This is a genomic window from Hyphomicrobium sp. 2TAF46 (assembly GCF_052114865.1).
Classification (GTDB): Bacteria; Pseudomonadota; Alphaproteobacteria; order Rhizobiales; family Hyphomicrobiaceae; genus Hyphomicrobium_B.
Genome location: NZ_JBFRFO010000009.1, coordinates 56,707 through 171,579 on the forward strand (window position 1 = coordinate 56,707; position 114,873 = coordinate 171,579).

The window sequence follows — 114,873 nt, forward strand, 5'->3', positions numbered from 1 at the left end:
TCTTGCCATTGTGCTGACAATAGAAAGACAGCCTGATCTCAAGGTGGGGCTTTGAGGGAGAATTACGTTATGCGCTTCTCGGTCAACTTCGGTACCGCATTCGCATTGGCCGCGCTCTTCGCCGTTGCAACAACCGTTTCGGCAAGTGCGGAGTGCAAGCGCTACGGATTCACGGTCAACGACTACGGCAAGGACGGCCCGACCAAGGACGCGAAGGATCTTCTCGACAAGCTCATTCAGTCGAAGATGACGGAGCGCGGTGTAAGTGACTATCGCACCGGCAAAAAGAGCGTTTCGTGCGAGCTGTTCCTGAACTTCATCGTTTTCGATGAGCACACCTGCACCGCAGAAGCGACCGTGTGCTGGGGCGGTTCGGCGCTTCCGAGTTCCGAGCAGTCGGCGGCGGATGATGCTGAGCCTGCGAAAAAGACCGCGGCCAGCACAGCGCCAGCGGAAGAAAAGCCGGCGAAGAAAAGCGTAACGAAGGAAGCAGCGACCCACACGGACGCTGCTGCAACGCCCGTGGCGCACAAGACGGCCAGCCAGCCGGTTCCGGATCCGAAGTCGCTTCTCGCTCACAAGGCGAAGAAGACGGAAGAAAAGAAGCAGGTTGCGACGGCGCCGGACGTCACCGGAGACGCAACGGCGTCTGACGCGGTCGTCAAGCCCATCGGTGCTGCGAGCAAGGTTGAGACGGGTTCGTTAGCTGATGTTCCGGCAAAGCCCGCGAAGCACAAGAAGGCCGCTGCTGATGCAGCCGCCGCCAAGCCGGACACGGACGCTGGCGGTTATCCAACGCCGCTGCCTCCGCAGGACGGCGCGGGCGCTGCCCAGTAAAGAAAGCGCTGACTGAGCGTGAGGCGAATTCTACGAACCGCCGTTCGATCAAGCGGCGGCGGTTCGAATCTCGAGCAGCTTCATTTCGACGATCTGCCGGTTGAACGGCTTCAAAAGGAAATTGTCGGCACCGTGTGAAAGCGCCCGCTGAATCTCGAGAGGGTCGTTTTCGGTGACCATGTAAATGATGTAAGGCCGCACGCCGAGCGGCAGCGCCCGTATCTTCCCAAGAAGCTCGATGCTGTTCGAGCCCGGCATGCGCCAATCGAGCAGGATATAATCCGGCGCTTCGGTCCTTAGCCGCTCCATTGCCGCGATGGGGCTGTCGGCTTCGCTCACGCGAAAACCTAAGTTCTCGAAGATGAGCCGGGTATATTTTCTGACGATCTCTGAATCATCAATGACAAAGCAGTGAAGCATATTTAGGGCGTCTCGCAAGCAGAGTGCTGCACCAACCGACAGCAAGGCGACCAGAACATCGGACGATGTTCTGAAAAGTGCCGCTAAAATATTAAGGTGCGATTAAGACGTATGGCGGAATGCGGTCCGCGATCCGGGAGATCGCGGAGTGTCGGCCTGACGTCAGCCTCAGCCTGCCGGTTTCGCGACGAGAAGAATATCCGCGCCGTCCTTCAGGATCTCGAGCCTCATCCCGGCCGAAGGCGCGATCCGCCAAGTGTAATACGCCTGGATCGTAATTGCATCGAGCGCCAGCGGCTTGCCGGCGACGAAATCGGTCAGGTACTGCGGCGGCCGCGCAGCCGTGCCTTTGCAGCGGATGAGGAAAACCGGCTGCTCGAATGAGCCGCCGATCGAAACGTCGATTTCGCCTCCGCGCGGCAATGCCGTCACGGCAGAGGCAATGAGATTGAGAAGAAGCTTCACCTTGTCTTTGGCGACGAGGCCCGGGGCGCCGCGCCAGGTCAGCTTGTGCTTGCCCTGCGTGATGCTGACGAAGCCGCGCGAAATCTTTTCCGCGGTGGCAAGGTCGATCATGCTGCCGGCAGATCCGGCGGCGCCGAAAGCGAAACGCGCAAATTCCAACCGCGCCGACGCTTGCTCCGTTACGTTGCGAATGACGTTCAGAGCGTAGCTCTTCGCCTGTTCGTCGTCCTCCTCGTCAAGGATTTCGAGTCCGTTGAAGATCGCGCCAACCGGATTGATGATGTCGTGACAGATCTTGCTCGAGATCATTGCCGCGAGTTCGAGATCTGTCGGCGGAACGCGCTGGTTCATTAGTAGCCCTTTTCTGAGATGCTCTCGGTGGAGAGCGTGCGGCAGCTCAAGCGCGACAGCGCGACGCGAACCGACGGGGGCCGCTTGCGATAATGCCCTGTGCTCTGATACATGCGCCGAATGACGGTTGCCAAGTCTCGCGGCCAATGGGCTCTCGAGGCCCGGATTTTCATGGAAGACATGGGTCTTACGCGCCACGGTAAGAACTGCGGTGCGGAAAACGTATTCGTAACGCGGGCACGCTCCGTGCAAACTGATTCGAACTGGGGTTAGCTTCACGATGTCGCCAATCGACGTCAACGATCATGATGCTCTGATCGCTGCCTTGCTTCCCGCTGTCCGGGAGGCAGGCCGCATCGAGATGGCGCATTTCACCAACGGCGTAAAATTTGAGCAGAAAGCCGATCGTTCGCCGGTGACTGTCGCAGATCAGGAGGCCGAGGGCATTCTGCTGACGGCCCTTGCCCAAATCGCGCCTGACGTTCCTGTCGTTGCCGAGGAGCAGATTGCGGCGGGCGGCGCTTGCGCCTACGCCAAGCGTTTCTTCCTCGTCGATGCGCTTGACGGAACGCGGCTTTTCATTCGCGGCAAGCCCGAGTTCTCGATCAACATTGGTCTCGTCGAAGACGCCAAGACGCGCTTTGGCTTGATCTACCTGCCCCCGTCCGAGCGGCTGTTCGTGACGAGGTCGGATGGCGCGTCCTACGAAGTGCGACTGTCCCAGAAGGATGAAGCGCCATTCGAGGCGTTGCCGTTCAAGCGTCTGACGACGCGCAACCCTGATCCAGCGGCGCTCGTGGCATTCAACAGCCGGGGCAACGGGAACGCCAGCACAAGTCTTTTGGCGACACTCAAAGTCCAGGACGCAAGACCGCTCGGGTCGTCGATGAAATTCTGCCTGATCGCGGCAGGCGAGGGCGATCTTTATGCTCGATTTGGCGAAACTTACGAATGGGATACGGCCGCCGGCCAAGCCATCCTGGAGGCCGCGGGTGGCACGGTCGCGAAAATCGACGGATCGCAGTTGACATACGGGCATTTCGAACGGGGCTATCGCAATCCCCATTTCGTTGCCTGGGGACGGCAGCCGCTCTGGCGCGGCGGTGAGGCCGGAATGCCTGCTCCAAGCGCATAGGCAACGCGAATTGGCCATACTTTAGCAACACATGGCGGCGAATCTGTAAAATAGAAGGCGAACACTCGCTCGGTCACGAGGTGGGCTGCACGCATCGCGTGCGATGCCGGGCGAGGGTCTTGTCGAAAAGGAACATGAGGGGTCACGCCGATGCGGCGCCGCGGCTTCGACAGAACAACGCGAATAAGAGGTGCGGCCTGCGCATCGGTCTTGAGCCTGGTGGTGTGCCTGATTGTCGGCGGCTCGAGCGCCGACGCTCAGGACGACTCCTATAGGCCGCCGGCAGACACCTACACGGGCCAAAGCGGCGTGGATTCCTACCGCTCGGCTCCGCCGCCTCCGGACAATCGATACGACGCCCCTCCACCCGCTCCGGACAATAGATACGCCCCTCCACCGCAAAACTCCGCAGGCGGAGATCCCTATGGCCCCTACAACGGCCCCCGCGATCAGGGTGGCGATCCGGGCGGCTATGGCGCGCCGTATGCGCCGCCTCCGCAAAGCGCGAGCCGGGGCGATGACCGCTACGACGGCGGCCCGCCCCCACCGCGGGATTCGTACACGGAAGATGAAATCATCCGTGCCGGAAACCACTTCTTCGGCTCGGTCAGCGGCGGCTTGGCGTCGGCCGTCGAATGGGCCTTCCAGAAGGCGGGCCGGCCGAACGGCTACATCCTGGGGCAGGACGCGGCCGGTGCGTTCGTGGCCGGTCTGGCCTATGGCGAGGGCACCCTTTATACCAAGGACGCCGGTTCATTCCGGGTCTACTGGCAGGGTCCGTCCGTCGGCTATGATTTTGGCGCGGACGGCTCTAAAGTCATGACTCTCGTTTACAACCTCCGCGATCCGAACGACATTTTTGATCGTTTCGGCGGCGTCGAGGGGAGTGCCTACCTCGTCGGCGGCGTCAGCGTCCAGTTTCAGAAGTCCGGCCACGTCTCATTGGCGCCAATTCGGGCCGGGGTAGGCCTTCGGCTGGGTGCCAACGTCGGCTATTTGAAGTATACAAGGAGCCCGACCTGGAACCCATTCTGATGCAGGCTTGCAGCTCAGTACGGGTTCGGCATTGCAGTGAGGCCCGAAATCGGGCTTCCCTGGCAGTGAGGGAACGTTGCCGTCGGCGGGGGCCGAGAAGCTTTACAATTCAGGGCGAGTTTTCTTGATAACCCTTTCCGCCGCGATGCTCGTAATGCTGGGCTTTCTGATCGCGGCCCTGATTGTGGTTGTGCTTTTGCCTGCCTATCGGCGGCGCGTCGAACGCTTTACGTCAGAGGCGTTGAAACGGACACTCCCGCTCACAGAAGACGAAATCCGTGCCGACAAGGACCGCCTGCGCGCCGATTTCGCGATGGAAGTGCACCGCCTCGAATCCAAGCTCGAGGATGCGAGCCTGACGGCCGCGCGCCAACGGGTCGAGGTCAACCGCCGCGACGCCAAGATCCAGGAACTGTCCGAGTCGATCGCCGACCAGAAGATGAGCGTCGAGGAGCACGAGAACGCACGCCGCGTCCTCGAGCAGGCGATCCTCGACAGGCTGCCGAAGGTCGAGCAGCGTCTCGTCGAAACGCGAAAGCTGCTCGCAACCCGCGACCGCGAAATCAAGACGTTGTCGGCAACGAGCACCAAACAAGCAGCCGCGCTCGAAGAGGCGACGCAACTCAACAAGCAACGCGAACGAGATCTCTCTCAGTTGCGCACGGCGCTGGAGACGCGCGCGGTTCGCAATCGCGCCGGTGCGGGAAGCGCAGTTGCCGACAGTGACGTCGCTCTGCGCACCGAGCTCGAGGCGATGCGCGAGAAAACGCGTGAGCAAGCCGCATTGATCGAGCGCCTGAAGGGCGCCGCCGCTGTCGCCCAGTCGGCACCCGATCGTGACGAGCAGAACGCCGAAATCAAGCGGTTGCTGCTGGCTCTCGCCAAGACCGAAGCCGAGCTGACTTCGCTCAAGTCTTCGCTCGGCGGCGAGGATGCGGAAAGAATGGCGCTCGAAGATCGCGTCGCCGATCTTCAGGCGGCCGTGGATGCGAAGTCCACCGAGATGGCGAAGCTGAAAGCGGCGCTCAAGGTCTACGAAGAGAAAGACGCGGAGCCCGCCGGCATGGCGGAAAAAGCGAACCTCGGCGCCCTGCAAGCCGAGCTCGAAAATCAGCGCCGCATCATCACTGAGCTGCGTGCGGAGATTGCCTCGGGCCAGGAACGCCTGTCGCGGCAGGCCCTTCGCTTCCACGACGAGTTGCGGCGGATTAACCCGGAGCCCGCCGTGGAAACTCCGGCCGAGAAGCCCGCTTCCCCGCGGCCATCGCTCGCCGAACGCATTTCATCTCCGCGCGGACCGCGCCCGGCGGCCTCGAACGACGACGGCTCCGAAACGCCCGATCAGCAGCGGCCGGGATCGTATCTCCGCGCGTTGAACAGCAATGGTGCGGGCGCTACGGCCGATTCTGGCGGGGACAAGCCGCCGCCATTGCCCGCTGAAGAAGCAACTCAGAGTGCGAGCGTCCCGGTCGCGCCGCCGCACCGTCCACGCCTTCTCGAGCGCATCAGCGGCATCGATAAGCGCTAGCTGATTGGATCGCAAACTGGGGCCCCGGCGTTTCTGAGCATTGCCTTGCCGGGCGCAACACCCATTTTACCGCAACGGCGCAGATAATACGTTGGACGTCTAAACCCTTGTGAGCGGATCATGACCGAAGTTCACGACCGGCACGACAAGCACGGTGCTGACCATGATCACGGGGGCGGGGCTCATGGCCATAGCCACATACCGAAGGATTTCGGGTTCGCATTCGCGCTGGGTACAACTCTCAACCTCGGCTTCGTTATCGTCGAGGTCATAGCCGGCTTTCTCGCCAACTCGATGGCCCTCGTCGCCGACGCAGGTCACAACTTCGGTGACGTTTTGGGTCTGCTGATGGCCTGGGGCGCCAGCGCGCTCGCGAAGCGCCGTCCGACGCCACGCTTCACCTACGGCTTCGGATCATCGACGATATTGGCCGCGCTCGCCAACGCGGTCCTGCTTCTCGTAGCCGTCGGCGCCATTGTCCTCGAAGCCATCCAGCGCCTGATCGAACCGGCGCCGGTGGCAGCTGGAATGATGATCGTTGTCGCTGCGGTCGGTATCGTCATCAACGGCTTCACTGCGTGGCTTTTCTTCTCGGGCAGCGAACGCGACGTCAATATCCGGGGCGCTTATCTGCACATGATGGCCGATGCGGGCGTCTCGCTAGGTGTCGTGATTGCGGGCGTCGCCGTCATGCTTACTGCGTGGAATTGGGTCGATCCCGTCGTCAGCCTCATCATCGCCGTTGTGATCGTCTGGAGCACGTGGGGTCTTCTGCAGGATTCCATACGCCTGGCGATGCAGGGTGTGCCGGTTGCCATCGACGTTGCGAGAGTTGAGACGCGGCTCTTGGAGCTGCCCGGCGTCGCCAGCATCCATGATCTCCACATCTGGCCGATGAGCACGACCGAAACCGCGCTCACCTGCCATCTCGTCATGCCCGAGGGCCATCCAGGCGATGCATTCATCGAAACGGCGACGAAAATGCTGCACGACGAGTTCGAGATCCGCCACGCGACCTTCCAATTCGAGGTTAGCGGCGATGCTCCGTGCGGGCTGGGGGCAGGCTGCACCCCCGCGGCCGGCCGGCACGTGCACGCCTGACGAGCGATCTCGCTCCTTTTCGCAACTCCCATGAACTCGGCCCATGTTTCAATCGATTAGTAGAATCGATTGAAACAAGTAGCGCTTTGCGTTAGAACGGAGGATGAGAGCACTCCATGCTAGCGAAAAGCATTGGAGGAGTAAATTATGCCGTCGTTCCTGGCAATTATCCGGTCCGAGAAGCCAGAGCAGCATTTTGGCCGCCCAGTCTCCACGCCCTCCCCGGGCCATACGCCCACGTCCTACGTGCGTGTCATCTCGCCGGGCCTTTTGCTGACGACAACGATCGCCGGTCTTGCGTTCGCTCTTCGCGAAATTCCGGGTGTTGCAACCTTCAGCCCGATGATCCTAGCGATCGTCATTGGCATGGCCTTTCACAATATCATCGGCACTCCCCTTCGAGCGAAGGCAGGCGTTACGTTCTCGCTTCGCCGCATCCTTCGCTTTGCGATTATTTTGCTCGGTCTGCAGTTGACTGCCCAACAGATCGCCGAGGTCGGCCCGCGCGGATTTGCAATTATCGTTGTGACCCTCTTCGCGACGTTCGCGTTTACGACTTGGCTTGGCCGCATGCTCGGCGTTGAACGCAAGCTGACTGAGCTTATCGCGGCTGGAACGTCGATTTGCGGTGCGTCTGCCGTTATCGCGACGAACACCGTCACCAGAGGGCACGACGAAGACGTCGCGTATGCCGTTGCTTGCGTAACGATCTTTGGCTCAGTCGCAATGTTTGCATATCCGGTCCTGCCCGGCTTGCTTCACCTCGATCCGCATGCCTTCGGTCTATGGACTGGCGCTTCAATTCACGAGATCGCCCAGGTCGTTGCGACGTCATTTCAAGACGGCCAGTCGTCCGGAGAGTATGGAACAATAGCCAAGCTCAGCCGCGTAATGCTGCTTGCGCCGACGGTGATTGCCCTCGGCGTTCTCGCGGCGCGGCGCAAGAGCTACCATGCAACGGCAAGCGCCACGGAAAAGGCACCGATGCCTTGGTTTCTCGTCGGTTTTATCGCGCTGGTGGCATTGAACAGCCTCATCGACATTCCGACCGAAGCCAAGAAGGTTCTCGTGACGTTGACGACGGTCTTGCTATCAATATCGCTCGCGGCAATGGGCCTCGAGACTGACATCTCGAAGCTGAAGGCGAGAGGCTTGAAACCGCTTATGCTTGGCGCCGCGTCGTCATTGTTTATTGCGAGCTTCAGCTTGACCCTGATCAAAGCCGTGGCTTGAACGTGAAGAGGACCATATGACCCTCGAGCAGTTGCGGATCTTCGTTGCCGTAGCGGAGCGCCAGCATGTGACGCAAGCTGCCCAGGAGATCAACATCACACAATCGGCGGCGAGTTCGGCGATCGCAGCACTCGAAGACCGCTACGCGGTGAAGCTGTTTGATCGAGTCGGACGGCGCATCGAGTTGACGGACGCCGGCCGTATATTTCTCACTGAAGCACGTGGCGTACTCGCACGTGCTGCAACGGCTGAAAAGGCCCTGCAGGACCTGTCTGGAATGAAGCGTGGCACCTTGTCGATCTTCGCCAGCCAGACCATCATCAACTATTGGCTTCCGCCCATTCTCGCGACGTTTCATCGGCTGTATCCCGACATCAAGCTGAAGCTCAGTGCGGGCAATACGCAACAAGTAGCCACCGCGACCCATGAAGGCGCTGCCCACATCGGACTCGTCGAAGGCGTAATCGACGATCCTCACCTCTCTGTCCGCAGCATCGAAGGCGACAGGTTGATCATTGTTGTTGGGCCGACGCACGCGCTGGCTTCGAAACCCGAGCTTGAGACCTCCGATTTGCTGTCGACCCGGTGGGTTTTGCGGGAGCAGGGTTCCGGGACACGGACCGAATTCGAAAAAGCTTTGAAGTCAATGTCAATGACATTGGCCGATCTCGATGTCGCGCTCGAACTACCATCGAACGAGGCCGTGTGCTCCGCCGTGGAAGTCGGGGTCGGAGTGACGGCCATTTCAAATCTGGTCGCAGAATCTGCGCTACTTTCGGGCAGGCTCGTTTCGCCGGAGTTTCCCCTGCCGCACCGCTCCTTCCATGTGCTGCATCACAAGGAGCGCTACGTCAGCCAGGCCGAATTGGCATTTCTAGAACTGGTTGGAGCAGGGCCCGCATCTGCGGTGCGCCGGCGGAAGAAAATGGCACCGGCGCCCCGGTAATCGTCACAAGGCACGCGCAAGCCAAACCTGAAACAGATCAGTCACTGTGCGATCTGTGGGAGGCGCGGTGAAAATTCTTCTTGTCGGCCACGGTTACGTGGGCAGCTACCTGTTGCCGGCTCTAGTACAGGCCGGACTTGACGTTTCGGTCTGCGACCAGAACGTCGATCGCCTCGCGGGCGTACCGAACGCCATGCGCTGCCGCTATCAGGAACTGACGATAGCGGATCTGGCCGATTTCAACGTCATTCTCTGGTTCGCCGGGCATTCGAGCGTTCCGATGTCGCTCAGTGACCCCGACGGCGCCCTCGCCAACAACTGCCTCGATCTTCTTCATTTCGCACGGCGCAAACCGCTCAATGCTCGGTTGATCTACGCCAGCACCGCGAGCGTCTACTCGGTGATGATGTCAGAGAACGGCATAGCACCGCCGTCCCTCGACGAATCCGAAACGCGGCTCGACCCGGTCAATCCGTACGATTGCTCGAAGGTTTCGATGGACGCGCTCGCGCGCTGCTTCGCGAACGCCATAACGGGAATTCGCCTCGGGACGGTCTGCGGCATGAGCCCTTTCCTCCGCCCGGAGCTGATCTTCAACGCGATGAATATCGCTGCGATGCGCGACGGCTGCGTCCAAGTCCGCAACAGACGCTCCTATCGCAACATCCTCTTCCTCGAGGATCTCGCTCACTACGTTCTGAAGCTCATCGAGTTTCGCGACGAACTTCCGCCGATTCTCAATACCGGCTCGCTCAACATCAGTATCGGCCAGCTCGCCGACAGCATCGCCGCCTTCCACGGTGTGCCGGTGATCGATCACGGCAGCTCGACAACGTACTCGTTCCAGATGAATTGCCAGAAAATCCAATCGCTCTGCGGCGCGGCGCGCGCCGTCAGCATGGCCGAACGCTGTGAGCGGTTTAGTGCCAGCTATCGCCCCGAACTAAAAGTTGCATCATGACGGCAGATTGCGAACCACAGCGTACCTGCATCGTTTGCAATGGGCTCGTGACGCCGTTGCTCGGTCTGGATGTTCAGCCACCGGCCAATCAGTTGCTCGCCGATGCCGATGAGCCGCATGAAGCCTTTCCGTTAGGCTTCGCGATCTGTCCACATTGCACGCACGGTCAGCTAACGCACTTCGTCGATCCGGCCAAGCTCTTCAAGCATTACCTCTACGCGAGCGGCACCAGCGGAACGCTCAAGGCCTATTTCGAATGGTTCGCCGATACGTTGCTGCGCGCGAGCAAGCCCGGCGCCCGCGCTCTGGAAATCGCTTCGAACGACGGCAGCCTCTTGGGATGCCTGGAAGCGCGAGGCTTCGACGCCGTGGGTGTCGATCCCGCCGAAAACCTGAATAAGATCGCGAGCGCCGCCGGACGGAAAGTCGTCACCGGCTTCTTCCCGTACGCGCGGCCGGAAGGGCAGTTCGATATCATCATCGCGATGAACGTCGCGGCCCACACCCCGGACCCGGCGACGTTCATGCGCGGCGTGCGCGAATGCCTGGCACCGGGCGGTGTCGCGATCATCCAGACGAGCCAGGCGTTGATGATCGCCAACGGCGAGTTCGACACCGTCTATCACGAGCATTATTCGTTCTATACCGTCGCTTCGATGGCCCGCTTGGCAGAGACTTGCGGCTTGCGTGTCGAGGCGTCCCAGCTCACCTCCGTCCACGGCGTGAGCCTGCTTTCTTTCCTCAGAAGATCCGACGATGCGTCAGCGCCGTTCGCTTTCGATGGCGGCGAGCCTTTCACTGTCGCGTGGCCGTCGCCGACGCCGCCATCGCTGTCACGCGAACTCTCCGGCGCCGAAGTCTTGAGCGCCTACGCGACGTTTGCTGACGGCGCCAAGGGCGCAATGAGCGCCGCAGCTGAAGTCGTCAAGCAACATCGCGCAACGGGCCGAAAGATTGGTCTCGTCGGCGTCGCGGCAAAAGCGCTGACGTTCGTCCGCGCCGCCGGCATCGTGCCCGATGTCTATCTCGACGAAGCGGCACTGAAGGTTGGACTGACGATCCCAGGCACGCAACATGCGATCCAGCCCTTCAGCAAGGCGGCCGAAATCGCCGGCGACACGACGTTTCTGATCGGTGCCTGGAATTTTGCCGATGAGCTGATCCGAAAGATCCGCCAGCAGAGCGGCAACGCATCGCCGAAATTCATCGTCTATTTTCCGACGCTTCGTGAGATCGGGTGAAACGACAATGCCGAAGCGGGTCGTTATCTCGCACTTCTTCAACGAGGCCTATCTGCTTCCTTGGTGGCTCCGCCATCATCGCGAGATTTTCGATCACGGCGTCCTGATCGATTACCACTCGACAGATGCGTCCGTCGAAATCTGTCGCGAGCTTGTGCCCCATTGGGAAATCGTTCCATCTGAAAACGCCACGTTCGCGGCGCTTCTCTGCGATTTCGAAGTGATGAAGCATGAGCAACGTTTCCCGGACGCGTGGAAACTCGCACTCAACACCACTGAATTTTTCGTCGCTCCCGGATTGCAAAAGATGGAGCGGGTTATTGCTCAGCACGACTTGACGGGCGTCTGCCTGCCCGGCGCCGTGATGGTCGATACCGATCCGCAAAATCCTCCAGATCCGCTGCGGCCGTTGATCGAGCAGAAGGCCACGGGCATCTGGGAAGACGAGATCGATTTCGCGTCCCTGGCTATTCCGGGTCTGACATTTCCGACGCGCAGCCGGCTCTACCACCGCTACGCGATCGGAGCGTATACGCCCGGCAGGCACTCATCGCATTTGCCGCGCCAGTGCAACGGCAGCCGCGAGCTTGGATCGATCCGGTGGTACGGGTTCAGTCCGTGGTCGAATGCATTCAAGGCGCGCAAGCTGCAGATTTCGGAGAAACGCGATAGCTTCGACATCAAGAACGGTTTCGGCGCGCAGCATCAGGCGGACATTGCCGAGCTTGATGGCCGCTGGTCGAAGCTCGCGCCGTTGAGCAGCGTATTACGAAACGCTGCCTAAAACCTTCCGCGCCACCGGACTAGTGGGCATTCGGCAGGACCGTCGCCGCTATCGTCTCGCGCAAGATTTTCGCTTGATCCCGTTTCGCGAACACTTCGAATGCCCGCCGCTCGAGTGCCCGCCGGCGCGGCTCGTCGCGAACGAGCGATACACAGCTAGACACGAGATCGTCATACGGAACGGCCAGCATCGCGCTCTTGATGTCGTCGTCGATCTCCGTATGCGGCCCGCATTCGGATACGACAGCTTTGCGGTTCGCGAGGAGGTATGATGTCCGGACGATCTCGTGGATGCTGTCCTGGTAGAAGTGCATATTGAGAACGACTTTTGCGTCCGCAATCGCCCGGTCGCGCGCTTCTCCATAAACGTTGAAGAGATGCTTCACGTTGAGCCCGGCAGCGCCGAGCGCCACAAGGACAGCCTGACGGCGCGCATTCAAGCTGCCGTAAAAGAGAACGTCGACCGGCTGTTCGGACGGCGGAAGAGCGCGCGTCAGCTCTGGCGCATATCCGACGCTGACGTGGCGAACATAGGGGTTACCGGTGAGCCGGCGCAACGCATCGATGTTGCGGACGCTGTAATCCCAAACCGCGAGGCGGCTCAACAGGTTGAGGTAAATCGGTCGCGAGCGCACATCGAACCCGGCCACCTGTTCGAGATTGATGATCACGGTGTTCATCGGAACGCGGTCCGCGAGTTCCGGCGTGTCGATAAGATGAGCACCGAGCAGCAGATTGATGCCAGAAGTTTGCAGCGCGTTGGTTTTGCGCTCGACCTCAACGCCGAGCGACCTGAGACCGCTTTCAAATCCCAGTGCAAGATCGTCGAAGCCTGCCGTATGCGGATTGCCATCGGGCGTGATCGTGACGAGGCTGACTCTGCGCCAGGCAGGTGGGATGAGGTCCGTGCTGAGGAAATCCGCTTCGAAGAGGTCCGCGTCCGCGCGTACCGCGGTTTCAACTGCCGGCGAAGCCGCGACGGACGCGGCCACCCGCAGACCGCCCGCACGCCGTGCAACGGTGTTTTGCAGCTTGCTCTGCAACGATGGCGCGGAGGGATCGAGTTCTATCGCCGACGTAAAGGCTTCGACGGCGCCTTCGAATTGTCCGAGTTTGACGAAAATATCGCCGAGCATCTCCCACGACGAAGCGGAATTGTAACCGAGGCTGATAGCCTTGCCCTTGGCACGCGCTGCAAACTCGAGCTTGCCGAGCGGAAGGAGAACCGTTGCCAAGGCCTCGTAGGCATCGGCCGAATCCGGCTCCTTCACGATCGCCTTGGCGAAAAGCTCCGCGGCGACATCCAGCTCACCCAAGCGTGCGATCTGCAACCCATGAAGCAGCAAATCCGTAGCCGAAGCCGTGGCGGGATCGAACGGAACGACGGTGCTCGGAAGGCCGTCCGCCTGCTCCTCATCGTCGATCAGATCGGACAGCGAAGGCCATTGGTTCATTGCCATCGAATTCTCCGGACAAGCGCAATCAAAACCCGCCCGAAAAGCGAAGCCGCCGAGCGCATCTTCCGATCTAGATGGATAACCCTGCGCGAGCCTGTCGCTTGCGGAATGGTGGCCTAGACTGATCCCCGGCCCGGGCGGCCCGCGGCGCTCGCTCGGTCCTTGGCGAGCGACGCCAGTGCCCGAATACGCAATTGTTCGATGGCGAACGCCTGCTCTGTGAGGAACAGGTACGCCGGCTGCGTCTCATCTAGCTCCGGCAGCAGCTTGATTCCTGCTTTGTGCCAAACGGCCCAAGCGACCTCCCCGGCTAGCGATATGTCTGGCGTGAGGGAGATTTGAATGGGGTCTCCCGTCGCAAGCCCTCGAATGCCGTCGACACGAAGGCCTGAAGCGGAAAAATCAACGACGCGCACATTCTGGGTGATGCCTCGGCATTCCAGGATCGCTGTAATGCTGACCCGATGGCGGTCGTCTCGTCTGCGCAAAAAGTTTCGTGCCAATGCTCCAGGCCGCATATGCCTACCGTCCACGCTTTGAATAAAATTCAACATGATCCCAAGGTACTATTCAAGAATTATCGGATCGTTACCGAGCGCGCAAAAAGCGCGAGAAAGCGCCATCCACACGAATTGCATAATGTAGATCGAGAGCAATCGTTGCATTTTCTCCCGAAGTACTAGTTAATTAAGATTAATACTTTCGATTCGAGGAGAATTTTATGCGACCAGAGCTTGAAGCTGTACTTGAGGCCTACCGGCAGGATGCTGCCGTCGAGGAGCAATTGATTCAGGAAATTCTCACCGTGCTGGCCGTAACCGGCGCCGCACGCAAACGCACGATCCAGGAGCTGTCGCAAGTCGTCAGCCGCCACACCATCAAGGCTGCGGAAGAGCGCGAGTTCAGGCAGGGCACGGATGAGCTGGCCCGTTACGATTTTCACCAGCCGTTAAGGCAGATGTAACGCGCTGGTGCGGGGCATCGATTTGGAGGCGCAGCGGGCGGCGACAGTGCGAGCGACTTCATGATCGAGCGCGTTGACCATCATCTCGGCCAGCATCTCGAATGGAACGCAGGCGTGCTCCGGTGGAAATAAAACATGAAAAATTTTCTCTTCCCCGTCGCTCGCATGTGCGCAGGAATTATCGAGATGACAAGCAATGTGGCCCAGGAGGCCTGGCATAGCCGCAGTACGGATTCCGTCGGTCCGATCAAGAGAAATACTGCAGAAAGCCCGGAAAACGACATCATTCGCCGCCCTTCCATATTGGCGCAACGACTCCTATCCGGACCGCACGAAATATATTCTGAGAGTAAACCTGAAACGCGCGGCGCGCCCGCGTTCGATGTGACGAGCTTTTGCTCGGAACTCGAAGCATGGCGCGCTTCGCTCATGTCGCCGCCGGCGCGACCAATCGTGGACGAACATCAGTCCTTCCTCAGGCACGATGATCATCTCGTTGCTGCGAATTTTCGGGCGGACTTGGTGCCCTCGGGATTGAGCAGGGCATCAGCATCTATCGAGAATGACGTGACACACGCCGTTCGAAATATCGAGCGCGGTCCCATCTTCCGCCCTCTCGTACGGCCTCCGCGCAGCAGTTGAGCCTAGCCTTTGCGGACGCCAAGGCGACCTCGCTTTGATTCTGATGGCAGCCGAGCCGCCACGGCAGGATCGAAATTCTTCCGATTCCACTCTGCGCGTATGAGGTCCCGCTAAAACCGGGGCGATCGAGCCATTGTTTGCTGCGAAATTTTCGGCGTGCGCGGTCGATTCCTGTGAAAACCATCAGAAATAGAGCGAACGGATGCTTTTCTAGGTACTACTCATATAGTACCTAAGGATCACAACTCGCGATTCGCAGTGTTGCTCACTGTGCTGGCAATTCTCGACGGAAGGCACCGCTTTTCCGAACGCGAGGGCTTGTGTGCTGCGTTCCAAACATTTGGGGGACTTTCATGGATCGCAAGCGCGCATCTGTGCTCGATAAGCTTGGCCGAAACTGCGAGAACGGGAAATTCGGTTTCGGGCGATGGTTGACGGAGCGACATCGCTTTCACGGCATCACTCCGCCGTCCTGCTTCATCTCCGCCCTGGCGCTAACTTTGATCGTCGGCAGCGGAACGGCAGTTGCCGACCCTGGCGGCGTCTATATCCACGATAAAAATCACGCCAACGTCGATAATGACTACGATCATATCGTCAACACCCATGGCGCTGGTGTCCGGATCAAAAACATCAACGGCGATGTATCCATAAAGAACCGCTACGGCGGAGACTGGAACGATGCCCTAATCGAGGGCTCCGACGAGGGAATCAAGATCACCCGCGTCCGAGGTTATATCCGGATCGACAACCGCTTCGGAGGCAAAGTCATCGGTCACGGCGACGATGGCATCTATATTGACGACGCCAGGGGTGACGTTCGTATCGACAATCGCTTTGGCGGCAGAATCTACGGACACGACGACGGCATCGACATCAGGGATGTCGGTGATGACGTGCGAATCTCAAACAGCTTCGGAGGCCGTATCACAGGTCGTGACGACGGCATCAAGATCCGCGATGTTCGCGACGATGTCACGATCACAAACAGCCACGGCGGCACGATCACCGGCCGTCACGGCGACGGCATCGATATCAGCGACGTCCGCGACGACATCAGGATCGACAATCATGACGGCGGCAGGATATTCGGCCAAGACTCGGGCGTAGAAATCTCGAAGGTCCGTGGCGACGTCACGATTTTCAATGACGACGGAAAGATCGCCGGCCGCTACGACAGCGGCGTCGATATCTCAAATGTTCGTGGTGACGTCAAAATCGACAGCGATGGTGGCAGCATTACCGGCGGGGAGGATGGCGCCCGCGTAAGCGACGTCCGGGGGGGCGTCGCCATTCACAATCGGGACGGCAAGATCACCGGAGAGGACGACGGCATACACGTCCGTGACGTTCGCGACAACGTCATCGTCATCAACAGCTATGGCGGCACCATCGCGGGATGGCGCGACGATGGCATCGACATTAGGCATGTCGGCGACGGCGTCGGCATCGATAATCGCTTTCACGGCAAAATCACCGGACGCGATAACGGCATTCAGATCAACGATGTCGATGATGTCATGATCGCCAATAGCGCGGGCGGCAGCATTCGCGGGCGGAACGGCGACGGAATTCGCATCGAAGATGCGGATGGATGGGTCGGCATCGACAATACGCGCGGAGGACGGATCGTCGGGCACGACGACGGAATTCACATCCGGAATGTCGATGACGACGTTGCCATCGACAACAGTTATGGCGGCAGAATCGAGGGCGAGCGCGGCGATGGCATCGACATCCGCAACGTCGACGATGATGTTTGGATCAACAATCGATTTGGCGGCAAGATCACTGGCCACGATGATGGTGTGAGAATTCGCAATGTCGGCGACGATGTCATCATATCGAACAGCCGCGGCGGAAGAATAATCGGCGAGCGAGGCGATGGCGTGAACGTCAGTCGTGTCGATGGCGATGTCGGAATCGACAATCAAAGAGGCTCCATCCAGGGCCGCGACGACGGCATCAAGCTCAGCCGCATCGATGGTGACGTTTGGATCGGAAACGACGGCGGCATGATCCGAGGCCGTCGCGGCACCGGCGTCGACGTGAGAGCAGATGATTTCGTCACGATCGACAACGGCGACGGCACGATCAAAGGTCGGAAAAGTGCGATATCGATTCAGGCCGAGTCGGCAACGATCAATTCCTCCGGATTGATCGAGGGCGGTGGAAGGCATGGGGCAGCGATCGAGCTTTCGACCGAGGAAGGCGCGACAATCAATAACAATGCTGAAGGCCTCATTCGCAGCTCTCGTGGGTTGACGGACGACCTCATTGTTGAAGCACGCGGCGGCGCCGTCACGATCAACAACGACGGGACGATGATCGGCAGAATAGACCTGTCCGGCGCGGACTATACCGAAACGGCGAACGTCTTCAACAACACGAGCAACGACAGCTGGCACTTCACCGGAACGAGCGATCTCGGTGGCGGTCTCGCAGACGTCTTCAACAACACGGGAACGATCTACACGACAGACCCGAACAACCCTGCTTACAACGACATCACCATTCTGACGGGTGTTGAATATTTCAACAACGGCGGCAATGGCGACAAGGGCACGATCGATTTGCAGGACGGCCATGCGGGCGATGTCTTTATTCTGAGGCCGACCGATGGAGGCGAACTAACTTACTACGGCGCCGACGGTCAAAGCGCTCTGAAGGTTGATGCGTTCCTCGGAACTGCGTCGAACTCCATCTCGGATACGCTCGAGATCGAGGGCGATGTAACAGGAACGACCGCCGTCTATATCAACAACGTCAGCTCAGGTTTCGGCGCCTACAACCCATACGGAACCAAGATCGTGGGTGCTACGGGCTCGCTGCCAGCCGGTAGCTTCTTCCTGGCCAACGGCCCGATCGAAACCGGTATGTTTACGTACGATCTCTATCTCAACGGCTCAAACGAATGGGTACTCGCCAGCGCGCCCAATCAGACGTTCTTCGAGCTGCCGAGTTTGACGTCCGCGGCCCAATCGATCTGGCACAACGCAGCGGGCGCCTGGCTTGACCGGACGGCAGATTTGCGCACGGCGCTGAATGAGACGTGTGCGCCGGTCAGCCTCAAGGACACGAACGCGGGATGCGCAAAGCCGGCGTCCGGTGTTTGGGCAAAGGTGCTTGGATCGTCGGAATCGCGTTCGACGAGCCACGCGTTCACGTTGATGAATTCGACCGCGGCGTATTCCGTCAACGCGCAACTCGACGGCGGCGGCGTCATCGGAGGCTACGACGTTATCCGCAGCACCGCAGACGGAAACGGCATCTGGATGGTCGGCGTCATGGGCGGCTATCTGCGATCGGAATTGAATTTCGATCGCTCTGCCAACAGGGCCGATTTCCAGAGCGGCGCCATCGGTGCTTACGTCACCTATCTGCAAGGCGGCTGGTTCATCGACGGCCAATTCATGGCAAATCTCGGAAACGTCAAATACTCTGGCAGTCAGTCGGTGAAAGAGCATTCGAATCTGACGGCAATCGGCGGTGTCATCGATGTTGGGTATCGCGTAACGCGCGGCAATGCCTTCATCGAGCCGGGGGCGACGCTCTCCTATGTCAACGCGAACATCGACGCGATGGATCTGTACGATACATCGGTGAACTTTTCGAACGGTGATAGCTTGCGCGGCCGGCTTGGCGTGCGTCTCGGAACGACCATTGCGAAGGAGCGCGCAAAATATGAGCCGTTTATCGGCGTCAGCGCCCTCTACGAATTTCTCGGCAACAACACAGCGGACGTGACGAGCGGCGATTACCAACTCAAGGCGACAGACGATCGCAGTGGCGCGCTTGGCGAAGTCACGGGCGGTGTCAACGTCTTCAGCCTGACGAGTAACGGCATCAGCGCCTTCGCCAAAGGGAACGTCCAATTCGGAAAATATGATTTCGTCGGATATGGCGGAAGCCTCGGCGTCAGGGTTGATTGGTGATGTTGGGCCGGAGGACGATCCGCTCCCCATTCGTCCTCCGGCCGCGTCTCGAACCGCTAAATACGTATTTTGAATTGGAGATGATGAGATGAATAAATCCATTCTGCGCTTTATGGCCGGAATTGTGGTGGCTGCTCTCGCTGGCGCTGCACGTGCGGAGGCGCCGGCATCGGTAGAGGCCGCGAAAGCGCAGCCGGTGGTTCAAACGATCGGTGACTGGCTGGTGGCGTGCGAGGCTGAAACGAAGGGCCACAAATCCTGCGTTCTTTCGCAAACGCTCGTAAGCGAAAAGCTCAACAAAACGGTTGGCGTGCTGACGATTGACAAGGACGCGGCGGGCAAGCTCAAGGGGGCGCTCCGGTTGCCCGTCGGCGTATCGCTACCGGCAGGCGTGGTCGTAGACGTTGAGGGCAAGGCCGCACTCACTGTTCCCTATGCAGCCTGTCGCCGATCGGGATGTTTCGCGCAGTTCGATTTGACTGAGCCGCTGCTCAGCCAGATGCGCAAGGCATCGAAAATATCCGCCGTTGTCCAAGACACGTCCAACAAGTCGCTCAGCCTGACGTTCTCGACGCGCGGCTTCCCGGACGCCTACGCAGCCTATGTCAAAGAAAGCAAATAGTCCTTTGACGAATTATCCACCGAAGGGCGCATTCCGGGCGCTACCACTAGTTGCTATTCCGGTGTTATCCGGGCATAGCACTTTGTATGCAATCTAAGGTTGTTTAGGACTGTGAGAGCTATGGACCTTGAGAGCGACTGGCCGGCTCGGGCGCTGACGGGAAAAGTCGCGGCTATCCCGTTGGCCACTACGCCCTTTGGAGAGGCGATAACCGATTTGGTTCTCGCACACGGCGGCAGGCTGGCGCTCGGTGCATCGCCCGCACAATTCGAGGCGTTCGACGCAAAGATCGACGGTCGCGAAGGCACCCACTGCCAGCACGTGGATTTGGACCGCCCGCACTCGTTGAGTGAATTCTTCCAAATCGCCTTCGCACAGTTCGAACGTCTGGATGTCGTCGTGCTGGAGCTGGCATTTTCGAAGCGGCGGCGAATGACGACGGAAAAGGCGATCGAGGCGGGAACACGCCGGTTGCTCTACTGTCTCGACGCCGTGTTGCCCTATATCGGTAGGGATCTGCACTTTATATGCGTCGGGCCTGCGTCAGGCCCCGCCGTCATTCCGATTACGACGGCGTTCCTCGCCGCAAAGTTCGCGACGACACGAAAAACGCCGGCGCCGCGCATTCGCATGTCCATCGTGTCGCCGCCCGAAGAGTCCGCAGCCGGCGAGGTCGCGCTTGCGCGCGCCGTTGTGCACCTGATGAAAGAAGCGCGAAGCCCGGACATTCTGGAGACGGTGCTCTCGCCCCGGCCAAGACCGCGGCGCCAGCCGCGCCTGCCGCGTTTCGACGCTCGAAGCAAACTGTGTGTGCAGGCGTGAGAATGTCGGGCGCGCTAACCCTTCGCTCGCATATTGAGCTGATTTGCGATCATCGCAGCGCGCGTTCTGTTCGGCAATCTGAGCTTTTGCAAGACCGCTGTCACATGCCGCTTGACGGTATTCAGGGAACAGGAAAGTTCGTCGGCGATTTCGGCGTTGCTCTTGCCGGCGCCGAGCAACATCAGAACTTCCCGCTGCCTCGGACTAAGGGATTCGACGTCGGGAGGCAGGATCGGAGCAGCAGACGCCTCGCTAAAACCGGGCCCGAATTGTTGGAAAAGTGCTCGCGCGATGGTGTCCTGGATAAGACCGGGATTGAGTGTGACAGGCGCTTTCTGCGCCTTCGACGCAGTATCGGTTTCTTTGGTTTCGGGGACCCACGCCGCGATATCGACGTGCATGAGAACCGCGCCGCTCGCCGCGTCTGAACTCACAGGAACCCCGATGATGACAAACCACTGCTTCTGCTTCGGCCGCGACGGTACGACGAATGAAATGAGGCTGCGCTTGCGCTTCAGGAGCGATTGGATCTCGGTTCGATGATCATCATCGCAGTGATCAAAATAGGAGTCGCCAACAGGATATTGGCCGAGCGCAATTTTCTGATTGCCGTCGGCCGGCCCGGCTTTGGCGCTCACGTCCATGATGACGCCTCGGTTGTCGATGAGCACGACATAGACTGGCGGTTCGCGCGAGGTGGAGGATTTCATCGCAGTCCTGCAGAGTGACACGGCAAATGGCTGGGGCGCGTGACTAGCGAATAGGAATCATTCTGCTCCAGCCAACCGCAGTGATTAGCGAGCCTCAATCGCGAAGGCTAGCGGCGCTTTGCTACAGCTGCGCTTTGAACACCCGTTATTTGATCGCGAGCATTTCCACCTTAAATTGCAGTGCAACTTGTGGAGGTGCTAGTCCGTGCGGCATGCAACGGGGGTCATACCGCAGTTATCGAATTGTGGGTTTGCTTCGCAAAATAAGCGGAGATCTCTGCCGCGGATTTCGCGGCGCTGAAATAGTACCCTTGGACCTCGCCGCAGCCCTCGGCCTTCACGATTTCATACTGCTCTTGCGTTTCGACGCCTTCCGCCGTCGTGTGCATCCCGAGCATCGCTGCCAGCTTGATGACGGTTGAAAGAACCAGCCGGGCCTCAAGGCTCGTTGTCAGATCGTTGATAAACGAGCGGTCGATTTTCAAACGGTCGAATGGACAGCTGCGAAGGCAGCTCAAGGACGAATAGCCCGTTCCGAAATCATCCATCGCCGTCTCGACGCCGAGCTCGCGCAGTTCGGTGAGCAATGCGTTGGCTTTTGGAAAATCGGCCATGATCGTCGTCTCGGTGATCTCGAGCTGCAGCCGGTTGGGCGAAAGGCCGGTTTCGGATAGCACCGCCTTGAGACGATCACTGAGGTCGGGACATTCGAACTGCGCCCGCGAAAAATTCACCGATATTTTGACATGGGCGGGCCACTGGGCTGCGTCTTGGCACGCACGGCGGAGAACCCAGTCGCCGATGGGAGCGATGATGCCGATCTCCTCCGCGATGGGAACGAATTCGGAAGGCGACACCATTCCACGCTTGGGATGACGCCAGCGGATGAGTGCCTCGAGCCCGACCACTTCATTCGTAGCGAGCCGAACGATCGGCTGATAATGAACGTCGAAAGCACGCTCGGCGAGGGCGCGTCGAAGGTCCTGTTCGAGCTCCTGTCTCTGTTGGAGACGCTGGTCCATTTCCGCTTCGAAGAAGTTATAGGTCCCGCGAGCGGTTGATTTTGTTCTGTAAAGGGCCACATCCGCGCGCCTGAACAACTCATGGGCGGAGAGCATTTCGGTCTGCCAGCAGGCGACACCGATGCTTGCGCCGACGCGAATGTCCTGCCCGCCGGCCGTTATCGGCGCATTGAGAAAGTCCGAGATGCGCCGTGCAACGATTTCTGCTGCAGCCGGGTTGGCGCCTTTGCTCAGCAACACGGCGAACTCGTCGTCGCCGAGCCGGGCGACGACGTCGATTGCTTGCACGCTATGGCGCAATCGGCCCGCAACTGTCTTTAGCAGGCGATCGCCGATCTTATGGTCGAAGGTGTCGTTGACGGATTTGAAATTGTCGAGATCGATGAATAACAGAGCCACGTCCTCGCTGCGAGATATGGCGGTCTCGATGTGCTCGATGAGAAGCGTTCGGTTGACAAGACCCGTCAGACGGTCGCGCTCGCCAGAATATTTGGTCTTACATTCGCATTGCTGGTCTTTCGAGACATCCGAGCCGGCCTCGGCATTCGCCCGGCGACGACCGCCGGCTATAAGATACGACGCGATCAACAGCTCTCCCGTGTTCGCGAGGGCGAAGACTATGGCGGCGCCCGTGGATCCATTGAGGATGCCGGCTATCGACGCGGCGGAGACGGCGCCGAGCACGAGCGCCAGCAGACGCAGCTTGGGGCCGGAGAAGGCGATCAGCCCTGCCAGCAGAATGCCGTTCGCCGGAAGGATCGCGATCACGTTGGCGGCCGGCAGCTTGATGGCGAGGAGGACTGACAACCCCAACCCCCCGGCAAGTGCCGCGGCCCACAATGCCGTGCCTGCAGGATTGGGTTCATCCGGTAGGCGCGGCGCGTCCATAACTCCCCCCTTTTCCGGCTCGTGGAACCTGAAATAGTCCTAAAGAGTTATGTTTGAATTAATTCGTGTTAGTTGTCCCCTGCCTCGCCAGCCGTTTGCACCGGATTGTGCTCGTGATCGGCAGCGATGGTCGCTACCTCGTCGGGCGGTTCCGAAGGCAACGAAGGGTCCCGGCGCGCCGAAGAGGTTCGCTGCCAGGCTTCGGGCCAGTCGCCGTCGGGCATCCAAGGCTCGCGAGAGACCGGCGTCCGAGAGCGACGGCGTGCCAGAGAGTTTTCGCCATCCATCGGGCTGGCAGTGCATGTGGCGTGCCGCTTCTCATGAAATTGTGCGGGCCTGAAAAGGAATGCGAGCGCGACCGATGCAACTGTCATCACCGCGGTTGTGCGAAGTGGATATTCGACGAGAGAGTGGGCCAGCAGAAGCAGCACCATCACGGATGCTGCCCGCGCGAGTCCGGTATCGATGCAACGGAGTTCCTGCGGAGTCTCCTTCCACACCGACGCAGTGCGTCGAATGATCCAGACGCCGAATACACCCATCAGTGCGAGCCCGAATATTCCTGTCTCCAGCCAGACTTCGAGGAAGTCGTTGTGAGCGTGATTGGCATAGGTGCGGCCGAGATCCGGTGTCGTCTCGAACAGCTGATAGACCGGGACGAATGATCCGAGACCCGAACCGAAGGGCAGATATGCATAAGCGGCGGAAGCGGTTTTGCGCGCGAAGGTGATGCGGGCGTCGGCAAAGGGATCCGCTCCGAACCGGTCGAAGATGCGATAGATGGCGAGCGGCAGGAGCAGAAAAATCACCGCGGCGGATGATGCGACGACCCATCGGCCGAAGCCGCCGCTCGAAGCTTTGCTGCGCCGGTCGGTCATGCCGAGCGCGATGGCTGCGGCCAATGCGAGATCCGTCAGAACCAATCCGGCGCGAGACCGCGCCATCAATTGCGCGGCCGTCAGCAGGAGAAGCGCGGTTAGCCACGTCAGCAAAGGCAGGACAATGTCGGATGCGAGTCTGCGGCGGGGCGTCGTCTGACCTGCCACGCCGATCGCGTCGACAAGATGCGCGGCCGCGAAGAGCGTCGTTGCATAGAGGAGGGCCGCAAAATGATTTCTGTTTGCGAAGAAGCCGACGGCCTCGGTTCTATTGGTGATTTCATAGAATCTGAGCGAACTGTTCGGGCCTTCGGCGAGCTGCAGCAGGCCTAAAAAAACGCTCCCGATGCCCATGGCGATAATGACGTGGCTGATGTGGCGGCGTTGCTTGTGGCCAAGCGACAAAGTTCCGAGGAAGACTGCCACGGGCGGAAGCAGCGCCAATCCGCTCAGCCACGTCGCGGATGGTGACATCGTCAGCGGCAGCGGTGGAACAGGCCGATCTATGAGAGCGTATGTTTCCGCAATGAGCGCACGTCCAGGCAGGAGGCTCCACAGCTTGGGCGGAAGCGGAAGCAGCTGCAGGGCCGGAACAAGTACCAATGCACCGGCAAAGATCAGCGGCCATTTGAAGTGCCGAAGCGAGCCGGAAAAGATGAACTCACGTAGCGTTGCGGTGAGAAGGATGATGGAGAGGAATTGCAGGATCACATCTCCGGGAAATCCGCTTCTCGTCGCGCCTCCGAGAGCGATCGAAGCCGCTAGAACGAATCCGGTGAGGCACGCAATTCCATGCTCGGAAAAAAACGTCCGCCACCGCTGGCGCCGAAAGAAACGGTTTGGTGGCTGTGCGCTGTGCCGGGCCCGCAGGGAACGTATTGAAACGTTGTCCAATGTGGAGTCACGGACTTGTCGGACTTCCGCCGCCGCCCCCGTCGCTCAGTCCGACAGCTGCAGCAGAGATGCCGCCGATCGCCACCGCACCGAGAAGATAGGGAAGGAGACTCGGCTGCGCCGCGTTGAAGGCCGTCGTCTGCGTCGCTGCGGACCACTCTTGAACGAGTGTTGGGTCCGCTTCTTGTAGGATTCCGCCTTCGGCGACAGGACCGCCGCAAGGGGGATTTTGAGGTATGCTGAAGACCATGCCCGCCCCAAGAAAAACGGCGCAGCCATTGGCAAACGTTACCTTCACAGAGCTTTCGGACTTCGGAACGATCCTATCTCCGGCGCCCAGATTGGTGGATCCCTTGAGCGTCTCGTAGCCCTCGCCGCGGCTGACGAAAGCCTCTCCTTTGATCACAGTCACGTTCGCGGCTTCCGCCAGCGAAATGCCCGTTAGAAGCCAAACCATAGTCAGGATCATGCGCGATCGCATCGATGAACCTCTTTGCCAGATATGACACGATAGAACTATATTGCGCCGGCAAGTTTGGGAAGCGCCGATCGCGCGAAAGCACCTCCGCAGGCCCGATTGAGGTAGGTTTGACACAGGTTATGTGGGGGTCTGCCGAGTCAGCTTGACTCTCGATTGAAAAATGCAGATAGCTTAATAACTACTACATAGGGACCATATCGGCAATCGGGGATTGGGGGCGCCTTTGATCGATGTCCACTGCCACATTCTTCCGGGCATCGATGATGGTGCGCCTACCATCGAGACGTCGCTGGAAATGGCGGCCGCGCTGATCGCTGACGGAGTAGAGGCGATCGTTTGCACGCCGCATATTCTTCCTGGCCTCTATCACAATACCGGACCGCAGATTCGGGCGGCGACAGAGAGATTGCAATCGGCGCTCGTGCGATCCGGATTGAACTTGCGGCTGTTCGGTGGGTCTGACGCTCATATCTCGCCGGACTTCGTCGGGAAGCTGAGGACCGGCGAAATTCTGACACTCGCCGATAGCCGTTACGTATTGGTCGAGCTGCCGATGCACGTGCGCCCGGAGCCTCTCAAGAAATTTTTCTTCGAGCTGATCGTCGCCGGCTACGTTCCGATCCTCTCGCATCCGGAGCGTCTTGCCTGGATCGAACCGCATTTCGTATTGATCCAGCGCCTCGCTCTCACTGGCGTTTGGCTCCAGATCACGTCCGGTTCGTTGCTGGGCAGGTTCGGCCGGTCCGCAAAATATTGGGCTGAGCGTCTGCTCGACGAAGGTCTCGTTCACCTCATCGCGACCGATGCGCACGACACGGTGCGCCGGGTGCCTGACTTGCAGAATGGGCGGTACGCCGCGGCATTGCGGGTCGGAGAACTTGAAGCGAATAACCTCGTACTCGCGCGACCGCGCGGCATTCTCACAAACGCCTCACCCTTAAACCTCCCGTTGTCGTTGGCACAAAAATCAAATGCTGTACCCAAAAGCGCCTGATCGTGTCGCCGCCGTGCAGGAGTGGAAGGGGGCGGTTCCCCGAGCAGCGGTTCCCTGCCTTTTGCTCGCCCTGTTCGTCGGCGGATGTGGAGCTTCGCTCAGCGAAGGCTCGCATCTCACCGGCCCGTCTTCATCGATCGATAAGCCGGGCGCGCCAACGGCGCCGCCTGCGCACGGAATTACGCTTGGCGAAACGGAGGCCCGCGAAGCTGCAGCGCTGATATCCACGACGAACCCAGCCAACGCCGGGTATAAAATCGGGCCCATGGACGTCGTCGAAGTTTCCGTCTTTCAAGTTCCCGAGCTTTCCAAGACCGTTCAGGTCGCCGCGAACGGCACCATCAATCTGCCGCTCGCAGGCGAAGTTCAAGCCATGGGCAAGACACCGCGAGACGTCGAGCGCGATCTCACGGCGCGACTCGGCCGCGACTACCTCCAATCACCTCAGGTGAATGTCTACATCAAGGAATACAACAGCCAGCGCGTAACCGTTGACGGCTCGGTGAAAAAGCCGGGTGTATATCCGCTGCGCGGACCGGCGACGTTGCTGCAAATCATCGCGACCGCCGATGGCTTCACCGACACCGCAGACTCCTCCGTCGCCATATTCCGCAACGTGAACGGCGAGAGATCCGCTGCGAAATTCGATGTTGGAGATATTCGATCGGGAAAAGCCAAAGACCCGCCGATCGTCGAAGGGGATGTGGTCGTGGTCAGCAACTCCGCGATGAAGGAATCCTTCCAGGCGGTGCTGAAGGTGCTTCCGGTCACGAACTTCTTTGTTCCGTTCTTGTAGACGGCGCCTTCGCAGCTTTCTTCAATTTCCCCAGATGACGGCTTCATGACTTCTTCCATGGACGCGAACAGAACGCCACTAACCTATGCGGACATCCGGGCGCTCGAACCGAATGATCCTTATGAGGCGTACGGAGGCCGCGGGCTCGACCAGGCGCTGCCGAAAGGCGCCGGCTTTGCCGCCAAGGTGCGGGCCGCGCTGCGGCTCTTGAAGAAGCGCAAAGGCTTGATCTTCGCTGTTACCGTCGCCGTATTTTCCTTGGGCACGGTGCGAACACTGATGATGACGCCGCTCTACACCTCGAAGATTCGGCTTCAAATTGATCGCAACGTCGCAAAGATCGTTGAAGGCGGCAACGTCACGCCTGTCGAGGGAGCGGATGCCGAATTCTTACGAACTCAATACGAGCTCCTGCTCAGCCGAAGTCTCGCCGAACGGGTAACCCAGTTGGCGCGGCTAACGGAGGATCAAGAATTTTTCCGTCCAAGTTCCTTCTCGCTTCTGGCGACGATCAAGGGCTTGCTGCGGCCGGCCAAATCCGCAACGCCACCAAACGAGAAAGACCGCGTCTCGGGTGCGGCCTCCATCGTGCAGCAGAACATTTCGGTGCGCCCGATACCGGGGTCACGTCTGGTCGACATCTATTATTCCGACCCAAACCCGGCGCGCAGTCAGAAAATTGCGGCCGCATACGCGAACGCTTTTATCGCCTCCAATCTCGATAAGCGTTTCGAGGCGAACGCCTACGCAAAGGCTTTTCTCGAAGATCAGATCAAGCAGCTGAAATTGCGCCTTGAGCAATCCGAGAAGACGATGCTCGCCTTTGCCGAGAAGGAACAGATCGTCTCTGTTGGCGAAAAATCGTCGATCATCGAAACGGATCTTGCGAACTCCAATGCAGCGCTCGGCAATATTGCACGCGAGCGGATAAAGAACGAGCAGCTTTGGCGGCAGGTTGAGAAATCCGACGCGCTAAACTTTCCGCAATTTCTTACAAGCAACGCGATCGACGGCCTAAGGGCCAAACGCAACGAACTCGTGACCGAGTATCAGGAGAAGCTGCAGACATTCAAGCCGAGCTATCCGGCCATGGTTCAAATCAAGAACAAGATAGCGGAAGTGGACCGGCAACTCGCGGCAGAGGTCAGAACGATCCGCACCTCGCTGAAAAATGCTTACGAGTCGTCGCTCAGCCAGGAAAACGAGATCTCGGCGCGGGTCGCGATGCTGCGCACTGGCGTTCTCGATTTTCAGAAGCGATCGATCCAGTACAACATCCTGAAGCGGGAGGTTGATACCAATAGGGAACTCTACAACGGTCTTCTGCAGAGATATAAGGAAGTCGATGTCGCCGCCGGTGTTGGCAGCAACAACGTGTTCGTCGTTGACGCCGCAAGCCTGCCGGGTTCGCCGTCGTCTCCACTGCTTTTGAAATCCATGATGCTCGCTCTGTTTTTGGGCTTCGGCGCGAGCATCGTGGCCGCCTACGTCATCGAGAATTTCGACGATGTCATCGATTCCGTCGAGGAGGCCGAGCGTGTCGCCGGGCTCGCGACGCTCGGGGTCATTCCTCTCGTGGATTCTTCCGCTGGCGTGACGGATGCGCTTCTCGATGTCAGGTCTCCACTCGCAGAGGCCTATCGGTCTCTTTGCACGTCGCTCCAATTCTCTACGGCGCGCGGCATGCCGAAAACGCTGTTCGTGACGAGCGCCGGGGCGCAAGAAGGGAAATCGATCAGCTCGATCGCGATTACCCAGCACTTCGCGCGGCTAGGCCTGAAGGTCCTTCTCGTCGACGCCGATATGCGGAACCCATCGCTGCATAAATATCTGGAAGCGGATAATTCGGTCGGCTTGAGTTCGTGTCTCGCCGGCGCAGCAACGCCGGCAGATGCAATCCAGAAGACCGCGAACCCCAACTTGGCCTTCCTCTCGTCCGGCCCTCTGCCACCGAACGCGGCTGATCTTCTCGGCAGCCCGCATCTCATGTCCCTACTCTCGGGAAGCCTCGAAATATTTGATCTCGTCATCATCGACGGCCCGCCCGTGCTCGGCTTGGCGGATGCGCTGCTGCTGTCGAATGCCGCGGAGGCGACGATTTTCGTGATGGGTAGCGGACTGGCGAGAGGAGGTGCAGTTCGCAGCGCCCTGAGGCGCCTCGAAATATCGAAAGGTCCGCTGATCGGCGGCGTGATTACCAAGTTGGACGCGAAAGCCGCGGGTTACGGTTATGGGTATGGCTACGGTTATGGTGCCGACGCTTTTTCTTACGGCCAATCGGTGACGAGCGGCCGCAGAATGCCGCGGACAATCCTCGGTCCGTCATGACCAGAAATCAGAACCACGCATTGAAGGCTGCGCTCGATCTTCTCCGTATACCCTCGCAAGTTCGCCTGATGAGATTGGCGCCATTACCGCCCGGCGTGCTCTTGCTCCTTCGCCTCGCGGCGGCGGAATCGGACGCCGAATGCGAAGCCGAGAAACTGAACCTGCGCGGCCCATCCGCTCACCGTGACGCTGCCATCTTCTTCATCGAGCAGGTTCTGCTTTCGTCGAATTCGGACGCCTACCGCGTGCTTGGTCTCGACGCGACGGCGACCGTCTCTGAACTCCGGCGGCACATGGCATATCTGCTCAAATGGCTTCATCCCGATTTGAGCAGGGATCCACACAAGGAGCGTTTGGCGCAACGCGTTCTCGTCGCATGGAATGAAGTGAAGGCGGCGAAGCGCCTGGATGGCGTACCGCAAAACGGCGCGCACGAGTCACTGCGTAAACCCGCGAACGGCGGCTATCGCGCGCCAGCGATCGCGAGGAGGCGATCGGCGGCCGATCGTCAAGGTGAGGCGCGCGCACTTCGCAGCCGTCTCGCGCGCCGGCTTCGAAGGCGGGTCAGGCCACTGTGAGCCCGGGCGCTGAGAACGCGAGAAAATCTGAAGCGGCGCATTCAAATCTGGCGCGGCACTCCCTTACAGCTCTGCTGACCGCGTTGGCCCTCGTCCTCAGCGCGCTCGTATTTTCTCGCACGTTCGTCGCTTGTCTCGAGCGCACCGATCCAGAATTGGCACTCTCGATCCGTGCAACTGACGCAGGCGCAGAACTCGAACGTGCGAGCAATTGGCTTGCAAGCATTGCCAACGCCGAGGGCGGAAGTTTCAATCCAGACCTGCGAGCGAGCGAGGAGGTCAGACAGCGCATTTTTCGTGCGCTATACGTCGAGCCGCTCAATGCTCAGGCGTTTGAGCTTCTTGGCATGCTCTCGGCAGCCGGGGGTGACACGAATTCGGCAAACAAATACATGCGGGCCGCAGCCGCAAGATCACTGCGAAGGCCGGCGGCACTCTATTGGCTGTTACGATACAGTCTCTCTGCGAACGATATTGAAGGCGCGGTCGATCGTGCAAATGCGTTGCTTCGCATTCGGCCGGATCTGATTTCCGGAGTGACGCCCGCACTCGCGCAAATCGCCGCGACGCCAGCCGGAGCGGAGCGCTTGCTCGTCACGCTCTCGAAGGGCCCGCCATGGCGGGTGAAATTTTTTCGCGAGCTCAACGGCAAGACGAATAGCGCTGATGCGCCGTTAAAATTGCTCCTGGGATTGGTACACTCAGACCATCCGCCAGCACCCAATGAAATCGGCACGTATCTCAGATATCTGATCAACACAAAGAATTACGAGCGGGCGTACTTTTCTTGGCTTGAACTTCTCCCGCCGGAGCAACTCGACGACGCGGGGCTTCTCTTCAACGGCGGGTTTCGGATTCGGTCTTCGGGATTTCCATTCGACTGGACGATCGAGAGAAGTCATGGCGCGCTGATCGAAATCATCGCTGCGCAGGAAGATATGAACGCGCTGTCGATTGAATTCGCAGGCGGACGCGTCGACTTCCGCCCGGTTTCGCAAGTCCTGGTGCTGGCGCCGGGACGATATCGGCTTGATGGAATTTCGAAGGGAAGCCTGAAGGGGCTGCGCGGAGTCAAATGGCAGATCGCCTGTTTGCAACAGCCGTCCCGAGCGCTCGGCGAGAGCAAGGTCTTCCTCGAAGGATCTTCCGATTGGACTGACTTCTCGCTGAGCTTTGAAATTCCCGCGAGCTGCAGAGCAGAGATCATCCGGCTCATTCTCGATGCCCTGTCGGCGTCCGAAACTTTGGTCACCGGCTCCATTGCGTTCGCGCGTCTCCGGATCCTGAGAGACGACAAGTAAAATACCGTAGACGTCGCGTTCTCCATAAAAAGCGCAGCTGTTGCTTCAGAGTCATTGCGATCCTCAGCCTGGAATGATAGTCCGAAAGCATCACTGGAAGTCAACATATCGAACCCGCTGGGCGCCACCCGGCGTGCGGTAGCAATGCCGCCGGGAGTGACGACCGCAGGAAGATGCGCGAGAGCCGATGCGTGCTCATCGTGGTGTCGTCTCTCGCGGCGGAGGGAACGCCGCGAATGGCGCTCGTCTTATGCCGGCATTGGCTGGCGTTGGGAATACGGCCGGTCCTTGTGATCCTTCATGCGACGCCGACTGACCTGGCCCCCGATTTTGATGCACTCGCCGTCGACCGCCTGACGCTCGACATCCCCAAAAAAGGCTTGGCGCGATATTTCGTTCTCACCGCGCGCGTCTTTGCGGCGGCCCGCAAGTATCGCGCGACCGGACTGCTATCGATGCCCTTCGGTTGGCATGCATTCATCGCGCTCGGTGCCCGATTGGGCGGTGTCCGCCATGTCGTCGCGCACGTCGGCAACTATCCGGATGCCAGCCGCGGATCTGCGTTCGCAAAGTTCCGGCTATTGGTTCAACTCGGCCGTCCGTTCACGGATCGCCTCGTCTGCTGCAGTCGTTACGTGCAAGAAGGGACTATGAAGCATTTCAGCATTTGCGAACGGGAAACGGCGGTCGTTTACAACGGCATACCCGCCGAAGATTTTGCAGTGCCCGCGAGGCAAAGCCCAGCAAGCCGCGACAAACCTTTCACGATAGGCATGGTCGCGCGGCTGGAGAAGCATAAGGATCAGGCGACATTGATCCGAGCAGCCAAAGTGCTGAAAGAAAGAGGCCGCAACATCCACGTCGAAATCGTTGGCGACGGCAGCCGACGCGGAATGCTCGAGCAAATGATCGTTGCCGAAGGCCTCTCCGGCACGGTGAGCCTGCTCGGTATGCGCCGCGACGTGCCGGTGATCATCGCCGGACTGGATCTATTCGCATTCTCGACGACGCCGGATGAAGGCTTCGGCCTCGCACTTGTGGAGGCGATGATCGCGCGTGTGCCGATCGTAGCGAGTGATGTCGGAGCGTGCCGGGAAGTCTTGAGCGGCGGCACGCTCGGAATGCTGGTGCCGCCCGCTGATCCGATTGCGCTCGCCGATGCAATCGATTTGGTACGCGCCGATCCGCAAGCGGCAAGCGTGCGGGCGAGCCGCGCACGAGCAAAAGCCCTGCGAGAATACTCCGGCGAAGCCATGGCCCGCGAGTACAGCAACCTTCTGGGGCTTTCATCCCTCGCTCAATTGGCGCATTCGGCCCGGCCCATAGCGTGACCTCTCGACCTCGTCTCACGCATATCGTCCACGGACTTGGGGCCGGTGGAACAGAGATGACGTGCTTGCGCTTGGCCGAGCATTGGCAATCGCGGTTTCATCAGCATATCGTCGCGATGAAACCCGATACGCGCATGTTGGAGCTGGAATTCAACGCGCTCGCAAATTGCGTGCTGACCATCGGCCCCAAAGAGCCTCAAGGCAATCTCGCTATGTGGCGATGGCTGCGACGTATCTTGAAGAAAAATGCGCCAGACGCGCTGATCATTCACATCTTCGGCATGCCCCATCTAATCGCGGCATCGGCCGCGAGAAGTGCCGGAATTAAAGCAATCGCAGTGAAGGCGGGAAATCCGCCACCGCTGGAAATGCCAGACCGGCGCCGATGGGCAGCCATCACATTGGGATCAAAACTGCTTCGCTGTCCAATAGCGTCCTGCTCAACGGCGGTGGACGGAGAGCTTCGGAAACTCGGTGTTGGCATGCCGAAGCATTCCAGAGCAATTCCGAACGGCATAGACATTGCTTCCCTCTCTGCCAGAGCGGCAAGGTCGCGAGAGACGAAAGCAAAGCGGCCGTCCGTGATCGGAATGGTCGCGCGTTTGGATGCGATCAAGGACCATGACACGCTTTTGCAAGCGTTGAGCCTGGTGCACCTGCAAGTCCCGAACTGCGAACTCTGGATCGTCGGCGAAGGCGTTCTACACGCCGCGCTCAAAAATCAGGCCTGGAGCTTGGGCATCGCGGAGCAGGTGAAGTTTCTCGGAAATCGCCGAGATGTCCCGGAATTGCTGGGCCAAATGGACGTCTACGCTTTTAGCACGACAAACGCTGAAGGCTTCGGCATCGCCCTCATCGAGGCAGTGGCCGCCGGCGTCGCCGTCGTGGCGTCGGACGTGCCTGCATGCCGCGAGGTGCTGGGAAATGGAGAGTCTGGAATCATCGTGCCTCCGGGCGACGCGACGAAACTCGCAGAAGCGCTCGTCGAGCTTCTGCAGAACCAAGAGCTGCGCGCAAATATATGCGCAGCGGCGGCCTGTCGCGTTCAACGTGAATACAGCATCGAAAAATGTGCCGCGCGATGGGAAGCGCTGCTCTTTCAGGATGCTGAGCCCTTCAGTTCGCCGGTTCATCAATGCGCATCCTGACCTGTCTCGGCGACGCGACGTCGATCGATACGTGGAGCAACACCCCATACTTTCTCTTGAAGGCAGGAAAGAGCGCCGGCTTCCTCGATGAGGGGTGGCGCCTCGATACAAAAGTCCTGCGCTATCATCGGCTGGCTTGGAATGCCGCCAGGACAATGAAGCGGCTGGAAATGGGCGGTTTTCAATATAGCCAACCATTTCTGCGCCGCCTGATGGCGCAGGTCGGGCCGATTGATGCAGAAACTGAGGTCCTCAGTCATTTTCCGCTTTTTCCCTCGCTAGGAAGCGGCTTCCGGCGAACGAGCTACTATATCGACGCGACGCTGGCGCAGAACTTCAGCGACTACGGCTTGGCGGGACGTGGCGGTGTCGGCAAGGCAATGGCCGCCGACGCTATCGCGAGAGAGCGCAATCAATACGAAGCGGCCGAGCGCATCGTGTGCATGAGCCGCTGGGCAGCGCGCTCCGTTGTCGAACGCTACGGAATATCGGGACGCAAGGTTCACATCGTGCCGCCAGGAGCAAACTTGCCTCCGGACCAAGGACCTGCATTCGGCGCAAAGCAAGGCGGACCGCTCGTCATGATGAGATTGGGATTCATAGGTAAGGACTTGCGAAGAAAAAATCTTCATTTCCTACTTCAAATCGCCGACGTGCTGCATGCGCGCCGCGTGCCGGTTGAAATCGCGGCCGCTGGGTTCGACCCCGCTGTGGGACCTCGTCACCATCTGATGAAAGCGGTGGGCTTCATCGACAAGCGCCATGACATGCCGAAGTTCTTGCGCTTCATCCGTTCGTGTCACTTCATGTGTCTGTTCTCAAATGCCGAAGCCTTTGGCCTCTCCAATAGAGAGAGCCTGCGGTTGGGCGTTCCAGTCCTCGCGCGAAACATCGGTGGCATTGCCGACACGATGCTGGAAGGATGCGGACATCTTTTCGAGCCTTCGGCACAGCCGGAAGATATCGCCAAAGCGATCGAATACTACGTTTTGAACCCCGATCGATACTGGGCGCTCCGCCAGTCCGTTGCGGCGAGAAGTACCGAGTTCTCGTGGGAAATCACCGTGAGAAAATTGCAGGCGATCTGGTCCGGCTCAGACCAGTACGCCTACGAGAGGATGAAATCCTATGCCTGATAGCGTGCCATTGCGCTTTGCGGTGCTGCAACCCGGTGCGCGGTTGCACTACGCGCTGCCAGCGGTCCTGCAGCGGGCGGGAATGCTCGAGCGCCTGTACACGGACTTCTGCGGCAACACGGGTTCATTGCGTCATCTCGAACATCTGTTGCCGCGCGCGCTTCAGCCGGCGCCGGTCCGTCGCATGCTTGGGAGAAAGCTTCCGGCGGAAATTCCTCGCGCAAAAGTGCGAGAGGTGCGTACCGCCGTCATGCGCGAGAAAGCTGCAAAGATCTTCAGAATGAAGGGAGCGGGAAGCGCGACGTCATTGCTCGCCGCAGCGCGCAGCGAGCATTTCGGCGGTGCCAACGCGATCTACACCGTACTGGTCAATGAAGACATTGAGACCTGCAGGGAGGCGAAAGCGCGCGGCTGCAAAATCGTGCACGAAGCGATGCTCTCGCCGGATATCGGCCTCTGGCTGGATGAGGAACATGAGAGATTCCCGGGGCACCGTCTCGGCGAACGTTCGATCGAACGCGTAAACGCGGGCCGGGAACGCGACCGCATGAAATACGAGATTGCGGACTTGATCATCGCTCCGTCTGAATTCGTGAAGAACGCCGTGATTGCCTTGGGTGCTGACGCTTCGCGCGTCAAAGTCGTTCCCTATGGCATCGATGGCTGTTGGCTCCAAAGCAGACCAGAGCCTGTGCAGGGCCGCGCACTGTTCGTCGGCAACGTCTCTCTGCTCAAAGGCAATCACTACCTCGCGGAGGCGTCCCGCCTTCTCGCCCAAAGAAGAATGGGCTGTAACGTGCGCGTTGTCGGACCGGTTCATCGCCACGTCCTGGACGATCCACTCTTCCATGGTCCGAGCTATATCGGGCAAGTGCCGAGATCCGAAATCCGCTCTGAATTTCTCGCGGCTGATGTATTTGTGCTGCCGACGTTGTGCGAAGGCTCTGCGCTGGTCCATCTCGAAGCGATGGCGAGTGGCGTTCCAGTAATTACCACGCCGAACTGCGGCTCCGTCGTCCGCGACGGCATCGACGGAATAATCGTGCCGATACGATCGGCGACTGCCGTAGCCGACGCCATCGAGCGCATCGTGACGGACAGAAACCTTCGCGAGACGATGTCGCGAAATGCCAGGGAAAGGGCAGCGTCTTTCACATTGGATCAGTATGGAGACAGACTCGTTAGTGCGCTCTCCAGAATTCAGGAAGGCAACTAACCTGCGCGTAATACCCCCAAACAACTCGCTCATGCGAGTTCTTAGCTAAGTCCGTGTATTACACGCTAATAGGTCTGCTGGCGGCGTTCGGCGCGTTCGCGATATTTCGCGACTGGACGCGATGGCACGATGTGTTTCATCCGACCATCTACTGCGTTCCTCAGCTGATGTTCCTCTACGTGGCATTTCCACTCTACGGCCTTGCGACCGACGAGTTTGAATTCGTGTCGCGTGCCGGCTACTGGGATCAGCTGGCTGGCTTTCAATTCATTGCCGGCGTCATGTGCATCGCGTTGATCTGCGGCATATGGTGGGGAACTCGCAAGGTCGCCAGTGCGCCGGGCACCATCATCGAGCATGATGCCAAAGCCATTTTCGCCGTCGCAGTTCTGTTCGGAATATTAGGATCGGTCTCTTGGATCGTTGGCATCGTGAATGTCGGCGGGTTCGATGCTGCCTATGGGCGCGCCTACGGCGGCGGATGGGACGACAGCGGCTACGTTCGCGAGGCAGCGCAGTTCGGGTTCGTCGCAGCGCCGCTCCTCATACTATCGCGCCGTAAGGGCGGAATGCACCTTCAACACTGGCTACTAGTCTTCATCTTTCTGGTTCCGCTGCTCGTGCAAGGCTTTCTGGGAGCGAGGCGAGGGCCGACTTTTCTTGCGATCACCGGATTGGCTGCGAGCTATATTCTCACCTTTCGCCCGCGCATACCTTTCTGGCTTGCGTCCGCCGCGGCTCTCCTGCTCGGAATGCTGCTGCTATGGCTCGTCGCCAATCGCGGCGCGATCTATTTGGGATCGGTGCAGGCGCTCGATAGTCCCGTATCTCGTATGCTCGAGAATTGGTCTGGCAATGAATATCTCCTCTCGTCTGCCATCGTCCGGTATGTGAATGAGGTAGGAGAGCCGTTCTACGGATTGCGGATCTTTGCCCACATGACGGCGCGTGTTGTCCCGTCGGCCATTTGGCCAACGAAATATGCCGATGTCCTCGCAATGCTCGGACTCGATATCGACCTGACCCAGGAGGCCGGCATTCCCGTCGATAGAATTGCGATCGTCACCGGCTGGAAAGTGGCCATCGGCGCTGCGCCAGGAATAGTCGGCGATTTCTGGATGGAATTCGGAATGTTCGCGCCTCTCGCAGCGTTCGCTTTGGGTATGCTCTACGGCAGGCTTTGGCGCCGGAGCCTCAGCGATCCACGCTTGCAGCCCGCCTACGCGATGTTTGCCGCACTCTCGATATACATCCTGACGCAAACGATCGAAGCGTGGATGTTCAGATCTCTCCTCTTCGGCATACCCGCGATTGTCGCCTTGCGGCTTCTGGCGCGTCGAAGAAACGACGTACACGTTCCGAACCAGACTTGGTACGCGCATTCGCTGATGCAACCCGGCCGAGCGCGGCATTGCGAATAGCGCTGCTGTTTCGGAGCTATGGCCCGTATCACCTCGCGCGTCTGAAGGCGCTGCGGAAAGACCATGCGGTCCTCGCCGTCGAATGGTCTCCTGTTGATGCCGATTATGGCTGGGAGGAAAGCGAGAAGAAGCGGGAAGCCGGCGTCATCGCGCTGTCTGCGAATGAGCTTGTCGCCAAGCTCGCCGGATTTTCACACGATGCGGTGGCAATTCCCGGATATTCGGAACCGTTCGCTTTGGCAGCATTGCGGAGCTGCAACAGACTGGGAATACCCCCCGTTCTGATGAGTGATACGCACGCTGGAAGCATCTGCGGGCATGCCGGCCGCGAGTCGTTGAAACGACAGCTCGTCGCGCTCTATCAGTCGGCGCTCGTCGCCGGCAAACCGCACGCGGAATATCTGACATCGCTGGGATTTCCCGCCGAGAGAATCGTGATGGGTTATGATGTCGTTGACAATCGGCATTTTTCAACGCACGCCGCGAGCTCCGCGCCAAATAATGATCTCCCTCCGCAACCCTACTTTTTCTGCTGCACACGATTTGTTGCCAAGAAGAATTTACAATTCCTCGTCGAAGCATTTGCGCAATATCGCCGCGAGCATACGCGTGACGCATGGGATCTCGTCATCGCGGGAGATGGCGCATTACGCGACGCCGTCGCTCGCCGCGCGTCGGAGTTTTCAGTCGCATCGAACGTCCATATCCCGGGTCATCGATCCTATGCGGATCTGCCCGAGCTATATGCCTCCGCTGGCGCTTTTATCCTGCCGAGCGTCGTTGATGAATGGGGGCTCGTCGTCAATGAGGCCATGGCCGCGGGCCTTCCGGTCCTGGTCTCGAAAGGCGCGGGCTGCCATCGCGATCTCGTGAAAACCGGTGTCAACGGCTTCGTCTTTGATCCGAAGAACGTCGACGAGCTTGCAGGGATGATGGGCGGTATCGCGACATCGACGCGGCGAAATGAAATGGGGGAAGCCAGCCGGCGCATCATCGCGCATTGGGATGTCGATCGCTTTGCGAAAGGACTGACCGCGGCCGTCGACATCGCGAAAAACTCACGATCCCGAAAGCGCTTCCACATAGGCGGTGCGGTCGCTGCCGTGCTGTCGCTGGGGAAATGAAGTCCGCACGCGAATGAAGGTCGTGCTCGTTACTGGCATTCTTTCGCGATCGGGTGGCGGCGTTGCAACCGCCGTACAATGCCTGTCGCGAAGCCTGTTGGCCGCCAAGGCAAAAGTAAATGTTCTAGGCCTGCGAGATGATAACTGGCATCACGATGCCGGACAATGGAATGGCATCGAAGCGACGCCCCTTCGCGTCGTCGGTCCTTCGGCGATCGGCTATGCCCCTAAGGCACACAAGTGTCTGCAGAGAGCGCGCGCGGACATCGCCCATACGCACGGCATCTGGAAGTATCCGTCCAGCGTGGTCGCGCACTGGGGTGCTTCCACGGGCCGCCCATATGTCGTCTCACCGCATGGCATGCTCGACGCCTGGGCGATGCAAAATTCCGCCTGGAAGAAGCGAATAGCCGCCAGGCTTTACGAGAACGCGCATCTCCGCGGCGCGTCGTGTTTTCATGCTCTCTGTGATGCTGAAGCCGAGGCAATTCGCGAACTCGGCTTTCACCATCCCATTTGCGTAATTCCGAACGGCATCGCTCAGCCGCCAATCGAGATTCCGAAGCCCGCGCCATGGGAGGCGGTCGTTCCGCGCGAACATCGCGTCATGCTCTATCTTGGCCGCCTGCATCCGAAGAAAAATCTGGCCGCACTCATCGATGCATGGCCGTCCGATGCAGCGAATGGGAATTGGCATCTTGTGGTCGCGGGATGGAGTGAGGGCGGACACGAGGATGCGCTTCGTAGACCCGTGAAGACACGCGCTCTGCAACGGCGCATTCACTTTATTGGACCGCTTTTCGGCCGCGAAAAAGACGCCGCATTCCGCGCTGCCGATGCATTCGTATTGCCCTCGCTAAGCGAGGGATTGCCGATCGCGGTTCTCGAAGCGTGGTCCTACGGACTTCCCGTGCTTCAGACGGATGCATGCAATATTGCTCGAGGCTTTAGCGAAAACGCGGCATTCCGCCTTTCCCTCGAGCCGGATCGTATGGCGGTCGAAATCGTCGCCTTCATGCAAATGGATCGGGAGGAACAGCGAGCGATGGGGCGCAACGGGCAACGCCTCACCGAGCGTGACTTCTGCTGGAGCAGCGCTGCCGGACAACTTCTCCAAGTGTACCGGTGGTTGCTGGACGGCGGATCGCCGCCGGCATGCGTCCGCTTCTGAAATTCGGAATGCGCGATGCGGCTTGACACCTATGACAACAGCCGCTTTTCGCGAGGCAAGCCGCATTGGATCGAATGCCTCTGGATATTCGTGCAATGGCTCGCGATCCGGTCGCCGGTTCCAGGATCGGCTCATCGCCGCTTCGTCCTGCGCATGTTCGGCGCGCGCGTCGGAAGCGGTGTAACGATCAAGCCGGGTCTTCGCGTGAAGTTCCCTTGGCGGCTGACGGTCGGAGATCATTCTTGGCTCGGCGAAGACGTATGGATCGATAATCTAGCCGAGGTCGCAATCGGCTCGCATTGCTGCATATCGCAGGGCGTATATCTCTGCACTGGCAATCACGATTGGACGACACCAGCGTTTGATCTTCGAGCCGAACCGATAACTGTTTGCGACAACGCCTGGATCGCAGCACGCGCAGTCGTGGCGCCGGGAGTGACCATCAGCGAAGGAAGCATCCTGGCTTTGGGCAGCATCGCAACGCGCACAACGTCGCCGTGGACCATCAATAGCGGCAACCCTGCGAAGCCGATGAAGGAGCGGCCCCAGCCGTCAAGTGTGAGCGCTTGAGCTATGCTGCTTCTCCACAGGCGTGACCGCTGACCCCGCCCATGCGCGTCATCTTCATAAATAGGTTCTTCTATCCCGATCATTCGGCGACGAGCCAGATGCTGTCCGATCTGGCGTTTGGTCTTGCCGAGAGGGACGTAGTGGTCTCGGTGATCACGAGCCGCCTGCACTATGACGACGCCCAAGCAAGCCTCCCCGTGCACGAAGCTATCAAGGGCGTACATGTGGAACGCATCTGGACATCGCAGTTCGGCCGTGCCGGGCTCCTCTCGCGCTCGATCGATTATTTGACATTCTATTTTTCCGCCGCATGGATGCTGGCGCGCGTTGCACGCCGCGGCGACATCGTTGTTGCAATGACGGATCCTCCGGCGTTTTCGATTCTGGCTTCCATCGTCGCCTGGGTGCGTGGCGCGAGCAACATCAATTGGCTGCAGGACGTTTTTCCGGAGGTTGCGGAAGCGCTTCAACTCGCAGGCCGGCGCTCTACACATTTGTTTCGGCCGCTCCGCATCCTGCGTGACATATCGCTTCGTCGCGCTTCGATGAACGTCGCGATTGGCTCACTAATGGTGGAGCGTCTTTTGCAATCCGGCGTGGAACCGAGACGCATTGCCATCATTCCGAATTGGGCGGACACCGCAGCCATCCGTCCCGTGCCGTCAACGGAAAATCGCCTGCGGTCCGATTGGAATCTTTCAGAGAAGTTCGTTGTTGCTTATTCCGGCAATCTTGGCCGCGCACACGGCATCGAGATGCTGGTCGAGGCCATTGCCAACTCTGCGCAAACGGCTGACGCCCCGAAAATCCAATGGCTGTTCATCGGCGGCGGCGTCGGCTTCATGAAATTGCAGCGCGCGACGGATGAGCTCGGCTTGACCAACATCACCTTCCGTCCATATCAGCCGCGCGAACAGCTCGCGGAAAGTTTGTCCGTTGCTGACGTTCACCTCGTCTTTCTGAGGCCTGAGCTCGAAGGACTTATCGTGCCGAGCAAATTCTACGGAATAGCGGCGGCAGGGCGCCCCCTCGTCTTTGTTGGCGCCGCCAACGGCGAGATCGCGCGTCTCATAAATCAATTTGGATGCGGCGTGGCGCTCGCATCCGGCAATGGCGCAGGTCTCGCCGAAACTCTTGCGACGCTGGCGAAAGACCCGCAGCGCTGTCGTCAACTCGGCGAGCGCGCCAGAGCCATGTGCGAGGCGAATTTCAGCAAGGAACTGGCTATCACCGCGTGGAGTGACCTTCTTGAAAGGTTCGCCGTTCGGAAGCCGCGATTTGCTCGGACGCATGCTGTGGCGAGCCAACACAACAAAGAGACGTGCTAGACGACCGACAGAAGATCACCGGAGATTTTGACTCGGACCGGCCTGTTGAGAAAGTCCATCAAGACAATAAGGCGATCATTTTCGGCCAGATCGATGATTTTGCCCGCGAGGCCGTCGAAGGCGCCGCGGCCCACGCGCACGGTCTCTCCGATCTGAAGTGCTGAGGCGGAGCGTGCGATCACGCCATCTCTCTCGCGCGCCCTAAGGTCATCGATAAATTGGGCGGGAAGCGTGCAAGGCGCATCGCGAGCGCAAACGACCGATCTGACCCCCACTGTCGACAGAATTGGCCGCCATCGGCTTTGCGCCTCAGTCAGGCGAACAAATAGATAGCCGGGAAACAGAGGCCGAAGCACGTCGGAGACCCGGCGCGCGTGCCGCGTCTGCTTCCGGATCACCGGCCCATAGACGACGTAACCCTGGTTCCGAAGATGTTGTTCTGCGGCGCGCTCTCGGTTCGGATGCGTATTCACGGCTATCCAGGTCGGTTGCAAAGCTGGTGCGGAAGCGATGCAGTTCATGCGAGTCCCTCTACAGAAATAACCCGAGAGAACTAACACTAATGGGACGGCGAGAACTACGCTGATGTCCGAATAATCCACAGCTGTCGGTGGGGTGCGAGTTGCAATAATGATCAAAAATAACTAGTCAACTGACGGCCTTCCCCTTTCGACAGCTATCGTCGCGGAGTTTCCCTTGATGCACCGTCTTGTCCTGCTGGCCGTCGATGTCGCGTTGATCGCTATATCGACGGTGCTGGCCATCCTTCTGTGCAGCCCGCTGTCGCCGCTCTCCGCGCTCGTGAACGCCAAGCTCCACCTTCTGGTCACGATAGGCATCGCGATCCCGGTCCTCTGGTTCTTCGGACTCAACCGCACCGTCTGGCGGTTCACGTCGCTGAACGATTGCTGGCTGATACTCGCTGCCGCGGCGTGGACCGTGGTCTTTGCGATCGCCGGAAATCTTGCCATCAGCGGCATTCAACGCATTCACGACATGCCGCAATCGCTGCCGGTGATGCAGGGACTTCTCATTCTGTGCATGCTGGCCGGCGTTCGCGCGGCGATGCGCCTTCGTCATACCTCGAGACGACGGGCCCGCATGGCGAAGGCACAGTTTCCCGATGAACGCGAGAACGTTCTGCTCGTCGGTCTTACTCCGATAGCGGATCTTTTTCTGCGCTGTGCCGCCGAAAATGCGCGTGAGCACATTCATATCGCCGGCATTCTTTCCAATGCCGAGCGTCACCGCGGACGATCGCTGCGCTCATGCAAGATTCTCGGCCCGCCCGAGGCGGCGGAGGACGTTCTCCATGATCTGTCGGTTCACGGCATCCGTATCGACCGCATCGTCCTCACAATGCCCTACACTCACTTGTCGAGACGGGCACAAGAGTTGCTGGCCGAAATTGAACGAACCCAGGCCATCCGCGTGGATCGCCTCTCGGCTCAGTATGGCCTGAGCGAATTGATCTCCCATAGCGACGGAGGCGCGAAGGAGGCCGGCTCGGATCTGACCGCAGTTGCTCCGGCTACCGCTCCGGCCCCGGCGTTCGGCGGCGGCGATATTCCGGCCAGTTCCTATCTTCGCTGGAAGCGCATGATCGACGCAACGGGGGCGACGTTGGGCATTGTTTGCCTGGCGCCGCTGATGGTGATCATCGGCATGATCGTCGCGCTGGACGTCGGGTATCCGCTTATATTCTGGCAACAGCGCCCGGGCGCATTCGGGCGGCCGATCCGGGTGCTGAAGTTTCGCACCATGAGGCGCCCGCGTGACCAGAACGGCCGTGCATTGGCCGACGCTGAACGGGTATCGAGAGCCGGACGTCTTCTACGCCGCCTTCGGCTCGACGAGCTCCCGCAAGTTTACAATGTTCTGCTCGGGCATATGTCGCTTGTCGGGCCGCGGCCACTGTTGCCGGTTGACCAGCCGTCATTCTCCGCTGCGCGTTTACGGCTTCGGCCCGGGTTGACAGGCTGGGCGCAAATCAAGGGAGGTCGTCATCTCTCAATTGAGGACAAAGCCGCCCTCGACCTTTGGTACATAAGGAATGCGTCGTTTACGCTTGATATGCTGATATTGCTGAATACCATCCGCACAGTGCTCTTCGGTGAGCGGATCGACCGCCGGGCCATAGATCAAGCATGGCGCGAACTAAGGCCATAGCCGCCAACGCCTTAGACATAGGTCGCCAATTTCGGAACCTGATCGCGGAGCATAAAGTTAAGCGGTAGACGAGCAGATTATTCTGCACCGGTTATGCACCGAGCATGGGAGGTATTCCAAAACAATTGGACATTATTCGAGAAATACGCCATTATATGCGGGCTTTTTTAATTCGCAGTTTTCACGACGGCAATTCTTCAGCCGCTAGTTCTATTCCTTCTACGAATGAATATTGATCTCGGGCCTCCGTATGGGTGGGCCGGTTGGTGTTTTTGTTGTGTGGAGTTCGAGCATGCTGCGACCAGGTTCAAGTGATACCGGTAGCACGACACTTGTGCGAAAAACGCCCGCTCGCGAAGTGGGCAAGGTCCGAAGCCTCACACGCGACGAGATTCTTTTCGAATCCGGCGATCTCAAGAGAAACATCTACCGTGTCGAAACTGGGGCGCTTTGCGTCTATCGCACCCGTCCTGACGGAACCACGGAGATTGTCGAATACGCGCTTGCGGGTGATCTGGTCGGCATGGGCTTTTTGGAGCGCCACGCCACCCATGCACGTGCTTCCGTAAATTCGAGCGTCCGCTGCTTCCCCCTCGATGCCGCGGATAAGCTCATCGCCGGCGATGCGCACAACAAGGCGAGATTTGATGAAGCGGTAGAACGCGAATTCATTTTTCGCCGCGAGAGCCTTGTCAGCGCGTCGAGCCAACATCCCGCGATTCGTCTCGCTGCATTCCTGACGGCCGTTTCGCAGCGAACCCGCGAGGAAGGCGGCGATCCGACGTTCATCGACGATAGCGTCAACTGCGGTGTCATCGCAGATTTTCTCGGCATTACGATCGAGGAGCTGGCGCTCGCGCTGACGCAGCTCGAGACGTGCGGACTGATCGAAACGGCTCCGCGCCACGGGCTAAGGCTCAAAGATCTCGCGTCGCTGAAGTCTGTTGCGGATGACGTTGGGCCAGCGCCGGCATGTCTCGCGCCCAAAGGCACGCTGCTGAAAGCCCTGCAGTAAGCCCGTAGTGATTTCCAATCTCCTCAGTTCAGCGCGCGCGTCCATGGCCGCGCGTTGAGCTACTCAAAAGCTATCGCATTGCATGTGCGTGGTTTTCCCGCCTTGACGCGCAGCGCTTATTGAAGCCTTTCGGTCTCTGTCTGAGATGGAGAACCCCGACATTATGAGCGTCCTCTCGTTTGCCGCGATCAACAAGCAGCTCTCGCTATCGCGCCGGTTGTTTCTTGGAAGCTCGCTCGCCGCGGCGGCCCTCCCTGCGGTGGCGCGTGCCGAGGAAATGGCGCCGGCCGGCACGCTTAAGGCGCGCCAGCTTCCCGCGCGCAGCCTGCCGGTGCCGGAAACGGTCAGCGAAGGCCTGCAGGCCGTCATCGCTGCTCCCTATCCGCCAGGGTGGAACGCGCTGCCTGAAGATGCCGCGACGTGGAAAGATCTTGCAACAAAGAGCGCGGCAGGCGCGGCACCGGCGATCGCTGCCATTCGCGAGCATTTCGGTCTGACTGTCGAACAGACCCACATGGCCGGAGTGCCGGTCTTTGTCATCACGCCCCATGAGATCGCGCCTGAAAATCGCGACCGGCTGCTCGTCCATATTCACGGCGGCGGTTACGTGCTCTTTCCGGGCGAGGCCGGGGCTGGCGAGGGCATGCTGATGGCCGGTTATAGCAGATGCAAAGTCGTCTCGATCGATTACCGGATGGCGCCGGATTATCCCTATCCCGCGGCGCTTGACGACGTGATGGCCGTGTGGGGCGTGCTGCTCGCTGCCTACGATCCGCGCAAGATGGCAATCTTCGGAACGTCCGCAGGTGGTGCGCTGACGTTGTGTGCCATCCATCGGGCGAAAGCCGAGGGCATACCGCTACCCGGCGCCATCGCTCCGGGTAGCCCGGTCGCCGATCTCACATGGGCGGGAGACACGATCATGGCGAACGCCTTCGTCGATAACGCCCTGGTCTCGCGCCGGAGTTGGGCGAACGCGGCCGGTGCGCTCTATGTCGGAAGCCACGATCCGCGCAATCCCATGCTCTCGCCGATCTTCGGCGACTTCTCGGGCTTTCCGCCTGCAATTCTGACGTCGGGAACGCGCGATCTGCTATTGAGCGACACGGTGCGGACACATCGCAAGCTTCGCAAAGCCGGAGTGACTGCCGCGCTTCAGGTTTTGGAAGGTCAGAGCCACGCGCAATACCTATCGCCGTTTCTGCCCGAGACCGAAGAAGCGTTTGGCGAAATAGCCAGGTTCTTTAATGATCATCTCACGTCCTAATATTTGGAGACCCACGCGCCGATTGTGACAGGCTGAAATAAAACCGTCGCAGTTCATAACCACAACTTACTGTCATCGAGCCCAAAAACGCGCGGATTTCCGCGCGTTTTTTTGTCGATCGAGATGCACGCAATTTTAAGCAAGATGGATTCAAATTCGATCCTGCGGCGCTGATCGCAAAACGTATCGCCAAGCGAGGATCAACTCCCATGTCATACATGCGCATTATGCTCGCAATGGTCCTGACAGGACTTGCACTCCCCGTAGAGGGGATTTCCGCTTTTGCTGAAGACGCCATGCCCTCGGCATCCGATGCAGCGTTTGCACGTGATCGCAACGCTGAGATCGACGCCTCGGTTGCTCGCGTCGAAGCTGAGCGGACCGCCGAATTCGAACGCGCCCGGAATGCCGAAATTGAAATGGCATTCGCGGCATACGAACAGGCAAAGTTCGAGCGCGAAAGAAACAATGAGATCAGCGCATCCTTGGCTGCGGTTGCAGGCGCGCGTGCCCGGGACGCGCAAAACGTTGCGGAAGCGGCATTCGAACGTGAACAAAACGCAGAGGCCGACGCATCGATGGCTCGAGTTGCGGCCGTTCAGGAAGCTGAGTTCGAACGAGACCGCAATCTTGAAATCGACGCCGCCATGGCCGCCTATCAGAACGTCAAGTTCGCGGAAGAACGCAATGCGGAGATAGCAATGTCATTGGCTGCAGTTGATGCGGCGCGCCGGGAAGCGGAATTCGTTGCCGCGCGAAATGCGGAAATCGAAATATCGCTGTCCGAGGTTAGATCTCGTCAGCATCCCATTGAGACCGGTAGCATAGCGCGGGAATAGCCGGCATCAGCCCGATATTCGAGATCAATGAGTATTCGAGACCATTGCGCCTTGGGCTTCACGCCCGGGGCGCTAATTTTTCGCAGAACTCGCAATGACGTTGCGCAATCCGAGGCATCCCGTCGCTCGCTTCGCGATGCAAGCAGGTAATGTCAGGCGTGATTGGCTGAGAACTCAGATCCCCATCATCGTCATGATACGGTCGACCGCCAGCGTCGGCAGCAGCGTGCCGTTGCGGACGGAGGCCTCGATGTTCGGAAGCTCGGCCGCCACGCGTGGATGCGCTCTGAGTGCGCCCATAAGGCGGTCTTCGAGCATGTCGCGCATCCAGGACACGGCCTGAGATTGCCGGCGCGCGGCGAACTCGCCGGTCGCCGTCATCTTCTCGCGATGCTCGAGAACCTTGGCCCAAAGCTCTTTCAGTCCGCGATTGTCGCGGCCTGAAGCGGTCAAGACCGGAGGAAACCACGTCGCGCCGTGCGGCGTGAAAATCTGCAGCGCGTTCTTGTATTCGGCCGCGGCGCTTTCCGCGCGCTTGATGTTGTCGCCGTCCGCCTTGTTGATGGCGATCATATCGGCAAGCTCGATGATGCCCTTCTTGATGCCCTGCAAATCGTCACCGCCGCCTGAGAGCAGAAGCACCAGGAAGAAATCGACCATGTCGGCCACGGCAACCTCGGACTGACCGACGCCCACCGTCTCGACGATAACAACATCGAAGCCTGCCGCTTCGACGAGCGCCATGGTTTCGCGCGTGCGTCGCGTTACGCCGCCGAGCGTTCCCGACGACGGCGAGGGCCTGATGAAGGCGTTCTTTTCCTGTGCGAGCGAGTTCATGCGCGTCTTGTCGCCGAGGATCGAACCGCCTGAGCGTTTGGACGTCGGGTCGATCGCGAGCACGGCCACCTGATGCCCTTCGGCGAGAAGGTTCATTCCGAGCTGATCGATCGTGGTCGACTTGCCGACGCCGGGAACGCCGGTGATGCCGAGCCGCACGGCTTTACCCGTCTTCGGCAATAGCTCCTGCAGCACGTGTTGTGCGAGGCGGCCATGATCGGGGTTCGAGCTTTCCACAAGCGTGATGGCGCGAGCGAGAAGGGCGCGGTCGCCATTGGCGATCCCGGCAACATAGTCGGCAACCGGAATTTTGTGGGCGGGGAGGGCTGTAACGGCCATGGGTGAGAAGCTGAATCCTGTTCGTTCATCTGCGGTTACGTAGGGCAGGAAAGAGATCATCCCGCAAGCCGGGAATTCGACGCTATCCGCCGTCACAATCTCCTGCCATAGAGCCGGTTGCTTGGGGCGCACAAGCTACCTAGCTTGTGCGCGGACCGCGTCCTAGGGGAGGGTAGCGTGATTTGGGGAACTGAAGGCTGGCGCAAGCCGGTACGCAGGACGGGATTTGGTCTGGCGATACTTGCGGCGTGCGGATTGCTCGCGGCGTGTAGCGAAGCTCCGAAAGTCGGCAAAGAGCGCGCCGAGCCTCCGCCGCAGGCCCAAGAAAGTGCGCAGCCTCCCCCACCGCCGGAAGCCAATGCGCCCGCAGCGCCGGAAGCGGCGCCGCCTCCTGAAACGAAGCAACGAAGCGACAATACGGGAGGCAAGGACTCCGAACCACAGACGGATGCCTACAAAAAGGACGAGGGGGCACCTCGCCCCGGCTCGACATTCGAGCGTGAGGAATCCGGAGGTTCCGGTGCGAATGTGCCATCCGATATCGGGCAAGGCAGCATCGGCGCTGGTGCTCCTCCTCCGGCGGAAGAGCCGAAAGCCGCGGGCGCTGCGCCTCCGCCATCTCCGGAGATCGAGCCCAAAGCAGTTGAAGCTGCTCCGCCTCCGCCGCCGGAGCCTTCCGAGCCGGCCGGGGGCGCCGCACCGCCTGAAGCAATGCCTGACGTCACCACCGCAGAGCCGCCGGGCGCCAGACCTCGTGAAGACGGCGCACCTGTGGCGCGATCAGCCGCGCCGCCCAGACCTTCCCTCGCAGCCCCGGCACCGGTTGCCGTTCCGCCGCCAGCAGCGCCGACAGCCGCAGCGCGCGCAGCGATCGACAGCGATCCTTCGAAGAAGTTCAAGGTCGTTCCGGTCTTCTATGGAACGGATCGCGCCATCGAGCCTGATCCGGTCCGCCTGCAATTCGGATCGGAGCGGGGTCACAAACTGCAGTTAGGGCGCGCGCTTATCTCCGTTCCTCTCAGCCATAAGGTGCCCCACATCGAGCGGCCGACGGTCTACGAGATCCCGTATTTTAAATACAAGATCTATGAAGAGAAAGAGGATCCGGACAAGCATTTCACGCTGCAGGAGATAAAGAGCCTCAGCGAAGATCAGATGCTGGCGCTCGTCAAAGAGCAGTTGGCGAAGTCCTCGACGTTCAAGGATCACGCCTTCGTCTTCGTGCACGGCTTCAACACGTCGTTCGATTGCGCGCTCTATCGGACCGCGCAAATCGCCTACGATCTTGGCTTCGACGGCGTGCCATTCGTCTACAGCTGGCCGTCCGGCGGAAAGGTCGCGAGCTACACTTACGATCGCGGCAGCGTCGAGCAGGCCGAGCCAAGCCTGGCTGAATTTCTCACTATGGTCATTCAGAAGAGCGGCGCGAAGTCCATCAGCCTTATCGCCCATTCGATGGGTAACGAGCTATTGCTCCGCGTGCTGGAAAGGCTGAGGCCGAAAATTCCGGAAGGCGTGGTGATCAGCCAGGTTATTCTCGCCGCGCCAGACGTCGACCGCGATAAGTTCAACATTATCGCGCGCGAGATCACGAACTTCGCGAAAGGCGTCACGCTTTATGCCGCGTCGAACGACCGTGCGCTCGGATATTCGGCGCGGTTCTGGGGCGGCGTGCCGCGTGCGGGAGACATACCCAAGGATGGGCCGTTGATCATTCCGGGCGTCGACACCATCGACGTCACCGCAGTCTCGACGGATGCGCTGGGGCTCAACCACTCGGGCTATGCGGAAAATCCGGCATTGCTCGACGACGTCAAAGCGCTCGTGAAGTTCGGCATTCGCCCGCCGGATAAACGCGTGAAAAGCATCCTGACGGTCGAGTCGGCTGCGGGAACGTTCTGGCGCTTCCAGGCAGCCAACTGAAACCGGCGAGCTTCGCTAGCCGGTCATTCCCGTCCGGCGTTTGAGTGAATCCAAAGCGCGGGTGGAGCTTGCCGCCTCCCGCTCTTTTTCGCGGCGAAGGCGCTCCTCCTCCGCATAGACGCGCTTGGTCGCCCGGTCGGCTGAGTTTTCCGTACGCTTCGAGTGCCTGCGTTCCGAAAGCGTCATGCCGTAAAACAGCAGCGCGCCGAGGATGATCGGTGCTCCTATGACCGACAGCACCAGAAGGAATTCGCTCAAATATTCTTGCACGGCAGAATCTCCGCGTTGTCCGAAAAAACGGACCAGAATTCCCAAAGTTCCCGGCCTCGGGAAAACGCGCCGCGGCATGAATTGCCGGTCCGTCAACCCAGCGTTACGGGGAACATTGGCCGCGCGGCGGAGGTTACGACCCACAAGTCGAATGACTTGAGGAGAGATCGCGATGAGAGCAATTTTAGCAATGATCGTGGCGGTGGCTGGATTTGCATTGCCGGCAGTGGCCGCGGACATTCCAAGCCAAACCAAGGACTTCGTAAATAACGCCTCCGTTGGCAATAAATTCGAAATCGATACGAGCGAGCTCGCGTTGAAATACGCCAAGTCGCCCGAAGTGAAAAACTTCGCGCAGCAGATGATCACGGATCACACGAAGGCAGGCGACGAGTTGAAGGCAGCTCTCATCGAGGCCAAGATCGAGCCGTCGTCGGACACTCTCGATGTGACGCACGCGGCCAAATATGCGAAGTTGCGTCTATTCACAACCGAGAACGGCTTCGACTCCGCCTACGCGGACGAGCAGCTGAAGGCCCATGAGGATGCCGTTGCAAAATTCCAGGACTTTGCGTCGACTGGACCGACGCCCGAAGTGAAGGCGTTCGCGGCGAAACTACTTCCCACGCTTCAGCACCATCTCGCGATGGCGAAAGATCTCGATGAGAAAGTGCACTCGAAAAGCTAGCGCGTGAGTATTTTTCGCGATCGCCTTTCGCCCGGCGCGGATTTCGTTCTGCTCAGTCGCTAGGCACGATGAGGCCCGAAAATTAAAATGGCCCCGAAGTGGGAAGCTTCGGGGCCGAGACAATATTATCAAATGAATGTACGGGAGCGTACAACGAGGAAACCCTAGTTGAAACGCGCCGATTCGGCAATTACCGGCGCCCCGCGCAGCGACGCTACCCACATTAAAAAATGCGATCCTAATTCTCTTGGCTGCATCTCGATGTTCAACACCGCGTGCCGCGAAGCAGATCTGCTCGCTGCGTAGGCAATGAGCGAAACTATCTCTCGCGTTCGACTTCGGAGCGGTGAGCCTGAAGCACTTTCGCCCGCTTGTGTGATTGCGCGAATGCCCGCTAGTAGGTGGGAATGATCGCAGTCACGAGAGTGTGCATGCCGTGAGTAAGCTTGACGACGTTGTCAAAGATATCGCCGACGAAATGCGCCACATGCCCGACCGGGGTGAGGTCGCATCCTACATTCCCGAATTGGCGCGCGTCGATCCGAAGTCTTTCGGCATTGCCGTTGTCGACGCCGAAGGCAACGTCGCCGTTGGAGGGGACGCCGATACGCCCTTTTCGATCCAAAGCATCTCGAAGGTCTTCACGCTGACCCTCGCTCTCGGCAAAGTCGGCGATAGACTGTGGGACCGCGTTGGTCGCGAGCCATCGGGCAGTCCGTTTAACTCGGTTGTCCAGCTGGAGTACGAAAAAGGAATTCCGCGTAATCCGTTTATCAATGCCGGCGCGATCGCGGTGACGGACGTGATCCTCGCCAATCATTTGCCCCGTGAGGCGCTGGGCGAAATCCTGAGGTTCATGCAGTTCCTGGCCGACGATTCGACGATCACGATCGACCAGCAGGTCGCCGCTTCCGAGCACAGGACCGGCTTCCGAAATGCCGCCCTTGCCAACTACATGAAGTCGTTCGGCATGCTCGATAACCCAGTCGACTTCACCCTCGGCGTTTACTTCCACCACTGCGCCATCGCAATGTCTTGCCGACAATTGGCCATGGCCGGGCGGTTTCTTGCACAATTTGGAAGCAATCCGTCCACTGGATATGCAGTTATCCAGCCTGAGAGGGCGCGTCGGATTAACGCTCTCATGCTAACCTGCGGCCATTACGATGGATCGGGCGAATTCGCCTACCGGGTCGGCCTGCCCGGAAAGAGCGGGGTTGGTGGCGGCATACTGGCGATAGCCCCTGGTAAGGCCTCGATCGTCGTCTGGTCGCCGGGTCTGGATAAGACGGGTAACTCGCGGCTGGGCCGAATCGCGCTCGAGCGTCTCACCAGCCGAATGGGCTGGTCGATCTTCGGAGCATGACGTTCTGAAGCTTTGCTGCGGGGCCGTTCGGGAGTCTTCAAGAGGTCCACGCGTTCACCTGCACCGGGTAGGGCGCAGTTTCGTCGACCGTGAGCGTTGCTGGACAACGGGAGGCCGAATAGGCCGAAATAGAGGGTGCTTTCAAATCCTTGGCGGCAACGCTTCTCTGCCCCGCGCGAAAAGGATCAAAGCCTTTCGCGCGCTCTCGATCAGTTCCTGCCATTGGCGGAAGTGACATTACTCATGACGCTACAACTCAGCGAGTCTCAGCTCCAGCGGACCAGCTCGGAGTCGTCAATGGCCGCCTGGTGATACCAGCAGCTGCCGTACTCGACTGGCCTCGCAAGCCGCGACTGCACGATCGCTGAAGCCTGTTTGACGAGGCGGTGTCCATGCAAGGAAGCACGTCCGCCTTTCGGGAATTGGTAGATCTTCGCAGAAGGTCGAATGAGCATCTCAGTCATCGTGATCTCTCCTTGAAGTCCCACCGCTGTTATGACGCAGCCGGTTCGTCTTCTATTTTCGCCCGATTATTCTGATGCCTCAATAAAAATCAGCAATTGCACAAACTATGGGCATGCTTGGTTTTGCATCTTTCGGTAGCATCCGTGCCGTGGTGAACGCTCGCAGCACGCGACCTGTTCCGCCACGTTGCCTTGGGCCTTTCGTGGGCCTGTGTCGTACGAGGGAGAATGGATGCTGACCGCCGTGTCTCAAGACAAGAGCGAGAGACTCTGCGCCGGGAATGCGTCCGCAAGCATATCTCAATTCGCTATGGCCGCCCGCTGGCGGCGCCCAGGCGGGCTCTCCGATGATGCAGGCTTTCATCGAGGCCTGAGCGCAATCGCGGCGCCATCCGCACTTTCAGACTTCAGCGCCGGGCCATGCCAACGCCGGCCGCGCACGCACTAGGAATTCCTCAGACACCTAACTCAGGGAGCAGCTCAGAATGACGAAGTATAAGCTTGAGTACATTTGGCTCGATGGTTACACGCCGGTCCCGAACCTGCGTGGCAAGACGCAGATCAAGGAATACAGCTCGTTCCCGGATCTCGCCGATCTGCCGCTCTGGGGATTCGATGGCAGCTCGACCCTACAGGCCGAGGGCCACAGCTCCGACTGCGTCCTGAAGCCTGTCGCGCACTATCCGGATCCGGCGCGCACGAACGGCGTGCTCGTCATGTGCGAAGTCATGATGCCGGACGGCAAGACACCGCACGCTTCGAACAAGCGCGCAACCATTCTCGATGATACCGGCGCTTGGTTCGGCTTCGAGCAGGAATACTTCTTCTACAAGAATGGCCGTCCGCTCGGCTTCCCTGAGTCCGGCTATCCGGCGCCGCAGGGCCCCTACTACACGGGCGTCGGCTACAAGAACGTCGGTGATGTCGCTCGTCAGATCGTCGAAGAGCATCTCGACCTCTGCCTCGCCGCCGGCATCAACCACGAAGGCATCAACGCCGAAGTCGCGAAGGGCCAGTGGGAATTCCAAATTTTCGGCAAGGGCTCCAAGAAGGCCGCCGACGAAATGTGGATCGCGCGTTATCTCTTGCTCCGCCTGACGGAGAAGTACGGCATCGACATCGAGTTCCACTGCAAGCCGCTCGGCGACACCGACTGGAACGGCTCGGGCATGCACGCCAACTTCTCGACCGAGTACATGCGTACGGTCGGCGGCAAGGAATACTTCGAGAGCCTGATGAAGGCCTTCGACAAGAACATCGAAGAACACATCGCGGTTTACGGTCCGGACAACCATATGCGCCTGACTGGCAAGCACGAGACGGCGCCGTGGAACAAGTTCAGCTACGGCGTTGCTGATCGTGGCGCTTCGATCCGCGTGCCGCACTCGTTCGTCAACAACGGCTACAAGGGTTACCTTGAGGATCGCCGTCCGAACTCGCAGGGCGACCCATACCAGATCGCTTCGCAGATCCTGAAGACGATCTCCGAAGTGCCGGCGGGCGCCGTCGCAAAGGCAGCCTAAGACTTTCAATCGCGGCGCCGGCTTTGCAGTCGGCGCCGCGAGTCTATCCGGAGTTGGCCCGCTGCGCCGGTTTTACAACGACCCGCTGTGACCAGACCACGGCGGCGACCGCTCTACTGAATTGCCGCTGACTTCCTGGCCAGGAGTGCCGCTCTTCTGGCACGCGATGACAACCGCTGATGCTTGCTCTTTCGCGAAGCGGATTTGACCGACGACTTCTGAGGCTCAGGCGGCGTAACATCGGCGACGAGCTCCAGCGCCGTTTTCGGCTTCAGAAGAACGACCTTGTAGCCACCCGCTTTGAGTTTCGCGAGGAGCCCAGGTACGGCGTCGGCGGTCCATTTGTGAATGTCGTGCATCAGGATGATGCCGCGCCCACGCGCCTTGAGACCAGCCATCACCCTCGCAATGACAGGCGCTGAACTGCGAACGCGCCAGTCGGAAGAATCGATATCGACCGCGATTTGCGCGATATTGCGGCTCTTGAAATAATCTTCGTCGAGCTTGCTGCTCGAAAGATAGGGATAGCGGAAGAACGGCGCGACCGGCTGCGGACTGTTCTTCTGCACAACGTCGAACGTCGCTTCGACCTCGTGAGTGACTTCAGGCAACGCAAGCCGCGCGAGGTTCGGATGCGACCACGTGTGCGTTCCGATGGTATGGCCCTGGTCCGCCACCTCTTTGACGATCTCGGGATGCACGACGACCATTTCGCCGACCATGAAGAAGACGGCTTTGGTGCACTCTTTCGCGAGCGCGGCCAGAATCTGGCGTGTGTTACTGGGCGATGGTCCATCGTCGAACGTGAGAACGACCTCGCCCGGCGCGAGGAAATTCGGATCGCCGTGCGGCGCACCTATCCACGGGCCGCCTGTCGTGTCGACCTCGATGGTGCGTGAAACGCCGAGCGTACCAGCTGGGCAAGTATCCTCCGCGCGCGCCGCGCTCAGTGTGCAAAGGCCGGCGGCGATAACGCTCGCAACAGCCAGACTGAGGTTCCATCTTGGTCGCATCTGAAATCCAGTTGAGGAAGACCGGATGCATTCCGGCGTCATTGACAGCAAAAAGGTCCTAAAACGGATCATGCCCGTGAGATCGCCGTGCATGCAACTCAGCCGATGGTGCACGTTCTCGTATCAACAGCAAAAGAATATATCAACTCGCGCTCGGAGCGAGCTAGTCCAGACCTTGAAACTGCGCTGAAAATCGCCGCACCACCGACCGATATGCAACATCCACGTCCGGATTTCTCCGAATCCACGGGGAGCGCGACGCGACGCTTGCACATTGAAGAAAAAAATCGGCGCCACGTTTGAGATCTCATACGAGCGATACGCCGAGAAGCGGTGTTCGGACGCAATCGCAAGACTATCGAATCAAAGCGGAAACGAATGCTCCGCTTCGGCAACAGAGATCCAAAGGAACAGTTCCGCATACGGATCTCAGATCGGAGCGGGTAGTTAAGATTCGATTTTTTGAAATGGATGTGCCGCTACTTGGTGAGCGGCTGCGCGCCGGACGGCGATCCCTGCGAAGCAGGCTCTTCCGCGGTGTTGGTCGGCACACCTTCCATTTTTGCAGGAGTGTTACGAATAAACGCGATGACGAAACCACCGAGAACCAGCACCGTGATCACCGTCGATATGATGAGTACGCGGAAGTTGGTCATTCGCGGACTGGCTTGTCGAACTTCAGTGGGTGTCTTTGCCACGCGCGGTTCCTTTCGCGCTCAAACGAAGAAGAAGGCGAGTGCGATCAAGATGACCGCGGCGGTGCCAACGAAAAACATTATGCCACGGATGAAATCGCGATAAGTTTGGACATGACTTTCGAAGTCCTGCGCATTGGGCGCGTAGGGCTGCTTCTCGATTGCAGCGCGCTCGATGCCCTCTTCTTCAAGGACGTCTAATGAGGTCGGATTGCTGGTGACAGCCATGGTCGCCTCCATAACCTCAAGGTTAAACCTTCGTCTGGAGAGGGCGTTCCCGAACAGAGCAGTCACTCGCCGCTGGCTTTGCCGGCGTCGCGCTGGGGATCGATCAAAGTGTTGCGCCCCGCTGCAATTCAGGCGGGGCACAACTTGCAATTAGGAGTACCGGCTAGTAGTACCGGCAAATCCGCCTGCGGCCATAGTAGCCGTAGTAGGGCCAGGCTGATCCCGCGGTCCAGCCGAACCCAGGCCACCACCAACCGGCGCCAAATCGGCGCCCGCGCCATCCCCACCCGCCCCATCCCCACCCGGGGCGACGCCATCCCCAACCTGCGCCCCGCCATCCCCAGCCTGGACGCCGCCAACCCCACCCGGCGCCACGCCATCCGCCCCCGCGCCAACCCCACCCGCCGGTACGGAACCCACCTCCGCGCCAACCCCAACCGCCGCCGCGCCATCCGCCACCGTGGAACATGGCCCCACCACGAAACCCGCCTCCACGGAATCCGCCACCACCAAATCCCCCATGGAAGCCGCCGCCACCAAATCGTGCATCGGCCGCAGTGGACATCGTGATGATGGCCAGCGACCCCACCGCCGCAATCAAAAATCGGTTGAACCTATTCATTGATGAGACCTCATTGCTCGTCAGCCAACGTATGGGCAGTACGCGGAGGAGGACGCGCTAATTGTTCCGTCGCGCGGGGCTGACGAAAAAGCCGGGCTTGGAACAGTCGGTTTTCGTTTGCTGCCCGCGCGCTCCTGGCAACGCCAAAACAGCTTGGCAGCTGAGCTAAGTGAGTTGCGCGTCATGCGTCGCGCAGTTTCATCATTCATCGGCAAGCAGATCGTCGATGAAGCGTCCGGAGCTTGGGCGCTGCGGGTTAACGCACGATGATAGCGGACTGTCGGACCCGATACCTATTCGTCCAAAATTTTACTTAAGCCTTCGATGCAAGCTTTTCGATTTCGAACGGCTTGTTGCACCTCGAAAGAGGCGCGAACGCGATCGTCATCCGTGACGACGAGAACGCCATCCTTTGTCGAACCTGATGCAGATTGGAAGCACCGTTTCTATCGCGCGACCTAGCTCGCGATACCCGGCGCGCTGAGCAAACGGGAATCTCCGCCGTCGAGGTTTTGTGTTGTTTTAGTGCGGTGAAGCGATCGGCAACGGCCGCCTGGAAGTCGTCAACCGTTCGCGAGCCGGCTGGCTATGAGACTGTTCACCACCATCGAGACGTCGTCGGGATTGTAAGGTTTTGCGAGGAATGGCGTGTTGGGATAAAGCGTCCCGAGGTCTTGCTCGCCTCCGCCGGTGCAAATCGCAAATGGAATGCCCTTATCGTCGAGAGCGCGAGCCAAGGGCGCCGCTTCGCCGTCCTCCAGCAGATAATCGACAACAGCGATATCGACGGCTTCAGTCGAGAGAAGTTCGAGCGCATCCCGCACGCTCAAGATCGGTCCGATAACGAGGCAGCCATACCCCTTGAGAATTTCTTCGAGGTCGAGACCAATCAGCGTGTTGTCCTCCGCCAGCAGAACGCGCGGCGGAGGGAACTGTCCGAGAATATCGGTCTTCACCATGCTTCTCGAGCCGCAAAAGTTCATACACCTTACTCCTAGGGCGTGAGCCTTGATCCTTTTGCGCGATGAATCAATCCGTTGATGGCGCAACTTGCTGTTCCCTCGCAAATTTGTGAGGGCGCTTAGGAAACCGTTTCTGCTTGCTCGTCGTTAAGCTGTGTCGCCGCTCAAATTGAGCAGCTTACTAATTTTCGGTCTTTTTGAATGCGCGAAGGAGATCGCGATGTGCGCCGCAATCAGAGACGAACGCCTGCAGATTATGCTCGAACCGGATGAGCTTCGAGCCGTCGATGACTTTCGTTATCGGTATCGCCTGCCGAGCCGAGCTGCGGCCGTGCGAGAATTGCTGAAGCGCGGACTATCGAGTACGCCGACGGGTCAAGCCGACGATCGTTCCCGGTCTCAGGATTTTGGCGTTCTCGGCATCGCCAACGGCAGCCGCTTCAAGGATGTCGATAAGGCCGAAGGCGAGGAGTAGCCGCGGCTTTTCGATGAGGCTCAGCGAGCCGGTCATATAGGCACGGTGGAGGGATTGTCCGGATACGTTTCGAGTGGTCGTGCGCCAAACCTCGGCGAAATCAAAGTATTGCGCTTCGCGCCGTTAGAGAGCGAGGAACCTCGCGGACCCAATTCACTGGTCTTCACCCGCGTTTTTTTTCAGTCTCTCGGAACCCACGACGGCATGTACCCGTTCCACACGAACAATCTCCCCAGGATTGTAGTCCCTGGCGTTATTCCCCCATAGCGCCGTCCCAAAAGACGCCGGCTTTTCCCCGAAGCCGGCGTCTTCATTTTTTGCGGGTTCGCAAGTGTGTACCGGTGCGATCGGATGAGGTGCGACGGCCGGTTGAATAAGCGCTGAAAGATCTCCAGTGTCAGCCGGTGTGCGCGCTCTCTTTTTCCGACTGCTGCAAACGCGTGAGCAGATCGGACAGAAAAGTCGGAGTTCTATCCAAGTCCCGTTCGAACATTTCTCGCAGACGCGGTGCTGCCCGCTCTTTGAACTCGATCAGCCAATTGTCCTCGTACATCTTCTTCTCCCGCGCCGGCGCGTTCCCGTACTCGAAATTTATGCGAGGAGAATCCACGAAGGTACTGCGCAGTTCCGATACCGCGCAGACATATGTTTTTGCGGCATTGAGCCGTTTCTTCACGTATTCGCAACGCGCATGTGCTTTTTCAGATTTTGCATTGCTCGAACTGGCAATCCGCAGCGGGCTGCACATTTAGAACATAAGCTCCTGGACCAGCATTGGAATTGAATTGGGTGGATGACAAATCATCCGCCGGGTTCACTTTCCTCAGCCTCTGTCTGTGCCAAGACAGCGCGCAACAAACGCATCTGTCGAAGGTTTTTCCCTCATCGGAGTCACTTAGCTCCAAGCGGATGAGGAACACTCAGATGGAAAGCATTCGAAGATTGGCAACAATCGCTGCGGCCGCGCTTGCGGTAACGGCGTTCTCCGTTTCCGCTGACGCCCACGGCGGCGGTGGGGGCGGCGGTGGGGGCGGTGGAGGACACGGAGGAGGCGGGGGAGGGGGCTTCTCGATGGGCGGCGGAGGCGGCGGCTTCGGTGGCATGGGCCATGGCGGCGGGGGATGGGGTGGCGGGATGGGCCACGGCGGCGGATGGGGTGGGATGGGGCCCGGCTTCGGCTTCCGTAACGGCGGTCATATGGGCAGAGATTTCGATCGGCATGACGGCCATCACAGGCGTTTCGTAGCTGTCCCGTTCTTCTTCGGAGACGGTTATTACGACGACTATTACTACGGCGACGATTACACCTGCTTCTGGCGCTACGGTCGCCGCATCTGCGGTTACTATGGCTATTAGGATTGATGAAAAAGCCCCGGTTACCCGGGGCTTTTTTATGCGCGATGGCTGCAGAAAATGGAGAGCCCTGCCATCTCTGGCAGGGCTGACAGGAACACGTCACCCTCACGCCTGGCGGTATCGGCTCCCGCTGTGCCGACCGTTCAAGCAGCGACGCTCTTCCCGCTGAAGGAGGCAGCCAATACAGAATTTCGACGTCACAAACAATTCACAATCCGACGCAGTATGTAACAGTTGTGACATGACGGCCACCCCCAGAACACCCCCAGAATGCGGCGCATCGGTCAAGCGACGCTGGACAGCGATCAGAGCGGTTTTCGTCCGGCCATCATGGCGGCGGGAAGACGAGCGCGAGCGCTTGCAGTCGCGCCGTCGCTTGCAGCTTCAATCGTGCGCAGCAACTCATCGATTTCGAAAGGCTTGCCGATGTGCGCCGTCATGCCGGCCGCATAACAGCTTGCGATTTCGTTGGGAAGAACGTTCGCCGTCATGGCGATGATGGGAACTTGGCCCTGGTTCGGCGGCAGCTTCCGGATTTCCTTCGTCGCCGCGAGGCCGTTCATCCCCGGCATCTGCATATCCATGAGAATGACATCGAAAGTCTCGGACTTCGCCAGGGAGATGGCCTCTGCGCCGCTCGCGGCCGTCACCGCGCGATGACCGGCGCGGCGTAACACGGTCGAGGTAAGGCGCCTGTTGGGTTCCATATCGTCGACCACGAGAATGTTAAGGCCACCGGGGCTGGCCGGTCTCGCTTCCACGGAACGCTCGATGGCAGGCAGAGCGCGGCTGACGATGAGAGGCAGTTCGAACCAAAACGCGGACCCCACGCCAAGTTCGCTTTGCACGCCGATTTCGCCGTCCATTGCAACGACGATGCTTTTGCTGATGGCAAGCCCGAGGCCCGATCCCGTGAAGCGCCGCTCGTAGCTTCCGTCGAGCTGGCTGAACCTGTTGAACAGTTCGGGTATCGACTTTTGCGGTATGCCGGGGCCTGTATCCTTGACGATGAACCGGATGGCGACGATGTCTTCGGATCGCCTCAGCCATTTAGCTTCGACATCCACCCGCCCTTCCGACGTGAATTTCACCGCGTTACCGACGAGATTGACGAGCACTTGCCTGACGCGTTGCGCGTCGGCCTCGACGCTCACCTCATCCAGCGCGCTATCGATCTCGGCGCTCAAAGCGAGACCTTTTGCCCGCGCCTCGACCTGCATCAGTGACAGGCAACTCTCGATCATCGGCCTGAGCAGCGTCGGCGCGAGCAACAGCTTCAGGCGCCCAGCTTCGATAGCGGAAAAATCGAGAATGTCGTTCACGGTATTTAAGAGCGATCGTCCCGCATCCCGCACGATTTCGAGATCGCGCGCGTCTTCCGCATTCAACCCGCGTCGGGCCAGCACGAGGCTCGTATAGCCGATCACGCTGTTGAGCGGCGTCCTGATCTCGTGGCTCATCGTTGCGAAGAATTCCGACTTCGCCGACGTAGCGCGTTGCGCCGCTTCATTCGCAGCCTTTGCATCCTCGATGGAGACCCTGAGCCGTTCTAGAACCTTCAAACGCTCCATGAACATGCGAGCGTTCGTCATGACGAGGACGATGAGGAAAACCAGGAAGCTGATGGCGAGTGCGCCGAGAACCACATTTTCCCGACTGCCGAGAACCAGCAGTTTGACGATGAGCGGGCCGAGGATCGTGCCCGCATAGGTCAGCGCCGCCGCCGGTATCGGCGCAAGAAGGATGCTGCCGCTCGCCGCCATGCCGACCACGAATGCCGTGAGGATGGCTTCGCTCGTCCCACTGACGGTGCCCGCCCAGAACATCGCCAATGACGACCAGGGGAGCGCCAGAAGCACGGCGAAGAGGAGCGCGTTGCGCGCGCTCCGCAATTCGTCTGGGTTCCGATCGTGAGTGGCGGGCGGACGATGAAACGATCGCACGCCGACGATTCCGCATGCCGTCAGCGACAGGAACGCCCAGAGAAGAAGATCTCGAGCTGGTATGGTGTTCCAGAAGGCCGCGGTCGCGAGCGCGACATTCACTCCATAGCCGGCCATCGCATAAGGGGTGACGCGCGCGACGGCGGATAACTGATCGCGATGAAGGCGCAGCTTAGTCGTCACCGGCGCCCCCCATAAAGGTATTCAGCGCGGCAATGGCGCGTTCGCCCGCGCTTCGCATGTCCAATTGAGCCGAGACGACTCCAGCCCGCGCTTGCCGGCGTGCGTGGTCTCGCAATTTCTCAGCTGCCGACCTCAGCTCGTACATTCCGAGCGTTCCGGAGAAATTGATAAGATCGTGGCAGATGGCTTCGATCTGCGAAGGCGAAAGCTCGAGCGACTCGAGATTCAAAAGTCGCTGGCGAATTCCGGTCTCGAATTCGCCGATAATGTCTCGAAAGCCCGCCATGTCCAAATAGCCGCGCATTCGCAGCAACTTGTTGGCATCGAGGACTGGGCCCTCATCTGTGATTACGGCCTCGGACATCGGAGACTTCATTGAGGGCAAAATTAATGTCTAACGATAAGGCCGGGCGCGCTTATTCGGCCCCCCGAGATATCATCCCCACAATGCATTACTCTGAGCTTAACTGAGCCGCACGGCCTCCCAATTGAAAAGACGGTGTTCATTTGCGAACCTCCCATTCAATGCCGGACCTAACCTCTCGGCGATAAAAGTTAACGAATGCATTCCGACCTGCCGGGTTCCGCTCTTGGCGCGACGCCAGGATTGCTGACAGGTGTTAGGTTCGATCGGAGAACTCCAGCCTTTCTATTGCCCTCGTTGAGTTTCTGACTGTCCTTGGGGAGTGAAGGGCGTCAGTTATGAAATTTGTTGCGTCAGTCGTTGTACCGGTTTTGGCATTAATCGCCGCACATGTGCCGCCGGCCTTTGCAGACTCCGCCGCCTCCGCGGCGTCAGACCCGCAATCGGCCGGCACGCCGCCGTTGCCGGCATTCGTCCCGCTGTCCGGACAGGAAAAATATGCTTCCGCCTTACAGGGCAAAAGCGGAGAGGCAGCCGCTGCGCGCCAGCAGGCCGAGAAAATCAGTGCCCTTTTCGCTGGCATGACGACGGGCTCGATTTCGAAGAGTGACAGCGAAACGCCGGTCGCAGCGTCCGAAGCGCCGTCGGGGCGCTCGATCATGCTCGCGTCGAACCAATCGGCCGAGGCTACGCCCGAGAATAACGGAGCGTCGCCGAAAGACGCACAGCCGCCAGCCGGTCAGGTGAAAGGCAGTGGCAAGCCTCATCGCATTCCGCAAAAGGCCATCGCCCGCGAGACGCATGGATCGCGAATCGCCGACGGCCACGAGGCTCATGGCCCGAGGATCGCAGAAAGCGAACCGGCGAACCTCGCAGCCATCGGTCACAAGGTCAGCGTCCTCGATCTGCTGACGAACCCCGCATTGTGGTGGCACTAAGCGAACGAAGAGGCGCCACCAGCCGAACGCCTATTCGCTTCGCGGCGGCGCCATCACGGGAACCGGCTTTTGCTTGCGTGATTGGCGCCACTCTTCGAAGCGCTGGATGATGACGTAGAGCGATGGAACGAAGAGCACCGCCAGGCACGTCGAAGCGAGCATGCCGCTGAAAACGGTGATGCCGATCGATTTCCGCGCCGAGGCGCCAGCTCCGGTGGCGAACACCAGGGGCGCGACGCCGAGAATGAACGCAAACGACGTCATCAGGATCGGCCGGAACCGGGCCCGCGCGGCATCACGCGCGGATTCAAGGATCGGCTTGCCTTCGGCTCTGAGCTCGCGCGCGACCTCCACGATCAGAATGGCGTTCTTCGCCGAAAGGGCGATCAGAAGAACAAGACCGATCTGGACGTAGAGGTTGTTGTCGACGCCCACCGCCAGCAATACCAGCACCGGCCCGATGAGGGACAACGGCACGGCCAGCAAAACCGACATCGGCGCGTACCAGCTCTCGTACTGGCCGGCGAGCACGAGATAGACGAGAAGCATGGCGAGAGCGAACACGTAATAGATTTGGCCGCCGACGATCTTCTCTTGATATGAAAGCGCCGTCCATGAATAGCCGACCCCGGACGGCAACTCGTGCGCGGCGATCTCCTCCATCAGCTGGATGGCCTGCCCGGATGAAAAGCCCTTTGCCGGCACGCCGACGATCGTGGCGGCAGGGTAGAGATTGTAAAGGCTGATGAGCGACGCGCCGACAGTCGGCGTGATCGTAAGAACGGTACCGAGCGGGATCATGTCGCCGTTCTGATTGCGAACCTTGAGACCGAGGATGTCATCCGGCGTCATGCGGAATGACGCGTCGCCCTGCACGTAAATCTGGAAGACGCGTCCGAATTTGTTGAACTGGTCGACGTAGCTCGAACCCAGATAGCTCGCGAGTGTCGAAAACACCTGATCGGTCGTCAGCAGAAGCGTCTGCACTTTCTCGCGGTCGATCGTAACTTTATATTGCGGAGCGGTGGCGCGGAACGTGGTCGAGGCGCGTTGAATGCCTGACTGCGTGCTGGCGGCGCGCACCATGGCGTTGACCGAGCTTTCGAGCTTGGCGAGATCGAAACTACTGTCGCGAAGCTCGACCACCATCGTGAAGCCGCCGGCATTGCCGATGCCTTGGATCGGCGGTGGCGGCACGACAAGCACACGGCCGTCGGTGATCGTCGAAAGCTTCTCGTTGAGAGTCTTATAGAGTGACCCTAGATCCTGGCCCGGTCCGCGCGCACTCCAATCCTTCAACATGATGTAGGAAACGCCGGCGTTCGCAAGCGAAGCGCTGTTGTCGAGTGCCGACTGGCCGGCGATGGTGATGACGCGTTCCACGCCCGGCACCGCATTCGCGATCTGTTCGACCTGTTCGAGCGCTTTCTGCGTCCGGCCGAGTGACGCCCCCTCCGGAAGCTGGACGGCCGCAATCAAATATCCCTGGTCTTCGATGGGCAGAAAGCCCGTCGGAACGCGCGTCATTCCATAGATGGATCCACCGATGATACCGAGCGCGATGAGTGCCATCAGACCGCTGTGGTGAACCATCCTGTCGATCAACCCGGCGTAGCGGTCCTCAAGACGCTGATAAAGAGCGTTGAACCCCCGGTAGAAGAAATTCCGGTTCTCTGGCGGCACGGGACGGCGAAGCCAAAGCGCGCATTGCGTGGGCTTCAGCGTTGCCGCGTTGATGGCGCTGATCAAGGCCGTCGCGGCGATGACGAGCGCGAACTGCGCGTACATTTGCCCTGTCAGGCCGGGCAGGAAGGACGCGGGCAGAAACACCGCCATCAGAACGAGCGTGATGCCGATGATCGGACCCATCAGAACGTTCATGGCGGCAATCGCGGCGTCGTGGCCCGACATACCCCGTTCGATATTGTGAGCCGCGCCCTCTACGACGATGATCGCATCGTCCACCACAATGCCGATGGCGAGCACGATTGCGAACAACGTGGAAAGGTTGACCGAGAATCCCATCGCCGCCATGGCGGCGAAAGCGCCGATGATCGTCACCGGCACGGTCGTCGCCGGAACCAGCATCGCGCGCCAATCCTGCAGGAAGACGAGGATGACGATCAACACGAGGACGGCGGCTTCGATAAGGGTCTTGTAGACTTCCGATATCGCCTGTTGCACGAACGTCGTTGTGTCGAACGGAATGGAGTACGTCATCCCTTCCGGAAATTCCTTCGCCAGCGCCTGCATCTTCTTAGAGACTTCGGTGGCGACTTCGAGCGCGTTGGCGCCGGGAGTGAGAAAAATCGCAAGTCCCGCGGCTTGCTTGCCGTTGAGATTGAAAATCTGCGCATAGGTTTGCGCGCCGAGTTCCACCCGGCCGACGTCGCGCAACCGCGTTAAATCGCCGGCTGTGCCCGTTTTGACGACGACGTTCGCAAACTGCTCCGCATCTTCGAAGCGTCCGATGACGTCGAGCGTGTATTGAAATGTTTGCGCGCCCGTCACGGGCGGCGCGCCGATCTGCCCAGCCGTCACCTCCTGGCTCTGTTGCTGAAGGGACTGGACCACGTCCTGCGCATTGAGCCCGCGCGCCTGCATTTTTTCCGGATCGAGCCAGATCCGCATCGAATACTGCCCGGCGCCGAAAACAACGACGTTGCCGACGCCCGGCAGGCGCGCAATTTCATCCTTTAGCCGGATCGTGCCGTAATTGCTGAGATAGAGGCTGTCGAACCGGTTGTCGGGCGACGTCAGCGTAACGATCTGCAGAATGGCCGTGGACTTCTTCTGAACGACGACGCCCTGCACCTGCACCGATTGCGGCAGCGACGCCATGGCAGCCGAGACCCGGTTCTGCACCAGAACCTGCGCCGAGTTGAGATCGGTGCCGATCTCGAACGTTACGGTCAACGAGTAGCTTCCGTCGGAAGCGGCGTACGACTGCATGTAAAGCATGCGCTCGACGCCGTTCACTTGCTGCTCGATTGGCAAAGCGACCGTATCGATCACCGTGCGTGCGCTCGCGCCGGGATAGCGCGTCGTCACCTGAACGGTCGGCGGCACGACATCCGGATATTGCGAAACGGGCAGCCGCAATAGACTAACCGCGCCGATCACCACCATCAGAAGCGCGATGACGTTCGCAAGAACCGGCCGCTCGATGAAGAATTTCGAGATCATGGCGAAGCTTCCGATTTCGACGGGCCCACCGCTTTGGGTTGGACTTCAGGCTTCGACGTGCTCTCGGGCTTCGCGATGGTCTCCAATACCGGCTCGATTTTTTGGCCCGGCACCGTCGTCATCAATCCGGATATGACGACGCGGTCGTCGGGTGAAAGTCCCGACTTAATGACGCGCAAGTCGCCCACCTGTTGGCCGAGTACGACTTTGCGCTGCTCGACCGTGTCGTCCTTGTTCACGATGAGTACGTAGCGTCCGCTCTGGTCGCTACCGACGATGCGGTCCGGAACGAGAAGCGAGTTGGGCTGCACTGATCTCGGAATGCGCACGCGCACGAAATAGCCGGGAAGCAGCGCGCGGTCGGTGTTGGGCAGCACACCGCGAACGGCGAGAGTGCCCGTCGCCGCGGTAATGCTTGGCGCAACGTAGTCGAGTGTGCCCTGATGCGGATATCCCGTCTCGCTTTGCAAACCGACTTCCACGGGAATCTTCTTGAGTTCCTCGCTGGTGATCCCGCGTGCCCTCATCTCCGAGCGGATATCCTGCACGTCGACTTCACTGACCGAAAAATTGACGTAAATGGGTTCGAGCTGGACGATGGTCGCGAGTGTCGTCGGGCTGCCTGCACCGGCGAGTTGCCCTAGGGAGACCTCGCGCGATGTCACGATGCCGTCGAACGGCGCTTTGACTTCCGTGTAGCTGAGGTTGAGCTTCGCCTGATCGATATCAACCTCGGACTGCTTCTGTTTCGCGACCGCCGCCTCCTTGGCCGCAGTCGCCTGATCGAGGGCTGCTTGGCTGGCGATATTCTTGCCTGCGAGATCGACCTGCCGATTGTAGTCGGCCATCGTCTGCGCTGACGAAGCCGCCGCGCTCGACAACCCGGCTTCCGACTGCTCGAGCGCAAGCTGGTAGGGCTTTTGCTCGATAACGAATAAAACTTGCCCCGCCTTTACGGAGTCGCCGTCCTGATACTTGATCGCTTCAACGAAGCCTTGAACGCGCGCGACCAGGGTCGTGCTGTTCACTGCCGCCGTGCTGCCGGTGCTTTCCAGATAGCGAGTCACCCCTTCCTTTAAGGGCGTCGCTACTTCGATCTTGGGCGGTGGAGGGGGAACGAAAGTATTCTTCTCGCCGCAAGCCGTAAGCGACAGCGCTGGAAGAAGGATACATGCAGGTATCATGCATCGGCGTGCCGACGATCGCAGTAAGGATTCGTCACCCATCAGTAGAACCCATAGTGTTATCGGGAAATTGAATAAAGGCGTTCAATAAAGGTAAGTGATTTTACTGATGCCGTATAGATATCATCTCGCAAAGATTGGTTTCTGTATAACTACTGGAGCATCGGTATTTCGATTAAAATGATGCTCTGCAGTATGTTCCAAATCGCTGCGTATAATTTTCCGGACGCTACGCCGATTGCGATCCCGAGCCGTTGCCAGAATTCATCCGCAACTAAGCGCAAAGTCTTGGGCCTCCGTTTCCATCCAAATCGTCGGCCTTCGAAAATTCGCTAGGCGCCGCTGCCTCTTTGGAGCATTGTTCGGGAAAAATTCCCGAATAAAAAGGGGAATAATGCCCGGCCGGGATGGAGGCCAGTTTGAAGTTCGCCCCGATTCTCAAAGCTTCGGCGCTTGTTTTCAGCGCAATCATTCTGACGGGCTGCAACGCGCCGCACTCCGAAGAGGCCCAGACTGGAGACGACCGTCCGAATGCTGTTCCGCTTCCGGTCCACACCGTCACGCTCACCGCCTCGAACGAGCCGGTGAAGCTCCAGGGCATAGCAACCGTCCTCAATCCAGATGCGCTGCTACAACTCGATGCAGATATCCGCTCCGCGACGGTCGCGGCGAGTTTCAGTCACGGTCAGCTTGAGCGCTTCAAGGCGTCCACCATGCTGTCGAGGCAGACGCTCGAGAACGCGGCGCGCCAGGAGGGCATGGACGCCTCGCAGTTGAAGCTGCTTCTGACGCGTCTTCAGCAATCGTGGGGCGATAAGGCGCCGTTCGTGACTGCCGAGGCCCGGCAGACATTGATGGCCGATATTGCGGATGGAAAACGCGCCGTGCTCCGCCTCGATTTCCCCGATATGGCAGCGGACGAACCGGAGAATGTCCGTGTCGTGCCTCTTCGCGGCGGTCCGGAAACGAAGGTCGATGTCCTTTGGGCCGCGCCTTCCGGAAATCTTGCGATGCCCGGCGTCTCCTTCTTCGGCTTGATCAATGCCGGTCCCGGACTGCGCGCCGGCGATCGCGCGCGCGTCATTGCGGATAGTCCGGAAAGGCTCAGCGGCGCCGTCATTCCGAACGCCGCGCTCGTCGTCTATGGAGGCAAATCGTGGTGCTACGTGGAAACCGGGCCAAAGAAGTATGAGCGCAAGCTCGTGTCCTTGGAGGCGCCGGTCGACGACGGATTTTTCGTGAAGAGTGGCTTCGACCCGGGCACGCGCGTCGTCGTCAAAGGCGCGTCCGTTCTGCTCGCGCGGGAAGCGACGCCAGGTGGCCTCGACGATGATGACGATGCCGAACCGCAAGCTCCGGCGCCCGCAGCAGCACCGGCAGGAACGGCAAAGTCCGCGGCGCCTGCGGTCGCTCAAAGCCATACGTCTCCAACCGGTGACCCGGACTAAACCGGCATGAACGCGCTCATACGCTGGTCGATCCGCTATCGTGGCTTCGTCGCTCTGCTCTCGGTCGTCTGGTTCATCGCCGGAATCTTTCTTGCGATGCGAGCGCCGCTCGATGTCTTTCCGGAGTTCGTCCCTCCGCAAGTGACGATCCAAACCGAAACGCCCGGCCTCGCGCCGGAGCAGGTCGAGCAGATCATCACGCGCCCCATCGAGGCGGCGGTAATCGGCGGCCCGGGCATCGACACCGTTCGATCGGAGTCCGTTTACGGCCTCTCCGTCGTGCTCGTAACGTTCAATCAAGGGGCGGATGCCAACGCGGCGCGACAAGGCATCGCCGAACGCCTGACGACGCTCAATGGCAAACTGCCCGCAGGCGTCGGACCGCCGAAGCTGACGCCCCTGACTTCGAGCACGATGGACGTGCTGAAGCTCGGCATGATCTCCGATCAGGTCGATCCCTATGCGCTGCGCGACATCGCCGAATGGACGATCAAGCCCCGGTTGCTCGCCGTCCCCGGCATCGCGCGCGTCACCGTGTACGGCGGCGCGATCAGGCAGGTTCAAATTCAGCCCGATCTCGAACGGATCGCGGCGCTCGGGCTGACGGTAACCGAAGTGATGGACGCGGCAAGCGCTGCCATTGCCCTTCGCGGCGGCGGCATCGTCGAGACATCGGCACAACGGATCACGATCGAAACGCCGCCGCCCGCGCCGGACCCGCGCGCGATAGCGCAAGCCGTCGTCACGATGCAGAACAATCGCCCGGTTCGTCTTGCCGATGTGGCGACCGTGACGATCGGACCCGCCGCGAAGATCGGTGACGCCACGATCATGGGCCAGCCCGGAGTTTTGATCACGGTCTCCGGACAGTTCGGCGCCAATACGCTCGATGCCACCAAGGCTACCGAAGCCGCGCTTGACGAGTTTAGGCCCGCGCTCGAACGCCGGGGCATTACGGTATATCCCGCACTCCATCGTCCGGCATCGTTCGTCGTGCGCGCACTGAAAAATCTCGAGACCGCCCTGGCGCTCGGATCGGCATTGATCCTGTTTGTCCTCTATGCCTTCCTCCGAAGCGTGCGCGCGTCGCTCATCTCGTTCCTCGCGATACCGCTGTCGCTTCTTGCTGCCGTCGCTGTGTTGAGCGAATTCGGTCAATCCCTGAACACGATGACGCTCGGCGGCTTCGCGCTGGCGCTCGGCGTTCTTGTCGATGACGCGATTATCGACATCGAGAACATCGCAAGACGGTTGCGCCTCGCCGGGTCCGATGCCAACCGTCTGCACATCATCGAAGACGCCTCGATCGAAATCCGCGGATCCATGCTTTACGGCACACTCGCGGTGATCTTCGCATTCTTCCCGGTGCTGTTTGCTGGGGGTGTGCAAGGCCGCTTCATCGGACCGATGGCGCTGACGTTTATCCTCGCGGTGCTCGCGTCGATGCTCGTGGCGCTTACGGTGACGCCGGCTCTGTGTGCGCTGCTGCTGACCAATAGCGAGGACACGAAAGAATCGCCGCTAGTAAGGGGCCTTAAATCCGCTCAGCGATGGGTCTTGGCGCTTGTGCATCGAGCATGGGGCGCAACGGTTCTGCTTTTGGCGCTCGCCGCGTTGGCTTCCGCCGCGGCTGTTCCCTTTCTCCACAGCGAGCTCATCCCGCAGTTCCGCGAAGGCCATTTCGTTCTGCAAATGGCGATGGCGTCTCCTGGCACATCGACGGATGACGTCGTGGCGATCGGAGAGCGCGTGACGCAAGCCCTGCTGAAGCTCCCATTCGTCGATACCGTTGGACACCAGATCGGCCGCGCCGAAGCCGGCGAGGATACCTGGAGTGTCGATCGAAGCGAGTTCCACATCGAATTGAAGCCGGTGCACGACGAAAGCGAGGAAGAGGCCCAAAGCATCATTCGTGACACGCTGAAGGGCTTTCCCGAAGTGAGAAGCGCGACGTTGACGTTCCTCGGCGATCGCATCAGCGAAAGCTTGAGCGGCGAGACGGCGCAGGTCGTCATCAGTGCGCTCGGAACCGACCTTGCATCGCTCGAAAGTGCCGCCGAAGACATTCAAAAAGCCGTCGCGGACATTCCCGGCGTCACCGATCTCAGAATGCCGCGTAGCGCCATGGTGCCGACGCTGTCGGTGAAGCTCGACCCCGTTGCGCTCGCAAATTATGGCCTTTCTTCGCGCGACGCGCTCGATGCGATCCAGACCGGATTTGCCGGAACCACGGTGGGCCAGACCTATGATGGCGCGCGCACCGTCGATGTCGTGGTCATTCTTTCCCCCGACGATCGCAACCGCATCAGCGCGCTCGACAAGCTGATGATCGGCAACGCCACGACAAGGACGCTTTTGAAGAACGTTGCAGCGATTACGCTCACCGAAGGCCGATCGAACATTCAGCACGACGGCGCCCAGCGGCGCGTCTCAGTCACCTTCAACGGGGGCAAGGGCCATTCGCTGCGCGAGATCGTGAACGAAGCGCGCGAATGCGTCGAAGCGCTGACCTTGCCCAAGGATGTGTATGTCTCGTTCACGGGACAGGCCGAGGCGGAACGCGAGGGGCAGATCCGGCTCGCCGGCCTGACAGTCATGAGCACCGCGCTCATAGTCGCCGCACTGACGATGGCGTTCCGTCGCCGCGGTCTAGCGGTATTGGTACTGATCAATTTGCCGTTCTGCCTCATCGGCAGCATCGCGGCGATCGTAGTCAGCGGCATCGGCATGACGCTCGGAAGTCTCGTCGGCCTCATCACCGTTTTCGGCATCGGCGCGCGCAACTCGGTCATGATGCTGGCACACGTCGAGTACGTGGCGGACGAGGAAGGCAAGGGTTGGAGTCCTGAAACCATCCGTCTCGCCGCGTCCGAGCGCCTCGCGCCGGTGTTCATGACCGCGCTGATGGCAGCTCTTGGACTTGTGCCGCTGGCGCTGGGCTTGGGGCGGCCCGGACACGAAATCGAAGCTCCAATGGCGATCACGGTGCTCGGCGGACTGACGACGGCGACGCTTCTCAATCTCGGCGTTTTGCCGGAAGCGCTCATCCGCCTCGGCCGCCTGCTGCGAATTTCCGGACCTGAGCCGAAGCCTCGAACAGCAGGCCCGGAATTGGAAGCCGCCACCAAAGCCGCCGCGGCGGAATAAGCGGTCCCTCTAGATCGGCAGTTTGAACTGATCGACCACGTAGATCGTCAGCTTTCTGGGATCGTGTTCGCCGGCCCGCATGAAGCCTGTAACCAGAAAGGCAATCCGCTCGCGGCTGGCGCTGTCGGTCTCCGCGATGGCGAGCTCGCTGCACGCAAGGTCCATCGCCTGCTGCATGATGTCGAGATGTTCGCTGTCTATGACTCCACGTGGAAACGGCATCTTCGCGCCCGCTCTCTATCAACCCAAAGGCAACGACGCTGAACGGCCGGAGTTTGTTCCGCACCTTTTTTCCGAGGTGGCCCGCCCGTGGCGGCAAAGACGCACTCCCGTTGAGCAGAAAGCGGGCAGCAAAAAGGGGCGCCGGACTTTCGTCCGAGCGCCCCGATAGTGCCCCATTCAATTCAGTTCGTTTCAGCCCGCTGCCGAAGGATCAATGACCGTTTTGACTTCGATGATGCGGTTCGCTGGGAAGCCGCTCAGTTCCGCGTGTTTGCGGATCGCGGCTTCGTCTTTCGCAAGATAGACGCAGAACGTGCTGTCGCCTGCGATGTAGGAGTGAAGCCACTGCACGTCGGGCGATAATTTTGCCAAGGCGGCATTGGAAGTCGCGGCCGCGCCTTTGAGCTGCTCCGCGCTGGAATCGCCAACACCCGGTATGTTTCGCTCGATGATGTACTTTTTCATTTTCACTCCCTTGGCTTCTTGGGCGCGTCCAGATCACCGGACGCCACCCACTCTAAAGACAGCCTTCTGGCGGGCCGTCTATTGGAAATTTGGCAGTGTTATGAACCGTAATTGACCCAAACGGTCTTCGTCTGGAGATACTTGTCGAGACCCTCGCGGCCGTTGTCCTTGCCGTAGCCCGACTGCTTGAAGCCGCCCCAGCCGACAGCGGCATCGAACTGGTTATAGGTGTTGATCCAGATCGTGCCGGCCTGGATCGCTGCCGCGGCAGCGTGCGCCTTCGAGATGTCGCGCGTCCAGATGCCGGCGGCGAGCCCGAAGTTGCTGTTGTTTGCCCGCGGCACGAGATCGTCGAGAGAATTGAATTTCTGGATCGTGAGAACCGGTCCAAAGATTTCTTCCCTGACGACGCTGGCGCTATCGTCCGCGCCGCAAAGCACGGTCGGCTCGTAGAACGAACCGGACGCGAGGTCGCCTTTGCCGCGATTTCCGCCAATGGCGACTTCGATGCCTCCCTTGCGCGATTGTTCGACGAAGCCGTTGACCCGCGCGAGCTGGTCTTCCGAAATCAACGGGCCCATCGTCGTGTCGGCGTTGAGACCGTGGCCGAGCTTCAATTGCTTCGCTTCCGACACGACGCGATCGACGACACGGTCGTAGACGGCCGCGTCGACCATGAGACGCGAGCCCGCAGAGCAGACCTGCCCGCTGTAGAAGAAGATGGCGCCGGCGGCGACCGAGGCAGCAGCCTCGACGTCGCAATCCGCAAAGATGATGTTTGGATTTTTGCCGCCAAGCTCGAGCGACACGTGCTTCAGCGTTTTGGAAGCGCTGCGCGCGATATGCTTGCCGACTTCTTCCGACCCCGTGAATGAGATCTTGGCGACGCCCGGATGCTCGACCAACGCTTGGCCCGTCGTCGCGCCTTCGCCGGTCAGAACATTGAGAACGCCGGGCGGGATGCCGGCTTCGAGAGCCAGCTTTCCGAGAATGAGAGCCGAAAGCGGCGTCTGCTCGGCGGGCTTTAAGATGACTGTGCAGCCGGCCGCCAGAGCGGGCGCGATCTTGAAGCAAGCCTGGCAGAGCGGGAAATTCCAGGGCACGATCGCGGCGACCACGCCGACCGGTTCGCGGCGCGTGTAGACGTGCATGTCAGGCGAGCTGACGGGGATCGTTTCGCCGGCGAGCTTGGTGCACCAGCCGGCGTTATAGCGAAGCGCGCCGACGCCCAGCGGAATGTCGACCGCTGCGATGTGCAACTTGGGCTTTCCGGAATCCAGGCTTTCGATTTCCGAAATCCACGCCGTATCGCGTTCGATCAGATCCGCGAACCGCAGCAAGAGCGCCGCGCGTTCGCTCGGCGCCATTCTCTGCCACACCGGCTGTGCCGCCTGCGCCGCCGCGACGGCCGCATCGACGTCCGCCTGCTTTGCATGCGGAACGGATGTCAGCACCTTGCCGAGCGCCGGATCGAACGTCTGAAAGGTCTCCCCAGTCGTGCTGAGTGCCGCGGTTCCACCGATGACCAGCTTATGCTGCGCAGACAGAAAGTCGGTCGTTTGCTTCGAGGCTGACTTCACTTCGACGGTTTCGACTATCGACATTTGGTGTTTCACCTACGCTGGTTGAGTGCGAGCGAGCAGGGTCCGCCGCTCATGGAATGAAAGCGATTGTTGGTGCGGTGGAGCGTGTCACCAGGGCCATCCCCAGATCAGAAGGCCGGCGGGGAATATGATCCCGAGCGTGATGAGCGCGAGCCAGTCCCATACGGTAAAGCCCACATCGTCCGCACTTGTATCTTCGAAAGCGCGAATGCGCCGTTCGAGTTCTGGATCGAAACCTCGCATTCCCAGCCTCCTTGGTTTTGTGCCTGTCACGTTCGAGCGTTTCAGATCTCGGTCGTCAGGATGGTCGCGCCGCCATCGGCGAAGTTTCCAACGTCGGCAACGGCCGCCTTGCCTTCTTCGGAAGCAAGCGACGCCTCGAGATCGGCCTTTGAAGCGTAATCGAGATAGGCGACGAGATGCACCGGCTTCGCGGGATCGCTGCTGGCGACCGGCCCGCGGCTATAGCTGAAGTTCTTGAGGTGAGGCATCTTCGCAGCGAGCGGAGCGTGCACATCTTTGTAGTACACATCGAACTTCGCAGCGTCGGCAGGCACACCGTAAATCACTGTGAGGCGGATCATTGGTTCGCTCCCTCGCTTTCGAATGGCAGCATCTTCCGGCGTGCGTAGACTATCGGGTTCAACGCGCCTTCGCGATCGACTTCAATCACGCGGCCGATGACGATCTTGTGGTCGCCGGACTCGATGATATTTTCGACCTCGCATGCAACGGCGACGACGCAGCCTTCGATCTTGGGCAGGCCGAGGACGCCTGATTCCCAAGCAATATCGCGAAACTTATTCGGAGATTTGCCGGAAAACGTCATCGCGATGTCCTGCTGACCGTGGGCGAGGACGTGCACGAGAAATCGGCCGTGAGACTGAATGGCGCCGAGCGTATTCGATGCATGATCGAAGCACGCCAGCATCTGTGGCGGATCGAGAGAGAGCGAAACGACCGCCGAAAGCGTCGCGCCGGACGGAGCGCCGTCCGGTCCCCAAGACGTGATGACCGTAACGGCGCCCGGCATGTCGCCCATGGCCGAACGGAACGCACCGGAATCGACCAATCGCGGGCGTTCCATGGCTGGCCTCTCAGTTTGCAGCGTCACTACCATTTCGGTTCCAGATCTGCTTACCGTTCTTGAACACGTGATCGACTTTGATCTTCGGCAGTTCGTCGACCGCAACCGTGTGCGGGTCACGATCGAGAACGATCAAATCGGCAAACTTGCCCGGAGCGAGGCTGCCGCGAACGTCGTCTTCGCCGAGCACCGCAGCCGCGTCGAGCGTGTGAAGCCGGAGCGCCTGATCGAGCGTGATGGCCTCTTCGGCGTCGAGCGTTGCGCCGGAATACGTCTGCCGCTTGAGGCAGCACCACACGCCGAAGAGCGGGTTCGTCGCGCCGCTTTCCGAGCCGACCCATACGTCCGAGCTGCCGGACAGACGCCAGCCTTGCTTCATGAGCGTGGCGAATGAGAAGCGTCCAAGCTTGCCGTAGTCGCCGAGGTAATCGGGGAAGTACTCGCCGAATGTGTAGAGGAACACCGGCTGTGGAACGGGAATGATGCCCGCTGCGGCCCACTTGTCCGCCGTGACTTCAGAAGGCATCAGGTTGCCGGCGTGTTCGATGCGCGTGCGCACGCGCCCTGTCGGCGCGCCGCCCATTTCGAGAACCGTATCGCAAACCCATTCCTGGGCGCGATCGCCGTTGGCATGGACAGCCAACTGCAGGCCGGCGTTTTGCGTCAATTGGATCGCCTTCTGCGCAAAGGCCTTGTCGAGCGCAACCTCTCCGCGGAAGGTATGGCCGCCGCGGCAACCGCACACGAGATACGGATTTTTGACGGCCGCGCTTTTGGCCGAGAAACCGCCGTCGGCGAAGAGCTTCACGCCTTGGATGCGAAAGAGATCGTCGGACGCCGTGACGGAAATGCTCTTTTTCCAGTTGCACGCGGCTTCGAGCGAAAGAGTACCCGGTGCCCAAATATAGGTCCGGACGGAGACCGGCAGCTCATCGCTGGCGGCCATATCGTTCATGATCTGCAATCCGTCGACCGTCTCGGAAATCTCGCCGATCGTGGTGACGCCGAATTGCGTGAAGAGCTTCGGAATGCCGGTCTCCAACGCGGCCGCGAGCTGTTTGCGATCCATCGCCGAGAACGGCAGAAGATTGTCCATCTCCTTCACGATGCCGGTCGGCTCGCCCGACTCATCGCGCTCGACGCTCGGAAGCCCCGTGATCGAATACGGAGGCGGAGAATAGTTGCGGTCGATCATGCAGACCGCAAGCGCCTTCGAGTTGAGAATGGTCAGATGGCCGCCGGCGCGCAATGCAACTGGGTGCGAGTTGCTGACCCGGTCGAGCTCATAGCGCGTCGGAAAGCGCTTCTCGGCGAGCTTGCGATCGAAAAAGAGATTTGCCTGACCGACAACCCATTCGCCCGGAGGGGTCTCGACCGCCTTTGCCGACAGCGCCGCCACGACCTCATCGATTGTCCCGCATCCGGGCGCTCTGCAATCGACGACGCCGAAAGACGAGCGGCAAGCGACCTCGATATGGGCGTGCGGATCGACGAAGCCAGGCATGACCGGCCGGTCGCCGACATCGATAATACGCGTCTTTTCGTTGGTGACGGACGCGATGTCCTCTCTGCGCAGGAGACGCAGAATGCGCTTTCCCCTAACCGCGACGGCTTCAATCCGCGGGTCGGTCTCAGGGTCCATCGTGATGATGCGGCGACTGAGAACGATGAGATCGGCTGGTTCGGGAGTGCTGTCGGTCATTCAGCTGCAATCTTATAATCGCGGTCGACGACCGGAATAACTTCGGTGCCGATCAGGTGGATGCTCTTCATGATGTCTTCGTGCGGCACGCCGTCGATGCGCAGAAGAACCTCGTCAATACCCATGGCTTCGAGCTTGCGCAGGCGCTCGATGAAGTCCGCCGGGGAACCGACGAGTACGGACGCGGTCTCGCTCAGCAGGAAGTCAATATTGGTCTCGTTGGCCTCGAGAAGCTGGATGCGATCGAGATATTCGTAGCTCGGATTCCGCGAGAGCGGCACATAGAGATCGAGAATGAATTTGAAGTACCCGAGCGTGACATCGCGCGCCACGCGCACCGCTTCCTCGCGCGTCTGTCCGCAAAATGCAGTCGCAACGTAAAGCCCCATGTATTCATTGGGGTTGGGCATCAGGTTTTTCCCGCGCGGGTAAGCCGCACGGTAGGCGTCGATGCACTGCTGCAGGTAATCGAACCCGAAGTAGTTCTCGAAGCACATCGCGCCGATCTGCATCTCGCCCGCTGAAGCGTGGGTCTTGATGCTCGATGCCGCAACGGACACGGCAGGATGGTTTGCCTTGTCGAAAGACGGGACGATCGTCCGCTTCGGAATCTTCCACACAGGGCCGTCGTGCTCGAGTTGGTCGCTGGCGAAGATCTTGGCCAGCACCTCCATGGAATCGTTCCATTGCTCGGTCGTCTCTGTCGGCTTCACGCCGAAGGCACCCAACGTTGTGAGATTGTTTGAGCGCGCCGTACCGATTTCCGCGCGGCCATTGGAAACGATGTTAAGCGTCGCCAGGCGTTCAGCGACGAGAATTGGATGATTCCATTTCAACAGGACCGAGCACATAATGCGGAGTTTGATCCGCTTGGTATGCTGAGAAATCGCGGAATAGAGCACCTCGGGTGCAGAGACCGTAAATCGGGGAGGGCTGAAATGCTGTTCGGACGTCCCCCAGGTCGAGAACCCCAGCTTGTCCGCCAGAGCAACCTCTTCAATCATTTCCCGGTAGCGCTGGGCATAGCTCGCGCCCGGCATCACTTCGCCTTCCTGCAAAATGCCTACTTTCACCGATGGGCGCTCCCTGTACCGTAATTCGTCGAAATATGATCTGATAATGCTGTAATTCGTATCAACAATCGTGTCAAGGCTGGGAAACGCATTACGGACTTGATCCGGTGGCGGCTTCGCGCTTGTTCGTGAACGGCGGCGCATCGTGCCGGCCTGGGGGAGGATTGAATGAAAGTGACACTGACGACGCCGGACTATCTCCGGCTCGTTGCATCGCTCGACGATCTGGATCGAAGCATCGTTTCACTGCTTCAGGCGGACGGACGCATGCCGTTTTCTCGCATCGCGCGCGAGGTAGGGATAACCGAGAAGACGGCGCGCACGCGCGTGCTTGATCTCATTGAGCAGCGCGTGATGCTGATCACTGCGGTGACCGACCCGATGGTGCTCGGCTATGGCGCGTCGGCGCTGCTCTCAATGACGAACCGGCCGGACCGCCCCGCCAGCGAGATTGCGCGCGAGCTGCAAAAAATTCCCTCCGTCGACTATGTCGTCGTCTCGCATTCCCACTATTCGCTCTTCGCCGAAGTCCTTTGTCGCGATCGCGCCGCGCTGCAGGCGACCATCGAGCACGAAGTCGGCAAGATCGACGGCATTCAGACAATCGAAGCCATGCCGTACCTCAGTCTGCATTATCAGCTCGCGCACTTCGCGGCCGCACAGAACAAGGTCGGCACCGAAACGGGCGTGCGGCCGCGAGAAATCGATGCGATGGACGTTCGCATCATTCGCTCGCTGAGCGAGGATGGCCGCAAGCCGTTTTTGCAAGTGGCGGACGAGCTCGGCGTCTCGGAAGGTCAGGTGCGCCTGCGCTTCAAAAATCTATCCGATACCGGCACGGTCAGCGTCATCGCATTGATCAATCCGATGAGCCTTGAATACCGTTCCATGGCATGGGTCGGAATCAACGTAGCGGCCGGTCATCGCGTGAAGGATGTGGCGGATGCGTTGGCGGGATTGGCCAATACGACCTACATCGCGATCTGCGCCGGGCGCTATGACATCCTGACGGAGTTCATCTGCCAGACCGATCGCGAACTCCTTGATGTGATCGACCAGAACGTGCGGTCGCTTGCGGGGGTGGATAGGCTCGAAGTGTCGATCTACAGCGATCTTTACTACAAGCGCCTCGCGGCGATCCGCGATGAGGCGGTCTCAGATCAAGGCCTCAGCGTAGAGGGTTGAGAGCCGCGCATCCCTCAAGCAAACGCCAACGCTCGATTTTTTTACGAACCCCGCATCACGGAATCCCATCGCATGTCGCCGCCGCCGTTGTCCCGTGCGCTCGCAAAAGTGCAGTATCGCGTCTTGCCGCTTCTGATCGCGGCTTATTTCACAGCCTACCTCGATCGCGTGAACATCAGCTTCGCGGCTCTTCAGATGAATGCGGATCTCGCCATCGAGCCAGAGGCCTTCGGGTTTGTCGCTGGCGTGTTCTTTTTCGGCTATTGCCTATTCGAAGTGCCGAGCAACATCGTCATGTCGCGGGTTGGCGCGCGCATCTGGCTGGCGCGGATCATGATAACTTGGGGCCTGCTGTCGGCAACAACCGCCTTCGTCACTGGCGTCAATGCTCTCGCGGTTCTCCGTTTTGTATTGGGCGCCGCCGAAGCGGGCTTTTTTCCTGGCGTCATCTACTACCTCACCAACTGGATCCCGGCTGAGGAACGCGCCCGAACCGTCGCCATTCTCATGATGGCTGTGCCGATATCGACGGTCATCGGCTCCCCGCTGTCTGGCTGGATCCTCGACGCCTGGAACGGCGTCCTGGGATTTCGCGGCTGGCAATGGCTATTCATTCTCGAAGCACTGCCCGCAATCGCTCTGGGCTTGATTTGCTTCTTCGTGCTTGCGGACGCTCCTGCGCAGGCAAAGTGGTTGTCCGCCGACGAGCGCGATGCGCTTCTCGCCCGCCTCGCCGCCGATCGCAAAGTGAATGTGCCAAGTCATAGTCACTCTATTCGTGGAGCCCTGACGGACCGGCGCGTGCTCGTCCTCGCCCTGTCTTGCTTCGGGACCGGCCTCGGGCTCTACGGGTTGGGCTTCTGGATGCCCCAAATCGTCAAGAGTATGTCCTTGACGAATACCGAGACCGGCTTGGTCGTCGCCGTGCCCTATGCAATTGCAGCATTGTTCATGTGGTATTGGGGCCGCCGTTCCGACCGGACTGGCGAACGCATCTGGCACATCGCGATCCCGGGCTTCGTTGCGACCGCGGCGTTTGTAATGTGCGCGTTCGTTTCTTCGCCCATAGCGTTGCTCATCCTATTTACGATAGCGACGGCGTGCACCTTGTCGATTTTCCCCGTCTTCTGGGCAGTGCCGGCTGCGATCTTGAGCGGCCCTGCGGCTGCGGCTGGGATCGCGCTCATAAGTTCCCTGGGAAACAGTGGTGGTTTTTTCGGACCGTATCTGGTTGGCTTTGCCAAGCAGCACGGGGCATCGTCGCAAAATGCCATTGCGCTTTTGGCCGTCTTCATGCTGGCGGGTGCCGTGCTGGTACTCTCGATGAACTTTGGAATTAAGAGCACCGCGAAGAAATCGTAGGGGGGAAGATGAGTGCGCCGCAGGACAGCGTGACGGAATCCGGTTGGCCGCTGACGGTCAAGGATAGGACGTGGACGACAAGACAGTTGACTGTCGTCCTGCTCGTCACCGCCTGCGGAAACTGGTCCTATCTCATCGGTCAATACGTCGCTTTCTACCTCGACTTCAAAATGGGCGTCGCGGCATTGATCGCGGGATCGATGATCGGCATGCTGATGTTGACGCTGGCGGTCGTGCCGATGTCGACGAAGTACGGCATCGATTCGATCGCGGCGTCGAAGCCTCAGTTCGGCAATCGCGGCTGGCTGATCACGGTTTTCCTGCAGTATGCCTCGATCATCGGCTGGAATGCCCTGCTTCTCGTATTTTTCGGGAAAGCGGTGGCGCAGGCGGCGATCACGTTGGGGCTAGCGGAGCCGGGAACGTCGCTGACGATCGTGCGCATCGTGTCGGCGATCACCTGTGCCGTCGTCTATCTGGTGCTCCTCCGGGGACTGAAAGGGCTCGAGGCAGCCTCGAACATCCTGTTCTTTGTCGTCGTCGGCATCGGGATTTGGATGCTCTATCAGTTGCTCTCCTCGCAAGCGGACGCTCTTGCCGTTGCGAAGCCTTCGATGCCATCGAGCAGCCTCAATTGGAACTACGTGACGGGCGTCGAGATCAGCATCGTTTCGCTGCTAGGCTTCTGGGCCTACTTCGGAACGATCGTCCGTGAATCGCCGTCTCCATCGAGTTCCGTTCTGCCCTCGATGCTGGCGATGGGATTGTCGCTGCCCTTGCTGAGCATCGTCGGACTCGCCGCGATGCTTGTTCTGCAGGTGCCGGATCCGACGGCTTGGCTCGTGTCCCTCGGCGGACCGCTCTATGGCCTCATCGCGCTGCTGCTCATCATGGCCGCAAACCTTGGACCATCGCTCGCAGGCGTCTATTCGACGGCTATAGGCTTGCGGCGCGTGCCGGCCCTTGAAGATGCGCGTTGGAGCACCCTCATCCTCTTTTCGATTGTGCCTGTGGCGGCCGTCGGTATCTTCATCCCGGAACAGTTTTTCTCGAACTTCGGGACGTTCCTGGCCTTCATCGGCGTTTTCTTCGCGCCATTGTGTGCGATCCAAATCACCGACACGTTCCTGCTGCGCCGGAAGGTGCTCAACGTGCGCGGGATATATCAGGACGGCCCGGATACGCCTTACCAGTTCTGGGGCGGCTTCAATCCTGCGGCTCTGCTCGCGATGGGCGCGGGTTTCGCAACCTATCTCTATCTGCTGAACCCGGTCTCGTACGAAAGCCGCTGGCCGTACGAATACACGACCGCGTCGTTGCCTGCTGCGTTCGTCGCCGGAATTGTTTTCGTCGCCGTAACGCGCCTCGTCGTCATCCGCCTGCGCAAGGGCGATTACAAGTAAGCTGAAAAACCGGAGCACGGACTGCACGGCAGGCTGATCAATTCAGCCGGCCGTCGGCTTGCGCGGACGCGCATAGAAAATCCCGCCCCCGTTACATTGCGCAATATTTCGAGAGACGGTCGAGCCTCGGCGAGCCCAAGATAACCTTAGAAGGGACAGGCATCGCGACGACTTTTTGCGCACTGCAAAATCGAAAGGCAACGACAGTGGACACGACGTCGTTGACTTAAATCAATTTGCGAAATACGGTCGTGAAAATCATCGCAAATACGCATTCCGGTTTGTCACGGCCTAAGTGGTGCGCAAACTGCCTCGAATTTGGACGGTTATTCAAATCGTGGCACGCAAGCGGGATGCGGGCACTGGGATGTCGCACAGAGGAATTGAACGATCTTCAAAGCCGGCCACAGGCCACAGGGGCAGGATGCATTCTTGGAATGCCGAATGGGCGATCGGGCCGGCCGGGGGTTTTTCGAAAGCCATCCCCGTGAGCCTTCTGCGTCCTCGTTGCATCGATAGCCAAGCCTTGCGTGCCGTCACGACAAGCAACGTCTGGCTCGCCACCCATGATCTGCCCTCAACGCGCGTCGACGTTTCCGGGGTTACGGCATTTGGGCGAAAGACCCGCCCGCAGCAGCACTTTGCAACCGCACAATCAGCAGCATCATCCATCGGGAGTTTCTGAAATGAATGACGGTGAAAACAAGACCGGCAAGAAAACTCTGTCTCGCCGCCAGCTATTGCAGGCCGGCAGCGTGGCCGCTGGTGCAGCGCTTCTGCCGATGCCCGCAATTATCGGCCGCGCGTATGCGCTCGATGCCAAGGATGCCTTCAAGGGTGAAGAGTTGACGGTGTGTGCTTGGTCGGGCGGGTACCTGGACTCGTTCAAAGCGGCAATCTCGGACCCCTTCAATGCGAAGTACGGCACCAAGATCTCGCTGGTCGGCGGCTGGGATCAGATGGTCGCGCAGATGAAGGCCGCGCCGGCAGGTAAACCTCCGTTCGACATCACCATCTCTGAAGAATACACCACGCTCGGCGCGCTCTCCGAAGGCCTCTACGCGAAGACGGATAGGTCCAAGCTTCCGCAGCTCGCCGACCTGCAGCCATTCTTTCTAACCGCACGGCCCGAGAGCGCACGCGACTACGGTGTGCCGCTGGGTCTAGGCTTCTCTCTGCCCCTGTTGAACACCGCCCTCACTGCTGACAAGCCGCTCAGCTGGTCGACGATGTGGGACAAGGATCTCGAGGGCAAGCTCGCGCTCGACGCCGGCGCTTACTGGTGGCTCATCGCCATTTCGGCGATCTGGGGCGCTAAAAAAGACTTCCAGGCCTTCTACGAGTGGAAGCCCAAGATGGCATCCGACCCAATCTTCGATGCGGTCGAACGACTGCGTCCTGCGAAGTATTACAAGGACGGCGCGGAGCTCTCGTTCCTTATGCTGCAGGAGCAGGCATCGTTTGCGCAGATCTATTCGGCGGACGCTCTCGGCCTTGTTCAGAACGGCGGCGCAACTTTCAAGACCGGCATTCCAGCCGACGGCACAGTCGCCTATGGCGATTGGTACATCAAGGTTAAAGGCACGCAGCACGATGCGCTCGCCGATGCCTTCCTCGGTTATTTGCTTGAAAAAGAAACACAGGATCGCTTCATTCAAGTGCAGATGTCTGTGATGTCGCGTAAGGATGTGACGGTGCCGGCCTTCTGGCACAACTATCCTAAAACGAACGAAGACCTGGTGAAAAACGTGCGCCTGATGACCATGCAGGGCCTGGAGCAGCTTTTGCCGAACTTCGATGCAATGGGTGAACGCTTCCAGCAAGCAGTGCTGAAGACTTCGAAGGGCTAAGACGGGATGGTTTGTGCCCTTCGATTGGAACGTGTCGTCAGGCGTTACGGAAGTCACGCCGCAGTCGATGAGATCGATCTCTCCGTTGAGAAAGGGGAGTTCCTAACGCTCCTCGGTCCAAGCGGCTGCGGAAAGACGACCACACTCCGTCTCATTGGCGGAATGGATCGTCCTGACGGCGGCATCATCGAGATCATGGGGCGCAGAGTCGACCGCCTGCCGAGTTACAAGCGCGATACGGCCACCGTCTTTCAATCCGGGGCATTGTTTCCCCACCTCACGGTGGCGGAGAACGTTGCCTACGGATTGAAGATGCGTGGCGTCGCCTCGGGCGATATCGCGCCGCGCGTGAAGCGCATCCTCGATGTCGTTCGGATGGCAGGCTTCAGCGAGCGCTATCCGGCTGAGATGTCGGGAGGCCAGCGGCAACGCGTGGCCCTGGCGCGCGCAATGGTCGTCGAGCCGAGCATATTGCTTTTCGACGAACCGATGAGTGCACTCGATCTGAAGCTCAAGCTCGAGCTTCGGACCGAGATCCGCCGTCTTCACGAGGAAGTGGGATTCACCGCAGTCTTCGTGACGCACGATCAGAGCGAGGCGATGGCACTCTCCGACCGTATCGCCGTCATGAACAAGGGCAAGATCGAGCAGATCGGCCCGCCGATAGAAATCTTCGAAAAGCCCGCGAGCGAATTCGTCTACACGTTCGTCGGCGAGTCCTGCTCTCTGCAGCTTCCGCCCATTCTCGGCGCCTCGACGACGGACGCCAGCGCACCGGTGGGCCGTCTGTTCATCCGGCCGACAAGCCTCGGGCTGGTCAACGGAGCGGGCGCCGAAAACGTCGTGACAGCGCGCGTCACGTCGGTCGAATATCTCGGCGGCATCTATCGAATTCATGCCGAAACGGATCGCGGAAGTCTCTTCTTCGATAGTCCCTTAGCGCCCGCTGTCGGTCCTGATCATATGGTCAGGATCGGCTGGAAGAGCGCCGACGCAACGTACTTTCCGCTCTCATGACGGCCGAGACCGACATCCTGCCGGCGCGCTCCAAGTTATCGGCCGCTCTACCGAGACTTCCGTGGCTGATATTGCCGACGCTGGTGTTCATCGTCGTCGCATTCGGCTGGCCGCTTCTTTATCTCGTGCGCATGAGCTTCAACGAGCATCCTGCGGGCGGCATCTACGTCGAAGCCTGGTCGCTGAAAAACTATCTCGTGGTGCTGACCGAGCCGAACATGCTCGCGGTGATCGGCAAGACGATTTACATTTCGCTCGTCACGGCGATCGTCACGGTCGTCGCGGCATTCTTCTTTGCGCAGTATGTTTGGCTTCGCGAAGGCCGCAACAGGATAATCCTCCTCGCGATCGCCATCGGACCGATGTTGATTTCGGAAGTCTCCGTCATCATCGGGTGGCGGATGTTCTTTCCATCGAATGGACTGCTGTCCTACGCGCTGATGTCGACTGGGCTCGCCGACCAGAAGGTCAATCTTCTCGGCACCGAGCTCGCGGCCATCGTGGGTCTGTCCTACATCTCGGTTTCCTATTGTTTCTTCTCGATCCTGAGCGTCCTGAACGGGATCGATCGCAATCTTCTGACCGCCAGCGCTGACCTCGGCGCGTCGCCCGCACGAACATTTTTCACCGTTCTGTTGCCGCTCGCGAAGGGCGGTATCGCGGCCGCCTTTACGCAGGCGTTCGTCTTCACGATGGGCATCTACGCAACGACGAATGCGCTCGGGCCGGATTCGCTCTGGACGATGCCCTACGAGATACAACTTCAGATGCTGACGCGCCGCAATTGGCCGATGGCCGCCGCGATTGCTGTCGTGCTGATTGCGATCATCGCAGTGGCGGCGATGGGAATCCAGTGGCTGCGGCACAGGAAGGGGTCGAGCCATGTTTGAGGAGCGCACCTTTCGCATTCTCCATCGTGCCTTCGCCGCGCTCTTCATATTATACGTGGTGCTCCCGCTCGCGATCACGGCGGTAGTGGCGTTCAGCGATGACAACGTCGTCCGCTTTCCGATCCGCGGCTTTTCTGGGCGCTGGTTCGGAGTGTTTTTCAACGATGCTCAATGGATCAACGCCGCCTGGAATTCACTTCAGATTGCGTTGATCACCGCGGTCATGTCGATGGTCCTGGCGCTGCCTGCGTCCTACGCATTGGCGAACGGCAAGAAGGCTCGTCCGGTCCTGCAAACGCTTTTGATTTTACCGCTGTTCGTCCCCGGCGTTGTGCTGGGCATATCGGTGGCGATGGGCCTCGGTTCCATCAATCTCTTCGGCTACGACCTCTTCGGTTCGAGAATTCTTGTCGCCTGCGCGCACACTCTTTGGGCGTTGCCATTGGCGATTACCGTTCTCATTCCGACGTTCGAGACGCTCGATAAGAGCTTGATGGAAGCTGCGGGAGATCTCGGCGCGTCGCCGCTCCGGGCGTTCTTCAATGTGATCATGCCCGTCGCGATGACGGGTATCGTCTCGGCAGGGCTCTTCGCGTTCATCACGTCGCTGAACGAATTCATCATGGCGCTCTTCCTGACGACGCGCGATACGCAGACGCTGCCGGTAATGCTTTGGCTTTCGCTCCGCTCGAGCGCGACGCCTCAGATCGCGGTCGCTTCCTTCGTTCTGGCAGGTTCCGTGTTCACTGCCGTTGGCCTCGCGTATGCCTGGTTTACGCTCTCGCGCCGCCGCCGCGAGCCAGCAGCTTTCTGAAAATTTCCGATAACAATAATTCATAAGTGAAATTTTCTATTGAAAATTTCACAAGCGCGAAGGATGATCCCTTCAGGGAAATCAGTCGATAGGCGGGGTATGATGTCTTCGTTCCGGAATCGCGTTGAGGTTCTGATTGTCGGAGGAGGCGTCGCCGGCGTCTCGATTGCCTATCACTTGGCGAAGCTGGGCATCACCGACGTCATGCTCTGCGAACGCAAGCAGCTGACGTGCGGCACGACCTGGCATGCAGCCGGTCTCGTCACGCAGCTCCGCGCCACCCGCAATATGACGGAGCTGGCAAAGTACACCGGCGAACTCTTCGCTAGCCTCGAATCCGAGACGGGGCAGGCCACCGGCTTTCGTCAAAACGGCGCCCTTCGCGTTGCGAAGCACGAAGGCCGCTTTGAGGAACTGAAGCGCGGCGCCTCGATGGCGCGTAATTTCGGGCTGCCGGTCAAAGTGCTGCGGCCGGAAGAACTCAAGGAGCGGTGGTCGCCGCTGAATATCGACGGCATCGTCGGCGGCCTCTGGGCGCCGAAAGACGGTCAGGTCAATCCGGTCGACGTGACGATCGCGATGGCGAAGGGCGCACGCAACGCCGGCGCCACCATCCTCGAGAACATCCGTGTCGAACGCATCCTCGTCGAAAACGGCCGTGCCGTTGGCGCAATCACCGATCAAGGCGAAGTGCGCGCCAAGAAGGTCGTGATTTCCGGCGGAATGTGGTCGCGTGATCTTGCGGCGTTGAGCGGCGTATCGCTGCCGCTCCATGCGGCAGAGCATTTCTATATCGTCACCGAACAGTTGCCGAACCTGCCGCGCGATTTGCCCGTTCTCTTCGTCACGGACGAGGAGGCCTACTACAAGGAGGACGCTGGCAAGATCCTTCTTGGCTGCTTCGAGAAGAACGCTAAGCCCTGGGGCCACAACGGCATCTCTCCGGACTTCTGCTTCGACTCGCTGCCCGAAGACTTCGAGCATTTCGAGCCGATATTGGAAAAGGCGATGAACCGCGTGCCGATGCTCGCGGAAGCCGGCATCCAGCTCTTCTTCTGCGGGCCCGAAAGCTTCACGCCCGATGACCGCTATTTGCTCGGCGAAACGCCCGAAGTCGAAAACCTGTTCTGCGCCTGCGGTTTCAACTCCATCGGCATCCTCTCATCGGGTGGCGTCGGCAAGGCGCTATCGCAGTGGATTCGCGACGGTCGGCCGCCTGTCGAGCTGACGGACGTCGATGTGCGCCGCATGATGCCGTTCCAGTCGAACAGCAAGTATCTTTATGAACGAACGACCGAAACACTCGGTCTGCTTTTCGACATGCACTGGCCCTACCGGCAGTTCGAAACCGCGCGCAACGTTCGCCGCAGCCCCTTCCACGACCGGCTGATCGCCCAAGGCGCGTTCATGACGGAAGCCGCAGGTTACGAGCGTCCCGGCTTCTTTGGTGCGCCGGGAACGAAGCCCGAAATCGAATATAGCTACGGGCGTCAGAACTGGTTCGGCTTGACTGCCGAGGAGTGCCGGGCCACGCGCGATGCCGTTGCCTTGTTCGACCACAGCTGCTTCACAAAGTTCGCAGTCGATGGACGCGACGCGTGTGCCGCGCTCAATCGCATCTGCGCCAACGACATCGACGTTCCCGTCGGCCGTCTCGTATACACGCAGTGGCTCAACGAGCACGGCGGCATCGAGGCGGACGTCACCGTCACGCGCCTCTCAGAGACGTCCTTCATGGTGGTCTCGATAGCGGTTTCGCAGGTTCGCGATTTCGCCTGGCTGACGCGCCATCTCCCGAAGGATGCGCACGCTTTCGCCCGCGATATCTCGTCGGGTCTGCCGATGCTGGCGCTGATGGGCCCAAAATCGCGCGAGCTTTTAAGCGCCATCTCGAACGCCGATCTGTCGAACGCGGCATTCCCGTTCGGCACCAGCCGCGAAATCGAGATCGGTTATGCGAAGGCTCGCGTCAACCGCGTGACTTTCGTCGGCGAACTCGGCTTCGAAATTCTGATGCCGGCCGAATTCGCTCAACACATCTTCGATGTCCTCGTCGAGGCTGGCAAAGCCTTTGGTCTGAAGCAAGCCGGCTACTTCGCAATGAATTCGCTGCGCATGGAAAAGGGCTACCGGCACTGGGGGCACGATATCGGCGAGGACGACACGCCGCTGGAAGGCGGCCTCGGCTTCGCAGTCACCTGGGACAAGAAGGGCGGCTTCGTCGGCCGCGAGGCACTGCTAAAGCAACGCGAAAGCGGTCCCCTCAAAAGGCGGCTCGTGCAAATTCAGCTCGAAGGGGCTGACGCTCCGTTGCTCTATCATGAGGAGCCGATCTGGCGCGATGGCAAGGTGATCGGCTCGGTGACGTCCGGCGGCTATGGCCACCGCATCGGCGCATCGCTCGGCATGGGCTACGTGCGCTGCGATGAGGGCGTCACCGCCGAGTGGCTTGCCGCTGCGCCACTCGAAGTGGAAGTAGCCTGGAAGCGCTATCCCGCCCGCGCGCAGCTCGGGCCGTGGTACGATCCGAAGGGCGAGCGCATCAAAAGCTGAGCGGGTTCAGAATTCAGATCCGAGACGCCGTGCGGTCGCGAGAATGGTCTCGGGCCCCGGTGGTCCTTCGATCGCGTCGAACAGAATCTCGAGCCGCGTCTCCGCAATGCCGCAATAGCCAAGAATGCCGACTTCGAGCTGAGTGCGCATGGCATCGTCATAACCGCGCTTTGCGTAGGCCTCTGCCGAACTCCCCGCGATCGCAAGCATCCATGCGCGGCTGTGCGGATATTTCCGGTCGCCGTAAGCCCAGCCGTTGTTCCAGACGCGATCGATCCAGCCTTTGAGAAGCGCTGGCATCGACCACCACCACACCGGAAAGACCATCACGGTCGCGTCGTTGCGCTCGATGCGCGCCATCTCGGCCCGCACCGCTGCGGAATAAACCTTATTTGAATCGGACCAATCCGGTTCGTCAGGCTCCCTGAGAACCGGATCGAACCCTTCCGCCGTGAGATCCGCAATTTCGATCTCGTGGCCGTTGCCCTTCGCCGCCTCGGCAAACGCTTTGGCGGCGGCGAAGGTGAGCGATTCCGCGCGCGGATGGGCTGTGACGAGAAGAATTTTCATGCGCTGGGTTCGAAGCTTTCCGCCTTGGAATAGGGAAACCACCAGAAGTCCTGGTTCGAGGCTTTGGGGTCGATCATCACGAACTTGGTGTTCTGGAACTGCGCAAGGCCCTCCGGCCCGAGCTGGCGTCCGCTGCCCGAAAGCTTTCGTCCGCCGAAGGGCAGGGCGTCGTTATCGAGCAGAGGCGCATTCACCCACAGGATGCCGCTTTCGATTTCGCGTACCGCGCGGAAGGCTTCATCCATGTCGAGCGAATAGAGGTTGGCGCCAAGCCCGAAGCGCGAGCGATTGGCGAGAGTGATAGCCTCGTCGAAAGATTTCACCTTGCAGATCGGCGCGACGGGGCCGAACGGCTCCTCGTTCAGGATCTCCATATCGGGCGTCACGCCAGTGAGAACGGTCGGCTCGACGAACCAGCCCCGATTGAGCGTCGCAGGACGTCCGCCGCCGGTTGCGGCCTTGGCACCCTGTTGACGCGCCCGCGCCATCAGCCCTTCGAAACGATCGCGCTGACGGCTGGTCGCGAGCGGGCCGAGATCGACGGCGCCGAGTCCGTTGCCGATGCGCAGCTTGCGTGCTTCCTCGACGAGCCCTTCGACGAAGGCATCGTGAATGGATTCATGCACGTAGAACCGCTCGGCCGACGTGCACACCTGCCCGCAATTGAGGTAGGCGGCAAACGCCGCGCCCCTGACGGCCATGTCGAGCGGCGCCGACGGCATGACAATGAATGGATCGTTGCCCGAAGCTTCGATGAGGCTCGGCTTGAAACTCTCCGCGCACGTGCGCGCCACCGCCTGACCCACTGCAACGGAACCCGTGTAGGCGACGCCATGCGTCTTCGGGCTGGCGATAAGCCGCTGGCCGACGCGCGCGCCGCCGGTCACGACTTGCAGCAATCCGGGCGGTAGACCTGCGAAAACCTCCATGAACTTCAGCGTCGTGAGGCTCGTCTGCTCATGCGGCTTGATGATGACGGAGTTCCCGCCCGCCAGCGCCGCCGCGGCTTCCCAGCACAACAAAACGAGTGGATAGTTGAACGGCAGGATGATCACGATCGTGCCGAGCGGTTCCTTGACGCTGAAGTGAAATTGCCCCGGCACCGTCGCACCCGCGAGACGTCCCGTCTCGTGCCGCGCAAGCTCGGCATAGTAGTCGATCGCCGTGGCGCACCAGGAAACCTCGTCGACGGATTCCTTGAACGGCTTGCCCTCTTCGCGCGTCAGGCACTCCGCGAACGGCCGCCGGTCCCGGCGAAGCGTGGCCGCGATATCGTGAAGGACGACCGCCCGGCTTCGTGCGTCCATCGCCATCCAAACGCGGCGTGCATCATTGGCCGTATCCATGACGGCATCGACTTCATCGTCGGGACAATCGGCGATCGATCCGATCTTGTCTTCGGTGGCTGGATCGATGACGTCGAAGTGCTCGCGGGCCTTGCTGGCGACGAATTTGCCTCCAGCGTAGATTTTGCCGGATAGGAATGCGAAGTCGTCCAAAGCCGCCATCGGCGTTCTCCCCGTTGGATACGATTGGAAGCAGTGTATAAATTTATCGAACACATTGCTATAAAAATATGATCGAGCCGAAACCGCTGCAGCGCAAACAGGAAACGATGGCACAAACGAAGAAGAGCAAGACCGCGGTCGCAACAAAAAACCGCGCCCGGGCGGAGGAGGCGAGCGAGCTTGCCGTCGGCTCGCGTCTCAAATCCGTGCGTGAGGCGGCAGGCCTTTCGCAGCGCGAACTCGCCAAACGTGCAGGCGTCACGAACGCGACGGTTTCGATGATCGAGCAGGAAACGCACGCTCCGTCGCTCGCGTCCCTGCATCGCCTCCTGGCTGCGATCCCGATTTCGCTTGCTGACTTTTTTGCTCTACCCGTGTCGCAGAAGAACGCGCTTTTTTACGACGCGGAAGATCTCGCGGTCGTCTCGCGCGGCGCCGCCGATCTCCGTGTGCTCGGCAGCGAGCGCCGCGAGAAGAAGCTGCAAATGTTTATCGAGCGCTATAAGCCGGGTGCAGGCACCGGCGAAGATCCGATCGTGTTCGACGGCGAAACCGCGGTCGTTGTCGTTCAAGGAACGATTGAAGTGGAGGCGGATGGTGAGATCCGCCGGCTGACCAAAGGCGGAGGTTACCAGCTCTTCGGGCGTGTACCCTATCGCCTGCGCAATATCGGCAAGATCGAAGCGATTATCGCCTGCGCCTGCACGCCGCCAATTATTTGAGCCTCAATACGATGGTGGCGTAATGGCCCACACCACGACAGTCTCGACGTTGCCGGGATTGCGATAGCGGTGCGGCGTCGTCGATGGGAAACTGAAGCTATCGCCTTCCCGTAGCGTGAACGATTGTTCGCCAATCCAGAGCTCGAGCGAGCCCGTGAGAACCAAGCCGGCCTCTTCACCCTGATGCGTATAGGGCGATCCGGTCTCGGTCGCTCCCGGGGGAAATCGCGACATCAGCAACTCGAGCTGCCCCCGGAGATTAGGAGACAGAAGCTCGTCGGTTATCCCCGATGAAAAACGTAAGGTCCGCCTGTTGCTGGCGCGAACGATATAGTCGCGCTCGTCCGGATCTCCGCCTTCTGCGTTATGCAGAAACCACCCGATGGTGACGCCGAGCGCCTTGGCGATATCGTGCAGCGTCTTGATGCCCGGAGATGCGATCCCGCGCTCGATTTCGCTTAAGTGTCCGATCGATAGCGACGTCGCGAGAGAGAGTTCCTTGATCGTCAGCCGCTTGGCTTTTCGCAAATCCCGGATCTCGGCGCCCACTCGCGAAGGCGTCAGATCCTCATCCGCAGAGACGGTCGCCGCCCTTTCTTTCGCCGCCGACATTTTCCGACCCCCTAGTCCTTTGATTGCCAACGCCTAAAATTTCGACTTGTCAGGCGAAATTTGCAAGGCATAATTTCGCTATGCTGAATTTATCAGACAGCCTCGCACCCCAACGTGATGCGCACCCCGACATTTCGTCGGCGAGGGCTTGGATCGGCAAACTTGGCGGAAACCCCGTGAAGCCCCAAAGCTTCGCGGCATCGGAGGTTCTCGCCGTCGGCCATTTTCGTTTTGACGGACTGGCGGAAGAAGTCGAGGCGCCCCAGCTTCCCTTTCACTACATCTCGGTCACGCTCGGCGGGCCATTGATCATCGAAGCGCGCCTCGGGGGAGAGAAGGTCAAGGCGCGCGTTCTGCCTGGCCAATCCCTGATCATGGCGGCGGAACGCAGCAACATCTGGCGCTGGGATCGGCCGACGGAGGAAGCGCACGTTTTCCTTCACGCTGATTTTCTCGAACGCGTCGCGTCCGATGCCGGTAAGGGGCGGGCGGAAATCTGCGACCGGCTCGCATTCACCGACACGCGGCTTCGTCACACGATCTTGGCGCTCACCGAAGAAATGCAGCGTTATGGGCGCATTTCGACGCTTTTCTTCGATATGGCGGCGGATGTTCTCGCGCGCCGCATCCTGTTTCGTCATTGCGAGAAGAACGGAAAATCCGGTTCGAAGGGCAGCGCCGGAGCGCTGACTGCGCGTCAGCTTCGGCGCGTCCTGGAGGTTGTCGAGGATCGGCTATCTCAGGATATTTCGCTCGACGACCTTGCGAGCGCAGCGGGCCTCAGCCGGTTTCACTTTGTGCGCGCCTTCAAGACAGCCGTTGGCATGCCGCCACACCGTTGGCTCGTCGGCCTGCGTATCGAACACGCCAAGGAACTGCTCTTGAGCCGCACCGCGACGATCATAGAGGTCGCCGCGCTCGTCGGGTTCGAAAGCCAGAGCCATTTCGGTCAGGTTTTCCTCAGCCAGGTCGGCATGCCCCCGCGCGAATGGCGGCGCCGCGCGCTTTCCTGAGCAAATAGCGCAATTTTCCGAGAGACGACCCCCCTCCCTACCGCCCATCATTCCTCGAATAGGAGCGGGGGTTGGCCGCTGCCGGGAGATAATAATGACGACAATGTGGGGCGATAGCGCCTATTACGGACTTGACGCGGAATTCGATCCGGACTGGTTCCTGACGCGCGAACAAAAAGAGCTGCGCCGCGAGCTGATCGAGGTTTGCCACAAGGTCCTCAGGCCAAACGCGATCGAGTGCGACAAGACCAACGCGTATCCGCGCGCGAACGTCGAAGCGCTCGCCAAGCTACGGCTCCTGGCGGCGATCGTCCCCAAGGAATTCGGCGGCAGGGGCGAAAACCACGTCGGCCTCACCATGATCGCCGAGACGATTGCGCGTTACGGCTGTCCGTCCACTGCGCTGATCTACATGATGCACATGGTGGCGGTCGCAGGGCTCGTCTATCGTGCCAAAGGCAACAGCGAGATCGAAAGCCTGCTGTCGCGCATCGACAGCGAAGCCCTTATCGGCACGGCATCCTACACCGACCCCGAAACCGGCGGTCATTTCTGGTACCCGAAGATGTCCGGCGCGAAGCGCGTCGAAGACGGATGGCACGTCCACAAGAAGGCTGCTTGGACGACATCGTCTGGCTACGCCGATTGGTACATCTCGCAAACGACAAGCCCGGATTTCGACGGCAACTACGGCAACCTCTCCGTCTTCCTGTTCTACAAGAACGAGGTGCGCGGCTCCGCGGGTAAGTGGGACGCGATGGGCATGCACGGGAACCAATCCGGGCCCGTCGAAATCGATACCGTCGTTCCATTAAACCGCATCGTCGGATGGCCAGGTGACGGCGCGATGTCGAACGACGAAGCCATCGACCCGCTCGCGATGCTGATGTATGCGGGCTCGTACAACGGCCTCGGACTTGCGTGTATCGATGTTGCGAAACGCCATGTAACCCGCAAGGCCCACGTGCAGTATGGCCGCCGCGTTGCAGACTACCCTACGATCCAGGATACCTTCGGCCGTGCGATCATGGACGGCCAGGCCTCTCGCCTCTATGCCTACTCGGTCGCCAAGGCTCTTGACGACGCAACGGATGGCGGACGCTGGGACATTTACTACGAAGACCCAAAGGCGATGCCGCGCGCCGAATACGCGTTATGGTGCTTCAAGGCGAAGTTCATCTCGACTCGCTTCTGTTTCGAAGTTTCCGACAAGATGCTGCAAGCGTGCGGTGGTCGCGGCTACATGCGCGATCTCGAGCTGGAGCGTCTCGTACGCGACTCGAAGGCCGGCTGGATCATGGCACCCTCGAACGAAGTCACGGCGCAGCTCATCGGCAAGTGGGGCCTGTTCGGCGCCGAAGCGGTCGACTGGTGGAATCAGAAGGTCGATGAGCCCGTTCTGATGAACGAGCTCGGCAAGCTCGATGACGCCGGAAAGCAGCGCATCATCCAAAAGCTGACCGCCGAGATTCAAACCAAGAAGGCCGCTGCGGAATGATTGTTGCCGACGATTGGATAACGCCTGACGATCCTTTGGACCTGCGCAAGGCGCTCGGCTGCTTTGCAACGGGCATCACGATCATCACGGGAACGACGGAGGAAGGAGCACGCTTCGGCTTGACCGCATCGTCCTTCCAGCCCGTCAGCCTGACGCCACCGCTCGTCCTTTATAGCGTCCGCAAAGGCGCGGCCAGCGTCGATCTCGTGAAGGGCAGCGGATCGTTCTGCGTGAACGTGCTCCGTCATGAGCATGTCGAACTCGCCAAGCGTTTCGCGGCTCCGATCGCGGATCGCTTCGAAGGTCTCGAGTGGGTTCGCGGATCACTGGGCTGCCCCGTGTTGCCGGACGCCATCGCCGCTTTCGAGTGCCGCCTGTGGGCCACATACGATGGAGGCGATCACGAGATCGTCGTCGGTAAGGTTGCGAAAATGCGGCGCGCTCCTGAGGGCATCCCGCTCGTTTACTTTCGCGGCGAATTCCATCCGATCGTTGCCGATGCCCCGCGCATATCCTGAGAGGTTTTGCTGATGACACTTATCGCTCCGGTCAAGTCGGAACACGTCACGTTCGATCCGCCTGAGTTCGCTCACCTCGGAATGATTCCCGAGCTGGTCGTGGGCCCGGTGAAGGATGAGCGCGTATGGGTGCTGCTCGAGCCGAACGTCTGGTTTCGCCCACTGTTTTTCGACATGAACTCAGGGTCACACGGAGAAGTGCTGAGAGTCATAAAAGGCGGGGTTCTATCGCGTCATCGTCACCCGTCGCCGGTGCACGGATTCGTCCTCAAGGGCAGCTGGAGATATCTCGAGCATACGTGGCGCGCGACGGAAGGCTCCTACGTCATGGAGCCGCCCGGAGAGACGCACACTCTGACATGCGACAGCGGCGACGAAATGCAGACCATGTTCATCATTCAGGGCGCGACGCTGTACATCGACGAGCAGGATAAAGTCACGCTCGTCGAGGACAACTTCCAGCTCATCGAAGCCTGCCGCAAACACTACGAAGCGGTCGGTCTCGGCGCGGACTTCGTCAATCAGTTCATTCGCTAGCATCAGCGCTCCGGCGACCCTCTCGCATCTTTGGGGAGAAGCTCGGGGGAGCGGGGACACTGGCCGAACGCTGGAAAGCGCGGGTCGCAAGGCCCGCGCTTTTCATTGCTACGGGGCCCCGGCGTTGCCAGATGGGAACCAATGGCCCTGATCGGTGATTTCCATGGCATCATTGCCGTGGAGAGACTTTATGGCCGCTCAACAAGACGTTTCATCGACCGTCCGCGACGCGACGAGCGCCGCCAAGCGAAATATCGATCAAACCGCCGACTACGCCGTCTCAGTCATCGATGACGTTCAAAGCATCGGAACCGAGTTCAAACGCGCAGTGAACAAGTCGTTGAAGAAGGAGCCCTATACGACGCTCGCCATGGCGGCGGCAGCGGGCTTCATTCTGGGCGCTCTATGGCGGGCATGAACAAGCGCGAAATTTGCGCGTGGGTAGTGCGCCCCATCAATGTGAGATAAAAAATCGACCCCGGAGTGGCTCCGGGGCCGACGATGTAATTACTTCTTCTTACGAGAGTCTTCGCACTTGCCGCCCTTCCAGTACTTGAAGGTGCCCTTGCAGTCCTTTTTCTTGACCTTTTTCACCTTGTGATGGTGCGCCGCCTTGTGCGGCTTCGCCTTTGCGAAAGCGTCCTGCGCCGAACCCATTCCGCCCAAGCTGAAGATCGCCAGAGCGAGCACTGTCATAAGTCTCATAGGTGTAGTCCCCCAAAAACCGATCTTAAGTGATCAGATGGGTTCCGCTTATCTTAAATCTGTGACAAGTGCGTGTAACGAAATACCGGTCCCCACAAGGCACCGGATTCTCGATCATTTTCTCACTTCGCTCGCCAACATCTCGTCGTAGGCGAGCACGGCGTCGAGAAGCACCTGGGCCTCTTTGCAGGCCCTTTCCGATCGGTCGCTGCCGCACCCCTCCGGGCCGTCCTCGGATCCCTCCGTGTTGATCTGAAATTTTTACGCCGCGTTGACGACAAGCGCAGAAGTGGCGCTGAGAAAATCAAAAGCTAAGCGATGTTGTCGCGCATCGCAGGAATCCGAATAAGGCAGAAGATCATCGGGCGGACCGTTTTGGCGCCCTGACGGAAGAAGTGGGTGCAGTTTCATGTCATTTCGCGCGCTATTTTGTACTTTGTTTTGTTTGATTGCGGTCCCGGCCAGTGGCCAGGAATTGGCGGAAGGTCCGGCGAATGCGGAAGCCGCCTCGGCATTGCCGCCCACGCTGAAGGAGCTTCGAGAATTTATCGACGCCCAGCAGGATATGGATTTTCAAACGACGTTCCACGGGTCAAGCAATGTGTTGGATACGACAACACAAGGAACGGGACAGTTTACGACGCGGCGGCCGAATTTGTTTCGAATCAAGGCGAGCAGCGGCGTCAACGCCTATGAATATATCTCCGATGGGACCGTACTGACGATTTATAACGTCCACACCAACGCGTATGCGCAAACGGCAGCTCGCCCGTCAGTGCTCGGAAACATGACGCTGATCGCCGGGTTAATGGCGTTTCAGGCGCGCATCTTTGATTTCTTTGCGGCGCTCGATCAGGCGGCGGCCGGAGGAGGGGGTGTAAAGATCACGGCGAAAGGCACGGAATCCGTCGGCGGCCGTGAATGCGATCGCTTTGACGTCGTCACGATGACCGAAAAATGGGAGTCCTGGGTGGAAAAGGCGGCGCCCCATCTGCCATGCAAGCTCTCGAGCCGCGACGTGGATGATCCATCAGCAATGGTGCAGATCAACGAATTCACCTGGAAAAAAGCCCCGACCATCGATCCGGCGACATTCCAATTTTCGCCGCCGCATGGGAGCAAAAAACTCGATATCGGCACACTGTTGGCCACGCCCCAGTAATCGAATAATGCGCGCCGCCGGCGTAGATAACGAGCAGGAGCCTCACCTGAACAGATGAGGCGCCTGTTCTCTCGCCGTTGCCTAATGCGTTTGTGAGGACTCGGACGACTTACTTTCCTTGCCGCCCTTGGCGTCTTTCACCTCGATTTTTTTTGCCTCGGCATGAGCGGGTTTTGGGATCGTAATCCTCAACACACCTTCCGACATCATTGCGTTGATCTTCGACGTATCCACGCCCGCCGGCAGCTCGATTGTTCGTAGGAAATTTCCATAGGCGCGTTCGCTGACGAAGACGTTCTTATTCTCCCGATTGGACTCGACTCTCTTCTCGCCACGGATCGTGAGCATGTTGTCTTCCAGAGAAATTTCGACATCGCGCCGTTCGAGCCCAGGCATCTCCACCGAAACGTCGATCTCCCTTTCGCTTTCGGCAACGTCGATGTTGGGCAGAAGATTCATAGACATTGATGATTGAGAGGTGAGCCCGCGCGAAAAATCATCGAACAGGCGATCGATTTCGCGGTGAAGCGGGCCAAAAAGCATGGCGCTTGAACGATGATCGCCGCGCTGCGTAGCGGGAACTTGCGGTCTTAGTTTCATTGTTGCGATCCTTTCCTTGCGTTCGATTGGGCGATTCCTCGGCTTGGCGTTTGCGCGCCGCCACGGCACCGGCAATTGGCTTGGCGTTCGGGGTCATGCAATTGGCGCCGCGCAGTTCGAGTTTTCTCGCACGATCGGCGGCCGGCTCTTCGCCGTGAGCGCGCCGTCGTCAATCATATGGCCCAGCGACACATCCATCGCGACCTGGATTTTTCGCACCACGCGTTTTGTGGCGTCGCGCTTCGGAATGGTGGGATGGCGTCCACTGAGCGTGCTTGGCAGTCTTTGCCAAGCACGTTTATGTTCCCTGAAGAAAACCAGGAGATTTGTCCTTTCGCCGGTTCCGCTCATCGAGATGGTTCGCTCGCATGCAGACAAATGCGCGCGAAATGGTTGAGCTGCGCTCAACACACTTTTTGCCGACATAGAACAGCGCAGCTCCGTTCGGGGAAATATGGGGTGAATTGGAACCGCTGACGTGAAGCACTGTTGGATATTGTTCACGACTATCGAGAGTGGCGATAATGACCGGCATCTCAAGTCAGTGGGTCAGCAATCTGCTCCAGGTGTTGGCGTATATGGTCGGCCCGGTCGTCTTGGGCGCGATGCTCTTCTATGGAATCTCGCGCTCGCGGAATCGGCGGGATGCCACCGCCGGCAAGGCTCAGGATGACGCTGTACGCAAACTCTATTCCGAAGCGGAGGCTGAACGCTCTGCGAAGGAGCAGGCGGCGGAAAAATCCTCAAATCCGATCGACATCATCGAACGCAAATCCGGAATGACGGGTTAGTTTTCAAGCCCTGGCAAGCTACGGCCGCGCGGCGATCGCATTCTCAAATTCGACCTCTTCACGGAGGTTTGCGAGGTCGCGCGATACTGTGGCGACTGCCAACTTTTTACGTTCTTGAAAATATGAAACCCTGCAATTGCCCGCCGCGGGATCGCCGCTGATTTCGACATGAGTCCAGCGCTCGGCATGTCCGACGTAGCGGATTGCGACGTCGTAATGCTGGCTCCAGAAGAACGGCACAGCGTCAAACCGCTCATTGTATCCGAGTATGTTGCGCGCGGCTGTCTGGCCTTGCCGCTCGGCCACGACCCAATGCTCGACGCGAATGGCGTTTCCCGTAAGCGGGTCGGGCCAGCGCGCGATATCGCCCGCAGCGAAGATGCCCTGCGCGCTCGTCTGCAGGTACTCGTCGACGACGATGCCATTGTCGACCGTTAGGCCGGCTTGCGAAGCGAGTTCGACATCGGGTCGAACGCCGATGCCGGCAACAATGAGATCCGCTTCGATCATTTCTCCGTTCGTAAGCGCAATGCTGCTTTCGTCGATCGCCGCGGCGCTCGTGCCCAGATGGAATATGACGCCGTGTTCCTCATGCACGGCTTTGATCATGTCGCCAAGCTCCGGGCCAAGGATGCGCTCGAGTGGCCGTGATTGTGGCCCGATCACATGCACCTCGAGGCCACGCTCTCTGAGCGCAGCCGCGGCCTCCAATCCGATGAAACTCGCGCCGACCACGGCGATCCGCTTGGCATTCTTGGCTTTCGCGATGAGTGAAAGGCTATCGTCGAACGTGCGCAGGTAATGAACTTTCGGCAGACCCACACCGGGAACGTCGAGACGAACGGGAGTAGCGCCGGTCGCCAGCAACAACGCGTCGAACGCGACACGGCCGCCGTCTTTGAGCGTCACGCATCGTGCCGCCGTATCGATGGAAGTAACCGGTGCGCCGAGGCGAATGTCGATTTGCTTTTTTTCGTAAAATTCGGCGGAGCGCAGCGGTATCCAATCCGCAGGCGCCGTGCCAGCGAGGAAGTCCTTTGAAAGATTGGGCCGATCGTATGGGAGTGCATCGTCGGCACTAAGCATCGTTATGGCCCCGTCATAGCCTTCGCGCCTCAGCATCTCGGCGGTGGCATTGCCAGCCGCCCCGCCACCGACGATGACGACCGAGCGCAATCCCGTCCCACTGCGCGCGTGCTTACGGTCCACCTTGATCTTTTCGCGCACGAAGAGCATTTCGCCATCTCGATCGACGCGCCAGCAGGCAACGGGACTGAGTGCAGGGGCGCGAAGAGCCTCGCCTGTGCGCAAGCTGAAGCAAGCGTGATGCAGTGGACAGCGAACCGTGTCGCCTACCTGCAAGCCTTCGGCGAGGGGACCGTTGTAGTGCGTGCAAACCGCACCGATAGCGAAAATCTCATCGCCATGTCGAGCAACCAGGACCGTGTCATCGCCAACACGACCCAGCAACATTGTACCAGGCGAAAGCGCCGAAGCAGCAAAGCCCTGCGTAAGATCCAGTCCGTTCGGCTGCGCAGCTTCAGACATCTCACCATTCTCCGCTTTTGGCAGCAGTGAACGTCGCAATTTGCTATTCAATAGGCCACTGCGGAGACTGTTTCAACACAGTCGCGGGTCCCGTTCGCTGGCCTGTGAGACAGCGCCTGCTACTTAGGAGCTTCTGGAAAGTCGATAATATCGGCTGAGGTCCTAGCGGACGTTAGCGCAGGATTCTTCCTTCGCGCGAACCACGTTTGCCTAGCCCAAAGAAAGCTGTTCGGCGTTCGCCGTGTGTATTTGCTTGGGAGCCGATCATGTCCTTCCAGGAAACGTACCCGACAAGTCGACCATCTTGTTTGTCGACAACCGACAGATGGGCGATGTTCGCAGAATTCATTCGCTCGACGACAACGCCGAGATGCTCGTCGGGATGCGCGATCGTTGGCTTGGTTCCGTCGAGAAGCTGAGCAAGTGTGACCGTGCGCGAATGTCCTTGCCGACGCCAACGGATGATCGCGGGGGGATCGATTATCCCGAGCACACGCATTTGTCTGTCGACAACTGGAAACGTGGGATGCGTCGTTGACGGATCTACCAGGAACGCGGCTGCTTCGCGCAATGTCATTGAGCCCGGCACCACCTGAACGTTTTGGGTCATAACATCCCCGACGCGAGTCGTGGCAAACGCGCTAACGTGATATTCGCAGACAATATGGTGTCCACGTCGCGCCAGCCGTTCCGTCAGTATGGAGCGGCGCGTCGTGAGGATCGCGACGCAATAAGCCGTAACGCAAGCCGCCATGACAGGCAGGAAGCAGTTCATTGCGCCAGTCAGTTCGACGGCAAAGAAGGTAGCAGTGAGCGGGACGCGCATCGTTCCGCTCATCGTCGCGGCCATGACCAGAAATGGCCAGAAACCCGCGCTCGCTGTTGGCATGACGGCTGTTAGCACCATCCCTGTAGCGCCACCAATGATGAGCAGCGGGGCGAGGACGCCTCCGGACGTGCCGGAGCCGAGCGCGATACCCCAAATGGTCATTTTGACCAGCATCAGCGACACGGCGCTCATGGTGGAGAGATCGCCTTTGAGAAGATGATCGATATTGTCGTAGCCGACGCTCAAGGCCCGCGGGTCGATAATGCCTCCTATGCCGACGAATAGGCCACCGATCATCGGCCACCACATCCAGTGGATTGGTAGCTTGGAAAACAAGTCTTCTGTCGTGTAGACGAGCTTCGTGAGGCACCCCGAAAGCAGGCCCGCGATTGCTCCTGCCGTTACCCAGATCAACAGCCCCGTGATCGAAATCTGCACGTCAGCCGAAAAGGGAAACAGGGTCGACGGCATGTGGAGATACGTGCGTTCGACCGCGGCCACCGCAGCGGCCACGGCAACCGGAATGAAACTGCGCGGCGCCCACTCGAAAAGCAGAAGTTCGACGGCGAGCATCACCGCGGCAATGGGAGTGCCGAAGACAGTTGTCATCCCAGCAGCCGCACCCGCGACGAGAAGGGTCTTTCGCTCGTTGTCGCTAACGGGAAGCATTTGAGCGATGAGCGACCCAAGCGCACCGCCGGTCATGATGATTGGACCTTCGGCACCGAAAGGGCCGCCTGTGCCAATCGAGATCGCCGATGAAATAGGCTTCAGGACAGCGACCTTAGGACTGAGGCGTGAGCGGCCCAAAAGAATGGCCTCCAGCGCCTCCGGAATTCCGTGACCGCGAATTTTCTCGCTGCCATAGCGCGCCATGAAGCCGATGATCAGCGCGCCTGTCATAGGGATCAAGATCGAGCTCCAACCGAGCGGGTTCTGTCCGATCGTATGAGGCGTGAAGGACAACTCGCCGAAATAAGAGATATTCGTGCACAAGCGAATGAGGGCGAGCAGGCCGACCCCGGCAGCGACGCTAGCTGATGCGATGAAGACCGCGATGGTCGCGACGAAAAGGACGCGCGGGCTCGTGGTAAAATCGCCGAGGGTGCGATCGATTTCTATGGGCTTCATTCCGCCTTCGACTTGGTGAGCGATGCAGCTGGGGAAGCAAATTGGCAATCTAAATATCGTATTACGATATAAATGCAAGCATGGCCATTCGGCCGCGACAACTCACGCGGCTAGGGTGCCTACAACTCCTCGTTCGCACCGTTGACCAATGAGATGTGCGACCTATTGTGTAGGTGAGCGTGAAAATTTGCATGGAAGGGAGTGGCAGTGCAGAAACGCCGCCCGAAGACCCATCCTTCTCCGACGAGTAAAGGTGCGGCGAAGCGCATGGCTGTCACGAAGGCGAACTACGAGGCGCTTGCGGAATTCCGCTACGCGCTTCGCAAATTTCAAGCTTTCAGCGAGGATGCGGCGTCTCGGTCAGGCCTCACGCCGCAGCAGCATCAGGCGCTCCTCTCGATCAAAGGTGCTCCCGACACGGATTGGCTCAGCATCAGTCAAATTGCGGAGCGCTTGCTCGTTCGTCATCATACCGCGGTCGGGCTCGTGGACAGGCTGGTGAGCCTCGGGCTCGTGCTCAGGAAAGCCGATCCGGCCGACGGTCGCCGGATACAGGTTCACGTCACGAAAGAGGGCGAAGAAACGTTAGCCGCGCTTTCCGTCAATCACCTTGAAGAACTGAAAAGCATACGTCCGGCTCTCCGCAAATTACTCGAGCAGTTCGAGCGCGAGTACGGGGCGTAACGAGACAAAAGTAGTCCTATGCGTTTCGGCGAACCGCTGGCCATACTGCGCCCACCGTGTTCGATCTTCTCGACGGCACGCGACTAGCGCATTTGTTGCTTCAGTTCACCGAGCAACCGCGTAACATCTGAACGATCTGGTTCGAGTTCATTAAGGAGTTCAGCGCGGCCGAGCGCCGAGGTATAGTCGCCTGCCTCGATCTCGTATGTTGCAAGAACCCATAAGATATCGCGATTGTAAGGGTGACGCGTCAGGGCGCTCTTCAACGCCTCGACTGCTTCTTGCCGCTTGCCTGTATCGTGAAGTGCGACGCTATAAACGTAGATGAAACGTGGATCTTCTGGAGCAAGCTCAGCGGCCTTCGCAAGGGCAACCATCGCTTCGGGCAGTCGCTTCTGACGAATGAGACTGAGACCAAGGGCGTGCCACAGCCCGCCCGACTGGGAATTTCTTTCGAGCGATTTGCGCAGCACCGCTTCAGCACCACTCTCGTCGTCATGCCCTCTCTTCAGATCGGCCAATGAGATGACTGCCGGGACGAAGGTCGGATCGATATCGATCGCCCTCGCGAAAGCGGCTCGGGCGTCGCTTAGCTTGCCGCGATCGCGATAAAGTGCGCCTAGATTGGTTTGCGACTCTGGCCGTTCCGCATTGAACAATTGGGCATCGACATATTCAGCAAGCGCCTTTTCGAATGAGGCGCGATCGTCGGGCGACAAATTCTGTTCCGGTTCTCCGGCAATGGCCCGAGCGGCATCCATACGAACCAAGCGGGTCTCGTCGCGCAGTAAAGGCGTGAGAAGCGACCGGCGCGTCTCAGGATCTGCTGCTGCAATCACCGACACGGCCGCTGCTCGAATTTGAGGATCATTGATTTTCAAAGCACTCGCTGCGAAGTCCAGGACCTGAGATGAGGGAAATCGTCCAAGCCGGGAAATCGCACTTGCGCGTACGATAGGTGCCTCCGTGCTGGCTTTTGCAATTCCGATCAAACCGAGTTGAGCGCCAGGAGCTCCCCAGCCACCACGATCGAATGCCTGAGCGAAATCTTGGAATCCTGGCTTCGGCGAAGGATACCAAGCCTTGACGGCATCCGCCGCCCATTTGGCGCTTTTGTCAGTATGGCACTGATTGCACGCATTGGGTGTTCCGAGCAGGACGGACTGATCGGGGCGAGGTATGCGAATTGAATGATCACGGCGGCCATCGATGCCCATGTACGTGCTGATCGGCATATGGCACGCGGCACATTCGGCGCCCTTTGAATTCGGCGCGTGGTGATGATGTGAGCTGACGTCAAATCGTTCGGGGGCGTGGCACTGCCCGCAAAGCGAATTTCCGGTTTGGCGTAGCTTCGCCGTATGGGGGTCATGACAGTCGGAGCAAGTTACGCCTGCTGAATGCATCCGGCTTTCAAGAAATGATCCGTAATTGTAGACCTCGTCGCGCTGCTGGCCATCCACGTGATAGAGCCCGTCTTCCAACAGCGATGGGCGAAAGGCATCAAACAAGCGCCCAACACTCTCGGGATCATCAGAGAACTGTTGCCGTCGCGAATGGCAGCCCGCGCAGACATGAATTTCCTTTGCCGACGAGCGAGGCATCGAACGATAAGCCTGCCCGGTTGCATCCATTCGCCACGTCACGCCTTCGCGTTCATCGAAATTTTGCGCAAATCCTTTCGCGTGCTGGTCGAATTTCTCCCAGCCACTCGACTTCGTCGCCCAAGCCACATGGTTCGAGCCCGGACCGTGACAGGCTTCGCATCCCACACTGATCTCGGACCACGTTGTGCTAAAGCTTCCGCGTACCTGATCGTAGTTCTTCTTGATGTTGGTCGAATGGCACCAGGCACACTGGTAATTCCAGTTTTGATCGATGCCCGTCCAATGTTGGGGATCCCCAGCCTTCAATTTGTGATCTGGATAGAGATCATACCAACGCTGACCGCCATCGTCCTCCGCGCGCGCATCCCACGCGATACCGAGCGCTTGAATATGGCCGCCAGGAAACTCGATAAGATACTGCTGCAGCGGCCAGACGCCGAACGTATATTTGATCTCGAAGTCGGCTAGCGCTCCGTCAGGCCCATCAGTGCGAACCCAGAACTTGCCGTCCTTCCTGTAAAACGTGCTTGTGACATCGTCCTTGCTGAACGTGACACCGTCGAAACGGCCAAGTACCGTTTTCTCTGTCGCCTCCTGCATAGCCACCGCATGTTGCGAGCTAAGCCAGTTTTTGTGCTCTGTTGCGTGACATTGCGCGCATCGGTCTGATCCGACAAAATTAGGATGCGCAATCAGGTTGGCTTCATTTGCGGGCAATTCCAGCGCCAGTGGAAGATCCGTCGCGAACCAGAATCCGACAATCAGAAATAGCAGGATTAGCGATAAAAACTTTGCAGCGCGGCCGCACCACTTAGCAAACGGCCGATGGCTTAAATTGCTTTCGAGCATCAGCTATGCCCCGGCATGACGGCATCATTGCCGCCGATCAATTTGGTGATAAATCATATGTACACAACCTATTTACGCTTTGTGTGCGCATTGATTGCGCCTGGGATCGATCTAAAGCAACTCTGATTTTTGGCGGGTGGGTGGATGCGCTGCGTGCTCAATTGAAAGGAGCGCCAATCATGCAGGTCACTCGGAAAATCGGACTCGGTTTGGTCACACTACTCGGTGTGCTGTTAGCAATTGGCTCGCAGGCCTGGGCACAAACACAAATAAGCAAGCCCAACATCATGTTCATCATGGGAGATGACATCGGCTGGATGCAGCCGAGCATCTACCATCGCGGCTTGATGGTTGGCGAAACTCCAAATATCGACCGCATTGGGGACGAGGGCGCGATCTTCATGGACTATGTCGCCATGCAGAGCTGCACGTCTGGGCGCAACGCCTTCTTCACCGGCATGTATCCACTGCGTACCGGTATGATTCCACCACAACTTCCGGGTAGCCCGAGCTACCTGCGGCCTGGCACCCCGGCAATCGCCAAATTCCTGATCGACCTCGGCTACAACACCGGCGAGTTCGGGAAGAACCACCTCGGTGATCACACCGCGTCGCTGCCGACGGCCCACGGCTTTCAGGAGTACTGGGGCTATCTTTATCATCTCGACGCCATGCAGCAGGTGAGCTTTCCCGACATCAACAAGAACCCGAGCACGCAGGCGGTCGTGCCGCCGTGCCGCAACACGCCGATTCCCGGCATTCCCGAAGTGCCCGGCGCCGTCGATCCCGCTACGACGACATGCCTGACGCCACCGCGTCCGGTCCTGTGGTGCAAGTCCTCCGATGGTAGCGAGAATAGCCAGAAGTGCCATGACGAGGGTCCGCTGACACTCGATCGCTCGAGAACGGTCGATGAGGAAATCTCGGCGAAGGTCATCGATTTCCTCGACCGCAACGACCCTAAGAAAACCAGCAAGCCTTTCTTTGTCTGGTACAACCCCGCCCGCATGCACGTCACCACAATGCTGTCGCCGAAATACGAGGCCATGCTGGGCGAGCGGGGCGGCAAGGACTGGGGCATCCAGGAAGCCGGGATGAAGCAGTTGGATGACAACATCGGCCTCGTCCTCAAGAAGCTGGAAGACATGGGGCAGCTTGACAACACGATCGTGGTCTTCACCACCGATAACGGCGCCGAGGGAATTTCATTTCCGGATGGCGGCGTGACGCCGTTCAAGGGTCAGAAGGGCGAGGCCTGGGAAGGCGGGTACCGCGCCCCGATGGTCGTGCGCTGGCCGGGCCACATCAAACCGGGGACGGTGTATAATCAGCTGTTCGCCGCGCTCGACTGGTTGCCGACGCTCGTCGACATCGGCGGCGGCCCCAAGGGCGACGGGCTAAAGAACCAGATCGAGGCCGGTCAGTATCCCGGCATTGTCAAAACGACGCTCGATGGCGTCGATCAGCGCGACTACCTCGAAGGCAGGTCGGACAAGTCGGCGCGAGACTACTTCTTCTATTACTCAGGCGCGACGCCGTCCGCGGTGCGCTACAAGAACTGGAAGATGTACTACACTATGGCGCAGCCTGGAGCGGAGGGCTGGATCCTGCCACTCATCCCGTTTCACTTCACACTGGTCCAGAATATCAAGCGCGATCCTTTCGAGCAGGCCGTCGGCCTGAATCAGAAGACTGCCATGAGCATTGGCGGTGCGCTCGGCGCCCCGAGTACCGCCTTTCTCTACGACTGGAACCTCCTGCCCATTGGCCAGCAATTGTGGTTGCAGCACCTGACGACATACGAAAAGTATCCGCCACTGCAGGCGCCCGAGAGCTACAACCTCAGTGGGATATTAGATCAGGTTAAGAAAGCTCACGCGAGCCATCCGAGCGACTAGATGATTGAGACGAGCGCGATGTGACGAAGCGGGTGCCTCTTGATCGGGCGCCCGCACCGTAACGAGCGTCGAACGTGCGTTCTTCGAAGCACGTCTCTTACGGATCGCGATCGGAGATCGGAAGCATGCAGCACAATGATCACCGATTGCGTGTTGCATGTCTGGCCCTCAGCGCGCTCCTTGGGCTTCTGTTGCTGCCATCCTTGTCGCTGGCTCAGGCGATCGACCCACTACCCTCGTGGAACAAAGGTTCAGCCAAGACGGCGATCATCGAATTCATCAAAGCCACGACGGACCCAGCGAACCCCAAGTTCGTATCGCCCGAGGCTCGGATCGCCACGTTCGATCAGGACGGCACGACGTGGGTCGAGCAGCCAATGTACGCTCAGGTGATGTATTGCCTCGACCGAGTCCCGGCGTTGGTGGAGAAAAAGCCGGAACTGAAATCCGTCGAACCCTTCAAGACCGTGCTGTCCGGCGATCGGGAAGCAATGGCGAAGTTGCCGAAGGAGGATCTGTTGAAGATTCTCGCTGCCACGCTCAGCGGCATGACGGTCGAAGACTTCAACGCCGAAGTGAAGACGTGGATCGAAATGGCAAAGCATCCCCGCTTCCAGCGACTGTATACGGATCTTACCTACCAGCCGATGCTGGAAGTGATGCGCCTGTTCCGTGACAACGGCTACAAGACCTATTTTGTTACCGGCGGTGGCCAGGATTTCGTGCGCGTTTATGCTCAGCGGGTTTATGGCGTTCAGCCGGAGCAAGTGGTCGGCAGCGCGGGCATGACGGAATTCGGTTACGATACGGACGGTAAGCCGGTCCTCACCAAAGTGCCCAAGCTACTCCTCAATGACGATAAAGCCGGTAAGCCCGAAGGCATCCACTTCGTTATCGGACGGCGCCCCGTTGCCGCGTTTGGCAACTCCATCGGCGACAAAGAGATGCTGGAATACACTCAGGCAGGCGGCGGCGCTCGCTTCATGCTGCTCGTGAACCACGACGATGCCGAGCGTGAATACGCCTACGGGCCTGAAGCAAAAGTCGGCACATTCACCGATGCACTCATGGATGAAGCCAAGAGCAACGGCTGGATCGTTGTCAGCATGAAGAATGATTGGAAACGGATTTTCGCGTTCGATCCTTAGTGCCGGCGCTTACTCCGAACGTCTGCTACGGGTCAGAGCGGCGGGGCTCCCAAGTCAATTCTCGAAAAGCCAATAGTTTCCAGCGGCAATGGATTTGCGCTTCAAATGCTGCCGTTCGGCCGGATCGAGATGGCCACCGACGACGTCGACCATGTCGGCGATGACCGAGGTCGAATCCCCAAAGTAAGAATGACCGATCAAGCTGGTATCAACTTTCGTCGCGTCGATGGTGTTCATGCCGGAAAGGATCGTGACCCCGTTGGCGCAGTCCCCCAGGCGCTGAAAGCTGTGCCAGGTGAGGGAAGCCTTGAGGGCCCAATCCTTCGAGGATTGGTAGATCGTGATGCTGTTGACGTTGCCGATCAGGCTCTGGACGGTATTGGCCTTGAAGTCGCCGGCGTCGATATCGGGTGCAGCAAGAAAGACTTCGACAATCTTGCCGCGAAGTTCGGGGTCTTGGGCATAGAGTTCTTTGAGCGCTTGGGTCAACAAGCGGCACCCCATGCTGTGGCAGACCAGGTAGAATTTTTCCGCCTTGGAATTGGCGACGTAGTCGGCGAGGAAGGTCTTGAAGTCGGCAAGCGCCCACGAGACGTTGCCTTCGTCCGTCACATACCCGAACAGGGCGCCCTGACTCGGCCAGCTGAAGAAGGCCGGAATGCCGGGGAAGCGCATGTCGTAGGCCAATTGCGCCGTTCTGAGCGCGGCATCCTCGAACGAATTATAATACCCGTGAACGAAGATGAGCGCCGTCTTGCTCGGGTTCTTGGTGATATCGGCATAGAACGCGGAGCGCTCCAGCGGCGTTGCCGATTGCACGGTCATGGCGCTGTCAGGGTCATTTTTGATCCATGCCGTTTCGATGTGCCCAGGCTTGTGCGTGACCGGAATGGTCACGTCCGCCCGTCCGTAAACCAAGGTACCGCGGTCGCCGCCGTAGGTGGCGTTATCGTCGGACGAGCCATCGACGGTGCGGTCGGTGCCATAGTAGGTGTGGACTACGGAGAAGGCGGTCCCCGCCGGTTGGTTTTGTCTATTGGAATAGGGTTGAGCTTTTCTGTTGGAATAATAGTGTCGCCGCCAGTAACGGTGTCGCCAATGGGTCCCATGGGCTTCTGGAGATCGCAACTCCCGGTGGCCATTGGTGATTGCGACCGTGAAGCGGCTCGTGTCTTCCTCCTTGTCGCGAACAATGTGCAATTCCGTGTCAGTACCCACGGGCAGCTCGGCGACGATCGTCTTGAGCGCATTTACGTCTGCAACGGGCGTGTCATCGACCGAAAAAATTATGTCGTTCTTCTGCAGATTGACTTCGGATTGATCCGTGCTCAGGATCAGGACGCCGGTCGCGAACGGCAGGTTCCTTTCCTTCATCAGCGCGGGTGTCACCGATTGCAGGCGGGCTTTGAGCGCAGGAAGATACTCCCCGTCTGCGAGGACCGGCGTGTTGAACACGACAAGCGAGAGAAACGCGAGGCAGGAAACCCTCTTCAACATCAATGGAGCCCCCGGGAAATGTGACTGTGAACATGCGAGCAAGGTAATCGATACCGAATTTGCTTAGCGCACTTGCTCCGCCTGCGGAATGGTCAATCCAAATCTTCAGGTGTTCAGTAGGGCAAAACCTCTTCACGCGGCGAGGAATCGTTCGCCGCGTGCCATCAAACGAACCACGATCGTCAGGACGGCATGCACTCCGGAATCAAAAAGGTCGCCGCTGCCGCGAGGAACGAACCGGCTCTAGGTTGGCCTGATGTCCACAGTTGCTCGCGCCAGTCGCCGGTAGAGGTCGCGCCTCCGCTTGAACGGCCACCAGTCGTATAGGAATGTCTCGATTGGCTTCCAGTTTGCGACCCAACCAACCAGAATCAGACTTTCGGCAACGACGCCCTCCATGGGTCCGGTACCCAAATACCTACGCGCCATTTGACTACCGAGGAGGCACGCAATCAACACAAGGGTACCGATCAATAAATAGCGTCGACCAACACGAAACAGTTCGTTGAGTTCCCGCTGTTGTATTGCGGCGCGTTCCGCAAAGTAATTCGCTAGAGTGATGGCGAGCCCGCGCTCCTGTGCTTTGCGAGCCTCCTCTTCAGGAAGATGAACGATAATTCGAAGCGGCGCGTCCGAAGGAAGTTCACGCGCCCAGCCGACGATGTAATCTTCAGCATCGCGATCGAGGTCGCGCTCGTGGAACGGTGAAGGATCGAGAGAATTGAAGAGCTGCGCAAGCTCTCGAATTCGAACTTCGATCACCGCATTTTCCTTCGCCAAAGCTTGCCTCGCATGTATCGGCGGCCGCCGATTTCACCATCGAAGATCGAAGAGTATTTTATTCCAACTCGGCTTGCACGCGCTGGATCAGCATCGCAGCCGTATTCGCCACCGGTTCACCGGAGCTGAGCGATTGCCATTCTGTCTGCGTTGCACTGCTTGCCTGTTGTCGTAAGACACTTGGCGTCGCATCGGAGGGATCGCCAATCCGATGACTTACACGATCAATAAGCAGCTCGAGCGGCGCTTCTAGCCAGAAGCCATTGAAGGGAACGGTGTCAGGGACCGCCGCTTCAATCCGTTGCCGATCTTCAGCGCGATCAAAGACGGCGTCGGCGATAACAGCGTGGCCGTTTTTCAGATAGGTTGCCGCTATCCTGGCTTGCTCCGCATAAACGCGCTCCGACACACTTGGCTGATATGCTTCGGGCGGCAAACGAGTTTCCGCTGGCACGCCGTATAGGCGCTTGCGAATTCGATCACTGGAAAGCACGCGGGCCCCTGGTGGCTGTCCCAACCGATGGGCGGTAGCTGCGGCAACGGACGACTTGCCGGAACCGCTCAGGCCACCGACCGCAACGAGCTGCGGTGGACTCACATTCAACAGATCGCCTGCGAGCTCAAAATAGGCGCTTGCTTCCTTGAAGGCAGCTGCGTTTTTATTCGTAGCTTGGACGGCGTCGACATGTGCGCGAACAGAAGCACGAACCGCCATGAAGAAAGGCAAGAGAGCGACACCGTCATCTTCATCAGCGGCATCGAAATAGCGATTGAATACCGAGTTTGCTTCGGCGCGAAGACCCCGGCCCCATAAGTCCATGAGCAGGAAGGCGAGATCATAAAGCACATCGATGGTCGCGAGATCCTCATCGAATTCCAGGCAGTCGAAAAGTGTGGGCGAGCCATCAAGCGAGCAGATGTTTCGGAGATGCAGATCTCCATGGCAACGGCGTACTTTGCCCGATCTCTCGCGCTTATCCAGTAACGGCCCCAACCGATCGAGCGTCGCGTTGAACGCCATTTCAAGGGCGTGCGCCTGCTCGGCGCTGAATAGTCCCACAGCCCCGATCGATTCGGAATTCATACGCAGGACAGCCGCCATGATCTCGCTGCCCGATCGCCGGTGATCGATCGCGGCATCTCGATGGAAGTCCGCGATAGCGAGTGCCGTCTTGGTGAGGAGGGCAGGGCCAAGTTCGTTCCGGTCAGCGATTTGGCTGAAGAGATCCCGCTGATCGAAGCGCACCATTTCAACAACGGAATCGACCAATTCTCCGCTCCCGTCGAATGTCAGGCGGCCGCTTTCTTCGCGTGTGATGCGTCGCACAGCTACATAAAGAGAGGGTGCGGTACGCCGATTAAGTTCGAGTTCTCGCTGACACGCAGAGAGTCGCTGGCTGGCTGTAGAGAAATCCAAATAGGGAAAGCATACCGAACGTTTAAGCTTATAGGCGCGTCTACCACTTAGGATAATGATTGAGATATGCGTGTCATGTCGTTCGGTGACATCCGATAGGCTCGAGAGGAAAGCAATTGCATCGCTTTGATCTTGCCTCGTCATAGTTGGCATCGCCGCTCCAGCAAATATGGAATTAGAAGAGCATCACGCCTTCCAGGTACTGGCGCCCTCGTCGTTCGGGACCTGGGTTTTTCGGCGAGGACGACTTCCCGCATTTCGGACGTGATGACTTTGCGCAAATCAACGAGCACGCGCGCACGCCCACCATCGGCGAGGAGTATCCACGTTCTTTTGGGCTGCATGGGAGCGTTCCTGCCCTTATGTCTTATCTAAAAGTTCGCCTGGTCTGCGCGCCTTGCGCTACATCAAATCGTTTCCCACCAGCTTCAGGCACTGTCCAAGACGATAGATCAAGTGATGTTTCTCACGCGGCGCCTGGTAACGTCTCGGGAGAACAGTCCACGGGGCCTAGAATGAAAGCCGCCGGCGCACAAAGGGTTCTTTCGCTGAAGTAATTCTGACAATCAATTGATCCTAAGTAACAGGCAGGTTTCGACCCGCGCACCATCGGGCACGAAGTCGGGGGGAGATCACTTGTTTACGTCCGCAATGTTAGCTTTTGCATCGCTGCATATGGAAGTTTCGTAGGGCGGAAAAGTCAAAAGTAATCCCGGTCCGGACGCCTCCGTCAGATTTATTTCGCACTCATCTGGGCATCTCTCTTGTTGGCCGGCTCATGGATGATTGCCATGGAAGCAATTAAGCCGCGCGCCAGAAACTATAGTGAACGGGCGAAGAGCGCCAGACGGAGCAACGGACGTGAGGCATGAACGGTTACTTCAGGACGATCGGAAGGGCGATCAGCCGAGATTTTGGACGGCTCGCAATGACGACGTTTTTCTCACACTTGGTGCTCGGCCTGAAGGCCTGACCTCGGCAGAAGCCGAAAAGCGTCTCGCGCGCTACGGCGCAAACATCGCGGTCGCAAACGTACGACGGAGCGTCGTTCTCAAGCTCTTGAGGCGGCTCACTGAGCCACTGATCGCAATTCTGCTCATCGCAGGAGCAATTTCGGGTGCGATAGGGGACTGGCAAAGCTTCGTCATCATCGTTGTCATCGTCTTGTTTTCCGTCGCTTTGGACATGGTGCAAGAGCAGAAGGCGGAATCCGCAGTCGACGCGCTGAAACGCTCGGTTGCCGTCCGTGCCTCGGTCCGTCGCGACGGACGCACGGTTGAACTGCCGGTTGCAGATATCGTCCCCGGCGATGTGGTTGAGATTCATGCCGGCGATCTTGTGCCTGCGGATGGTATCATTATCGCAACCCGGGCAGGGCTCGCCAACGAGGCTGTTCTGACAGGGGAACCCTATCCCGTCGAGAAGCGTCCCGGACCATGCGAAGGCCTTTCGCCCGCGGACGCCTTCAATGCGCTGTTTGGAGGAACCAGCCTCGTTGGCGGCGAAGCGGTGATGCTCGTAGTGGCGACGGGCGGGGCTACGCGCTTCGGTGCTATTGCGGCTTCGATCCAAGAGATAGCGACGCCGACGGCCTTCGAGCAGGGCGTTCATGCACTGGGCATGCTGATTTTGCGTCTGACGGGCTTTCTCGTCCTCTTTGTTCTGCTTACCCAGCTAGTCAATCACGGGCTCACTCTCGAAAGCTTTTTATTCGCTGTGGCACTGGCCGTTGGTCTGACGCCCGAACTTCTTCCTATGGTGATCACTGTCACGCTATCGCGCGGG

103 protein-coding genes (1 of these 103 only partly in view) are annotated in these 114,873 nt (G+C 59.4%); 61 read left to right on the plus strand and 42 right to left on the minus strand.

The window, feature by feature from the left end; translation table 11 throughout:
• Positions 1-69 precede the first annotated feature (69 nt).
• Positions 70-837 (plus strand): hypothetical protein, encoded by a 768-nt coding sequence (locus AB4Z24_RS18415; RefSeq protein WP_441710508.1) that lies wholly within the window; start codon positions 70-72, stop codon positions 835-837.
• Positions 838-885: 48 nt separating this feature from the next.
• On the opposite strand, the gene AB4Z24_RS18420 is transcribed toward AB4Z24_RS18415, so the two are convergent.
• Both AB4Z24_RS18420 and AB4Z24_RS18425 read right to left on the minus strand, forming a co-directional pair.
• A complete protein-coding gene (locus AB4Z24_RS18420) occupies positions 886-1,257 on the minus strand; it encodes a response regulator (protein WP_441710509.1) in 372 nt (123 codons plus the stop codon).
• Between the two features lie 168 nt (positions 1,258-1,425).
• A complete protein-coding gene (locus AB4Z24_RS18425; protein ID WP_290990232.1) occupies positions 1,426-2,073 on the minus strand; it encodes a histidine phosphotransferase family protein in 648 nt (215 codons plus the stop codon).
• 280 nt (positions 2,074-2,353) lie between these two features.
• Between AB4Z24_RS18425 and AB4Z24_RS18430 the strand changes: the two genes are divergently transcribed.
• The 9 genes from AB4Z24_RS18430 to AB4Z24_RS18470 all read left to right on the plus strand — a co-directional run bounded on the left by AB4Z24_RS18430 (position 2,354) and on the right by AB4Z24_RS18470 (position 12,037).
• Positions 2,354-3,208 (plus strand): 3'(2'),5'-bisphosphate nucleotidase CysQ family protein, encoded by an 855-nt coding sequence (locus tag AB4Z24_RS18430; protein WP_441710510.1) that lies wholly within the window; start codon positions 2,354-2,356, stop codon positions 3,206-3,208.
• Positions 3,209-3,358: 150 nt separating this feature from the next.
• Positions 3,359-4,243, plus strand: a complete 885-nt coding sequence (locus tag AB4Z24_RS18435; protein WP_441710511.1) for an EipA family protein — start codon at positions 3,359-3,361, stop codon at positions 4,241-4,243.
• Positions 4,244-4,367: 124 nt separating this feature from the next.
• On the plus strand, positions 4,368-5,771 hold the full coding sequence (locus tag AB4Z24_RS18440) for a hypothetical protein (RefSeq protein ID WP_441710512.1): 1,404 nt from the start codon (positions 4,368-4,370) through the stop codon (positions 5,769-5,771).
• Positions 5,772-5,891: 120 nt separating this feature from the next.
• Complete coding sequence (locus AB4Z24_RS18445; RefSeq protein ID WP_441710513.1) at positions 5,892-6,872, plus strand: cation diffusion facilitator family transporter; 981 nt, start codon at positions 5,892-5,894, stop codon at positions 6,870-6,872.
• 147 nt (positions 6,873-7,019) lie between these two features.
• Positions 7,020-8,105 carry a YeiH family protein gene (locus tag AB4Z24_RS18450; RefSeq protein WP_441710514.1) on the plus strand — a complete coding sequence of 362 codons (1,086 nt, stop codon included), beginning with the start codon at positions 7,020-7,022 and terminating at the stop codon, positions 8,103-8,105.
• Positions 8,106-8,121: 16 nt separating this feature from the next.
• Positions 8,122-9,051, plus strand: a complete 930-nt coding sequence (locus AB4Z24_RS18455) for a LysR substrate-binding domain-containing protein (RefSeq protein WP_441710515.1) — start codon at positions 8,122-8,124, stop codon at positions 9,049-9,051.
• Positions 9,052-9,118: 67 nt separating this feature from the next.
• Positions 9,119-10,012, plus strand: coding sequence for an NAD-dependent epimerase/dehydratase family protein (locus tag AB4Z24_RS18460; protein ID WP_441710516.1), 894 nt, complete (start codon positions 9,119-9,121; stop codon positions 10,010-10,012).
• Positions 10,009-11,253 carry a class I SAM-dependent methyltransferase gene (locus AB4Z24_RS18465; RefSeq protein WP_441710517.1) on the plus strand — a complete coding sequence of 415 codons (1,245 nt, stop codon included), beginning with the start codon at positions 10,009-10,011 and terminating at the stop codon, positions 11,251-11,253. Before AB4Z24_RS18460 ends, AB4Z24_RS18465 begins: the two co-directional genes overlap by 4 nt.
• Before the next feature lie 7 nt (positions 11,254-11,260).
• Positions 11,261-12,037 (plus strand): glycosyltransferase family 2 protein, encoded by a 777-nt coding sequence (locus AB4Z24_RS18470; RefSeq protein ID WP_441710518.1) that lies wholly within the window; start codon positions 11,261-11,263, stop codon positions 12,035-12,037.
• Between the two features lie 19 nt (positions 12,038-12,056).
• Here AB4Z24_RS18470 and AB4Z24_RS18475 read toward each other — a convergent pair whose 3' ends face one another.
• Positions 12,057-13,496 carry a tetratricopeptide repeat protein gene (locus tag AB4Z24_RS18475; RefSeq protein WP_441710519.1) on the minus strand — a complete coding sequence of 480 codons (1,440 nt, stop codon included), beginning with the start codon at positions 13,494-13,496 and terminating at the stop codon, positions 12,057-12,059.
• A gap of 113 nt (positions 13,497-13,609) precedes the next feature.
• Positions 13,610-14,047, minus strand: coding sequence for a PilZ domain-containing protein (locus tag AB4Z24_RS18480; RefSeq protein ID WP_441710520.1), 438 nt, complete (start codon positions 14,045-14,047; stop codon positions 13,610-13,612).
• Between the two features lie 167 nt (positions 14,048-14,214).
• On the opposite strand from AB4Z24_RS18480, the gene AB4Z24_RS18485 reads away from it, so the two are divergent.
• From AB4Z24_RS18485 to AB4Z24_RS18500, 4 genes are all read left to right on the plus strand, one after another.
• Positions 14,215-14,457, plus strand: coding sequence for a hypothetical protein (locus AB4Z24_RS18485; protein ID WP_290990251.1), 243 nt, complete (start codon positions 14,215-14,217; stop codon positions 14,455-14,457).
• Positions 14,458-15,452: 995 nt separating this feature from the next.
• Complete coding sequence (locus tag AB4Z24_RS18490; protein ID WP_441710521.1) at positions 15,453-19,034, plus strand: autotransporter domain-containing protein; 3,582 nt, start codon at positions 15,453-15,455, stop codon at positions 19,032-19,034.
• Positions 19,035-19,122: 88 nt separating this feature from the next.
• The gene (locus tag AB4Z24_RS18495) at positions 19,123-19,656 is read left to right on the plus strand and encodes an invasion associated locus B family protein (protein ID WP_441710522.1); all 534 of its coding nucleotides are present in this window, start codon (positions 19,123-19,125) and stop codon (positions 19,654-19,656) included.
• A 120-nt stretch (positions 19,657-19,776) separates the two neighbouring features.
• Positions 19,777-20,478 carry an SDR family oxidoreductase gene (locus AB4Z24_RS18500; RefSeq protein ID WP_441710523.1) on the plus strand — a complete coding sequence of 234 codons (702 nt, stop codon included), beginning with the start codon at positions 19,777-19,779 and terminating at the stop codon, positions 20,476-20,478.
• Between the two features lie 14 nt (positions 20,479-20,492).
• Here AB4Z24_RS18500 and AB4Z24_RS18505 read toward each other — a convergent pair whose 3' ends face one another.
• The 4 genes from AB4Z24_RS18505 to AB4Z24_RS18520 form a co-directional block, all read right to left on the minus strand.
• The gene (locus AB4Z24_RS18505) at positions 20,493-21,188 is read right to left on the minus strand and encodes a response regulator transcription factor (RefSeq protein WP_441710524.1); all 696 of its coding nucleotides are present in this window, start codon (positions 21,186-21,188) and stop codon (positions 20,493-20,495) included.
• Positions 21,189-21,412: 224 nt separating this feature from the next.
• Positions 21,413-23,098 carry a putative bifunctional diguanylate cyclase/phosphodiesterase gene (locus AB4Z24_RS18510; RefSeq protein WP_441710525.1) on the minus strand — a complete coding sequence of 562 codons (1,686 nt, stop codon included), beginning with the start codon at positions 23,096-23,098 and terminating at the stop codon, positions 21,413-21,415.
• 68 nt (positions 23,099-23,166) lie between these two features.
• Positions 23,167-24,687, minus strand: coding sequence for an O-antigen ligase family protein (locus AB4Z24_RS18515; protein ID WP_441710526.1), 1,521 nt, complete (start codon positions 24,685-24,687; stop codon positions 23,167-23,169).
• Between the two features lie 190 nt (positions 24,688-24,877).
• Positions 24,878-25,351 carry a hypothetical protein gene (locus AB4Z24_RS18520; protein WP_441710527.1) on the minus strand — a complete coding sequence of 158 codons (474 nt, stop codon included), beginning with the start codon at positions 25,349-25,351 and terminating at the stop codon, positions 24,878-24,880.
• Between the two features lie 223 nt (positions 25,352-25,574).
• On the opposite strand from AB4Z24_RS18520, the gene AB4Z24_RS18525 reads away from it, so the two are divergent.
• The 14 genes from AB4Z24_RS18525 (at position 25,575) to AB4Z24_RS18590 (ending at position 41,793) form a co-directional block, all read left to right on the plus strand.
• Complete coding sequence (locus AB4Z24_RS18525; protein WP_441710528.1) at positions 25,575-26,345, plus strand: tyrosine-protein phosphatase; 771 nt, start codon at positions 25,575-25,577, stop codon at positions 26,343-26,345.
• Positions 26,323-27,141, plus strand: coding sequence for a polysaccharide biosynthesis/export family protein (locus AB4Z24_RS18530; RefSeq protein ID WP_441710529.1), 819 nt, complete (start codon positions 26,323-26,325; stop codon positions 27,139-27,141). Before AB4Z24_RS18525 ends, AB4Z24_RS18530 begins: the two co-directional genes overlap by 23 nt.
• Before the next feature lie 45 nt (positions 27,142-27,186).
• A complete protein-coding gene (locus AB4Z24_RS18535) occupies positions 27,187-29,469 on the plus strand; it encodes a GumC family protein (RefSeq protein WP_441710530.1) in 2,283 nt (760 codons plus the stop codon).
• Entirely contained in the window at positions 29,466-30,047 is a 582-nt protein-coding gene (locus AB4Z24_RS18540) for a J domain-containing protein (protein WP_441710531.1), read from the plus strand. The genes AB4Z24_RS18535 and AB4Z24_RS18540 overlap by 4 nt, the downstream gene beginning before the upstream one ends.
• Positions 30,044-31,348: a hypothetical protein gene (locus AB4Z24_RS18545; protein WP_441710532.1), complete on the plus strand. Its 1,305-nt coding sequence runs from the start codon at positions 30,044-30,046 to the stop codon at positions 31,346-31,348. Before AB4Z24_RS18540 ends, AB4Z24_RS18545 begins: the two co-directional genes overlap by 4 nt.
• A 236-nt stretch (positions 31,349-31,584) precedes the next feature.
• The gene (locus AB4Z24_RS18550) at positions 31,585-32,679 is read left to right on the plus strand and encodes a glycosyltransferase (protein ID WP_441710533.1); all 1,095 of its coding nucleotides are present in this window, start codon (positions 31,585-31,587) and stop codon (positions 32,677-32,679) included.
• A gap of 56 nt (positions 32,680-32,735) precedes the next feature.
• Positions 32,736-33,827 (plus strand): GT4 family glycosyltransferase PelF, encoded by a 1,092-nt coding sequence (gene pelF / locus AB4Z24_RS18555; RefSeq protein ID WP_441710534.1) that lies wholly within the window; start codon positions 32,736-32,738, stop codon positions 33,825-33,827.
• On the plus strand, positions 33,815-34,963 hold the full coding sequence (locus tag AB4Z24_RS18560; protein WP_441710535.1) for a glycosyltransferase family 4 protein: 1,149 nt from the start codon (positions 33,815-33,817) through the stop codon (positions 34,961-34,963). Before pelF ends, AB4Z24_RS18560 begins: the two co-directional genes overlap by 13 nt.
• On the plus strand, positions 34,956-36,179 hold the full coding sequence (locus AB4Z24_RS18565; RefSeq protein WP_441710536.1) for a glycosyltransferase family 4 protein: 1,224 nt from the start codon (positions 34,956-34,958) through the stop codon (positions 36,177-36,179). Before AB4Z24_RS18560 ends, AB4Z24_RS18565 begins: the two co-directional genes overlap by 8 nt.
• Before the next feature lie 53 nt (positions 36,180-36,232).
• Complete coding sequence (locus AB4Z24_RS18570) at positions 36,233-37,600, plus strand: oligosaccharide repeat unit polymerase (RefSeq protein ID WP_441710537.1); 1,368 nt, start codon at positions 36,233-36,235, stop codon at positions 37,598-37,600.
• Complete coding sequence (locus AB4Z24_RS18575) at positions 37,591-38,724, plus strand: glycosyltransferase family 4 protein (protein WP_441710538.1); 1,134 nt, start codon at positions 37,591-37,593, stop codon at positions 38,722-38,724. The genes AB4Z24_RS18570 and AB4Z24_RS18575 overlap by 10 nt, the downstream gene beginning before the upstream one ends.
• A gap of 13 nt (positions 38,725-38,737) precedes the next feature.
• Positions 38,738-39,895 (plus strand): glycosyltransferase, encoded by a 1,158-nt coding sequence (locus AB4Z24_RS18580; RefSeq protein ID WP_441710539.1) that lies wholly within the window; start codon positions 38,738-38,740, stop codon positions 39,893-39,895.
• A gap of 15 nt (positions 39,896-39,910) precedes the next feature.
• On the plus strand, positions 39,911-40,465 hold the full coding sequence (locus AB4Z24_RS18585; protein WP_441710540.1) for a WcaF family extracellular polysaccharide biosynthesis acetyltransferase: 555 nt from the start codon (positions 39,911-39,913) through the stop codon (positions 40,463-40,465).
• Between the two features lie 41 nt (positions 40,466-40,506).
• The gene (locus AB4Z24_RS18590) at positions 40,507-41,793 is read left to right on the plus strand and encodes a glycosyltransferase family 4 protein (protein WP_441710541.1); all 1,287 of its coding nucleotides are present in this window, start codon (positions 40,507-40,509) and stop codon (positions 41,791-41,793) included.
• Here AB4Z24_RS18590 and nusG read toward each other — a convergent pair.
• A complete protein-coding gene (gene nusG / locus AB4Z24_RS18595) occupies positions 41,790-42,314 on the minus strand; it encodes a transcription termination/antitermination protein NusG (protein WP_441710542.1) in 525 nt (174 codons plus the stop codon). The two genes, AB4Z24_RS18590 and nusG, sit on opposite strands and share 4 nt — an antisense overlap.
• A 178-nt stretch (positions 42,315-42,492) precedes the next feature.
• Here nusG and AB4Z24_RS18600 point away from each other — a divergent pair, with 178 nt between their 5' ends.
• The 4 genes from AB4Z24_RS18600 to AB4Z24_RS18615 all read left to right on the plus strand — a co-directional run bounded on the left by AB4Z24_RS18600 (position 42,493) and on the right by AB4Z24_RS18615 (position 47,083).
• Positions 42,493-43,962 carry a sugar transferase gene (locus AB4Z24_RS18600; RefSeq protein WP_441710543.1) on the plus strand — a complete coding sequence of 490 codons (1,470 nt, stop codon included), beginning with the start codon at positions 42,493-42,495 and terminating at the stop codon, positions 43,960-43,962.
• Between the two features lie 292 nt (positions 43,963-44,254).
• The gene (locus AB4Z24_RS18605) at positions 44,255-44,977 is read left to right on the plus strand and encodes a Crp/Fnr family transcriptional regulator (RefSeq protein ID WP_441710544.1); all 723 of its coding nucleotides are present in this window, start codon (positions 44,255-44,257) and stop codon (positions 44,975-44,977) included.
• Between the two features lie 163 nt (positions 44,978-45,140).
• The gene (locus AB4Z24_RS18610; RefSeq protein WP_441710545.1) at positions 45,141-46,244 is read left to right on the plus strand and encodes an alpha/beta hydrolase; all 1,104 of its coding nucleotides are present in this window, start codon (positions 45,141-45,143) and stop codon (positions 46,242-46,244) included.
• Positions 46,245-46,453: 209 nt separating this feature from the next.
• Entirely contained in the window at positions 46,454-47,083 is a 630-nt protein-coding gene (locus AB4Z24_RS18615; protein WP_441710546.1) for a hypothetical protein, read from the plus strand.
• 174 nt (positions 47,084-47,257) lie between these two features.
• On the opposite strand, the gene meaB is transcribed toward AB4Z24_RS18615, so the two are convergent.
• Positions 47,258-48,259: a methylmalonyl Co-A mutase-associated GTPase MeaB gene (meaB, locus tag AB4Z24_RS18620; protein WP_441710547.1), complete on the minus strand. Its 1,002-nt coding sequence runs from the start codon at positions 48,257-48,259 to the stop codon at positions 47,258-47,260.
• 177 nt (positions 48,260-48,436) lie between these two features.
• Here meaB and AB4Z24_RS18625 point away from each other — a divergent pair, with 177 nt between their 5' ends.
• Positions 48,437-50,182, plus strand: coding sequence for an alpha/beta hydrolase (locus AB4Z24_RS18625; RefSeq protein ID WP_441710548.1), 1,746 nt, complete (start codon positions 48,437-48,439; stop codon positions 50,180-50,182).
• Positions 50,183-50,197: 15 nt separating this feature from the next.
• Here AB4Z24_RS18625 and AB4Z24_RS18630 read toward each other — a convergent pair whose 3' ends face one another.
• Complete coding sequence (locus AB4Z24_RS18630; RefSeq protein WP_441710549.1) at positions 50,198-50,452, minus strand: hypothetical protein; 255 nt, start codon at positions 50,450-50,452, stop codon at positions 50,198-50,200.
• A gap of 172 nt (positions 50,453-50,624) precedes the next feature.
• Between AB4Z24_RS18630 and AB4Z24_RS18635 the strand changes: the two genes are divergently transcribed.
• Both AB4Z24_RS18635 and AB4Z24_RS18640 read left to right on the plus strand, forming a co-directional pair.
• On the plus strand, positions 50,625-51,140 hold the full coding sequence (locus AB4Z24_RS18635; RefSeq protein ID WP_441710550.1) for a DUF4142 domain-containing protein: 516 nt from the start codon (positions 50,625-50,627) through the stop codon (positions 51,138-51,140).
• 436 nt (positions 51,141-51,576) lie between these two features.
• Positions 51,577-52,506, plus strand: coding sequence for a glutaminase (locus AB4Z24_RS18640; protein ID WP_441710551.1), 930 nt, complete (start codon positions 51,577-51,579; stop codon positions 52,504-52,506).
• A 266-nt stretch (positions 52,507-52,772) separates the two neighbouring features.
• Here the strand turns inward: AB4Z24_RS18640 and AB4Z24_RS18645 are convergent, their stop codons facing one another.
• Positions 52,773-52,970, minus strand: a complete 198-nt coding sequence (locus AB4Z24_RS18645) for a DUF2735 domain-containing protein (RefSeq protein ID WP_441710552.1) — start codon at positions 52,968-52,970, stop codon at positions 52,773-52,775.
• 485 nt (positions 52,971-53,455) lie between these two features.
• On the opposite strand from AB4Z24_RS18645, the gene AB4Z24_RS18650 reads away from it, so the two are divergent.
• Positions 53,456-54,493 carry a glutamine synthetase beta-grasp domain-containing protein gene (locus AB4Z24_RS18650; protein ID WP_441710553.1) on the plus strand — a complete coding sequence of 346 codons (1,038 nt, stop codon included), beginning with the start codon at positions 53,456-53,458 and terminating at the stop codon, positions 54,491-54,493.
• Between the two features lie 113 nt (positions 54,494-54,606).
• Here the strand turns inward: AB4Z24_RS18650 and AB4Z24_RS18655 are convergent, their stop codons facing one another.
• From AB4Z24_RS18655 to AB4Z24_RS18675, 5 genes are all read right to left on the minus strand, one after another.
• Positions 54,607-55,506, minus strand: coding sequence for a polysaccharide deacetylase family protein (locus AB4Z24_RS18655; protein WP_441710554.1), 900 nt, complete (start codon positions 55,504-55,506; stop codon positions 54,607-54,609).
• 479 nt (positions 55,507-55,985) lie between these two features.
• Complete coding sequence (locus AB4Z24_RS18660; RefSeq protein ID WP_441710555.1) at positions 55,986-56,162, minus strand: hypothetical protein; 177 nt, start codon at positions 56,160-56,162, stop codon at positions 55,986-55,988.
• 60 nt (positions 56,163-56,222) lie between these two features.
• A complete protein-coding gene (locus tag AB4Z24_RS18665) occupies positions 56,223-56,429 on the minus strand; it encodes an aa3-type cytochrome c oxidase subunit IV (RefSeq protein ID WP_441710556.1) in 207 nt (68 codons plus the stop codon).
• A gap of 163 nt (positions 56,430-56,592) precedes the next feature.
• Positions 56,593-57,051 (minus strand): hypothetical protein, encoded by a 459-nt coding sequence (locus AB4Z24_RS18670; RefSeq protein ID WP_441710557.1) that lies wholly within the window; start codon positions 57,049-57,051, stop codon positions 56,593-56,595.
• Positions 57,052-57,614: 563 nt separating this feature from the next.
• Positions 57,615-58,034, minus strand: a complete 420-nt coding sequence (locus AB4Z24_RS18675; RefSeq protein WP_441710558.1) for a hypothetical protein — start codon at positions 58,032-58,034, stop codon at positions 57,615-57,617.
• Positions 58,035-58,233: 199 nt separating this feature from the next.
• Between AB4Z24_RS18675 and AB4Z24_RS18680 the strand changes: the two genes are divergently transcribed.
• Positions 58,234-58,488, plus strand: coding sequence for a hypothetical protein (locus tag AB4Z24_RS18680; RefSeq protein WP_441710559.1), 255 nt, complete (start codon positions 58,234-58,236; stop codon positions 58,486-58,488).
• 397 nt (positions 58,489-58,885) lie between these two features.
• On the opposite strand, the gene AB4Z24_RS18685 is transcribed toward AB4Z24_RS18680, so the two are convergent.
• Entirely contained in the window at positions 58,886-59,041 is a 156-nt protein-coding gene (locus AB4Z24_RS18685; protein WP_441710560.1) for a hypothetical protein, read from the minus strand.
• A 371-nt stretch (positions 59,042-59,412) separates the two neighbouring features.
• Between AB4Z24_RS18685 and AB4Z24_RS18690 the strand changes: the two genes are divergently transcribed.
• Entirely contained in the window at positions 59,413-59,844 is a 432-nt protein-coding gene (locus tag AB4Z24_RS18690) for a hypothetical protein (protein WP_441710561.1), read from the plus strand.
• A 305-nt stretch (positions 59,845-60,149) separates the two neighbouring features.
• On the opposite strand, the gene AB4Z24_RS18695 is transcribed toward AB4Z24_RS18690, so the two are convergent.
• Both AB4Z24_RS18695 and AB4Z24_RS18700 read right to left on the minus strand, forming a co-directional pair.
• Positions 60,150-61,970 carry an ATP-binding protein gene (locus AB4Z24_RS18695; RefSeq protein WP_441710562.1) on the minus strand — a complete coding sequence of 607 codons (1,821 nt, stop codon included), beginning with the start codon at positions 61,968-61,970 and terminating at the stop codon, positions 60,150-60,152.
• Positions 61,960-62,334, minus strand: coding sequence for a hypothetical protein (locus tag AB4Z24_RS18700; RefSeq protein ID WP_441710563.1), 375 nt, complete (start codon positions 62,332-62,334; stop codon positions 61,960-61,962). The genes AB4Z24_RS18695 and AB4Z24_RS18700 overlap by 11 nt, the downstream gene beginning before the upstream one ends.
• Before the next feature lie 338 nt (positions 62,335-62,672).
• Here AB4Z24_RS18700 and AB4Z24_RS18705 point away from each other — a divergent pair, with 338 nt between their 5' ends.
• Positions 62,673-63,272, plus strand: coding sequence for a hypothetical protein (locus tag AB4Z24_RS18705; protein WP_441710564.1), 600 nt, complete (start codon positions 62,673-62,675; stop codon positions 63,270-63,272).
• 30 nt (positions 63,273-63,302) lie between these two features.
• Here the strand turns inward: AB4Z24_RS18705 and AB4Z24_RS18710 are convergent, their stop codons facing one another.
• Together AB4Z24_RS18710 and AB4Z24_RS18715 are read right to left on the minus strand one after the other, a co-directional pair.
• Positions 63,303-66,458: an efflux RND transporter permease subunit gene (locus tag AB4Z24_RS18710; protein ID WP_441710565.1), complete on the minus strand. Its 3,156-nt coding sequence runs from the start codon at positions 66,456-66,458 to the stop codon at positions 63,303-63,305.
• On the minus strand, positions 66,455-67,684 hold the full coding sequence (locus tag AB4Z24_RS18715) for an efflux RND transporter periplasmic adaptor subunit (protein WP_441710566.1): 1,230 nt from the start codon (positions 67,682-67,684) through the stop codon (positions 66,455-66,457). The genes AB4Z24_RS18710 and AB4Z24_RS18715 overlap by 4 nt, the downstream gene beginning before the upstream one ends.
• Before the next feature lie 377 nt (positions 67,685-68,061).
• Here AB4Z24_RS18715 and AB4Z24_RS18720 point away from each other — a divergent pair, with 377 nt between their 5' ends.
• A complete protein-coding gene (locus tag AB4Z24_RS18720; protein WP_441710567.1) occupies positions 68,062-69,090 on the plus strand; it encodes a hypothetical protein in 1,029 nt (342 codons plus the stop codon).
• 6 nt (positions 69,091-69,096) lie between these two features.
• Positions 69,097-72,237, plus strand: coding sequence for an efflux RND transporter permease subunit (locus tag AB4Z24_RS18725; RefSeq protein ID WP_441710568.1), 3,141 nt, complete (start codon positions 69,097-69,099; stop codon positions 72,235-72,237).
• A gap of 9 nt (positions 72,238-72,246) precedes the next feature.
• Here AB4Z24_RS18725 and AB4Z24_RS18730 read toward each other — a convergent pair whose 3' ends face one another.
• The 8 genes from AB4Z24_RS18730 to AB4Z24_RS18765 form a co-directional block, all read right to left on the minus strand.
• Positions 72,247-72,459, minus strand: coding sequence for a hypothetical protein (locus tag AB4Z24_RS18730; RefSeq protein WP_441710569.1), 213 nt, complete (start codon positions 72,457-72,459; stop codon positions 72,247-72,249).
• A gap of 192 nt (positions 72,460-72,651) precedes the next feature.
• Positions 72,652-72,924 (minus strand): DUF4242 domain-containing protein, encoded by a 273-nt coding sequence (locus AB4Z24_RS18735; RefSeq protein ID WP_441710655.1) that lies wholly within the window; start codon positions 72,922-72,924, stop codon positions 72,652-72,654.
• A 98-nt stretch (positions 72,925-73,022) separates the two neighbouring features.
• Positions 73,023-74,528: an aldehyde dehydrogenase family protein gene (locus AB4Z24_RS18740; RefSeq protein ID WP_441710570.1), complete on the minus strand. Its 1,506-nt coding sequence runs from the start codon at positions 74,526-74,528 to the stop codon at positions 73,023-73,025.
• 87 nt (positions 74,529-74,615) lie between these two features.
• Entirely contained in the window at positions 74,616-74,771 is a 156-nt protein-coding gene (locus AB4Z24_RS18745) for a hypothetical protein (RefSeq protein ID WP_441710571.1), read from the minus strand.
• Between the two features lie 41 nt (positions 74,772-74,812).
• Entirely contained in the window at positions 74,813-75,112 is a 300-nt protein-coding gene (locus tag AB4Z24_RS18750; RefSeq protein WP_441710572.1) for an EthD family reductase, read from the minus strand.
• Entirely contained in the window at positions 75,109-75,615 is a 507-nt protein-coding gene (locus AB4Z24_RS18755; protein WP_441710573.1) for a flavin reductase family protein, read from the minus strand. Before AB4Z24_RS18755 ends, AB4Z24_RS18750 begins: the two co-directional genes overlap by 4 nt.
• A 10-nt stretch (positions 75,616-75,625) precedes the next feature.
• Complete coding sequence (locus AB4Z24_RS18760; protein ID WP_441710574.1) at positions 75,626-77,317, minus strand: amidohydrolase; 1,692 nt, start codon at positions 77,315-77,317, stop codon at positions 75,626-75,628.
• On the minus strand, positions 77,314-78,390 hold the full coding sequence (locus tag AB4Z24_RS18765; RefSeq protein WP_441710575.1) for an LLM class flavin-dependent oxidoreductase: 1,077 nt from the start codon (positions 78,388-78,390) through the stop codon (positions 77,314-77,316). Before AB4Z24_RS18765 ends, AB4Z24_RS18760 begins: the two co-directional genes overlap by 4 nt.
• Before the next feature lie 168 nt (positions 78,391-78,558).
• Between AB4Z24_RS18765 and AB4Z24_RS18770 the strand changes: the two genes are divergently transcribed.
• The 8 genes from AB4Z24_RS18770 to AB4Z24_RS18805 all read left to right on the plus strand — a co-directional run bounded on the left by AB4Z24_RS18770 (position 78,559) and on the right by AB4Z24_RS18805 (position 89,464).
• A complete protein-coding gene (locus tag AB4Z24_RS18770) occupies positions 78,559-79,575 on the plus strand; it encodes an Lrp/AsnC family transcriptional regulator (protein WP_441710576.1) in 1,017 nt (338 codons plus the stop codon).
• 72 nt (positions 79,576-79,647) lie between these two features.
• Positions 79,648-80,937 (plus strand): MFS transporter, encoded by a 1,290-nt coding sequence (locus AB4Z24_RS18775; RefSeq protein ID WP_441710577.1) that lies wholly within the window; start codon positions 79,648-79,650, stop codon positions 80,935-80,937.
• 8 nt (positions 80,938-80,945) lie between these two features.
• Complete coding sequence (locus AB4Z24_RS18780; protein ID WP_441710578.1) at positions 80,946-82,340, plus strand: cytosine permease; 1,395 nt, start codon at positions 80,946-80,948, stop codon at positions 82,338-82,340.
• A 686-nt stretch (positions 82,341-83,026) separates the two neighbouring features.
• Positions 83,027-84,190, plus strand: a complete 1,164-nt coding sequence (locus AB4Z24_RS18785; RefSeq protein WP_441710579.1) for an ABC transporter substrate-binding protein — start codon at positions 83,027-83,029, stop codon at positions 84,188-84,190.
• Between the two features lie 6 nt (positions 84,191-84,196).
• Positions 84,197-85,207: an ABC transporter ATP-binding protein gene (locus AB4Z24_RS18790; protein WP_441710580.1), complete on the plus strand. Its 1,011-nt coding sequence runs from the start codon at positions 84,197-84,199 to the stop codon at positions 85,205-85,207.
• Positions 85,204-86,097, plus strand: a complete 894-nt coding sequence (locus AB4Z24_RS18795) for an ABC transporter permease (RefSeq protein ID WP_441710581.1) — start codon at positions 85,204-85,206, stop codon at positions 86,095-86,097. The genes AB4Z24_RS18790 and AB4Z24_RS18795 overlap by 4 nt, the downstream gene beginning before the upstream one ends.
• Entirely contained in the window at positions 86,090-86,911 is an 822-nt protein-coding gene (locus AB4Z24_RS18800; RefSeq protein WP_441710582.1) for an ABC transporter permease, read from the plus strand. Before AB4Z24_RS18795 ends, AB4Z24_RS18800 begins: the two co-directional genes overlap by 8 nt.
• A gap of 99 nt (positions 86,912-87,010) precedes the next feature.
• On the plus strand, positions 87,011-89,464 hold the full coding sequence (locus AB4Z24_RS18805; RefSeq protein WP_441710583.1) for a GcvT family protein: 2,454 nt from the start codon (positions 87,011-87,013) through the stop codon (positions 89,462-89,464).
• A 6-nt stretch (positions 89,465-89,470) separates the two neighbouring features.
• Here AB4Z24_RS18805 and AB4Z24_RS18810 read toward each other — a convergent pair whose 3' ends face one another.
• Together AB4Z24_RS18810 and AB4Z24_RS18815 are read right to left on the minus strand one after the other, a co-directional pair.
• Entirely contained in the window at positions 89,471-90,034 is a 564-nt protein-coding gene (locus AB4Z24_RS18810) for an NAD(P)H oxidoreductase (RefSeq protein WP_441710585.1), read from the minus strand.
• On the minus strand, positions 90,031-91,542 hold the full coding sequence (locus AB4Z24_RS18815) for an aldehyde dehydrogenase family protein (RefSeq protein WP_441710587.1): 1,512 nt from the start codon (positions 91,540-91,542) through the stop codon (positions 90,031-90,033). The genes AB4Z24_RS18810 and AB4Z24_RS18815 overlap by 4 nt, the downstream gene beginning before the upstream one ends.
• A gap of 68 nt (positions 91,543-91,610) precedes the next feature.
• Between AB4Z24_RS18815 and AB4Z24_RS18820 the strand changes: the two genes are divergently transcribed.
• Positions 91,611-92,264 (plus strand): helix-turn-helix domain-containing protein, encoded by a 654-nt coding sequence (locus AB4Z24_RS18820; RefSeq protein ID WP_441710588.1) that lies wholly within the window; start codon positions 91,611-91,613, stop codon positions 92,262-92,264.
• A 3-nt stretch (positions 92,265-92,267) separates the two neighbouring features.
• On the opposite strand, the gene AB4Z24_RS18825 is transcribed toward AB4Z24_RS18820, so the two are convergent.
• On the minus strand, positions 92,268-92,876 hold the full coding sequence (locus AB4Z24_RS18825; RefSeq protein WP_441710589.1) for a cupin domain-containing protein: 609 nt from the start codon (positions 92,874-92,876) through the stop codon (positions 92,268-92,270).
• 80 nt (positions 92,877-92,956) lie between these two features.
• On the opposite strand from AB4Z24_RS18825, the gene AB4Z24_RS18830 reads away from it, so the two are divergent.
• The 5 genes from AB4Z24_RS18830 (at position 92,957) to AB4Z24_RS18850 (ending at position 96,860) form a co-directional block, all read left to right on the plus strand.
• The gene (locus AB4Z24_RS18830) at positions 92,957-93,889 is read left to right on the plus strand and encodes a helix-turn-helix domain-containing protein (RefSeq protein ID WP_441710590.1); all 933 of its coding nucleotides are present in this window, start codon (positions 92,957-92,959) and stop codon (positions 93,887-93,889) included.
• Positions 93,890-93,983: 94 nt separating this feature from the next.
• Positions 93,984-95,387 carry an acyl-CoA dehydrogenase family protein gene (locus AB4Z24_RS18835; protein ID WP_441710591.1) on the plus strand — a complete coding sequence of 468 codons (1,404 nt, stop codon included), beginning with the start codon at positions 93,984-93,986 and terminating at the stop codon, positions 95,385-95,387.
• Positions 95,384-95,905 (plus strand): flavin reductase family protein, encoded by a 522-nt coding sequence (locus AB4Z24_RS18840; protein WP_441710592.1) that lies wholly within the window; start codon positions 95,384-95,386, stop codon positions 95,903-95,905. The genes AB4Z24_RS18835 and AB4Z24_RS18840 overlap by 4 nt, the downstream gene beginning before the upstream one ends.
• Positions 95,906-95,917: 12 nt before the next feature.
• Positions 95,918-96,442 carry a 2,4'-dihydroxyacetophenone dioxygenase family protein gene (locus AB4Z24_RS18845; RefSeq protein WP_441710593.1) on the plus strand — a complete coding sequence of 175 codons (525 nt, stop codon included), beginning with the start codon at positions 95,918-95,920 and terminating at the stop codon, positions 96,440-96,442.
• Positions 96,443-96,632: 190 nt separating this feature from the next.
• On the plus strand, positions 96,633-96,860 hold the full coding sequence (locus AB4Z24_RS18850; protein WP_441710595.1) for a hypothetical protein: 228 nt from the start codon (positions 96,633-96,635) through the stop codon (positions 96,858-96,860).
• Positions 96,861-96,949: 89 nt separating this feature from the next.
• Here AB4Z24_RS18850 and AB4Z24_RS18855 read toward each other — a convergent pair whose 3' ends face one another.
• Positions 96,950-97,147: a hypothetical protein gene (locus AB4Z24_RS18855; protein WP_441710597.1), complete on the minus strand. Its 198-nt coding sequence runs from the start codon at positions 97,145-97,147 to the stop codon at positions 96,950-96,952.
• Between the two features lie 409 nt (positions 97,148-97,556).
• Between AB4Z24_RS18855 and AB4Z24_RS18860 the strand changes: the two genes are divergently transcribed.
• On the plus strand, positions 97,557-98,309 hold the full coding sequence (locus tag AB4Z24_RS18860; protein ID WP_441710599.1) for a DUF2092 domain-containing protein: 753 nt from the start codon (positions 97,557-97,559) through the stop codon (positions 98,307-98,309).
• 81 nt (positions 98,310-98,390) lie between these two features.
• Here AB4Z24_RS18860 and AB4Z24_RS18865 read toward each other — a convergent pair whose 3' ends face one another.
• Both AB4Z24_RS18865 and AB4Z24_RS18870 read right to left on the minus strand, forming a co-directional pair.
• Positions 98,391-98,909, minus strand: coding sequence for an Hsp20/alpha crystallin family protein (locus AB4Z24_RS18865; RefSeq protein WP_441710600.1), 519 nt, complete (start codon positions 98,907-98,909; stop codon positions 98,391-98,393).
• Between the two features lie 93 nt (positions 98,910-99,002).
• Entirely contained in the window at positions 99,003-99,260 is a 258-nt protein-coding gene (locus AB4Z24_RS18870; RefSeq protein ID WP_441710602.1) for a hypothetical protein, read from the minus strand.
• Between the two features lie 173 nt (positions 99,261-99,433).
• Here AB4Z24_RS18870 and AB4Z24_RS18875 point away from each other — a divergent pair, with 173 nt between their 5' ends.
• Positions 99,434-99,700, plus strand: a complete 267-nt coding sequence (locus tag AB4Z24_RS18875; protein ID WP_441710604.1) for a hypothetical protein — start codon at positions 99,434-99,436, stop codon at positions 99,698-99,700.
• An 18-nt stretch (positions 99,701-99,718) separates the two neighbouring features.
• Here the strand turns inward: AB4Z24_RS18875 and AB4Z24_RS18880 are convergent, their stop codons facing one another.
• Together AB4Z24_RS18880 and AB4Z24_RS18885 are read right to left on the minus strand one after the other, a co-directional pair.
• Positions 99,719-101,248, minus strand: a complete 1,530-nt coding sequence (locus tag AB4Z24_RS18880; protein ID WP_441710606.1) for an FAD-dependent oxidoreductase — start codon at positions 101,246-101,248, stop codon at positions 99,719-99,721.
• A 172-nt stretch (positions 101,249-101,420) separates the two neighbouring features.
• Entirely contained in the window at positions 101,421-103,208 is a 1,788-nt protein-coding gene (locus AB4Z24_RS18885) for a chloride channel protein (protein WP_441710608.1), read from the minus strand.
• Positions 103,209-103,475: 267 nt separating this feature from the next.
• Here AB4Z24_RS18885 and AB4Z24_RS18890 point away from each other — a divergent pair, with 267 nt between their 5' ends.
• The gene (locus tag AB4Z24_RS18890; protein ID WP_441710610.1) at positions 103,476-103,892 is read left to right on the plus strand and encodes a MarR family winged helix-turn-helix transcriptional regulator; all 417 of its coding nucleotides are present in this window, start codon (positions 103,476-103,478) and stop codon (positions 103,890-103,892) included.
• Between the two features lie 83 nt (positions 103,893-103,975).
• On the opposite strand, the gene AB4Z24_RS18895 is transcribed toward AB4Z24_RS18890, so the two are convergent.
• On the minus strand, positions 103,976-106,348 hold the full coding sequence (locus AB4Z24_RS18895; protein ID WP_441710612.1) for a tetratricopeptide repeat protein: 2,373 nt from the start codon (positions 106,346-106,348) through the stop codon (positions 103,976-103,978).
• A 179-nt stretch (positions 106,349-106,527) separates the two neighbouring features.
• Here AB4Z24_RS18895 and AB4Z24_RS18900 point away from each other — a divergent pair, with 179 nt between their 5' ends.
• Positions 106,528-108,246 carry an arylsulfatase gene (locus AB4Z24_RS18900; protein WP_441710657.1) on the plus strand — a complete coding sequence of 573 codons (1,719 nt, stop codon included), beginning with the start codon at positions 106,528-106,530 and terminating at the stop codon, positions 108,244-108,246.
• Between the two features lie 125 nt (positions 108,247-108,371).
• Positions 108,372-109,394, plus strand: a complete 1,023-nt coding sequence (locus AB4Z24_RS18905; RefSeq protein ID WP_441710613.1) for an HAD family hydrolase — start codon at positions 108,372-108,374, stop codon at positions 109,392-109,394.
• Positions 109,395-109,448: 54 nt separating this feature from the next.
• Here AB4Z24_RS18905 and AB4Z24_RS18910 read toward each other — a convergent pair whose 3' ends face one another.
• The 3 genes from AB4Z24_RS18910 to AB4Z24_RS18920 form a co-directional block, all read right to left on the minus strand.
• Positions 109,449-110,891 carry an alpha/beta fold hydrolase gene (locus AB4Z24_RS18910; RefSeq protein WP_441710615.1) on the minus strand — a complete coding sequence of 481 codons (1,443 nt, stop codon included), beginning with the start codon at positions 110,889-110,891 and terminating at the stop codon, positions 109,449-109,451.
• A 243-nt stretch (positions 110,892-111,134) separates the two neighbouring features.
• Positions 111,135-111,653 (minus strand): hypothetical protein, encoded by a 519-nt coding sequence (locus AB4Z24_RS18915; protein ID WP_441710617.1) that lies wholly within the window; start codon positions 111,651-111,653, stop codon positions 111,135-111,137.
• Positions 111,654-111,729: 76 nt separating this feature from the next.
• On the minus strand, positions 111,730-112,941 hold the full coding sequence (locus AB4Z24_RS18920) for an AAA family ATPase (protein WP_441710619.1): 1,212 nt from the start codon (positions 112,939-112,941) through the stop codon (positions 111,730-111,732).
• A gap of 1,008 nt (positions 112,942-113,949) precedes the next feature.
• On the opposite strand from AB4Z24_RS18920, the gene mgtA reads away from it, so the two are divergent.
• A protein-coding gene (gene mgtA, locus AB4Z24_RS18925; RefSeq protein WP_441710621.1) for a magnesium-translocating P-type ATPase crosses the window boundary here: on the plus strand, positions 113,950-114,873 show its 5' portion. The gene runs 1,641 nt beyond the window's last position; 924 of the gene's 2,565 nt are visible here — the first part of the coding sequence; the start codon lies at positions 113,950-113,952; its stop codon lies off the right edge, out of view.

What these genes read in the sequence shown, in the direction of transcription:
- AB4Z24_RS18415 (WP_441710508.1), top strand. Translation starts at nt 70, where the DNA reads ATGCGCTTCTCGGTCAACTTCGGTACCGCATTCGCATTGGCCGCGCTC.
- AB4Z24_RS18420 (WP_441710509.1), bottom strand. Translation starts at nt 1,257, where the DNA reads ATGCTTCACTGCTTTGTCATTGATGATTCAGAGATCGTCAGAAAATAT.
- AB4Z24_RS18425 (WP_290990232.1), bottom strand. Translation starts at nt 2,073, where the DNA reads ATGAACCAGCGCGTTCCGCCGACAGATCTCGAACTCGCGGCAATGATC.
- AB4Z24_RS18430 (WP_441710510.1), top strand. Translation starts at nt 2,354, where the DNA reads ATGTCGCCAATCGACGTCAACGATCATGATGCTCTGATCGCTGCCTTG.
- AB4Z24_RS18435 (WP_441710511.1), top strand. Translation starts at nt 3,359, where the DNA reads ATGCGGCGCCGCGGCTTCGACAGAACAACGCGAATAAGAGGTGCGGCC.
- AB4Z24_RS18445 (WP_441710513.1), top strand. Translation starts at nt 5,892, where the DNA reads ATGACCGAAGTTCACGACCGGCACGACAAGCACGGTGCTGACCATGAT.
- AB4Z24_RS18450 (WP_441710514.1), top strand. Translation starts at nt 7,020, where the DNA reads ATGCCGTCGTTCCTGGCAATTATCCGGTCCGAGAAGCCAGAGCAGCAT.
- AB4Z24_RS18455 (WP_441710515.1), top strand. Translation starts at nt 8,122, where the DNA reads ATGACCCTCGAGCAGTTGCGGATCTTCGTTGCCGTAGCGGAGCGCCAG.
- AB4Z24_RS18465 (WP_441710517.1), top strand. Translation starts at nt 10,009, where the DNA reads ATGACGGCAGATTGCGAACCACAGCGTACCTGCATCGTTTGCAATGGG.
- AB4Z24_RS18470 (WP_441710518.1), top strand. Translation starts at nt 11,261, where the DNA reads ATGCCGAAGCGGGTCGTTATCTCGCACTTCTTCAACGAGGCCTATCTG.
- AB4Z24_RS18475 (WP_441710519.1), bottom strand. Translation starts at nt 13,496, where the DNA reads ATGGCAATGAACCAATGGCCTTCGCTGTCCGATCTGATCGACGATGAG.
- AB4Z24_RS18480 (WP_441710520.1), bottom strand. Translation starts at nt 14,047, where the DNA reads ATGTTGAATTTTATTCAAAGCGTGGACGGTAGGCATATGCGGCCTGGA.
- AB4Z24_RS18485 (WP_290990251.1), top strand. Translation starts at nt 14,215, where the DNA reads ATGCGACCAGAGCTTGAAGCTGTACTTGAGGCCTACCGGCAGGATGCT.
- AB4Z24_RS18490 (WP_441710521.1), top strand. Translation starts at nt 15,453, where the DNA reads ATGGATCGCAAGCGCGCATCTGTGCTCGATAAGCTTGGCCGAAACTGC.
- AB4Z24_RS18495 (WP_441710522.1), top strand. Translation starts at nt 19,123, where the DNA reads ATGAATAAATCCATTCTGCGCTTTATGGCCGGAATTGTGGTGGCTGCT.
- AB4Z24_RS18500 (WP_441710523.1), top strand. Translation starts at nt 19,777, where the DNA reads ATGGACCTTGAGAGCGACTGGCCGGCTCGGGCGCTGACGGGAAAAGTC.
- AB4Z24_RS18505 (WP_441710524.1), bottom strand. Translation starts at nt 21,188, where the DNA reads ATGAAATCCTCCACCTCGCGCGAACCGCCAGTCTATGTCGTGCTCATC.
- AB4Z24_RS18510 (WP_441710525.1), bottom strand. Translation starts at nt 23,098, where the DNA reads ATGGACGCGCCGCGCCTACCGGATGAACCCAATCCTGCAGGCACGGCA.
- AB4Z24_RS18520 (WP_441710527.1), bottom strand. Translation starts at nt 25,351, where the DNA reads ATGCGATCGCGCATGATCCTGACTATGGTTTGGCTTCTAACGGGCATT.
- AB4Z24_RS18530 (WP_441710529.1), top strand. Translation starts at nt 26,323, where the DNA reads ATGCTGTACCCAAAAGCGCCTGATCGTGTCGCCGCCGTGCAGGAGTGG.
- AB4Z24_RS18535 (WP_441710530.1), top strand. Translation starts at nt 27,187, where the DNA reads ATGACTTCTTCCATGGACGCGAACAGAACGCCACTAACCTATGCGGAC.
- AB4Z24_RS18540 (WP_441710531.1), top strand. Translation starts at nt 29,466, where the DNA reads ATGACCAGAAATCAGAACCACGCATTGAAGGCTGCGCTCGATCTTCTC.
- AB4Z24_RS18550 (WP_441710533.1), top strand. Translation starts at nt 31,585, where the DNA reads ATGGCGCTCGTCTTATGCCGGCATTGGCTGGCGTTGGGAATACGGCCG.
- pelF (WP_441710534.1), top strand. Translation starts at nt 32,736, where the DNA reads ATGACGTGCTTGCGCTTGGCCGAGCATTGGCAATCGCGGTTTCATCAG.
- AB4Z24_RS18560 (WP_441710535.1), top strand. Translation starts at nt 33,815, where the DNA reads ATGCGCATCCTGACCTGTCTCGGCGACGCGACGTCGATCGATACGTGG.
- AB4Z24_RS18565 (WP_441710536.1), top strand. Translation starts at nt 34,956, where the DNA reads ATGCCTGATAGCGTGCCATTGCGCTTTGCGGTGCTGCAACCCGGTGCG.
- AB4Z24_RS18580 (WP_441710539.1), top strand. Translation starts at nt 38,738, where the DNA reads ATGAAGGTCGTGCTCGTTACTGGCATTCTTTCGCGATCGGGTGGCGGC.
- AB4Z24_RS18585 (WP_441710540.1), top strand. Translation starts at nt 39,911, where the DNA reads ATGCGGCTTGACACCTATGACAACAGCCGCTTTTCGCGAGGCAAGCCG.
- AB4Z24_RS18590 (WP_441710541.1), top strand. Translation starts at nt 40,507, where the DNA reads ATGCGCGTCATCTTCATAAATAGGTTCTTCTATCCCGATCATTCGGCG.
- nusG (WP_441710542.1), bottom strand. Translation starts at nt 42,314, where the DNA reads ATGAACTGCATCGCTTCCGCACCAGCTTTGCAACCGACCTGGATAGCC.
- AB4Z24_RS18600 (WP_441710543.1), top strand. Translation starts at nt 42,493, where the DNA reads ATGCACCGTCTTGTCCTGCTGGCCGTCGATGTCGCGTTGATCGCTATA.
- AB4Z24_RS18605 (WP_441710544.1), top strand. Translation starts at nt 44,255, where the DNA reads ATGCTGCGACCAGGTTCAAGTGATACCGGTAGCACGACACTTGTGCGA.
- AB4Z24_RS18610 (WP_441710545.1), top strand. Translation starts at nt 45,141, where the DNA reads ATGAGCGTCCTCTCGTTTGCCGCGATCAACAAGCAGCTCTCGCTATCG.
- AB4Z24_RS18615 (WP_441710546.1), top strand. Translation starts at nt 46,454, where the DNA reads ATGTCATACATGCGCATTATGCTCGCAATGGTCCTGACAGGACTTGCA.
- meaB (WP_441710547.1), bottom strand. Translation starts at nt 48,259, where the DNA reads ATGGCCGTTACAGCCCTCCCCGCCCACAAAATTCCGGTTGCCGACTAT.
- AB4Z24_RS18635 (WP_441710550.1), top strand. Translation starts at nt 50,625, where the DNA reads ATGAGAGCAATTTTAGCAATGATCGTGGCGGTGGCTGGATTTGCATTG.
- AB4Z24_RS18645 (WP_441710552.1), bottom strand. Translation starts at nt 52,970, where the DNA reads ATGACTGAGATGCTCATTCGACCTTCTGCGAAGATCTACCAATTCCCG.
- AB4Z24_RS18650 (WP_441710553.1), top strand. Translation starts at nt 53,456, where the DNA reads ATGACGAAGTATAAGCTTGAGTACATTTGGCTCGATGGTTACACGCCG.
- AB4Z24_RS18655 (WP_441710554.1), bottom strand. Translation starts at nt 55,506, where the DNA reads ATGCGACCAAGATGGAACCTCAGTCTGGCTGTTGCGAGCGTTATCGCC.
- AB4Z24_RS18660 (WP_441710555.1), bottom strand. Translation starts at nt 56,162, where the DNA reads ATGACCAACTTCCGCGTACTCATCATATCGACGGTGATCACGGTGCTG.
- AB4Z24_RS18665 (WP_441710556.1), bottom strand. Translation starts at nt 56,429, where the DNA reads ATGGCTGTCACCAGCAATCCGACCTCATTAGACGTCCTTGAAGAAGAG.
- AB4Z24_RS18670 (WP_441710557.1), bottom strand. Translation starts at nt 57,051, where the DNA reads ATGAATAGGTTCAACCGATTTTTGATTGCGGCGGTGGGGTCGCTGGCC.
- AB4Z24_RS18675 (WP_441710558.1), bottom strand. Translation starts at nt 58,034, where the DNA reads ATGAACTTTTGCGGCTCGAGAAGCATGGTGAAGACCGATATTCTCGGA.
- AB4Z24_RS18680 (WP_441710559.1), top strand. Translation starts at nt 58,234, where the DNA reads ATGTGCGCCGCAATCAGAGACGAACGCCTGCAGATTATGCTCGAACCG.
- AB4Z24_RS18685 (WP_441710560.1), bottom strand. Translation starts at nt 59,041, where the DNA reads ATGTACGAGGACAATTGGCTGATCGAGTTCAAAGAGCGGGCAGCACCG.
- AB4Z24_RS18690 (WP_441710561.1), top strand. Translation starts at nt 59,413, where the DNA reads ATGGAAAGCATTCGAAGATTGGCAACAATCGCTGCGGCCGCGCTTGCG.
- AB4Z24_RS18700 (WP_441710563.1), bottom strand. Translation starts at nt 62,334, where the DNA reads ATGTCCGAGGCCGTAATCACAGATGAGGGCCCAGTCCTCGATGCCAAC.
- AB4Z24_RS18705 (WP_441710564.1), top strand. Translation starts at nt 62,673, where the DNA reads ATGAAATTTGTTGCGTCAGTCGTTGTACCGGTTTTGGCATTAATCGCC.
- AB4Z24_RS18710 (WP_441710565.1), bottom strand. Translation starts at nt 66,458, where the DNA reads ATGATCTCGAAATTCTTCATCGAGCGGCCGGTTCTTGCGAACGTCATC.
- AB4Z24_RS18715 (WP_441710566.1), bottom strand. Translation starts at nt 67,684, where the DNA reads ATGGGTGACGAATCCTTACTGCGATCGTCGGCACGCCGATGCATGATA.
- AB4Z24_RS18725 (WP_441710568.1), top strand. Translation starts at nt 69,097, where the DNA reads ATGAACGCGCTCATACGCTGGTCGATCCGCTATCGTGGCTTCGTCGCT.
- AB4Z24_RS18730 (WP_441710569.1), bottom strand. Translation starts at nt 72,459, where the DNA reads ATGCCGTTTCCACGTGGAGTCATAGACAGCGAACATCTCGACATCATG.
- AB4Z24_RS18735 (WP_441710655.1), bottom strand. Translation starts at nt 72,924, where the DNA reads ATGAAAAAGTACATCATCGAGCGAAACATACCGGGTGTTGGCGATTCC.
- AB4Z24_RS18740 (WP_441710570.1), bottom strand. Translation starts at nt 74,528, where the DNA reads ATGTCGATAGTCGAAACCGTCGAAGTGAAGTCAGCCTCGAAGCAAACG.
- AB4Z24_RS18745 (WP_441710571.1), bottom strand. Translation starts at nt 74,771, where the DNA reads ATGCGAGGTTTCGATCCAGAACTCGAACGGCGCATTCGCGCTTTCGAA.
- AB4Z24_RS18750 (WP_441710572.1), bottom strand. Translation starts at nt 75,112, where the DNA reads ATGATCCGCCTCACAGTGATTTACGGTGTGCCTGCCGACGCTGCGAAG.
- AB4Z24_RS18755 (WP_441710573.1), bottom strand. Translation starts at nt 75,615, where the DNA reads ATGGAACGCCCGCGATTGGTCGATTCCGGTGCGTTCCGTTCGGCCATG.
- AB4Z24_RS18760 (WP_441710574.1), bottom strand. Translation starts at nt 77,317, where the DNA reads ATGACCGACAGCACTCCCGAACCAGCCGATCTCATCGTTCTCAGTCGC.
- AB4Z24_RS18770 (WP_441710576.1), top strand. Translation starts at nt 78,559, where the DNA reads ATGAAAGTGACACTGACGACGCCGGACTATCTCCGGCTCGTTGCATCG.
- AB4Z24_RS18775 (WP_441710577.1), top strand. Translation starts at nt 79,648, where the DNA reads ATGTCGCCGCCGCCGTTGTCCCGTGCGCTCGCAAAAGTGCAGTATCGC.
- AB4Z24_RS18780 (WP_441710578.1), top strand. Translation starts at nt 80,946, where the DNA reads ATGAGTGCGCCGCAGGACAGCGTGACGGAATCCGGTTGGCCGCTGACG.
- AB4Z24_RS18785 (WP_441710579.1), top strand. Translation starts at nt 83,027, where the DNA reads ATGAATGACGGTGAAAACAAGACCGGCAAGAAAACTCTGTCTCGCCGC.
- AB4Z24_RS18790 (WP_441710580.1), top strand. Translation starts at nt 84,197, where the DNA reads ATGGTTTGTGCCCTTCGATTGGAACGTGTCGTCAGGCGTTACGGAAGT.
- AB4Z24_RS18795 (WP_441710581.1), top strand. Translation starts at nt 85,204, where the DNA reads ATGACGGCCGAGACCGACATCCTGCCGGCGCGCTCCAAGTTATCGGCC.
- AB4Z24_RS18800 (WP_441710582.1), top strand. Translation starts at nt 86,090, where the DNA reads ATGTTTGAGGAGCGCACCTTTCGCATTCTCCATCGTGCCTTCGCCGCG.
- AB4Z24_RS18805 (WP_441710583.1), top strand. Translation starts at nt 87,011, where the DNA reads ATGATGTCTTCGTTCCGGAATCGCGTTGAGGTTCTGATTGTCGGAGGA.
- AB4Z24_RS18810 (WP_441710585.1), bottom strand. Translation starts at nt 90,034, where the DNA reads ATGAAAATTCTTCTCGTCACAGCCCATCCGCGCGCGGAATCGCTCACC.
- AB4Z24_RS18815 (WP_441710587.1), bottom strand. Translation starts at nt 91,542, where the DNA reads ATGGCGGCTTTGGACGACTTCGCATTCCTATCCGGCAAAATCTACGCT.
- AB4Z24_RS18820 (WP_441710588.1), top strand. Translation starts at nt 91,611, where the DNA reads ATGATCGAGCCGAAACCGCTGCAGCGCAAACAGGAAACGATGGCACAA.
- AB4Z24_RS18825 (WP_441710589.1), bottom strand. Translation starts at nt 92,876, where the DNA reads ATGTCGGCGGCGAAAGAAAGGGCGGCGACCGTCTCTGCGGATGAGGAT.
- AB4Z24_RS18830 (WP_441710590.1), top strand. Translation starts at nt 92,957, where the DNA reads ATGCTGAATTTATCAGACAGCCTCGCACCCCAACGTGATGCGCACCCC.
- AB4Z24_RS18835 (WP_441710591.1), top strand. Translation starts at nt 93,984, where the DNA reads ATGACGACAATGTGGGGCGATAGCGCCTATTACGGACTTGACGCGGAA.
- AB4Z24_RS18840 (WP_441710592.1), top strand. Translation starts at nt 95,384, where the DNA reads ATGATTGTTGCCGACGATTGGATAACGCCTGACGATCCTTTGGACCTG.
- AB4Z24_RS18845 (WP_441710593.1), top strand. Translation starts at nt 95,918, where the DNA reads ATGACACTTATCGCTCCGGTCAAGTCGGAACACGTCACGTTCGATCCG.
- AB4Z24_RS18850 (WP_441710595.1), top strand. Translation starts at nt 96,633, where the DNA reads ATGGCCGCTCAACAAGACGTTTCATCGACCGTCCGCGACGCGACGAGC.
- AB4Z24_RS18855 (WP_441710597.1), bottom strand. Translation starts at nt 97,147, where the DNA reads ATGAGACTTATGACAGTGCTCGCTCTGGCGATCTTCAGCTTGGGCGGA.
- AB4Z24_RS18860 (WP_441710599.1), top strand. Translation starts at nt 97,557, where the DNA reads ATGTCATTTCGCGCGCTATTTTGTACTTTGTTTTGTTTGATTGCGGTC.
- AB4Z24_RS18865 (WP_441710600.1), bottom strand. Translation starts at nt 98,909, where the DNA reads ATGAAACTAAGACCGCAAGTTCCCGCTACGCAGCGCGGCGATCATCGT.
- AB4Z24_RS18870 (WP_441710602.1), bottom strand. Translation starts at nt 99,260, where the DNA reads ATGAGCGGAACCGGCGAAAGGACAAATCTCCTGGTTTTCTTCAGGGAA.
- AB4Z24_RS18875 (WP_441710604.1), top strand. Translation starts at nt 99,434, where the DNA reads ATGACCGGCATCTCAAGTCAGTGGGTCAGCAATCTGCTCCAGGTGTTG.
- AB4Z24_RS18880 (WP_441710606.1), bottom strand. Translation starts at nt 101,248, where the DNA reads ATGTCTGAAGCTGCGCAGCCGAACGGACTGGATCTTACGCAGGGCTTT.
- AB4Z24_RS18885 (WP_441710608.1), bottom strand. Translation starts at nt 103,208, where the DNA reads ATGAAGCCCATAGAAATCGATCGCACCCTCGGCGATTTTACCACGAGC.
- AB4Z24_RS18890 (WP_441710610.1), top strand. Translation starts at nt 103,476, where the DNA reads ATGGCTGTCACGAAGGCGAACTACGAGGCGCTTGCGGAATTCCGCTAC.
- AB4Z24_RS18895 (WP_441710612.1), bottom strand. Translation starts at nt 106,348, where the DNA reads ATGCTCGAAAGCAATTTAAGCCATCGGCCGTTTGCTAAGTGGTGCGGC.
- AB4Z24_RS18900 (WP_441710657.1), top strand. Translation starts at nt 106,528, where the DNA reads ATGCAGGTCACTCGGAAAATCGGACTCGGTTTGGTCACACTACTCGGT.
- AB4Z24_RS18905 (WP_441710613.1), top strand. Translation starts at nt 108,372, where the DNA reads ATGCAGCACAATGATCACCGATTGCGTGTTGCATGTCTGGCCCTCAGC.
- AB4Z24_RS18910 (WP_441710615.1), bottom strand. Translation starts at nt 110,891, where the DNA reads ATGTTGAAGAGGGTTTCCTGCCTCGCGTTTCTCTCGCTTGTCGTGTTC.